The 110,865-nt window shown below is 64.8% G+C and carries 111 protein-coding genes, 4 tRNA genes and 3 riboswitches (2 of these 118 cut by a window edge); of the genes, 56 read left to right on the top strand and 59 right to left on the bottom strand.

Annotated features, from left to right (window positions below):
* From ACFO5X_RS12500 to ACFO5X_RS12490, 3 genes are all read left to right on the top strand, one after another.
* Positions 1-737, top strand: partial view of a carnitinyl-CoA dehydratase gene (locus ACFO5X_RS12500; protein WP_380717795.1) — the 3' portion only. The gene continues 43 nt to the left of window position 1, outside the view; 737 of the gene's 780 nt are visible here — the last part of the coding sequence; its start codon lies beyond the left edge, outside the window; its stop codon occupies positions 735-737.
* A gap of 233 nt (positions 738-970) precedes the next feature.
* Entirely contained in the window at positions 971-1,564 is a 594-nt protein-coding gene (locus ACFO5X_RS12495; protein WP_380717794.1) for a polysaccharide biosynthesis/export family protein, read from the top strand.
* Between the two features lie 70 nt (positions 1,565-1,634).
* Entirely contained in the window at positions 1,635-3,026 is a 1,392-nt protein-coding gene (locus ACFO5X_RS12490; protein ID WP_380717792.1) for a hypothetical protein, read from the top strand.
* Between the two features lie 23 nt (positions 3,027-3,049).
* On the opposite strand, the gene ACFO5X_RS12485 is transcribed toward ACFO5X_RS12490, so the two are convergent.
* Complete coding sequence (locus ACFO5X_RS12485) at positions 3,050-4,609, bottom strand: hypothetical protein (protein ID WP_380717791.1); 1,560 nt, start codon at positions 4,607-4,609, stop codon at positions 3,050-3,052.
* A gap of 163 nt (positions 4,610-4,772) precedes the next feature.
* Positions 4,773-7,760 carry a methyl-accepting chemotaxis protein gene (locus ACFO5X_RS12480; RefSeq protein ID WP_380717790.1) on the bottom strand — a complete coding sequence of 996 codons (2,988 nt, stop codon included), beginning with the start codon at positions 7,758-7,760 and terminating at the stop codon, positions 4,773-4,775.
* 182 nt (positions 7,761-7,942) lie between these two features.
* Here ACFO5X_RS12480 and ACFO5X_RS12475 point away from each other — a divergent pair, with 182 nt between their 5' ends.
* From ACFO5X_RS12475 to ACFO5X_RS12445, 7 genes are all read left to right on the top strand, one after another.
* Entirely contained in the window at positions 7,943-8,557 is a 615-nt protein-coding gene (locus ACFO5X_RS12475; protein ID WP_380717789.1) for a ribonuclease D, read from the top strand.
* Positions 8,554-9,516 (top strand): KpsF/GutQ family sugar-phosphate isomerase, encoded by a 963-nt coding sequence (locus tag ACFO5X_RS12470; RefSeq protein ID WP_380717788.1) that lies wholly within the window; start codon positions 8,554-8,556, stop codon positions 9,514-9,516. Before ACFO5X_RS12475 ends, ACFO5X_RS12470 begins: the two co-directional genes overlap by 4 nt.
* A 14-nt stretch (positions 9,517-9,530) precedes the next feature.
* Positions 9,531-10,130 carry a hypothetical protein gene (locus tag ACFO5X_RS12465; protein ID WP_380717787.1) on the top strand — a complete coding sequence of 200 codons (600 nt, stop codon included), beginning with the start codon at positions 9,531-9,533 and terminating at the stop codon, positions 10,128-10,130.
* Positions 10,131-10,132: 2 nt separating this feature from the next.
* The gene (lptA, locus tag ACFO5X_RS12460; protein WP_380717786.1) at positions 10,133-10,618 is read left to right on the top strand and encodes a lipopolysaccharide transport periplasmic protein LptA; all 486 of its coding nucleotides are present in this window, start codon (positions 10,133-10,135) and stop codon (positions 10,616-10,618) included.
* Positions 10,618-11,376 carry an LPS export ABC transporter ATP-binding protein gene (gene lptB / locus ACFO5X_RS12455; RefSeq protein WP_380717785.1) on the top strand — a complete coding sequence of 253 codons (759 nt, stop codon included), beginning with the start codon at positions 10,618-10,620 and terminating at the stop codon, positions 11,374-11,376. Before lptA ends, lptB begins: the two co-directional genes overlap by 1 nt.
* Positions 11,377-11,637: 261 nt before the next feature.
* Positions 11,638-12,213 (top strand): ribosome hibernation-promoting factor, HPF/YfiA family, encoded by a 576-nt coding sequence (hpf, locus tag ACFO5X_RS12450; RefSeq protein WP_380717784.1) that lies wholly within the window; start codon positions 11,638-11,640, stop codon positions 12,211-12,213.
* Positions 12,214-12,262: 49 nt separating this feature from the next.
* The gene (locus tag ACFO5X_RS12445; protein ID WP_380717783.1) at positions 12,263-12,727 is read left to right on the top strand and encodes a PTS sugar transporter subunit IIA; all 465 of its coding nucleotides are present in this window, start codon (positions 12,263-12,265) and stop codon (positions 12,725-12,727) included.
* A 1-nt stretch (position 12,728) separates the two neighbouring features.
* Here ACFO5X_RS12445 and ACFO5X_RS12440 read toward each other — a convergent pair whose 3' ends face one another.
* The 7 genes from ACFO5X_RS12440 to cysQ all read right to left on the bottom strand — a co-directional run bounded on the left by ACFO5X_RS12440 (position 12,729) and on the right by cysQ (position 20,887).
* On the bottom strand, positions 12,729-14,159 hold the full coding sequence (locus tag ACFO5X_RS12440) for a nodulation protein NodH (protein WP_380717782.1): 1,431 nt from the start codon (positions 14,157-14,159) through the stop codon (positions 12,729-12,731).
* Between the two features lie 6 nt (positions 14,160-14,165).
* Entirely contained in the window at positions 14,166-15,863 is a 1,698-nt protein-coding gene (locus ACFO5X_RS12435; RefSeq protein ID WP_380717781.1) for a DUF5927 domain-containing protein, read from the bottom strand.
* Between the two features lie 13 nt (positions 15,864-15,876).
* Complete coding sequence (locus ACFO5X_RS12430; protein WP_380717847.1) at positions 15,877-16,863, bottom strand: glycosyltransferase family 2 protein; 987 nt, start codon at positions 16,861-16,863, stop codon at positions 15,877-15,879.
* Positions 16,864-17,041: 178 nt separating this feature from the next.
* The gene (locus ACFO5X_RS12425; RefSeq protein ID WP_380717780.1) at positions 17,042-18,061 is read right to left on the bottom strand and encodes a glycosyltransferase family 2 protein; all 1,020 of its coding nucleotides are present in this window, start codon (positions 18,059-18,061) and stop codon (positions 17,042-17,044) included.
* A 135-nt stretch (positions 18,062-18,196) separates the two neighbouring features.
* Positions 18,197-19,090 (bottom strand): UTP--glucose-1-phosphate uridylyltransferase GalU, encoded by an 894-nt coding sequence (gene galU, locus ACFO5X_RS12420; protein WP_380717779.1) that lies wholly within the window; start codon positions 19,088-19,090, stop codon positions 18,197-18,199.
* Between the two features lie 196 nt (positions 19,091-19,286).
* On the bottom strand, positions 19,287-20,087 hold the full coding sequence (locus ACFO5X_RS12415) for a 3-deoxy-manno-octulosonate cytidylyltransferase (RefSeq protein WP_380717778.1): 801 nt from the start codon (positions 20,085-20,087) through the stop codon (positions 19,287-19,289).
* Positions 20,087-20,887: a 3'(2'),5'-bisphosphate nucleotidase CysQ gene (gene cysQ, locus ACFO5X_RS12410; RefSeq protein WP_380717777.1), complete on the bottom strand. Its 801-nt coding sequence runs from the start codon at positions 20,885-20,887 to the stop codon at positions 20,087-20,089. The genes ACFO5X_RS12415 and cysQ overlap by 1 nt, the downstream gene beginning before the upstream one ends.
* 120 nt (positions 20,888-21,007) lie before the next feature.
* On the opposite strand from cysQ, the gene ACFO5X_RS12405 reads away from it, so the two are divergent.
* Positions 21,008-21,829: an ABC transporter permease gene (locus tag ACFO5X_RS12405; RefSeq protein WP_380717776.1), complete on the top strand. Its 822-nt coding sequence runs from the start codon at positions 21,008-21,010 to the stop codon at positions 21,827-21,829.
* 10 nt (positions 21,830-21,839) lie between these two features.
* Here ACFO5X_RS12405 and ACFO5X_RS12400 read toward each other — a convergent pair whose 3' ends face one another.
* The 6 genes from ACFO5X_RS12400 to paaA all read right to left on the bottom strand — a co-directional run bounded on the left by ACFO5X_RS12400 (position 21,840) and on the right by paaA (position 26,104).
* Positions 21,840-22,472 (bottom strand): class I SAM-dependent DNA methyltransferase, encoded by a 633-nt coding sequence (locus ACFO5X_RS12400; RefSeq protein ID WP_380717775.1) that lies wholly within the window; start codon positions 22,470-22,472, stop codon positions 21,840-21,842.
* A 31-nt stretch (positions 22,473-22,503) separates the two neighbouring features.
* Positions 22,504-23,553, bottom strand: coding sequence for a 1,2-phenylacetyl-CoA epoxidase subunit PaaE (paaE, locus tag ACFO5X_RS12395; RefSeq protein ID WP_380717774.1), 1,050 nt, complete (start codon positions 23,551-23,553; stop codon positions 22,504-22,506).
* Between the two features lie 7 nt (positions 23,554-23,560).
* The gene (gene paaD / locus ACFO5X_RS12390; protein ID WP_380717773.1) at positions 23,561-24,046 is read right to left on the bottom strand and encodes a 1,2-phenylacetyl-CoA epoxidase subunit PaaD; all 486 of its coding nucleotides are present in this window, start codon (positions 24,044-24,046) and stop codon (positions 23,561-23,563) included.
* The gene (paaC, locus tag ACFO5X_RS12385) at positions 24,040-24,768 is read right to left on the bottom strand and encodes a 1,2-phenylacetyl-CoA epoxidase subunit PaaC (protein WP_380717772.1); all 729 of its coding nucleotides are present in this window, start codon (positions 24,766-24,768) and stop codon (positions 24,040-24,042) included. Before paaC ends, paaD begins: the two co-directional genes overlap by 7 nt.
* Complete coding sequence (gene paaB / locus ACFO5X_RS12380; RefSeq protein WP_380717771.1) at positions 24,768-25,049, bottom strand: 1,2-phenylacetyl-CoA epoxidase subunit PaaB; 282 nt, start codon at positions 25,047-25,049, stop codon at positions 24,768-24,770. Before paaB ends, paaC begins: the two co-directional genes overlap by 1 nt.
* A 71-nt stretch (positions 25,050-25,120) precedes the next feature.
* Positions 25,121-26,104 carry a 1,2-phenylacetyl-CoA epoxidase subunit PaaA gene (paaA, locus tag ACFO5X_RS12375; protein ID WP_380717770.1) on the bottom strand — a complete coding sequence of 328 codons (984 nt, stop codon included), beginning with the start codon at positions 26,102-26,104 and terminating at the stop codon, positions 25,121-25,123.
* A gap of 108 nt (positions 26,105-26,212) precedes the next feature.
* Here paaA and ACFO5X_RS12370 point away from each other — a divergent pair, with 108 nt between their 5' ends.
* Positions 26,213-27,070: an SDR family oxidoreductase gene (locus tag ACFO5X_RS12370; RefSeq protein ID WP_380717769.1), complete on the top strand. Its 858-nt coding sequence runs from the start codon at positions 26,213-26,215 to the stop codon at positions 27,068-27,070.
* Positions 27,070-27,669: an exopolysaccharide biosynthesis protein gene (locus tag ACFO5X_RS12365; RefSeq protein WP_380717767.1), complete on the top strand. Its 600-nt coding sequence runs from the start codon at positions 27,070-27,072 to the stop codon at positions 27,667-27,669. The genes ACFO5X_RS12370 and ACFO5X_RS12365 overlap by 1 nt, the downstream gene beginning before the upstream one ends.
* 33 nt (positions 27,670-27,702) lie before the next feature.
* Here the strand turns inward: ACFO5X_RS12365 and dxs are convergent, their stop codons facing one another.
* From dxs to ACFO5X_RS12335, 6 genes are all read right to left on the bottom strand, one after another.
* Positions 27,703-29,631, bottom strand: a complete 1,929-nt coding sequence (gene dxs / locus ACFO5X_RS12360) for a 1-deoxy-D-xylulose-5-phosphate synthase (RefSeq protein ID WP_380717766.1) — start codon at positions 29,629-29,631, stop codon at positions 27,703-27,705.
* A gap of 16 nt (positions 29,632-29,647) precedes the next feature.
* On the bottom strand, positions 29,648-30,553 hold the full coding sequence (locus ACFO5X_RS12355) for a polyprenyl synthetase family protein (RefSeq protein WP_380717765.1): 906 nt from the start codon (positions 30,551-30,553) through the stop codon (positions 29,648-29,650).
* 3 nt (positions 30,554-30,556) lie between these two features.
* Complete coding sequence (locus ACFO5X_RS12350) at positions 30,557-30,799, bottom strand: exodeoxyribonuclease VII small subunit (RefSeq protein WP_380717764.1); 243 nt, start codon at positions 30,797-30,799, stop codon at positions 30,557-30,559.
* Complete coding sequence (locus ACFO5X_RS12345; RefSeq protein WP_380717762.1) at positions 30,796-31,722, bottom strand: histone deacetylase family protein; 927 nt, start codon at positions 31,720-31,722, stop codon at positions 30,796-30,798. The genes ACFO5X_RS12350 and ACFO5X_RS12345 overlap by 4 nt, the downstream gene beginning before the upstream one ends.
* A gap of 70 nt (positions 31,723-31,792) precedes the next feature.
* Entirely contained in the window at positions 31,793-32,494 is a 702-nt protein-coding gene (locus ACFO5X_RS12340; RefSeq protein ID WP_380717761.1) for a response regulator, read from the bottom strand.
* On the bottom strand, positions 32,494-33,033 hold the full coding sequence (locus tag ACFO5X_RS12335) for a MarR family winged helix-turn-helix transcriptional regulator (RefSeq protein ID WP_380717760.1): 540 nt from the start codon (positions 33,031-33,033) through the stop codon (positions 32,494-32,496). Before ACFO5X_RS12335 ends, ACFO5X_RS12340 begins: the two co-directional genes overlap by 1 nt.
* A gap of 126 nt (positions 33,034-33,159) precedes the next feature.
* Between ACFO5X_RS12335 and ACFO5X_RS12330 the strand changes: the two genes are divergently transcribed.
* Positions 33,160-34,026 (top strand): branched-chain amino acid aminotransferase, encoded by an 867-nt coding sequence (locus ACFO5X_RS12330; protein WP_380717759.1) that lies wholly within the window; start codon positions 33,160-33,162, stop codon positions 34,024-34,026.
* 59 nt (positions 34,027-34,085) lie between these two features.
* The gene (locus ACFO5X_RS12325; protein WP_380717758.1) at positions 34,086-34,850 is read left to right on the top strand and encodes a 23S rRNA (adenine(2030)-N(6))-methyltransferase RlmJ; all 765 of its coding nucleotides are present in this window, start codon (positions 34,086-34,088) and stop codon (positions 34,848-34,850) included.
* Between the two features lie 3 nt (positions 34,851-34,853).
* On the opposite strand, the gene ACFO5X_RS12320 is transcribed toward ACFO5X_RS12325, so the two are convergent.
* Positions 34,854-35,282: an organic hydroperoxide resistance protein gene (locus ACFO5X_RS12320; protein ID WP_380717757.1), complete on the bottom strand. Its 429-nt coding sequence runs from the start codon at positions 35,280-35,282 to the stop codon at positions 34,854-34,856.
* A gap of 112 nt (positions 35,283-35,394) precedes the next feature.
* Between ACFO5X_RS12320 and ACFO5X_RS12315 the strand changes: the two genes are divergently transcribed.
* A complete protein-coding gene (locus tag ACFO5X_RS12315) occupies positions 35,395-35,844 on the top strand; it encodes a MarR family winged helix-turn-helix transcriptional regulator (RefSeq protein ID WP_380717756.1) in 450 nt (149 codons plus the stop codon).
* A gap of 120 nt (positions 35,845-35,964) precedes the next feature.
* Entirely contained in the window at positions 35,965-37,518 is a 1,554-nt protein-coding gene (locus ACFO5X_RS12310; protein ID WP_380717755.1) for an alkaline phosphatase D family protein, read from the top strand.
* Between the two features lie 35 nt (positions 37,519-37,553).
* On the opposite strand, the gene cobO is transcribed toward ACFO5X_RS12310, so the two are convergent.
* Positions 37,554-38,144 carry a cob(I)yrinic acid a,c-diamide adenosyltransferase gene (gene cobO / locus ACFO5X_RS12305; RefSeq protein ID WP_380717754.1) on the bottom strand — a complete coding sequence of 197 codons (591 nt, stop codon included), beginning with the start codon at positions 38,142-38,144 and terminating at the stop codon, positions 37,554-37,556.
* Positions 38,145-38,167: 23 nt separating this feature from the next.
* On the bottom strand, positions 38,168-39,106 hold the full coding sequence (locus ACFO5X_RS12300; protein ID WP_380717752.1) for a DMT family transporter: 939 nt from the start codon (positions 39,104-39,106) through the stop codon (positions 38,168-38,170).
* 102 nt (positions 39,107-39,208) lie between these two features.
* Between ACFO5X_RS12300 and ACFO5X_RS12295 the strand changes: the two genes are divergently transcribed.
* The gene (locus tag ACFO5X_RS12295; RefSeq protein WP_380717750.1) at positions 39,209-40,714 is read left to right on the top strand and encodes a malonate--CoA ligase; all 1,506 of its coding nucleotides are present in this window, start codon (positions 39,209-39,211) and stop codon (positions 40,712-40,714) included.
* A gap of 55 nt (positions 40,715-40,769) precedes the next feature.
* On the opposite strand, the gene ACFO5X_RS12290 is transcribed toward ACFO5X_RS12295, so the two are convergent.
* Positions 40,770-41,714 (bottom strand): AEC family transporter, encoded by a 945-nt coding sequence (locus tag ACFO5X_RS12290; RefSeq protein WP_380717749.1) that lies wholly within the window; start codon positions 41,712-41,714, stop codon positions 40,770-40,772.
* A 4-nt stretch (positions 41,715-41,718) separates the two neighbouring features.
* Positions 41,719-42,822, bottom strand: a complete 1,104-nt coding sequence (gene aroC, locus ACFO5X_RS12285; RefSeq protein WP_380717748.1) for a chorismate synthase — start codon at positions 42,820-42,822, stop codon at positions 41,719-41,721.
* A gap of 90 nt (positions 42,823-42,912) precedes the next feature.
* Positions 42,913-43,011: riboswitch (TPP riboswitch) on the top strand.
* Between the two features lie 35 nt (positions 43,012-43,046).
* On the opposite strand from aroC, the gene thiB reads away from it, so the two are divergent.
* Genes thiB through thiQ form a run of 3 tightly spaced genes read left to right on the top strand, consistent with a single transcriptional unit; the run spans position 43,047 to position 46,229 of the window.
* Positions 43,047-44,027 carry a thiamine ABC transporter substrate binding subunit gene (gene thiB / locus ACFO5X_RS12280; RefSeq protein WP_380717747.1) on the top strand — a complete coding sequence of 327 codons (981 nt, stop codon included), beginning with the start codon at positions 43,047-43,049 and terminating at the stop codon, positions 44,025-44,027.
* On the top strand, positions 44,003-45,550 hold the full coding sequence (locus ACFO5X_RS12275; RefSeq protein ID WP_380717746.1) for a thiamine/thiamine pyrophosphate ABC transporter permease ThiP: 1,548 nt from the start codon (positions 44,003-44,005) through the stop codon (positions 45,548-45,550). Before thiB ends, ACFO5X_RS12275 begins: the two co-directional genes overlap by 25 nt.
* Positions 45,537-46,229, top strand: a complete 693-nt coding sequence (thiQ, locus tag ACFO5X_RS12270) for a thiamine ABC transporter ATP-binding protein (protein WP_380717745.1) — start codon at positions 45,537-45,539, stop codon at positions 46,227-46,229. Before ACFO5X_RS12275 ends, thiQ begins: the two co-directional genes overlap by 14 nt.
* On the opposite strand, the gene ACFO5X_RS12265 is transcribed toward thiQ, so the two are convergent.
* Positions 46,226-46,660 carry a 6,7-dimethyl-8-ribityllumazine synthase gene (locus tag ACFO5X_RS12265; RefSeq protein ID WP_380717846.1) on the bottom strand — a complete coding sequence of 145 codons (435 nt, stop codon included), beginning with the start codon at positions 46,658-46,660 and terminating at the stop codon, positions 46,226-46,228. The two genes, thiQ and ACFO5X_RS12265, sit on opposite strands and share 4 nt — an antisense overlap.
* 74 nt (positions 46,661-46,734) lie before the next feature.
* Positions 46,735-46,885: riboswitch (FMN riboswitch) on the bottom strand.
* 56 nt (positions 46,886-46,941) lie between these two features.
* On the opposite strand from ACFO5X_RS12265, the gene ACFO5X_RS12260 reads away from it, so the two are divergent.
* The 5 genes from ACFO5X_RS12260 (at position 46,942) to ACFO5X_RS12240 (ending at position 51,119) form a co-directional block, all read left to right on the top strand.
* Entirely contained in the window at positions 46,942-47,556 is a 615-nt protein-coding gene (locus tag ACFO5X_RS12260; protein ID WP_380717744.1) for an FMN-binding negative transcriptional regulator, read from the top strand.
* A gap of 54 nt (positions 47,557-47,610) precedes the next feature.
* The gene (locus tag ACFO5X_RS12255) at positions 47,611-48,225 is read left to right on the top strand and encodes a glutathione S-transferase (RefSeq protein WP_380717743.1); all 615 of its coding nucleotides are present in this window, start codon (positions 47,611-47,613) and stop codon (positions 48,223-48,225) included.
* A gap of 187 nt (positions 48,226-48,412) precedes the next feature.
* Positions 48,413-48,976 (top strand): ubiquinol-cytochrome c reductase iron-sulfur subunit, encoded by a 564-nt coding sequence (gene petA / locus ACFO5X_RS12250; protein WP_380717742.1) that lies wholly within the window; start codon positions 48,413-48,415, stop codon positions 48,974-48,976.
* A 12-nt stretch (positions 48,977-48,988) separates the two neighbouring features.
* Positions 48,989-50,314 (top strand): cytochrome b, encoded by a 1,326-nt coding sequence (gene petB / locus ACFO5X_RS12245; protein ID WP_380717741.1) that lies wholly within the window; start codon positions 48,989-48,991, stop codon positions 50,312-50,314.
* Between the two features lie 16 nt (positions 50,315-50,330).
* On the top strand, positions 50,331-51,119 hold the full coding sequence (locus ACFO5X_RS12240) for a cytochrome c1 (protein ID WP_380717740.1): 789 nt from the start codon (positions 50,331-50,333) through the stop codon (positions 51,117-51,119).
* Positions 51,120-51,316: 197 nt separating this feature from the next.
* Here the strand turns inward: ACFO5X_RS12240 and mtaB are convergent, their stop codons facing one another.
* Both mtaB and dapF read right to left on the bottom strand, forming a co-directional pair.
* Positions 51,317-52,561, bottom strand: coding sequence for a tRNA (N(6)-L-threonylcarbamoyladenosine(37)-C(2))-methylthiotransferase MtaB (mtaB, locus tag ACFO5X_RS12235; RefSeq protein WP_380717739.1), 1,245 nt, complete (start codon positions 52,559-52,561; stop codon positions 51,317-51,319).
* Positions 52,558-53,391: a diaminopimelate epimerase gene (gene dapF / locus ACFO5X_RS12230; RefSeq protein ID WP_380717738.1), complete on the bottom strand. Its 834-nt coding sequence runs from the start codon at positions 53,389-53,391 to the stop codon at positions 52,558-52,560. Before dapF ends, mtaB begins: the two co-directional genes overlap by 4 nt.
* A gap of 217 nt (positions 53,392-53,608) precedes the next feature.
* Here dapF and ACFO5X_RS12225 point away from each other — a divergent pair.
* A tRNA-Lys gene (locus ACFO5X_RS12225) sits at positions 53,609-53,684 on the top strand.
* Positions 53,685-54,088: 404 nt separating this feature from the next.
* Here the strand turns inward: ACFO5X_RS12225 and ACFO5X_RS12220 are convergent.
* Entirely contained in the window at positions 54,089-54,373 is a 285-nt protein-coding gene (locus ACFO5X_RS12220; protein ID WP_380717737.1) for a VanZ family protein, read from the bottom strand.
* Between the two features lie 589 nt (positions 54,374-54,962).
* On the opposite strand from ACFO5X_RS12220, the gene ACFO5X_RS12215 reads away from it, so the two are divergent.
* The 10 genes from ACFO5X_RS12215 to ACFO5X_RS12170 all read left to right on the top strand — a co-directional run bounded on the left by ACFO5X_RS12215 (position 54,963) and on the right by ACFO5X_RS12170 (position 64,311).
* A complete protein-coding gene (locus tag ACFO5X_RS12215; protein ID WP_380717736.1) occupies positions 54,963-56,000 on the top strand; it encodes a cupin domain-containing protein in 1,038 nt (345 codons plus the stop codon).
* Positions 55,997-56,695: a fumarylacetoacetate hydrolase family protein gene (locus tag ACFO5X_RS12210; RefSeq protein ID WP_380717735.1), complete on the top strand. Its 699-nt coding sequence runs from the start codon at positions 55,997-55,999 to the stop codon at positions 56,693-56,695. The genes ACFO5X_RS12215 and ACFO5X_RS12210 overlap by 4 nt, the downstream gene beginning before the upstream one ends.
* A 73-nt stretch (positions 56,696-56,768) precedes the next feature.
* Positions 56,769-57,608 (top strand): FAD-dependent monooxygenase, encoded by an 840-nt coding sequence (locus tag ACFO5X_RS12205; protein ID WP_380717734.1) that lies wholly within the window; start codon positions 56,769-56,771, stop codon positions 57,606-57,608.
* Complete coding sequence (locus ACFO5X_RS12200; RefSeq protein WP_380717733.1) at positions 57,581-57,976, top strand: FAD-dependent monooxygenase; 396 nt, start codon at positions 57,581-57,583, stop codon at positions 57,974-57,976. Before ACFO5X_RS12205 ends, ACFO5X_RS12200 begins: the two co-directional genes overlap by 28 nt.
* Before the next feature lie 134 nt (positions 57,977-58,110).
* Complete coding sequence (locus tag ACFO5X_RS12195; RefSeq protein WP_380717732.1) at positions 58,111-59,145, top strand: TRAP transporter substrate-binding protein; 1,035 nt, start codon at positions 58,111-58,113, stop codon at positions 59,143-59,145.
* Between the two features lie 78 nt (positions 59,146-59,223).
* A complete protein-coding gene (locus ACFO5X_RS12190) occupies positions 59,224-59,799 on the top strand; it encodes a TRAP transporter small permease (protein WP_380717731.1) in 576 nt (191 codons plus the stop codon).
* A 4-nt stretch (positions 59,800-59,803) separates the two neighbouring features.
* Positions 59,804-61,294 carry a TRAP transporter large permease gene (locus ACFO5X_RS12185; protein ID WP_380717730.1) on the top strand — a complete coding sequence of 497 codons (1,491 nt, stop codon included), beginning with the start codon at positions 59,804-59,806 and terminating at the stop codon, positions 61,292-61,294.
* Positions 61,295-61,302: 8 nt separating this feature from the next.
* Positions 61,303-62,064: a crotonase/enoyl-CoA hydratase family protein gene (locus ACFO5X_RS12180; protein ID WP_380717729.1), complete on the top strand. Its 762-nt coding sequence runs from the start codon at positions 61,303-61,305 to the stop codon at positions 62,062-62,064.
* A gap of 2 nt (positions 62,065-62,066) precedes the next feature.
* On the top strand, positions 62,067-62,519 hold the full coding sequence (locus ACFO5X_RS12175) for a MarR family winged helix-turn-helix transcriptional regulator (protein ID WP_380717727.1): 453 nt from the start codon (positions 62,067-62,069) through the stop codon (positions 62,517-62,519).
* On the top strand, positions 62,512-64,311 hold the full coding sequence (locus tag ACFO5X_RS12170) for a feruloyl-CoA synthase (protein WP_380717726.1): 1,800 nt from the start codon (positions 62,512-62,514) through the stop codon (positions 64,309-64,311). The genes ACFO5X_RS12175 and ACFO5X_RS12170 overlap by 8 nt, the downstream gene beginning before the upstream one ends.
* Before the next feature lies 1 nt (position 64,312).
* Here the strand turns inward: ACFO5X_RS12170 and trmB are convergent, their stop codons facing one another.
* The gene (gene trmB, locus ACFO5X_RS12165) at positions 64,313-65,023 is read right to left on the bottom strand and encodes a tRNA (guanine(46)-N(7))-methyltransferase TrmB (RefSeq protein ID WP_380717725.1); all 711 of its coding nucleotides are present in this window, start codon (positions 65,021-65,023) and stop codon (positions 64,313-64,315) included.
* A 191-nt stretch (positions 65,024-65,214) separates the two neighbouring features.
* Between trmB and ACFO5X_RS12160 the strand changes: the two genes are divergently transcribed.
* A complete protein-coding gene (locus ACFO5X_RS12160) occupies positions 65,215-65,751 on the top strand; it encodes a GNAT family N-acetyltransferase (RefSeq protein ID WP_380717724.1) in 537 nt (178 codons plus the stop codon).
* 43 nt (positions 65,752-65,794) lie between these two features.
* Here the strand turns inward: ACFO5X_RS12160 and metK are convergent, their stop codons facing one another.
* From metK to miaB, 7 genes are all read right to left on the bottom strand, one after another.
* Positions 65,795-66,961: a methionine adenosyltransferase gene (gene metK / locus ACFO5X_RS12155; protein ID WP_380717723.1), complete on the bottom strand. Its 1,167-nt coding sequence runs from the start codon at positions 66,959-66,961 to the stop codon at positions 65,795-65,797.
* 4 nt (positions 66,962-66,965) lie between these two features.
* Positions 66,966-67,015, bottom strand: a riboswitch (SAM-SAH riboswitch).
* 31 nt (positions 67,016-67,046) lie between these two features.
* A complete protein-coding gene (lnt, locus tag ACFO5X_RS12150) occupies positions 67,047-68,558 on the bottom strand; it encodes an apolipoprotein N-acyltransferase (protein ID WP_380717722.1) in 1,512 nt (503 codons plus the stop codon).
* Entirely contained in the window at positions 68,555-69,454 is a 900-nt protein-coding gene (locus ACFO5X_RS12145; protein ID WP_380717721.1) for a hemolysin family protein, read from the bottom strand. Before ACFO5X_RS12145 ends, lnt begins: the two co-directional genes overlap by 4 nt.
* A gap of 24 nt (positions 69,455-69,478) precedes the next feature.
* Positions 69,479-69,988: an rRNA maturation RNase YbeY gene (ybeY, locus tag ACFO5X_RS12140; RefSeq protein WP_380717720.1), complete on the bottom strand. Its 510-nt coding sequence runs from the start codon at positions 69,986-69,988 to the stop codon at positions 69,479-69,481.
* Positions 69,985-70,992, bottom strand: coding sequence for a PhoH family protein (locus ACFO5X_RS12135; protein ID WP_380717719.1), 1,008 nt, complete (start codon positions 70,990-70,992; stop codon positions 69,985-69,987). The genes ybeY and ACFO5X_RS12135 overlap by 4 nt, the downstream gene beginning before the upstream one ends.
* Before the next feature lie 143 nt (positions 70,993-71,135).
* Complete coding sequence (locus ACFO5X_RS12130) at positions 71,136-71,372, bottom strand: hypothetical protein (RefSeq protein WP_380717718.1); 237 nt, start codon at positions 71,370-71,372, stop codon at positions 71,136-71,138.
* Positions 71,373-71,735: 363 nt separating this feature from the next.
* Complete coding sequence (gene miaB / locus ACFO5X_RS12125) at positions 71,736-73,052, bottom strand: tRNA (N6-isopentenyl adenosine(37)-C2)-methylthiotransferase MiaB (RefSeq protein ID WP_380717717.1); 1,317 nt, start codon at positions 73,050-73,052, stop codon at positions 71,736-71,738.
* A 105-nt stretch (positions 73,053-73,157) separates the two neighbouring features.
* Between miaB and ACFO5X_RS12120 the strand changes: the two genes are divergently transcribed.
* Both ACFO5X_RS12120 and ACFO5X_RS12115 read left to right on the top strand, forming a co-directional pair.
* Positions 73,158-74,030, top strand: coding sequence for a hypothetical protein (locus tag ACFO5X_RS12120; RefSeq protein WP_380717716.1), 873 nt, complete (start codon positions 73,158-73,160; stop codon positions 74,028-74,030).
* A 116-nt stretch (positions 74,031-74,146) separates the two neighbouring features.
* On the top strand, positions 74,147-74,842 hold the full coding sequence (locus tag ACFO5X_RS12115) for a ZinT family metal-binding protein (protein WP_380717715.1): 696 nt from the start codon (positions 74,147-74,149) through the stop codon (positions 74,840-74,842).
* A gap of 12 nt (positions 74,843-74,854) precedes the next feature.
* On the opposite strand, the gene ACFO5X_RS12110 is transcribed toward ACFO5X_RS12115, so the two are convergent.
* Complete coding sequence (locus ACFO5X_RS12110; RefSeq protein WP_380717714.1) at positions 74,855-75,652, bottom strand: phytanoyl-CoA dioxygenase family protein; 798 nt, start codon at positions 75,650-75,652, stop codon at positions 74,855-74,857.
* A 152-nt stretch (positions 75,653-75,804) separates the two neighbouring features.
* Between ACFO5X_RS12110 and ACFO5X_RS12105 the strand changes: the two genes are divergently transcribed.
* Positions 75,805-77,064 (top strand): D-amino acid dehydrogenase, encoded by a 1,260-nt coding sequence (locus ACFO5X_RS12105; RefSeq protein WP_380717713.1) that lies wholly within the window; start codon positions 75,805-75,807, stop codon positions 77,062-77,064.
* Between the two features lie 6 nt (positions 77,065-77,070).
* Here ACFO5X_RS12105 and irr read toward each other — a convergent pair whose 3' ends face one another.
* Entirely contained in the window at positions 77,071-77,487 is a 417-nt protein-coding gene (irr, locus tag ACFO5X_RS12100; RefSeq protein WP_380717712.1) for a Fur family transcriptional regulator Irr, read from the bottom strand.
* 186 nt (positions 77,488-77,673) lie between these two features.
* On the opposite strand from irr, the gene fabA reads away from it, so the two are divergent.
* The 9 genes from fabA to ACFO5X_RS12055 all read left to right on the top strand — a co-directional run bounded on the left by fabA (position 77,674) and on the right by ACFO5X_RS12055 (position 89,183).
* Positions 77,674-78,183 carry a bifunctional 3-hydroxydecanoyl-ACP dehydratase/trans-2-decenoyl-ACP isomerase gene (gene fabA / locus ACFO5X_RS12095; protein WP_380717711.1) on the top strand — a complete coding sequence of 170 codons (510 nt, stop codon included), beginning with the start codon at positions 77,674-77,676 and terminating at the stop codon, positions 78,181-78,183.
* Positions 78,184-78,270: 87 nt separating this feature from the next.
* Positions 78,271-79,224: a DMT family transporter gene (locus tag ACFO5X_RS12090; protein WP_380717710.1), complete on the top strand. Its 954-nt coding sequence runs from the start codon at positions 78,271-78,273 to the stop codon at positions 79,222-79,224.
* A gap of 55 nt (positions 79,225-79,279) precedes the next feature.
* Positions 79,280-79,356 (top strand) — tRNA-Pro (locus tag ACFO5X_RS12085).
* A 172-nt stretch (positions 79,357-79,528) separates the two neighbouring features.
* Positions 79,529-81,385: a heavy metal translocating P-type ATPase gene (locus ACFO5X_RS12080; protein WP_380717709.1), complete on the top strand. Its 1,857-nt coding sequence runs from the start codon at positions 79,529-79,531 to the stop codon at positions 81,383-81,385.
* A 143-nt stretch (positions 81,386-81,528) separates the two neighbouring features.
* The gene (locus ACFO5X_RS12075; protein WP_380717708.1) at positions 81,529-83,814 is read left to right on the top strand and encodes an Orn/Lys/Arg family decarboxylase; all 2,286 of its coding nucleotides are present in this window, start codon (positions 81,529-81,531) and stop codon (positions 83,812-83,814) included.
* A 240-nt stretch (positions 83,815-84,054) separates the two neighbouring features.
* Entirely contained in the window at positions 84,055-85,866 is a 1,812-nt protein-coding gene (locus tag ACFO5X_RS12070) for an FAD-dependent oxidoreductase (RefSeq protein WP_380717707.1), read from the top strand.
* Entirely contained in the window at positions 85,856-87,691 is a 1,836-nt protein-coding gene (locus ACFO5X_RS12065) for a 2-oxoacid:acceptor oxidoreductase subunit alpha (RefSeq protein WP_380717706.1), read from the top strand. The genes ACFO5X_RS12070 and ACFO5X_RS12065 overlap by 11 nt, the downstream gene beginning before the upstream one ends.
* Positions 87,692-87,703: 12 nt before the next feature.
* Complete coding sequence (locus tag ACFO5X_RS12060; RefSeq protein ID WP_380717705.1) at positions 87,704-88,759, top strand: 2-oxoacid:ferredoxin oxidoreductase subunit beta; 1,056 nt, start codon at positions 87,704-87,706, stop codon at positions 88,757-88,759.
* A gap of 13 nt (positions 88,760-88,772) precedes the next feature.
* Positions 88,773-89,183 (top strand): GFA family protein, encoded by a 411-nt coding sequence (locus ACFO5X_RS12055; RefSeq protein ID WP_380717704.1) that lies wholly within the window; start codon positions 88,773-88,775, stop codon positions 89,181-89,183.
* Here ACFO5X_RS12055 and ACFO5X_RS12050 read toward each other — a convergent pair whose 3' ends face one another.
* The gene (locus ACFO5X_RS12050; protein ID WP_380717703.1) at positions 89,184-89,735 is read right to left on the bottom strand and encodes a TetR/AcrR family transcriptional regulator; all 552 of its coding nucleotides are present in this window, start codon (positions 89,733-89,735) and stop codon (positions 89,184-89,186) included.
* Positions 89,736-89,816: 81 nt separating this feature from the next.
* On the opposite strand from ACFO5X_RS12050, the gene ACFO5X_RS12045 reads away from it, so the two are divergent.
* Positions 89,817-90,695 carry an alpha/beta hydrolase family protein gene (locus ACFO5X_RS12045; RefSeq protein WP_380717702.1) on the top strand — a complete coding sequence of 293 codons (879 nt, stop codon included), beginning with the start codon at positions 89,817-89,819 and terminating at the stop codon, positions 90,693-90,695.
* Between the two features lie 5 nt (positions 90,696-90,700).
* Here ACFO5X_RS12045 and ACFO5X_RS12040 read toward each other — a convergent pair whose 3' ends face one another.
* The 3 genes from ACFO5X_RS12040 to ACFO5X_RS12030 are packed head-to-tail and all read right to left on the bottom strand — an operon-like array spanning position 90,701 to position 93,302.
* A complete protein-coding gene (locus ACFO5X_RS12040; protein ID WP_380717701.1) occupies positions 90,701-91,492 on the bottom strand; it encodes an ABC transporter permease in 792 nt (263 codons plus the stop codon).
* Positions 91,485-92,252 carry an ABC transporter ATP-binding protein gene (locus tag ACFO5X_RS12035; RefSeq protein ID WP_380717699.1) on the bottom strand — a complete coding sequence of 256 codons (768 nt, stop codon included), beginning with the start codon at positions 92,250-92,252 and terminating at the stop codon, positions 91,485-91,487. Before ACFO5X_RS12035 ends, ACFO5X_RS12040 begins: the two co-directional genes overlap by 8 nt.
* A 36-nt stretch (positions 92,253-92,288) precedes the next feature.
* The gene (locus ACFO5X_RS12030; RefSeq protein ID WP_380717698.1) at positions 92,289-93,302 is read right to left on the bottom strand and encodes an ABC transporter substrate-binding protein; all 1,014 of its coding nucleotides are present in this window, start codon (positions 93,300-93,302) and stop codon (positions 92,289-92,291) included.
* A gap of 182 nt (positions 93,303-93,484) precedes the next feature.
* On the opposite strand from ACFO5X_RS12030, the gene map reads away from it, so the two are divergent.
* Positions 93,485-94,234, top strand: a complete 750-nt coding sequence (gene map / locus ACFO5X_RS12025) for a type I methionyl aminopeptidase (protein ID WP_380717696.1) — start codon at positions 93,485-93,487, stop codon at positions 94,232-94,234.
* Between the two features lie 5 nt (positions 94,235-94,239).
* Here the strand turns inward: map and ACFO5X_RS12020 are convergent, their stop codons facing one another.
* From ACFO5X_RS12020 to ACFO5X_RS12010, 3 genes are read right to left on the bottom strand one after another with little or no spacing between them, the layout of a single operon-like run.
* On the bottom strand, positions 94,240-95,421 hold the full coding sequence (locus tag ACFO5X_RS12020; RefSeq protein WP_380717695.1) for a hypothetical protein: 1,182 nt from the start codon (positions 95,419-95,421) through the stop codon (positions 94,240-94,242).
* 24 nt (positions 95,422-95,445) lie between these two features.
* On the bottom strand, positions 95,446-96,090 hold the full coding sequence (locus ACFO5X_RS12015) for a GntR family transcriptional regulator (RefSeq protein ID WP_380717694.1): 645 nt from the start codon (positions 96,088-96,090) through the stop codon (positions 95,446-95,448).
* Positions 96,091-96,123: 33 nt separating this feature from the next.
* On the bottom strand, positions 96,124-96,819 hold the full coding sequence (locus ACFO5X_RS12010; protein ID WP_380717693.1) for a M48 family metallopeptidase: 696 nt from the start codon (positions 96,817-96,819) through the stop codon (positions 96,124-96,126).
* A 96-nt stretch (positions 96,820-96,915) separates the two neighbouring features.
* On the opposite strand from ACFO5X_RS12010, the gene ACFO5X_RS12005 reads away from it, so the two are divergent.
* Positions 96,916-97,236 carry a TIGR02300 family protein gene (locus tag ACFO5X_RS12005; protein WP_380717691.1) on the top strand — a complete coding sequence of 107 codons (321 nt, stop codon included), beginning with the start codon at positions 96,916-96,918 and terminating at the stop codon, positions 97,234-97,236.
* A 77-nt stretch (positions 97,237-97,313) separates the two neighbouring features.
* A tRNA-Ala gene (locus tag ACFO5X_RS12000) sits at positions 97,314-97,389 on the top strand.
* Positions 97,390-97,497: 108 nt separating this feature from the next.
* Here the strand turns inward: ACFO5X_RS12000 and ACFO5X_RS11995 are convergent.
* The 3 genes from ACFO5X_RS11995 to ACFO5X_RS11985 form a co-directional block, all read right to left on the bottom strand.
* Positions 97,498-97,574: transfer RNA gene (locus tag ACFO5X_RS11995), tRNA-Arg, on the bottom strand.
* Positions 97,565-98,077 carry a GNAT family N-acetyltransferase gene (locus tag ACFO5X_RS11990; protein WP_380717690.1) on the bottom strand — a complete coding sequence of 171 codons (513 nt, stop codon included), beginning with the start codon at positions 98,075-98,077 and terminating at the stop codon, positions 97,565-97,567. The genes ACFO5X_RS11995 and ACFO5X_RS11990 overlap by 10 nt, the downstream gene beginning before the upstream one ends.
* On the bottom strand, positions 98,065-98,376 hold the full coding sequence (locus ACFO5X_RS11985) for an ETC complex I subunit (protein ID WP_380717689.1): 312 nt from the start codon (positions 98,374-98,376) through the stop codon (positions 98,065-98,067). Before ACFO5X_RS11985 ends, ACFO5X_RS11990 begins: the two co-directional genes overlap by 13 nt.
* 459 nt (positions 98,377-98,835) lie before the next feature.
* Between ACFO5X_RS11985 and uvrB the strand changes: the two genes are divergently transcribed.
* Positions 98,836-101,031 carry an excinuclease ABC subunit UvrB gene (gene uvrB, locus ACFO5X_RS11980; protein ID WP_380717688.1) on the top strand — a complete coding sequence of 732 codons (2,196 nt, stop codon included), beginning with the start codon at positions 98,836-98,838 and terminating at the stop codon, positions 101,029-101,031.
* A gap of 144 nt (positions 101,032-101,175) precedes the next feature.
* On the opposite strand, the gene ACFO5X_RS11975 is transcribed toward uvrB, so the two are convergent.
* From ACFO5X_RS11975 to ACFO5X_RS11935, 9 genes are all read right to left on the bottom strand, one after another.
* Positions 101,176-101,733 carry an REP-associated tyrosine transposase gene (locus ACFO5X_RS11975; protein ID WP_380717687.1) on the bottom strand — a complete coding sequence of 186 codons (558 nt, stop codon included), beginning with the start codon at positions 101,731-101,733 and terminating at the stop codon, positions 101,176-101,178.
* Positions 101,734-102,054: 321 nt separating this feature from the next.
* Entirely contained in the window at positions 102,055-102,447 is a 393-nt protein-coding gene (locus ACFO5X_RS11970) for a rhodanese-like domain-containing protein (RefSeq protein WP_380717686.1), read from the bottom strand.
* Positions 102,448-102,472: 25 nt separating this feature from the next.
* Positions 102,473-103,153, bottom strand: coding sequence for a TetR/AcrR family transcriptional regulator (locus tag ACFO5X_RS11965; RefSeq protein ID WP_380717685.1), 681 nt, complete (start codon positions 103,151-103,153; stop codon positions 102,473-102,475).
* Between the two features lie 59 nt (positions 103,154-103,212).
* Positions 103,213-103,836 (bottom strand): 2-hydroxychromene-2-carboxylate isomerase, encoded by a 624-nt coding sequence (locus ACFO5X_RS11960; protein WP_380717684.1) that lies wholly within the window; start codon positions 103,834-103,836, stop codon positions 103,213-103,215.
* Positions 103,836-105,443, bottom strand: coding sequence for an acyl-CoA carboxylase subunit beta (locus tag ACFO5X_RS11955; RefSeq protein ID WP_380717683.1), 1,608 nt, complete (start codon positions 105,441-105,443; stop codon positions 103,836-103,838). The genes ACFO5X_RS11960 and ACFO5X_RS11955 overlap by 1 nt, the downstream gene beginning before the upstream one ends.
* Positions 105,436-105,942 carry an acyl-CoA carboxylase biotin carboxyl carrier protein subunit gene (locus ACFO5X_RS11950; RefSeq protein ID WP_380717682.1) on the bottom strand — a complete coding sequence of 169 codons (507 nt, stop codon included), beginning with the start codon at positions 105,940-105,942 and terminating at the stop codon, positions 105,436-105,438. Before ACFO5X_RS11950 ends, ACFO5X_RS11955 begins: the two co-directional genes overlap by 8 nt.
* 2 nt (positions 105,943-105,944) lie before the next feature.
* The gene (locus ACFO5X_RS11945) at positions 105,945-107,429 is read right to left on the bottom strand and encodes an acetyl-CoA carboxylase biotin carboxylase subunit (protein WP_380717681.1); all 1,485 of its coding nucleotides are present in this window, start codon (positions 107,427-107,429) and stop codon (positions 105,945-105,947) included.
* Positions 107,426-109,246 carry an acyclic terpene utilization AtuA family protein gene (locus tag ACFO5X_RS11940; RefSeq protein ID WP_380717680.1) on the bottom strand — a complete coding sequence of 607 codons (1,821 nt, stop codon included), beginning with the start codon at positions 109,244-109,246 and terminating at the stop codon, positions 107,426-107,428. The genes ACFO5X_RS11945 and ACFO5X_RS11940 overlap by 4 nt, the downstream gene beginning before the upstream one ends.
* Before the next feature lies 1 nt (position 109,247).
* Entirely contained in the window at positions 109,248-110,030 is a 783-nt protein-coding gene (locus ACFO5X_RS11935; protein ID WP_380717679.1) for an enoyl-CoA hydratase-related protein, read from the bottom strand.
* Between the two features lie 233 nt (positions 110,031-110,263).
* On the opposite strand from ACFO5X_RS11935, the gene ACFO5X_RS11930 reads away from it, so the two are divergent.
* Positions 110,264-110,865: the 5' portion of an acyl-CoA dehydrogenase family protein gene (locus tag ACFO5X_RS11930; RefSeq protein WP_380717678.1), read on the top strand. 595 nt of this gene lie beyond the right edge of the window; 602 of the gene's 1,197 nt are visible here — the first part of the coding sequence; the start codon lies at positions 110,264-110,266; its stop codon lies beyond the right edge, outside the window.

Here is a 110,865-nt window from a genome sequence, read left to right as displayed (position 1 = left end):
TGACACTGGACCGGCCCAAGGCCAATGCCATCGACCTCGCCACCAGCCGTATCATGGGCGAGACCTTCCGCGCCTTTCGCGATGATCCGGCGCTGCGCGTGGCGATCCTCACCGGTGGTGGCGAGAAGTTCTTCTGCCCGGGCTGGGATCTGAAAGCCGCCGCCGATGGCGATGCCGTCGATGGCGACTATGGTGTCGGCGGGTTCGGGGGGCTGCAAGAGCTGCGCGGCATGAACAAGCCCGTCATCGCGGCCGTGAACGGCATCGCCTGTGGCGGCGGGCTGGAACTGGCGCTGAGCGCCGACATGATCCTGGCCGCAGATCACGCCACCTTCGCGCTTCCCGAAATCCGCTCGGGAACCGTGGCCGATGCGGCCAGCGTCAAGCTGCCCAAGCGCATCCCCTACCACATCGCGATGGAACTCCTGCTGACCGGCCGCTGGTTCGACGCCGCCGAGGCACATCGGTGGGGGTTGGTAAACGAAGTCCTGCCCGCGGCACGGCTGATGGAGCGGGCCATGGACCTCGCCCGACTGCTCGCCTCTGGCCCTCCGCTGGTTTATGCCGCGATCAAGGAGATCGTGCGCGAGGCCGAAGATGCCAGATTCCAGGACATGATGAATCGCATCACCAAACGACAGCTGGAAACGGTGGACGTGCTGTACAGCTCGGAAGACCAGATCGAAGGCGCCAGGGCCTTCGCCGAGAAGCGCGATCCGGTCTGGAAAGGCCGATAGGCGCGACGGCCCCGGCGCAACACCGGCGGATCAATTCCGCCCCTCGCGCCTTGGCTGTGGACAATTCTGCAAAAATCGCGATGACTGTGTTGCGCGCGTGGCACGGCAGAAGGCCGCGATGACGGTTTGGCGGGGGAAGAGCGAGTATTCCCTTTGGATGCAGTGCAAATACCACTAACCTATGGGTCCAGAGCCCTGATGGTGAAGACAGAGAGTCTGCTATGACGCGAGTAATGAAATTCTTCGGTGCGCTAGTACTGGTTCTGGCGGGGTCTCAGGCCGCAGTGGCCCAGGACAGCTATCGGATCAAACCGGGCGACGTTCTGCGGATCGAGGTTCTGGAAGACGCGGCGATGAACCGGGATTCCCTGGTGTTGCCCGATGGCCGTGTGACCGTGCCGCTGGCCGGCACGCTGCCCGTGGGCGGACGTACCGTCGATCAGGTGCGCGCCGACGTGGCCTCCAAGCTGTCGAGCAACTTCGCAAACGAACCGACGGTCACGGTATCGCTGCTGCAGCTGGGTACCCCCACCGCCAAGGGCGGCACCTCCAGGCTGCCGATCTACTTTCTGGGCGAAGTCAATGCGCCCGGCATGGTCGAGGTCAAGCGCGGCACCACCCTTCTTCAGGCGCTGGCCCTGGCCGGCGGATTCAACCGTTTTGCTGCGGTGAAGCGCGTTCAGCTTCGCCGCACCGACCGTTCCGGCAAGCAGTCGGTCTACAGCTTCAACTACCAAGACGTTCTGGCGGGCAAGAACTCCATCGGAGCGACGGTGCTGACATCGGGCGACGTGATCGTCGTGCCGGCGCGCAGACTGTTCGAATAGGTTTCACGGGTTCCGGGGCAGAGCATTGAAAACCAGGAGGCTGATAGGAGGGACCGCAATAGCGGCCCTCATGGTCTATATGACCGGCCCGACACTCGCGCAGGACGAGGGTGGCGGCCTGAGAGTCAGCCTTGGCGTGCAACAAAGCTTCGGCACCTCGGATAACCTGTCGCTGGGCGTGCCCGGCAGTCTCGCCAATCCGGAAGAGGGCCGCACAACGCTCTCGACCACGGATCTGGCGCTGAATGTCTCCAGCGAAACCCGGACCCAGAAGTTCAATTTCCTGATCGGTGGCGCGTTGCGGTTCGGCAGCATCCCGAGCGGCAGCCGCGTGCAGACCGGTTTTGTCGATCCCGCGGCGGCCTTGCACTATTCCATCGAGGCCGCGCGCGCGCGTCTTTCCCTCGATGCCTCCTACTCCGAAAGCGCGCTCTCGCAGTCGCGCCCGCTCTGGGATTTCCGCGACGAGGACAATGTCATCACTCCGCCCAGTGACCTGGCCAACCTCCAGGGTACCGGGGATCGGCAGGCCAGCAACTTTTCCTTCGATTACGAAGCCGGCATCGACGCCCCCATCGGGTTTCGGCTTCAGGCAACACGCGACAGCGTGAAATACATCAACGCGACAACCGCGGCGCCCACCGATTATGACCGTGCCAACGTCAAGCTCAGCACATATTTCCGCTTTTCCCCCGGTACGGCGGGCGTGATCGACCTCAGCGCGTCGCGTTACAACAACAATGTTGTCGGCACCACCGAAGACAGCCGGTCGATCGGGGTCGGGTTCGATCGCGAACTGGCGACCGGAGCGATGGTGTCCGCCCGTGTCGGTTACACCGATGGCGATCCCAACAATACCGGCGGCACGGCCCAATCCTCCAGCGGTGTGACCGGCAGCCTGAACTACAGTCAACCTACACCCAATGGGTCCTTTGGTGCTTCCTACGCGCTCACCCGGGACGCCAGCGGCGACGTCGATACGCTCAGCGTTCAGCGCAGCATCATCCTGCCCACCGGCAGCCTTGCATTCAACGTCGGCGCCTCAAGCCTCCAGGGCGGCTCCCCCGAACTTATTGGCGGGCTGTCCTGGCAGCACCAGATGCCGACAAGCACGATATCCCTCAGCCTGGATCGCAGGGTTCAGGTCGACTCGAACAACGACAACGTTTTCGTCACGTCGCTGGCCGGCCAGTTCCGCCATCAGGTCAATGCCCAGTCGAGCATCTTCGCGAATGTTTCGTATTTCCTGACCGATGGCTCCTCCACCTCGAACGACGTCGCGCGCACCGACCTTTCGATGGGGTATTCCTACGAACTGACCAGCGACTGGGATCTGAACGCCGGCGTCAACCTGACCACGCGGGATGAAACGCTAGTCGGCAGCCCCTTGTCGCCGACCCTTGGCAAGGGAACGTCCAACGGCGTTTTCGTCAGCCTGTCGCGCAAGTTCGACCTGAACTGATCCGCCGCACGCGGGCTGCGCCACTAATCCGCGTGCCAGGTATAGACCATCGGCAGCGCCGGATTTTCCACGTCATAGTGCACCATGCGCCCATCGCTCAGCATGCCATCCGCCGCAAAGGCCGTCGCTTCGCCCCCCACGCCACGGCGCAGCCAGCCGCGCAACCGGCCCAGATCGTCATAATCCATCTCGTCGCGCCAGGCCCCGGACCAGAACAGCCGCGGATCAAACTCGGCGCTGCGGCTGGCGGCGTCATAATCGATGGACGTCAGCCGCATATGCCCCTCCCGCATCTCGTAACTGCGGCGCTGATGGGTGGGAAAGGCGACCGAAACAAATCCTGGAGCGCTCTGCGCGGTGCCGTTGTCGGCAAACACGCCGATGTCCACGCGCGATGTCAGAAGAACCGGCGCATCCCTGCGGGGACGGGACACCGCATACTCATCGTGCCAGTCGATGCTCAGCTTCGCGCGGCGGCCCTCGTCGTCCAGCGGCTCGATCCGGATCCTGCCCGGGTCTCCACGCAGCAATTCCCAATGAAACCGCAACGGTTTTCCGTTGGCATCGGAACTGCCCTCCGCGCTCACCACCATTTCCCGGCGAAAGGCATAATCACGCCACAGCCGGGCAATCGCGGACGGCGTGGTGAACAAGAGCTCGCTTCGTTCCATGAGACCGGCCGAGGTCCGAAACTCCTCCGACTCGACTCGCAGCCGAAGACGCGGCGGCACGGTGTCGGGCGACATTGCCGCGGCGTGGGCGATCATCCGGTCGGGGCGCAGCGCCGTTCCATCGAAGACGGTCGGATGGGCCAGGCCACTCCGGTAGTCGGCGTCGCTGTTGATTCCAGCCATGTTGCGCCGCAGGATCATCTGCAGCGTGGGGGCGATCTGATGGGTCTCGACCAGCTTGGCGCGCGTCTCGGCGCTGAAGGCTGCAAGGGTCATCAGCAAGGCGCGCAGAAAGGGCTGATCGGATCCCGATGATCCCTGGCTTGTCACCATATAGGGCCAGTTGGCGGGATATAGATCGCGGCTGTCGTGGTCGCGGTGTTCGGGATAGAGATACAGACTGTCCGAAACATACTGCGCATAGGCGGTCTCGGGGCCAAGAGGGATTGTCATCGCCAGCCGCATAAGGCTGCGCGCGCCGAGGCCGCGGGTCAGCGCGGTCGAGGAATTGCCAACCAGCGGAGCTGCGATCACGGTGCGGGCGGCCAGCCCGTAATCGGCCTTTTGACGGATCAGTTCGGCGTCGTATTGCAGATGTACAAGTCCCGGAAACAGCTCTTGTGGCAGGGTGGAATGGCCGCGGTCCCGGTTTTCGTAGATCAGCCCTGAAAACCCCTGTGCCTTGCCCCGAGCAATCAGGCTGCTCAGCTGAGTCCCTCCCGCCATCCGCTTTGCCCCCGGACCAAAGGCCCCGGCGCCGGCAACCGCCTCGGGCGCGGACCGGGCATCGAACCAGACCCCAGGCAGTCCGAACGGTTTCAGATCGTCCGGCCCGACCATCCGTGTCTGAGCCGGTCCCACCTGACCAAGACAGATAAGCAGAAACACGATACAGACGCGCAACAGGGTCAATCGGAACTCCGTTCAGGCTCAGCCCGCCCTCTCCGCCGTGTTAGACGGCCGGATGCGGACTCCTGCAGTCTCCACTGGCCGCACTTCGAGATCAATGCCCGCGTCGGAATCAGACCGGGCAAAAGACCCCCGTGCATCCGTGCCCGTCATTCCGTCAAGGTGATCAGCTAGCCGCGCGCATCGGCGCGGCAGCGGCCTGCGCTGACGTTGCGCGGGTCTGGGCCGTGGTGAACTGGCTCATCGCGCGGGTCAGCGCTTCTGCCTCTTCCGCGAGCGCCAGGCTGGCCGCGGTGGTCTGTTCAAACATTGCCGCGTTCTGCTGGGTGACGCGATCCAACTGGTTCACTGCCGAATTGATCTCCTGCAGACCCCGGCTCTGATCGGTTGCGCTTTGCGCGATGCTCTCCACGCTGCCGGAAATGTTGGAAACCGACTCCAGCATCTTCGTCAGCACTTCGCCCGCCTTGCTCACGAGGGTGACGCCGCGCTTGATCTGGGTGCCGCTGGAGGAGATCAACGAGTTGATCTCGCGGGCTGCGTCGGATGACCTCCGGGCAAGCGCCCGAACTTCCGAGGCCACCACGGCGAAACCTCGGCCGGCTTCACCTGCGCGGGCGGCCTCGACCCCGGCATTGAGCGCCAGCAGGTTGGTCTGGAAGGCGATTTCGTCGATGACCCCGCTGATGCTGGAAATCTCGTTGGAAAACTTCTCGATTTCCCCCATGGCCCCGACGGCCTCATGCACGACACCGCCGCTGGTTTCCACATTGCTGCGCGTCTCGCGCACCATGAGAGCGGCGTTCGTCGCACCCTCGGCCGCGGTGCGCACGGAACCCGTAAGATTGTCGAGCGCAGCCGCGGTCTCCTCAAGGGTAGCCGCCTGCGTTTCGGTCCTCTTGGAGAGCGACTGCGAGGCGGAACTGATGCCGCTGGTATCCGACCGGATGGCGCCGGCGCTCTCGGCGATGCTGCCGATCGCGGCCTCGAGGCGCTGTGTCGCACCGTTGAAATCCTGTCTCAGCTGTTCGTATTGCGGTGCAAATTCCGTCTCGATCCGGGTGGTCAGGTCGCCTTCGGACAGTCGGGTCAGGCCCTGACGCAGGCTTTCAACCACCTGTGCCTGTTCGCGCTCCGTGCGGGCTCGTTCCGCATTGGCCGCTTCGAGCGTCGAACGCTCCTCGGTCACATCGTTGCCGACCAGGACCAGACCGGCGGGTTTGCCCTGCGGGTCGTCCATGGGCGAGAGTGTGGCATCGATCCGCATTTCCAGGCTGTTCAGCCTGAACACGGCCTCGCATGAAACCGTCTCGCGGCTGCGCACGATGTCAGAGACCTTGCGCATCCTTTCGTTTCCGTTGGGGCGCAATGTTATCAGGCTGTCGGCATCCAGGTTCAGCAACTCTTCGACCTTGCGGCCCGTGCGACGGCACACAAAGCTGTTGACCCAGCCAAGGCGGCCATCCTGCCGGACTTCGATGCGGACGGAATTCGTGTCGAGCGCGGCGATGATCGTCGAATCGCGCAGCGACTTGGTTTCGTTCTTCCACTCGATGACCATACCGGCCTGTTTGCCCGACCTGTCATGCACCGCCGAGATCATCAGCGAGAAGAAGGTTGTCCCGATCTTGACCACCGTCCGCATCGGCAGGGCACCCGGCCGGGTGACGACCTGACGAACGCGGTCCGGCAGCGCATGGAACCGGTCCATGTTGATCCCGATCAGCTCGCGGGCGCCGAGACCCCCGGTAAGTTTTCGGAAATCCTCTGCCTTCTCGTCGAAAAGCTTGATCATTGCCGTATTCAGGAATGTCACGTTGAAATCCGAATCGACCATCAGCATCGCCGAAGAGGCATTTTCGAAGCCGGCGCTCTTGAAGGCGGCCTCACGGCCAATTGCATCGGCCTCATCCAAGGCGTTGCGGAAAGCATCCAGCTGGCGTGACATCCCGCCGATCTCGTCCCCGCGGGTCGTCTCGGGAACATGGGTATCATAATGGCCTTCGGCAATATGACCCATGGCTCCGCTGACGCGGGCCAGAGGCGCAGAAATCGAACGGGCGAGGACGATCGAGAACCCGGTTGCCACGATGCATGTGACGACCGCAATGATCAGGAAATGCCGCTTCATCGTGGCCGTGGCGGCCAAAAGCTCGTCCCTCGCACCCTCTGCAACAAGCGCCCAGGTCGACCCGAAGAGCGCGACGGGCTGGGAATGGGCCATCACGGGATATCCGCCAGAGCCCGTATACTCATATGTCGCGGACTGCCCGTCCAGCGCACCAGCCACCGCAGGGTTGTCGATGCGCTGGCTCAGCACGGCCCCGGCGATGTCGTCCCGCGCCTCTGCGCGCAGCAGTTGGTCGCTGCCGACCATATAGACGGTGCCCTGCTCGCCGATGCCCTGAACATCGCTGACGGCCTGCTCCATCGCGGCGGCAGAGACCTGATAGACCATCACGCCCAGCATCGCCCCAGTCTCGTCATAGACCGGACTGCCCAGGAAAGCAGAGGGTCGGTTGCCGCTGGGTGCATATTTGCTGAAATCGACCTCCGCCGGATCGTCGCCGGGCCGGAGCGTCACCGCGGCGCGAAAGACCTTGCCCAGGCCGGTGTCGCTCAGCGGACTGCTCAGGACGTTCTGCGCAAAGTCCGCTTCCTTGTAGACCGAGTAGATCACGTTGCCGTCCACATCGATCAGGAAGATATCGTAGAGTTGAAGCGTGTTTCGCAGGTCGTCCAGGATCCCATGGTAGCGCCGGTGCGCGACATCGAAATCGTTGCCGTTTTCTGGCCCGATGAACCGTTCCCGTCCGCTTTCTGCGTTCGGATTGCCGGTCACATAGGTCTGTACCAGCACCGCGGGCGCGTTGGTCAAGCTGGCGTACCCCATCTGTAAAGACCGCATTGCGCCCAGCGCCAACTGACCGCCTGCCTGCATCCGCAGTTCCGAAACGAAGCTGTCGTGCAGGATCTCCGCCACATCGGCGCGGGCCGAAGCGAGCATCTTCAGCTGTTCCACAGTCTGTCCGCGCATGTCTCGTGCCGCCTCTCGGAATCCGAACAGGGCTGTGGCGAGGACCGTCGCCAAAGTCATTGCGATCATGATCAGGGGCAGCTTTACCGCGATCTTCATTCGGGACATCGGGTTCATCAGAATTTCTCCGCGCAGTTCGGTTTCGATGGACCGAAACACATCCGTCCTCTGCTAAGCGAAACTCCTTTCGCTCCGGTAAACCCGGCCCGATGCCGCCGATGCGGCGGTTGAGTTTGTCCTGCAAAGCGCCTATTTCCGCCCAAAGGCCGCCTCTCGCGGCACCAAAGGGAAGCGCGCGCGTGGCGAATCACCTCTACAAGAACGATCTGCCGGACGGTCTGGATCTGGGACCGATCGTGGCCATCGACTGCGAAACGATGGGCCTCAATCCGCATCGCGACCGGCTGTGCGTGATCCAGATGTCCGGCGGTGACGGCAACGCGCATATCATCCAGGTAGAGCGCGGCCAGACCGCCGCGCCCAATCTGGCGCGGATGCTGACGGATCCCGAGGTGCTCAAGCTGTTTCACTTCGGGCGCTTCGATATCGCGGCGATGCATCACGCTTTCGGCGCGCTGGCGGCCCCGGTCTACTGCACCAAGATCGCCAGCCGTCTGGTGCGCACCTTCACCGACCGCCACGGCCTGAAGAACCTGACGCAGGAACTGCTTGGCCTCGACATCTCGAAGCAACAGCAGCAAAGCGACTGGGGTGCCCCGAGTCTCACGGCGGCCCAGCTCGAATATGCCGCCTCGGACGTGCTGCACCTGCACCGGCTGCGCGACGCACTGGACGTCTTGCTCGCGCGTGAGGGGCGCACCGAACTGGCGCAGGCCTGTTTCGATTTCCTGCCGACCCGGGCCTTGCTCGATCTGGAAGGCTGGCCCGAAATCGACATATTCGCCCACTCATGAGCCAGTCCGAAACATTCCTCGCCACGGCGCGCCAGGTCATCGCCGATGAGGCGCGCGCGCTCGACGTGCTGGCCGAGGGTCTGGACGAGCGCTTCGCCGAAACGCTTCGGCTGATGCTCTCGGCCACCGGCCGAATCATCGTCAGCGGCATCGGCAAATCCGGCCACATCGGGCGCAAGATCGCCGCGACTCTGGCCAGCACGGGCACACCGGCACATTTCGTGCACCCGGCCGAGGCCAGCCATGGCGATCTCGGCATGGTGGCAAAGGGCGACGTGGTGCTCGCGATCTCGAACTCGGGCGAGGCACCGGAGCTGGCGAACCTGGTCGCCTATACCCGCCGCTTCGGCATCCCGCTGATCGGTCTGTCCAGCCGACCCGAGAGCTCGCTGATGAAGGCCGCCGACGCCCACCTGCTGATCCCGAACCTGGGCGAGGCCTGCGGCTATGGCATCGTGCCTACGATCTCGACCACGCTGACCCTGGCCATGGGGGATGCGCTGGCGGTGGCGCTGATGCGCTATCGCGATTTCAGGGCCGAGCACTTCCGCGACTTCCACCCCGGCGGCAAACTCGGGGCACAGCTGACCAAGGTCCGCGACCTGATGCACACGATCACCGAAGTGCCGATGGTCACCGAGTCGACACCGATGGCCGAGGCCTTGGCGGCGATGAGCCGGGGCAGCTTTGGCATGACCGGTGTCACCGACGCGCGGGGCCACCTTGCCGGCATCATCACCGACGGCGACATCCGCCGGCAGGTCGCAGGGCTGCTCGACCACACGGCGGGCGAGGTGATGACGCGCAATCCCAAGACAATCCCCCCGGACGCGCTGGCCGAAGCCGGCGCGGCGATCATGAACAAGGCGCAGATCACCTCGCTTTTTGTGACCGAGGGGCCGGGCCCGGCTCTTGGTCTTTTGCACATCCACGACTGCCTGCGCGTCGGGCTGGGCTGAGACAGGAGAGCGGGATGGACCGGTATTCCCGCATGGTGGCCTTCTTCAAGGTGCTGCTGCCGCTGCTCGCTCTGGCGATCCTGGCGACGCTATTCCTCATCTCGCGCGGCGTGAACCTCGAGGCGAAGATTCCCTTCGCCGAGAACGAGGTCGCCGACCGGATGCGCAACCAGCAGATCACCGCGCCCTTCTACTCGGGCGCCGCCGAAAACGGAGACGCCATAACGGTGCGCGCGAAATTCGCCCGCCCCGGCAGCAACGGCGCCCCGGCCGTGGCCGAAGTGGTGCACGCCAAGATGACGCGCACCGACGGCGACATCATGACGCTCGACGCCGATATCGCTCGGCTGGACGTCGAGGAAGACATGGCCACCTTCACCGGCAATGTCCTTTTCGAAACCTCCAACGGGTTCTCCCTTCGCACCGAGGTGCTCAACAGCTCGCTGCGAGGCGCCGCCGGCAGCGCCCCCGGCCCGGTGGCAGGAAACGGCCCATTCGGCACGCTGGACGCAGGACAGATGGAATTTGGCGCGAAAAGCGAGGGCGAGCCCGTGCATTTGCTTTTCAAGCAGGGCGTCAAGCTGGTATATCAGCCCAAAATAACGGAAGATTAATCGTGCTGACTGTCCGGAACCTGGCCGTTTGCCTTTTGCTTGCCGCTCCGGCTGTGCAAGCCCAAACCACAAATGTCGCCTTTGGTGCGGTCAAGGCAGACACCAGCCTTCCGGTGGAAGTCACGGCCGACACGCTCGACGTCAACCAGGCCGACGGCTCGGCGCTGTTCAAGGGCAACGTGCTGGTCGGTCAGGGCGAGATGAAGCTGACCGCACAGCAGGTGCTGGTCATCTACAAAAAGGATGGCGGCGGTATCGCCCAGGTCGAAGCCACGGGCGACGTCGTGCTCGTCAGCGGTCCCGACGCGGCCGAGGCCGACCGGGCCGACTACAGCATCGAAACCGGCGTCGTGGTGATGACGGGCAATGTGCTGCTGACCCAGGGCAACAATGCCCTCACGTCCGAGCGGATGACCGTCAACCTGACCACCGGCGCCGCGCAGATGAATGGCCGCGTCAAGACCGTGCTGAATCCGAAGGGCAACTGATGACCCGCCCGGAACTGTCTGTCACAGACGGCACGTCTGGGCTTGTGATCTCGCATCTGCGCAAATCCTTCCGGCGCCGCATGGTGATCCGGGATGTCACCATGACCCTGCATCGGGGCGAGGTGGTTGCCCTTCTCGGGCCCAACGGATCGGGTAAGACCACCACCTTCTACGCCATCGCGGGGCTCGTCTTTCCCGAGGCCGGCACTGTTGCCATCGATGGGCAGACCGTGACCACCCTGCCGATGTACCGCCGCGCCCGCCTGGGCATCGGCTATCTGCCGCAGGAAATGTCGATCTTCCGCGGGCTCAGCGTCGAGGACAACATCCTTGCCGTGCTCGACATCGCCCATGACGATCCGCACAAGCGGCGCGAGCGTCTGGAAGAACTGCTGTCCGACTTCTCCATCGAACACCTGCGCCGCGCCCCGGCCCTGGCCCTTTCGGGCGGTGAACGGCGCCGTGTCGAAATCGCGCGCTGCCTGGCGGCCGAGCCGAAATACCTCCTGCTGGACGAACCCTTCGCCGGGGTCGACCCAATTTCGGTGAGCGAGATCCGGCACCTTGTCGCGGACCTCAAGAAGCGCGGCATCGGCGTTCTGATCACCGACCACAACGTGCGCGAGACGCTCGAGATCGTCGACCGCGCCTATATCCTGCACGACGGACAGGTCCTGATGTCCGGCACGCCGGCCGAGGTGGTCGAGAACGAGAACGTACGCCGCGTTTATCTGGGCGAGAACTTCCGGATCGGCTGAACCCGGCCCCCACCGGGCAGCTTTGTGCCTGAGCCTGTTTGCCGCGCCCGCGGCGACGCAGATGCCATTGACTTGCACGCGGTCTGATGCGTCAATTGACCCATGGCGATTGCACGGTGCGATGCATGTTCAGGTCAGGCCGGGTCGTTCGGGCGGCTGTGCGCAGAACCGAAGACGATCGCCTTTTCCGCCAGCCGACAGTGAAAGTCCCGTGCCGCGCAATTGCGGCCCGGGCCGGCCGGCCAATGTGAAGGAGCACACATGCGTTACAAAATCAGCGGCAAGCAGATCGACATCGGAGAAGCTCTCCAGACCCATGTGCAAACGCAGCTTGACGAGATCGTCAGCAAATATGCGGGCCGACCGACGGATGCCAATGTGGTTTTTTCCCGGTCCGGACACGAATATGCCTGCGAGGCGACCGTCCACCTGTCGACCGGCCTGAACGCCACCGCCAGCGCCCGTGCAACCGAAATCTACGCGGCTTTCGAAGGCTGCGCCGAGAAGATGGAAAAGCAGCTCCGGCGCTACAAGCGGCGGCTGAAGGACCACCATCGCGACCGGTCGGAACCGGTTGAATATCTGGGCGGTTCCTCCTATATCCTCGCCGCTGAAGGCGACTCGGACGATGCCGAACCGACGACCCTGCAACCGATCATCGTGGCCGAGATGGAGGCGACGATACCCTCGCTCTCAGTCGGCGAGGCGGTCATGCAGATGGAATTGGCCGGCGCGCCGGTCCTGGTGTTCAGGAACGATACCAAGAAGGGCCTGAACGTGGTGTATCGCCGGGAAGATGGCAACATCGGCTGGATCGACCCGCGCAGCCAGGAATGAAACGCGCGCTCTTCGATGGGCGCGCCGCAACAACCGGAGCACGCCCCATATGGAGCTTTCGCGCATCCTGAAACAGCAGGCCGTAAAGGTCTTGCAAGCCGCGTCCAGCAAGAAACGGCTGTTTCAGGAAATCGGCGATCTTGCCGGGTCGGCCTATGGCTTTGTCCAAACCGAGATCGTCGATGCCCTGCTCGAGCGGGAAAGCCTCGGGCCAACGGGCGTGGGCCACGGCGTGGCCCTGCCCCATGCCCGACTTTCCGGGCTTGAACGCGTGGTCGGCTGTTTCGTCATGCTGGAAAAACCGCTGGATTTCGGCGCGGTCGACCGTCAACCGGTCGATCTGGCCTTCGCGCTTTTCGCCCCGGAAGAGGCCGGCGTCGAACACCTTAAGGCCCTTGCGCTTGTCTCGCGCACCCTGCGCGATTCCGCCCTCTGCGCCAAGCTGCGGGCCAACCCCGAACCGGCCAAGCTCTACGCCCTTCTGACCTCCGATCACTCGATCCAGCTGGTGTGACCTAGCCCGGCCAGGGTCCGAATCCGAACATCACGTAATCGCGCTGATAGGTATCGGCCACCAGCGCCTCAAGCCCGGGATCATAGATGTCGCCCAGCGCATGGGGCTGGTCGGGCGCGGCCATGTCAATGGCCGGCGGACCGGGATGCCCCCTGCGGCGGGCAAGCTCGGGCAGAAGCGTGGCAAGTTCGTCCTCGCGCAGCACCTGATCGGGCACCATGAAGTCGGCGAAACTGGTCAGGCTTTGGGCCTGCGTGCTCCAGGCCGCGTCCAGCCGAAGCGCCGTCTGACCCGCCAGGCTGGCCTTCACGAAACCAAGGAACCCCTCGAAAGCCTCCCGGTGGCGCTCGGAGGTATAGTCCGGTCCTATCCCGTCAGCCGGCAGCGGCAGCTTAAACTGAGTCCTCAACAGCTCCCGGAGCCGCGCAAAACTGCCTGGGCCCGCGCCAAGAATCCTGCGGCAGAACACGGCATGCGCCCGGGCCGCCGGGTGCCGCAGAACGGTAAAGCTGCGATGATCCGGATTCGCGCGCTTCCACTGGCGCAGCTGTTTCTGGTTCATCCGGGTCGGCAAATCCGCCTCGTTCACACCGTCCAGCGCCGCCAGCCAGCGCAAAACCTCCTCTTCCGGCCCGCCTCGGATCGGAAGGTAAAGCAGCGGTGTCTTCGCACCGGCGACGAAGGACGGCACCCCGGCGCCACGCCGCGGCTCGAAATTCGGTGTTCGGGTCAGATTGAACCGGTCCAGCCCGGAAAGCGCCCGCTCCATTTCCTCGGGGTTCGCGACCTTGGCCAGAACCGGCTCGGGGTTCTGTACCTTCAGGCTTTGGTCCAAAGCCTCCAGTCGCCCCTCCACACCCAGCCAGGCCGCGAGGCCGTTCATCACCGCAAGGTCCTGCAAGTCCTCATAGGCGACATAAAAGGCCGTCTGACCGCTGGTCTGCAAGCGGTTCAGCAGCGTCACCTGAAACGCCTGCAAAGCGGCGACATGCGCGGCGAATTCTTCCGCGTCGAACTCCGCCCTCGCTTCCTTCCGGCGCTTCACGTCGGTCAGCTTCCACTGGTTCGTCGCCTTGGCGATCTTCCAGCTGACGTAACTGTCCAGCGGATTGCGGGTCAGCACGATCTTGGCACAGCGCGGGTCGTTCAGAATCGCATCCAGCACCCGCGGATCATGGTCGTGAAAATACCGGAAACCGCCCAGCACGCCGGGCTGTGCCTTCACAGCATTCAGCAAACGCGCCGGATCGATGTCACGGAGCGCTCGACTGACGCCCAGAATCTCCGTCCGGTTCGGATAGCCGATGAAATGCGGATTGAATGCCTCGCCGTGGCAGGCAACCCCGCCCAGCGCATTCAGGTTGGTCTCCAGAAAGTTGGAGCCGGTGCGCATTTCGGCGAAAACAACGAACCAGTCGAATTTCTCGGTCATCAGCCTCTACCGCACCAGATAGGGCTTGCGCGGTGTGCCCGGCATCGTCACCGGCGCCTGATCCACCGGGAAATCGCCCATGAGGTAGGGATGCATCCCCTGGTTCTTCAGGTTCTGCAGGAACTGGCCAAAGCCCGACAGATCGACCATGCGCGGCGCCTCGGTCAGTCGGCGCTGATGCACCAGCCCGATCTCGTCCACGATCGTCTGCAACGGCTCCATCGGAGCCTCGACAAACTCCGCCATCGTCCAGATCCGCACCCGCGCCTTCGCATAATATGACCGCAGAATGTCCAGATGGTCCTTTTCGATCTTCTGCAGCCGAGCCGCCTCTTTCCGGATTTCACCGAAGTTGCGGTTCGACCGGAACAGCGGCACCGCCCAGGCGCCCGAAATCACCGAAACCTGCGCATTGGGGTCGCGCGCCACCAGCCAGTTCACCGCCTGATTGTCGGCCGGCCCGAACTGAAAGCACTGCCGTTCCCCGCGCGCATTCCAGACCAGGTTGGTCAGAAAACTTTCGGGCGCATAGTCGCGCATCTTGGCGCTGTCGCTCAGCGCTCCGTTGAACTGCGTCTGCCCGCCGGCGAATTCGGCGCGGTCGGGTGCGAAGAGATGGCCATGGACCCGCGCACCTGTCGCGCGTCCCAGCCAGATCTCGAAATCCTCGAAAAGCTCGGCAAAACCCTGAAACATCGAATACTGGGCAGAGGTGATGCCATTCTCGAACCCGTGCTTCGGCATCCGGCTCTGCATGTAAAGCCCCGGCCGCCCCCGCGTACGCCGTTCGACCGCCTTCGAGAATATCCGGTCTATCTTGCCCGGATTCGGCTCGGTCTTCTTCATCGCATGGGCGCTGTCGGTCAGAAACGCCTGATACAGCCGGTCGGCCCGCGGCCAGATCTTGCGCGCGACGAAACAGTCCGACCGGCGCAGCAGCTGAAGGTGGTCGTCATAGAAGATATGCGGCTTGCCCTGGAAGTCGAACTTCGAAAGCGTCAGTGACCGGCTTTCGACATTGCGCGAATAAAGCCTTATCAGCGTCTGGTAATAACATTCGTCCGGGATCCACACCCGCCGGAAATAATCGTCATAAATCTTCCTGTCCGGCGCTTCGAGGATGGCCGAAAGCGTCTGGCGCGTCAGGCACCACCACTGGCTGCCCATATGCGGCACCATGCCGGGCGGCATCCTGCGCCGAATCCTCAGCCTGCGCTGAAGGTCGACGTATCTGTCGAACAGCCAGCGGTGGCGCTTCCAGCTGAACGGAAAGCGCAGGGTAAAGCGCTCTTCGTCCAGGCCGCCCACCGTCCACGGCACATCGGCCGTCGTGGCGCTTTCGATGAAGTCGGTCAGCGGCCGCGCGGCCAGATAGTCGATCAGCTCCTGCACCGGGCGCAACGGCAGGCATGACCCCGAGGCGAGATAGACGTGACGCACCTGCGGAAAGCTGGCCAGCATGAGTTCCGACGCCGATTGCGAGGCAGCCACGATACCCCACGTGCCCCATTCGCATCGATGCCGCCGCGAAAACCGGATCAGCGGATCGTCCGTCAGCGAGGCGACAAAGGCGCGATGCGTGCGCCGGGGGACCTTGCGGTCGACATGGATCACCACCGGACAGCCCGAGGCGGTCCAGTGCCGGGCCACCTGCTCGGCCCGATCCAGCGCCGTGTGCACCAGCATGACGATGCCGACCGTCATGCGCCCTCCGCTCTCATGCCCAGTTGCCCTTGGACATCAGCCCGAGGATCTCGAGCTGCCGCCAGTTGATGTATTTTTCCGACCACTTGCACCAGAAGTCCGGATTTTCATGCAAACGCTCTGCGTAGACCCTGTATTCCATGGACCCGGCATAATGTTCCTGCCGGTCCAGCTCTTCGCGCGCCTTCTGCGAGAAGGTATCGAGGAACTTGGCATGCAGCAACGCGCCCGAGGCCTTTTCGCCGCCGGTGTCGTCATAGACGTGGTTCAACCCGCGCGGCAACAGCGCGTGGGTCGAACTGACGAAGGCATATTTGCGGTCCCATTTCACCAGAGGGATCTTGTTCAGCGCCGGTGCCTGCTCTGGCGCGTCGGCAAAGAACATCCGGGCGCGCGGTCCGCCCTGTATCCACAGGTTGCCATAGGTCGGATTGCGCTTGATCGTGTAGTTTCCGCTGTCGAACCAGGCGGCGATTTCCAGCGGATCCTGCCCGGCCCGATAGGGCTGCGCATTGATCCGCCCCTTGGGATAGATGTCGACCAGCATCGCCGAAAAGCTTCGGATCCCGGAATTGTCCAGCCAGTCGGTCAGCGCCGGAATAGGGCGTGTATCGCAGAACGGGTAGATGAAGAACTCGTCAGGATCGACAACCAGCGTCCAGTGCCCATGGGCATATGTGCGCGCAAGCCAGTTCACCCAGTCGATTCCATAGGTCGCCGACTTGTAACTTGCTCTGGTCGTCCAGACGGAAACATCCTCCTGCCCGTAGAGATATTGCAGCGTTCCGTCCGTACTGTCGTTGTCGACGAACAGGAAATGGCGCACGCCCAGACCGCGATAATAGCCCAGGAAATAAGGAAGCCGGATCTGTTCGTTGCGCATGGTGCAGATCAGCAGGATGTCGTCCTTGCCGATCCCCGGTGTAAAATCCTGAAACACCTTCAGTTCCAAAGACTTCCGCGCAGCTCGAAACAGCCGGCGCTTGCGCCGGACCCGCATGCGGTAGGAATCCCAAAGGCTCACGTTCTTTTCCCCTGACCGGTGGCCGCCATAATTGCGCGCTCGACCGTGCCCTCATGTGAGACTCGGTGAATTTAGATTTCGTTACAAGAGGCAAGCCTGGCCGAATGTCGGCAAAAGCGGAGGTCGTGGCACTCAGACCCGACCGACGCCCGCCCTACCACGCGATAGCGGGCATCAGACCGTGATCGACCAGCGTCTGCCACCCGGTGTAGCGCACCGAGTCCGGCGTCCAGAGAACCGGGCGTGCCGCCAACGCCCGGTAATAGGGCACCAGCAGATCGGGGTCGTGAAAATGTTGCCGCCGCGCCAGATCCTCGGTGGCCCGCACGACCACATCGGCCAGAAACTTGCTGTGCAGCAGCACCCCCGCTGGCTCAGGCCCGCCCGGACTGGACCAGACCATGTTCAGCTTCCAGGGTAACAAGGCATGGCAGGAATTGGTGAACGCCCAGCGCCGGTTCCAGCGCACCAGCGGCACCTTGTTCAAGGTCGGAGAGCGGCGGGGCGCATCGCCGAAGAAAATCCGCTCTCGCGGGCCGCCCTGCACCCAGAGGTTCATCGCCGGCGCCTGACGGACGCTGCGATAGGGGCCGGCATCGAACCAGGGAAGCGCCAGAACAGGGTCTGTACCGGGCGCAACATCCGCCTCTCCCACCGGTCCCTTCGGGTAGAGATCCAGCATCAGTGCCCCGAAAGCCACCTGCCCGCGCGCGTCGAGCCAGGCAGTCAGGTCTGGCAGCGTTCTGCTGTCGCAATTGGCAAAGACCAGCAGCTCGTCCGCATCGACCATCAGGCACCAGTGTTCGTGGCCATGATGCATCAGCAGCCAGCTCGCCCAGTCCAGCCCGAACCGGGCGGCGCGATAGCTGGCCCCGGTCCGCCACAGCGAGACATCCGGCGCCGCGCCCAGGATCGCTGCCGTGTCATCCGTGCTGTCGTTGTCGACCGCCAGGAAATGCGCGACCCCCAGGCGCCGGTAGTGATCCAGCATGTAGGGCAGCCGATGCGCCTCGTTGCGCAGCACCATCACGACCAGCACGTCGCGGGGCCGGATCGCGGCCGTGCGGTCGGCTACGGGTGTCAGATCACGTCGGCTGCGGAACGAACGCCACAACAGGCGACGGCGCTTCTGGCGCAGGCGAAATCGCTGGAACAGGCCGGGCGCGTCGGTCACGGCGCGCGCATCCCACTTTCGCGGCTCTGTAACGGAAAAGGCGACCGGTTCTCCCTGGTCGCCTTCAAGGCCTTACAGCCATGTCGCTCACAATCACCGGCGCCGCCTGTCAGTGTCACACGGCGCTCCGGTCGGTTATTCGGCGGCTTTCGACAGGTGAACGATGTCCTGCAGATACCGGCTCAGATCGTCGCGCAGGTCATCGCGCGCCAGGGCAAATGCAACCGTGGCCTGAAGGAAGCCGGCCTTCGATCCGCAGTCGAAGCGCTGGCCGCGGAAACGATAGCCGTAGACCGTGTTCTCGGTGCCGATATCGGCCGCAATCGCGTCGGTCAGCTGGATCTCTCCGTTCACGCCGCCCTTGATCTTGTTCAGGTTGTTCAGGACCGACGGCCCAAGGATATAGCGACCGATCACCGCGAGGTTCGACGGCGCGGTTCCCGGTGCGGGCTTCTCGACCATTCCCTTGACCGAAACGATCGACCCCATGTCTTCCTGAACGTCCAGAACCCCATAGGCCGAAGCTTTCTCCGGCGGAACCTCCATCGCCGCAACCATGTTGCCACCGGTCTCGGCATAGGCTTCGACCATCTGCTGCAGACAGGGCGTTTCCGCCGCGATCACATCGTCCGGCAACATGACAGCAAAGGGCTCGTCGCCGATCAGCCGGCGCGCACACCAGACAGCGTGCCCAAGGCCAAGCGCCTTGTGCTGGCGGATATAGGCAATCGCGCCGCTTTCCATGTTGGTGTCCTTGAGCAGAGCAAGCAGGTCGGTCTTGCCCTTCTTGCGCAGCTCCTGTTCGAGCACCGGCGAATGGTCGAAGTAGTCCTCGAGCGCGCTCTTGCCGCGCGAGGTCACGAAGATGAATTCCTTGATGCCAGCCGCACGGGCCTCATCGATCGCATATTGGACCAACGGGCGATCGACCAAAGTCATGATCTCCTTCGGGACCGACTTGGTGGCGGGCAGGAAGCGGGTCCCAAGGCCTGCGACAGGGAAAATGGCTTTGGTGACTTTTCTGCGCATTATGATCCTCAATTCGTTGCGAACACTGCACTGGTTAACCGCCTGAAAGGGTAATTTTATGGCAGCCAGACGTGTGATATTCGTTTTCGCTATATTTTGCTAGGGCTGAGACCGGCGCCTCGAAAAGACGTCGGCAAGAGCCTGCCTCAAAATGACAATCGGGCCTATTTTACAGGCGTTGTCAACATCGCGGCGATCACTCCAGTCCCATCTGAGCCATCATGGCTTCGAGTCTTGAAACGTCCTCGGGGTTGTTCAGTTCCCAGAATTGCCGGCCTCTTGCCTGAACCTCGACGCAAAGCACCCGGTCGCCATTCTCCATGAACCGCAGCTGCTCCAGCCCTTCGTGTCGCTCCAGCGGGCCATTGGGCCAGGTCGGATAGGCGCTCAACGCGTCGGGCCGATAGGCATAGACGCCGACATGGTGAAACACGGGCGTTGGCTCGCTCGGACCGTATTGCTTGGACGTGAAGGGGATCACTTCCTTGGAGAAATAGAGCGCGGTCCCGTCCGCGGCAAAAACCGCCGTGGTTCCGCCGACCCTTCCATGCCGGCGGTCGTCAAGAAAACTGTTTAGCGTCTCGCCGTCACAGCGCAGCACCGGTGTCGCGATCCCGGCCTCCGGCGCGGCGCGCAGGCCAGCCACAAGGTCCTCGACGAACCAATGCGGCGTCAGCGGCGCATCGCCTTGCAGGTTCACAACGATCTCGTAACCGCCGCCCAGCGCGGCATGGGCTTCGGCACAGCGCTCCGTCCCGTTGACGCAGTCCGAAGAGGTCATTACCACTTCGGCTCCGAACCCCTGCGCCGCCCCCTGAATCCGCGCGTCGTCGGTCGCCACCACAACGCGGTCGACCCCGCCCACCGCGCAGGCCGCGCGCCACGATCGCTCGATGAGAGTCTGCTTCTTCCCGGTCGCGCCGGTCAGTTCGACCAGCGGCTTGCCCGGATAGCGCACCGAAGGATAGCGCGCGGGAATCACGATCAGAACCGACATCAGCCTGCCTTCTTCAGCTCGACACCCGGGGCATAGGCGATGAAGAAGGGATTGCCGAAACCCTCCTTGCCGTAGGTCAGAGGCGTCAGATCGTCAAAACGCACCACGCGCCCGCCGGCGCCCAGCAGCACCGCATGGCCGGCAGCAGTGTCCCATTCCATGGTGCGCCCGAGACGCGGATAAAGATCCGCCTCGCCCGTCGCGACCAGACAGAACTTCAGCGAAGACCCCGCCGAGGTCATGTCGCGCACCGCATACTGCGCGATATAGTCGTCCGTCGCCTGATCGCGGTGCGATTTCGACGCGACCACCATCAAGGCACCGTTGTCGGGCTCGGTCACCCGGATCGGCCGGGTTTCCCCGATGACTTCAGGATCGAACGCGCCGGTCTCCTCGACCGACACGCCATCCGCCAGGGTAAAGAACATGCGCTTCTTCGCCGGGGCATAGACCACGCCACGCGTCGGAACCCCCTTTTCCACCAGCGCGATGTTCACCGTGAAATCGCCGCGCCGGTTGATGAACTCCTTGGTCCCGTCCAGCGGATCGACAATCAGGAAGGTGTCGCCGCGCGCGCTGTGCGAGGCGGCCTGCTCCTCGGTCACCAGCATCATGTCTGGCAGCGCCGCGCGCAAACCCGCCGAGATCAGCGCATCGGCAGCCTCGTCCGCCTCTGTCACCGGGCTCGAGTCGGACTTGGTCTTCACTTCGAAATCTTCGGCGTCATAGATGTCCATGATCCGCGCGCCCGCTTCCAGCGCCAGCCTGCGCAACAATGGCATCAATGTCTCGTACTGCACTGGATTTTCTCCACTCGTCCGCGGGTTTGTTGAATAGTCGGATCCGCGCCTTTATGCTGAGAAAGCGGCGGAACGGCAAGAAGTCCATGCCCGCCGCCCCGAGGTGCAGGACCAGACCGCATGTTCAGACACAGGGTACACCGGTCACCGCTGTCCAGCGCGCTGACCACGCTGGAACTGATCTTCCACGCCGCCGTCCGCAGCGTGCGCGCCAAGCATAACAACGCCTTCATCGCCATCGGGCTGAACATGCTTCAGACCATGATGTTCGTGCTGGTCTTCTATTTCATGTTCACGGTTCTCAAGCTGCGCACCTCGGCCGTCCGCGGCGATTTCCTCCTCTACGTGATGTCCGGCATCTTCCTGTTCCAGTGCCACGTCAAGGCAGTGGGCGCGGTGTCGGGCGCGGACGGACCGGGCAGCACGATGATGCAGCACGCGCCGATGAACACCGCCATCAGCATTTCGGCCGCGGCGCTGGGCTCGCTTTACGTCCAGGTGCTCTCGATGCTGGTGATCCTCTTCGGCTATCACACCATTTTCACGCCGGTGCATATCGAGGATCCGCTGTCGGCCTTCGGAATGCTGCTCCTCAGCTGGTTCACCGGCTGTGCTGTCGGGCTGATCATGCTGTCGATCAAGCCCTGGTTCCCCGCCCTCTCCGGGATAGCCGCGACGATCTACCAGCGCGCGAACATGATCGCCTCGGGCAAGATGTTCCTCGCAAATACGCTGCCGGGGTTCATGCTCAAGATGTTCGACTGGAACCCGCTGTTCCATACCATCGACCAGTCGCGCGGCTTCGTCTTCATCAACTACAACCCGCATTATTCGAACTGGGTCTACGCGCTGTGGGTCGGCATCGCGCTGACGATGATCGGACTCATGGGCGAATTCTATACCCGGCGCCACGTCTCCTCCAGCTGGAGCGCCCGGCGCTAGCGCACCGGCCTCAGGCTTTTTCGAACACCGCGATCAGCGCCAGGTCATCCTTGTGCGCCCCCACCGCCAGCGGGCCATAGATCGCCGTCTCGACCAGGGTCAGGTTCTGGATCGCCCCGGCTTGCAGCGCGTCGAATTTTGCCGCGAACCCGGCCGACCGGAAATGCTGCGCATTGACCGAAAGGGTCAGGATAGCGCCGCGTCGCGCCACCCGCAGCAGCTGGTCGATGGCTTCGGGACCGACATGACCCGTTGTGAAGGTGCCCGAGGACACGATGCCCGAATAGCTCTCCGCCGGCGCCGGAATGCCTTCGTTCACATCGGCCAGGATCGCGTCGCGATAGATGTCCTTGCGCATCGCCCGTTCCAGCATCTCGGCCGAGATATCGGTGGCGTCGATCGGCCCCACCCCGAATTCGGCCAGCACCGCCGCACACAGCCCGGTGCCCGCCCCGACGTCCAGCACCGGCCCCTGCCCGCCCGCGTCGACAAAGGCACGCGCAGTATGGATGTGCAGCTGGTAATCCTCGCGCGCCGCAAAGGAGGTGTCATAGTCGCCGGCCCATTCGGCATAGAGCCGCCGCGAATCCTCGGGCGTCTTCAGGCCATAGGCTGCGTCGAGATCGGGATGTTTCTCACTCATGCCCCCATCAAAGGCGCATGAGCGATTCGACTCAAGCGGCGTCGAAGTCGAGGACGAGCCGGTCACTGGTCGGGCGGGCTTGGCAAGCGAGGGTAAAGCCCGCATCCATCTCCCACTGTTCCAGCGAATAGTTCACCGCCATCTCGGCGCTGCCCTCGACCACCTTGCAGCGGCAGGTGCAGCACATGCCGCCCTTGCAGGAATAGGGCAGATCCAGCCCCTGCCGCGCCGCCGCCCCGACGATATTCTCGTCGCCCGAGTCGAACCGGAACTCCTTCTGGCTGCCATCCAGCACCACGGCCACCGCCACGCCCCGCTGCGCCGCGCTCTCCGCTTCCTGCGAGCGCGGCTTCCGCTGCGGCTCGCCATCCACGTAGAACAGCTCGTAATGTATTCCCGCGCTGCGGATGCCCCGGGCGCGCAGCGTCTCGGTCACGTCGCGGATCATCTCGGTCGGCCCGCACAGGAAAATGCCATCGGCATGGTCCAGATCGACCGCCCCGGCGCGGGCCAGCTGCTCGATCTTCTCCCCGGAAATGCGCCCGTTGAACAGCGGCACGTCCTGCGGCTCGCGACTCAGGATATGCAGCAGCGTGAAGCGGTCGATGTAACGGTCCTTCAGCGCCGCCAGCGCCTCTCGGAACATGATGCTGTCCGTCGTCCGGTTGCCATAGACCAAGGTCACCCGCGCCTTGCGTGCCAGCGCGGCGGCGGCGATCGAGATCATCGGCGTCACACCGGAACCGGCGGCGATCAGCACGATATTGCGCTCGCTGGTGCAGGTGAAATGGCCCTCGGGTGGCATGACCGAGATGGTATCGCCCGGCTGCAGCCCATGCGCAAAGGACGAGAACGTCCCATCCGCGATCTTCCGCACCCCCACCGTCAGCGGCTCGCCCGGCGCGCTGGCGATGGAATAGCTGCGGCGAATGTCCTGACCGTTCACCTCGGCGCGCAGCGTCAGATACTGCCCGGGCGCAAAGTCATAGGCCTCGGCCAACACGTCGGGCACGTCAAAGCTGATCGCCACGGCGTCATCGGTTTCGCGGCGCACATCGCGGATCGTCAGGTCGTAGAACATGGGGGCCTCAGATACATTTGAAATAGTCGAAGGGTTCGCCACAGGCGATGCAGCGATACTGCGCCTTGCAGGCGGTCGATCCGAATTCCGACAGCCGCTCGGTCCGCTCCGAGGCACAGCGCGGACAGGCCACTGCCGTTTCCCCGAAAAGCGCCATCTTGGAGCCTGATGTTTCCGCCGGCGGCGCGATCCCGTAGGCGCGCAGCTTCTCGCGCCCCTCGGGCGTCACCCAGTCCGTGGTCCAGGGCGGGGTCATCACCCGCTCGATGCGCGCCTCGAATCCGGCGTCCCGCAGCGCCGCCTCCACCGCGAACTCGATGGCCAGCACAGCCGGGCACCCCGAATAGGTCGGCGTCACGCCCGCCACGGCCACCTCGCCGTCCATCCGCACCCAGCGCAGGATGCCCAGGTCTTCCACTGTCACACAGGGCACCTCGGGGTCCGGCACAGAGGCCGCCGCCGCCCAGGCCCGCAATTGCGGCTCGGCTACCACGTCGCCCCCGGGTGCGCCCGATGCACCGACTGCATCTCGGCCAGCAGGTGTCCCAGCGCTTCGCCGTGACGCCCGGCGCGGCCGCCGGTCTGGGGATAGCTCACCTCGATCCCTTCCAGCCCCGCTTCGGCGAAGATCTGGGCGATGGTCTTGTCGAAGGCCCCGCGCAGGGCGGCCCGCGACGGCAGTGCCGGATCGCCCGCGCCTTCCTCGAACAGCTCGTCCACGTAGATCGACAACGCCTCGACCGCGTCCTTCATCCGTCGCGCGCTGTCCTCGGTGCCGTCGCCAAGCCGCACCACCCATTCGCCCGCATGGCGGATGTGATAGGCCATTTCCTTGACCGCCTTGCCCGCGATCCCCCGCACGGTCTCGTCCGGGCTGTTCAGAGCCGCCTGCCAGAAGGGATGCATGAAGGCCGCAAAATAGAGCTGACGCAGCATGGTATGGGCGAAGTCCTCGTTCGGACGCTCGACCAGCAGCAGGTTGCGATAGGCCCGCTCGTCGCGCAGATAGGCCAGATCGTCCTCGCTGCGCCCCTTCCCCTCGACTTCGCCCGCATAGGCGTAGAGGTTGCGCGCCGTGCCGATCAGGTCCAGCGCCATGTTCGGCATCGCCAGATCCTCTTCCAGCATCGGCGCATGGCCGCACCATTCGCTGACCCGGTGCCCCAGCACCAGGTGGTCGTCCGCCAGTTCCAGCAGCGCGTCGAACAGGGCCATCACATATGCCCCACGTCTTCCGGGATGTCGTAGAAGGTCGGATGGCGATAGATCTTGTCGCCAGGCTCGAAATTCTCGGCCGCCTGATCGGGGTCGGAGGCTGTGATCGCCTTCGAGGGCACCACCCAGATCGACGTTCCCTCGCCGCGCCGCGTGTAGACATCGCGTGCGGCCTGCAGGGCCATCACCTCGTCGGCGGCATGCAACGAGCCGACGTGACGATGTGCGAGACCGTTCCTCGGACGAATGAACACTTCCCAAAGCGGCACTTCACCACTCATGGCGCACCTCCCATCTTCTCTGGTTTCCAAATACCTCGGGGGTCCGGGGGCAGAGCCCCCGGCCTTTCCACCTATTCTGCGGCCATCTTGCGCGCGCGGCGCTTCTCCGCATGGGCCAGGGCCGCCTCGCGCACCCAAGCGCCGTCGTCCCAGGCCTTCTTGCGCGCCTTCACGCGGTCCTTCGCCATCGGCCCGTGACCCTTGACCACCCGCCAGAACTCGTCCCAGTCGATGGGGCCGTGGTCATAGCCGCCCTTTTCCTCGTTCCACTTCAGATCGGGATCCGGGATCGTCAGCCCAAGGAACTCTGCCTGAGGCACGGTAGCGTCGATGAACTTCTGGCGCAGCTCGTCATTGGTGAAGCGCTTGATCTTCCAGGCCATCGACTGGTCCGAATGCTGGCTGTCCGCATCGTGCGGGCCGAACATCATGATCGAGGGCCACCACCAGCGGTTCAGTGACTCCTGCGCCATTTCCTTCTGCTCGGGCGTGCCCCGCGCCAGCGTCATGACGATCTCATAGCCCTGGCGCTGATGGAAGGACTCCTCCTTGCACACCCGGATCATCGCCCGGGCATAGGGCCCATAAGAGCAACGGCAGAGCGGGATCTGGTTCATGATCGCCGCCCCGTCGACCAGCCAGCCAATGGTGCCGATATCGGCCCAGCTCAGCGTGGGATAGTTGAAGATCGACGAATACTTGGCCTTCCCGCTCAGCAGCTCCTCGGTCATTTCCTCGCGCGTGACGCCCAGGGTCTCGGCGGCGGCATAGAGGTACAGGCCGTGCCCCCCCTCGTCCTGAACCTTCGCAAGCAGTGTCGCCTTGCGCCGCAGCGAGGGTGCACGGGTGATCCAGTTGCCCTCGGGGAGCATGCCCACGATCTCGGAATGCGCGTGCTGACCGATCTGGCGCACCAGCGTACGACGATAGCCGGCCGGCATCGGATCGTTCGGTTCGATCTTCTCTTCCGCATCGACGCGCGCCTGAAACGCGGCCAGGAATTCCGGGGTTTCGTCGCTGCGCCCATCGGCGCCGATCAGACCTTGGCTGTACATGGCTCGAGGCTCCTCCAAACCGGTGGGCCATTTATATGTTACGAAATTTTACAAATCAAGAATTTTCGTAACGCTTGCATCGCGGCCCGGCTCTGCGAAAACAGGCGCATGGACAAGATACTGTTTTCCTTCGGGCATGGCTATTCCTCGCAGGCACTGGCCCGCCTGCTCATCCCGCAGGGGTGGACTATCTACGGTACGACCCGCAGCGCCGAAAAGGCAGAGGCGATTCGGGCTACGGGCGTGATCCCGGTGCGCTTCCCGGGCGACGGCGTGCCGGAGGCACTCAACCGCGCCACCCACCTGCTCACCTCCGCAGCCCCCAGCGAGGCCGGCGACCCGGTGCTGGCGGACCTGGGGCCGGAGATCGCGGCGCTGGCGCCGCGGCTGGACTGGGCCGGCTATCTCTCCACGACCGGCGTCTATGGCCACCACGGCGGCGACTGGGTGGACGAGACCGCACCGCTCGACCCTGCCACCCGGCGCGGGCAACTCCGCGTTCTGGCAGAGGCAGAATGGCAGGCGATCCCCGGCCTGCCCCTGCACATCTTTCGTCTCGCCGGCATCTACGGCCCCGGCCGTGGCCCCTTCGCCAAGGTCAAGGCGGGCACCGCGCGGCGCATCGTGAAACCCGGACAGGTCTTCAGCCGCACCCATGTCGAGGACATTGCCCAGGTGCTCGCCGCCTCGATCGCACGTCCCAATCCGGGCGCCATCTACAACGTCTGCGATGACGAACCCGCCGCCCCGCAGGACGTCATCGCCCATGCCGCCGAACTGCTGGGCCTGCCGCTCCCGCCCGAGGTGCCCTATGAAGACGCCGACATGACCCCGATGGCCCGCAGCTTCTACGCCGAGAGCAAGCGCGTCCGGAACCAACGCATCAAGGAGGAGTTGGGAGTCAAACTTCTCTATCCCGATTACCGGTCGGGGCTCGCTGCCCTGCTCCGGGAGGAAGGTCACTGATGCAAGCTCCCGTGGCCGCGGGTCGTCCCGGCCGCCTTTCCGACATCCTCGACGTGCTGGACTCTGCCGCGTCGCAGTCGCGCGTGTCGATCGGCGACCTGGTCGAGGCGCTGGGTCAGCGGAGCTTCACGCCGGTGGTCCTCGCGGTGGCCGTGCTTATGGTGTCGCCCCTGTCGGGCATCCCGACCCTGCCGACGATCTCCGCCATTCTCATCTGCCTCGTCAGCGCCCAGGCCCTGATCGGTCGCGATCACCTCTGGCTCCCGGGGTTCGTGATGCGGCGCTCCTTCCCGGGCGCTCGCCTGCACAAGGCGATCGGCTGGCTCGAGCGTCCAGGTGGATGGGTCGACCGCCACGCCCAGCGCCGTCTGACCCTGCTCGCCAACGGTCCGGCGCGCAAGATCGGCTATCTCGCGTGCTTCCTGATTCCTCTCAGCTGGCCATTGCTGGAAATCCTGCCGCTGGTGACCTCGATCGGCGCGAGCCTTGTCGCCCTGATCGCCTTCGGCCTGCTTGCCCGGGACGGCATGTTCCTGCTGGCCGGCTACATCCTGACGGTTGCCGTAGCGGCCGCGGCGACTTGGATGCTGCTCGCCTGATCATCGTAGGTGCAAAGCGGCCGGGAAAAGGGTCTACGCCCGTTTCCCGCCGATCCGCGCCACGTCCAGCACCCCGAGCACCTTCGCCTCGATCTGCTCGGCGTTCATCCCGGCCACGGCGTACATGTCCGCCGGACTGGCCTGGTCGATGAAGACATCGGGCAGCACCATCGAACGGAATTTCAGTCCGCCATCGAAGACGCCCCGCTCTGCCAGAAGCTGCGCGACCTGAGAACCAAAGCCTCCCACCGCGCCCTCCTCGATGGTGATCAGCGCCTCATGATCACGCGCCAGGCGCAGGATCAGCTCTTCATCCAGTGGCTTGGCAAAGCGCGCATCGGCCACGGTTGGCGCGATGCCTTTGGCCGCCAGCGCCTCTGCGGCCTTTTCGACTTCGGCAAGCCGCGTCCCGAACGACAGGATCGCCACACGCCCGCCATCGCGCAGGATTCGTCCCTTGCCGATCTCCAGCGGCACGCCCGTCTCGGGCAGCTCCACCCCGGTCCCATCGCCGCGCGGATAGCGGAAGGCAATCGGCCCCTCGTCATAAGACGCAGCGGTGGCGACCATATGCACCAGCTCCGACTCATCCGCCGCCGCCATGACAACGAAGCCCGGCAGGTTGGCCAGGAAGGCGATGTCGAAAGCCCCCGCATGGGTCGCTCCATCGGCGCCGACCAGCCCGGCGCGGTCGATGGCAAAGCGCACCGCCAACCGCTGGATCGCCACGTCATGCACCACCTGATCGTATCCGCGTTGCAAAAACGTCGAATACAGCGCGCAGAACGGCCGCATCCCGCCAGCCGCCAGACCCGCGCTGAAGGTCACGCCATGCTGCTCGGCGATGCCCACGTCGAAACACCGGCTCGGAAACCGCTCCGCGAACAGGTTCAGCCCGGTGCCGTCCGGCATTGCCGCCGTCACCGCGCATATTCGGCTGTCCTCGGCCGCCAGCTTCACCAGCGTCTCACCGAAGACCTTTGTATAGGACGGCGCATTCGATTTCGCCTTGGCCTGTTCGCCCGTCATCACGTCGAACTTCGCCGTCGCATGGCCTTTGTCGCGCGCCCGCTCGGCCGGGGCATAGCCCTTGCCCTTCTGCGTCAGCACATGGATCAGGATCGGCCCCGTGGCCCGGTCGCGCACGGTGCGCAGGACGGGCAGCAACTGGCCCATGTCATGCCCGTCGATCGGACCGACATAGGAAAAGCCCAGCGACTCGAACAGGGTGCCGCCGACCGCCAGACCCTTGAGCATGTCCTTGGCCCGCTTTGCCCGCTCGCGGAACGGCTCGGGCAAGAGCGAAACCGCCCCTTTTGCCGCCGCCTTCAGCTCCTGAAACGGCGCCTCGGCATAAAGCCGCGAGAGATACGATGACAGCGCCCCGACCGGCGGCGCGATGCTCATCTCGTTGTCGTTCAGGATGACGATCAGCCGCTTTTTCAGATGGCCCGCGTTGTTCATCGCCTCAAAGGCCATGCCCGCGCTCATCGCGCCGTCGCCGATCACTGCGATGGTGTCGCCGATGCCTTCGGGGGTGATCCCGCCCAGATCGCGCGCCACCGCCAGCCCCAGCGCCGCGCTGATCGAGGTCGAGCTATGAGCCGCCCCGAAGGGGTCATAGGGGCTTTCGCTGCGCTTGGTAAAACCGCTCAACCCGCCCTTCGTGCGCAGCGTGCGGATGCGGTCGCGCCGCTCGGTCAGGATCTTGTGCGGATAACACTGGTGGCCGACGTCCCAGATGATCTTGTCGCGCGGCGTGTCGAAAACCGCGTGCAGCGCCACCGTGAGTTCCACCACACCAAGGCCCGCCCCCAGATGCCCGCCGGTGACGGAAACGGCCGAAATCGTCTCGGCCCGCAGCTCGCCCGCCAGCTGGGTCAGCTCGCGTTCGCTCAGTCGCTTCATGTCGGCCGGCCGCCGGATTCGGTCCAGAAGCGGGGTGGCGGGGCGGTCGGTCACAGGCTCGCGTCCTCGGTCAGTGTTCGCGGGAAATAACGAACCGGGCGGCCTGCCGCAAGCAATCGGCGGCCTCCCCGTAGATATCCAGCGCCGCGCTCGCCTCGTCCACCAGGTCGCGGGCGCGACGCTTTGCCCCGTCCAGCCCCAGCAGGGACACGAAGGTCGCCTTTCCGGCGACGGCATCCTTGCGCACCGCCTTGCCGACGCGGGCGGCATCGCCTTCCACGTCCAGAACGTCGTCCCAGATCTGAAAGGCCAGCCCCAGGCACTCCCCGTAGACGCGCAGCTTGTGGGGGTTCTCTCCGGCCATGACCGCGCCAGCGGTGCAAGACCAGGAAATCAACGCGCCGGTCTTCTTGGCCTGAAGCTGGATGATCTCGTCCAGCGTGAGCGGGGTGCTGGCGCTTTCCGCGGCCATGTCCATCGCCTGACCGCCGACCATTCCGTGCACACCCGCCGCCCCGCCCAATGTGGCCAGCAGACTGAGGCGCCGCTCTGCCGGGCAGACCGCCTGCGTCACCAGCTCAAAGGCCAGCGCCTGCAGGGCGTCGCCTGCCAGCACGGCGACTGCCTCGTTCCATTTCCTGTGCACCGTCGGCTTGCCGCGCCGCAGGTCGTCGTCATCCATGCAGGGCAGGTCGTCGTGGATCAGGCTGTAGGTGTGCAGGGCCTCGATCGCGGCGGCGGCCGGCGCCGCATCCGAACGGTCGATCCCGAACAGCCGGGCGCTTTCTATGACGAAGAAGGCGCGCAACCCCTTGCCGCCCTCGACAGCATAGCGCATCGCCTCGCCGACATCGTCCTGCGCGCCAGAGGTTGCGGCCAGTATCCGTCCCTGCGCCAGCTGGCCCGCCCGTTCCAGCGCGGCCGGGAAGGGCAGCGCATCCAGGTCGGGGATCCGGCGACCCTCGAGTTGGTCCACGGTTCAGAGCCCTTCGACGGGCTTCAACCCCGTGGGCGCGCCATCCGCCCCCAGCGTGATGGCCGCGACCTTTTCCTCGGCCCGCTTCAGCTCTTCCTCGCACCGCTTCTTCAGCGCCGCGCCGCGTTCATACAGCGCGATGGACGCATCCAGCGCCACGTCGCCCTTCTCCAGCGCGTCGACCACCGTTTCCAGCTCTTTCATCGCCTCTTCGAAGGTCATCTCATTGACGGGTTTCTGGCTCATTTGCCGGCCTCGATCAGTTCTTCCACATGCGCCTTCGCCCCGGCGGCGAGCGCGCCCAGATCATAGCCGCCTTCCAGGGTCGAGACCACACGCCCGCCGCAGACCTCTTCCGCGATGGCGCAAAGTCGCCGGGTCAGCCAGGCGAAATCCTCGGTCTGCCATTCCAGCTGGGCCAAAGGATCCTCTGCATGGGCGTCGAACCCGGCCGAAATGATGATCAGCTCGGGCTTGAACGCGCGCAGTCGCGGGAAGACCTGCCGCTCGTATTCGGCGCGCATCGTGGCCCCGTCACTGCCCGGCGGCAGCGGGACGTTCAGGATGGTGTCGTGCACGCCGGTCTCGCTCGGCTTGCCGGTGCCCGGCCACAACGGCATCTGCTGGCTGGTGATCACCAGCGCGCGCGCCTCGTCCCAAAGAAGGTCCTGCGTGCCATTGCCGTGATGCACGTCGAAATCGACAATCGCGACCCGTTTCAGCCCGTGGAAGTCGAGCGCATGTTTCGCCGCCAGTGCCACATTGCCGAACAGGCAGAAGCCCATCGGCGTCTCGGTCTCGGCATGGTGTCCCGGCGGCCGGATCGCGGCGAAGGCGTTCTTCACCTCCCCGCCCAGCACCATGTCCACCGCCCGGATCGCCGCCCCCGCCGCGCGGAACGCCGCGGTCATCGTGCCCGGCGACATGAAGGTGTCGTCGTCCAGCTGCACCCAGCCTTCCGCCGGACTCTTGCGCTTGAGATCGGCAAGATAGCCCGCCGGATGCAGGCGCAGGATGTCGTCCTCTGCCGCCAGAGGCGCGGTCACGCGCTTCAGGTCCAGCGGCTCCAGCGCATGCAGGACATGCTCCAGCCGCGCCACCCGCTCCGGGTGCCCTTCGGGCGTGACATGCGCGAGACAGTCGGCATGGGTGATCAGGGCTGTGGTCATCGGGCTCCCCCTCTGGCTTCTTCTCTTTCCAAATACTCAGGACCGCCCGCGCCGCAAGGGCAACGCCGGGTCAGTCCGGCGCCAGCATGTAGCCCGCACCGCGCACGGTCTGCAAATAGCGCGGCTGTTTCGGGTTGCTCTCGATCTTGCGCCGCAGCCGGGTGATCTGCACGTCCACCGCCCGCTCCTGCGCCTGGCCCCGGTCGCGGCCGAGGTCCTCCACCAGCTTGGTCCGGCTCACCGCCTCGCCCGGGCGGGCCGCAAAAATGCGCATCAGCTGGCTTTCCGTCGCGGTCAGCCGCACCAGCTCTTCGCCCTGCCACATCTCGCCCCGCTCGATGTCATAGCGCACCGGCCCCAGATGCAGGATCTTCGGCGCCGTCGAGGGCGCCGGCGCTTCAGGCATCCGCCGCAAAATCGCATTGATCCGCAGCAACAGCTCCTTCGGCTCAAAGGGCTTGGCCAGATAGTCGTCCGCCCCAGCCTCCAGCCCCGCGATCCGGTTTTCGGTCTCGCCACGTGCCGTCAGCAGCAGGATCGGCGTGTCCTTGTCGGTGCGCAGCGCCCGGGTCAGGCTGATCCCGTCCTCTCCCGGCATCATCACGTCCAGAACGATCAGATCGAAATCCAGCCCCGACAGGATCCGCCGCGCATGGGCCGCGTCGCGCGCCGCCGTCACCAGAAACCCATGCCGGATCAGGAACTTCTTCAAAAGCTCCCGAATTCGTTCGTCGTCATCGACAATCAGCAGATGGGCGTCGAAATCGGTCATCATGCATTGTCCCGCAGCCGGGCGTAGGCGCGGCGCATCTCTGGGTCCATCATTGCCTCCAGCACCTGCCGGAACCCGGCCACCGCCTCCGGTCCCGCCTCACGAAAGGCCGCCCGCATCCGCGCCCGCTGCGCGTCGGAAAGTTTGGTCTCCAGCGCCCGCCCCTGCTCCGTCAGGTAAAGGTGGCGCTCGCGCTTGTCCGCCGTGCCCACCCGGCTTTCCACCAGCCCGTCCTCGATCAGCGACCGCAGCACCCGGTTCAGGCTCTGCTTGGTCACTCCGAGGATGGCCAGCAGGTTGTTCACCGTCGTGCCCGGTGCGCGGTTGATGAAGTGCACAGCGCGGTGATGCGCTCTCCCATAGGCAAGGTCATCCAGGATGCGGTCGGGATCGGCGGTAAACCCGCGATAGGCAAAGAACATCGCCTCTATCCCCTGACGCAACTGTTCGTCTGTGAGGAAGAGCAGGCTCTCTCCGCCAAACCCCTGCGATGCGCGCGTCTCCAACAGCCTCTCCTCGGAGTCAATTTTGCAAAGCATAAGTCAGCCTTGTTGACATTCCAAGGGCCAAGCGGTAGTGACCGCTCAATTTGGCGCAATAATATGTCCGATCCGGATATGACGGCGCAACAAATGCAAAGACATTCGCCTGTGTGGAGAAGCGACATGACGACCTATGATGACCGCGACGGCAAGATCTGGATGGACGGCAAGCTGATCGACTGGCGCGATGCGAATGTACACATCCTGACCCATGCGATGCACTATGCCAGCTCGGTCTTCGAGGGCGAGCGCTGCTACAACGGCAAGATCTTCAAGGGTGTCGAGCACTCCAAGCGCCTCAAGGCCTCGGCCCAGATGCTCGATTTCGAAATCCCCTACTCGGTGGAGGAAATCGAGAAGGCGAAATACGACATGCTCGCCGCCAACGGCTGGACCGACGCCTACGTGCGTGCGGTCGCCTGGCGTGGCGCCGGCGAAGACATGGGCGTCTCGGCCCGCCGCAACCCCGTCCGCCTCGCCATCACCGGCTGGGAATGGGGCAACTATTACGGCGATGCCAAGTTCAAGGGCGCAAAGCTCGACATTTCCAAATGGAAGCGCCCCTCCCCCGAAACGATTCCCGTCCACGCCAAGGCGGCCGGTCTCTACATGATCTGCACCATGTCCAAACACGCCGCCGAGGCCAAGGGCTGTTCGGACGCGCTGTTCATGGACTACCGCGGCTACGTGGCCGAGGCGACGGGCGCCAACATCTTCTTCGTCAAGAACGGCGAGGTTCACACGCCCAAGGCCGACTGCTTCCTGAACGGCCTGACCCGCCAGACCGTGATCGGGATGCTGGAAGACAAGCAGATCAAGGTCCACGAGCGGCACATCATGCCGGAAGAGCTGGAAAGCTTCGAGCAGTGCTGGCTGACCGGCACCGCCGCCGAGGTGACGCCGGTCGGCCAGATCGGCGACTACACCTTCGAGGTCGGGGCCCTGACGCGCGACATCGCGGAAAGCTACGAAAAGCTCGTGCGCGCGTAACGCGCCCTCTGCTGGCACTGGGCGGGGCTTGCCCCGCCGTCCCCTTTCGGAACACGGCCATGCTCTCCTACCAGCACGCCTATCATGCCGGGAACATGGCCGACGTGCACAAGCACGCTTTGCTGGCCTCCGCGCTCGCCTATATGGGCCAGAAGCCCAAGCCGATGGTCTATATCGAGACGCATTCGGGCCGGGGTCTCTATGACCTGACCTCGCCGGAGGCGCTCAAGACCGGTGAGGCCGCCGCAGGAATCACCCGTGCAGAGCCGCATTTTCCGCACGATCATCCCTATCTGAAAGCTCTTGCGGCGGCCCGCGCCAAGGGCGGACCATCGGCTTATCCGGGCTCTCCCTTCCTCGCGCAGGCCCTGCTGCGGCCAGGCGACCGGATGGTCCTGGCCGAGCGTCACCCCGCCGAGGCCCGTGCCCTGCGCGCGGACTTCCCGGGCATCGACGTACGCGAGACGGATGGCGTCCAGATGGCGCTGTCGCTCTGTCCGCCGACGCCGCGCCGGGGGCTGCTGTTGATCGACCCGAGTTACGAGATCAAGGACGACTTCACCGCGATGCCCAAGCTGATGCAGACCCTGCATCGCAAATGGCCGGTGGGTGTGCTGATGCTCTGGTATCCGATCCTCGCCTCGGGGGCGGAACAGGCTGTGCTAAAAGAAATCCAGGGTCTGCAAGGCGAAATCCTGCACCATCGGCTGACCTTCCCACCCGCCCGCGAAGGTCACGGCATGATCGGCAGCGGCATGGTGGTGATCAACCCGCCCTGGGGTCTGGCAGAGGCGGCAGCCGATCTGGACCGGCTGCCGCGCTAGGTATCAGGCGACCGAGGTCGTCACGTCCACGTTGCCCTTGATCGCGTTCGAATAGGGGCAGATTTCGTGGCCGGCGTCGGCGATCTTCTGCGCCTCGGCCTTGTCGAGACCCGGCATCTTCACTTCCAGATCGACCTTGATGCCAAAGCCCTTGTCCGCCCGCGGGCCAATCCCGACCTTTGCGGTCACCGTGGTGTCGGCCGGTACCTTTGCCAGCGACTTGTCCTGCGTCGTCGCGAATTTCATCGCGCCGAGATAGCAGGCCGCGTAACCCGCTGCGAACAGCTGCTCCGGATTGTTGCCGTCGCCCTTGCCGCCCATTTCCGTCGGCACGCCCAGCTTCACATCCAGCGACCCGTCCTCGGTTTTCGAACGGCCGTCGCGGCCTCCGGTTGCGGTGGCAGCAGCGGTGTAGACGGGGGAAATGGCCATATGAGTCTCCTTTTGGATCGTGTGCGATTTAATCGTGTGAGATTCATATAGCCCGAGGTCTCCCGACTTTCAATCCCTTGCGATTCAATCGCGCGCGCCCTAAATTTGTTCCATGACCAGACCCCTGAATATTTCCGACATGCTCTGCTTCTCGCTTTATTCGGCGAGTCACGCGATGACACATCTCTACCGCCCGCTGCTGGCGCCGCTGGGGCTGACCTATCCGCAATATCTGGTGCTGGTCGCGCTCTGGGCAGAAGACGGGCAGAACGTCCGACAGATCGGGACCGCGCTGGGCCTCGAATCCAACACGCTCACGCCCCTGCTCAAACGTATGGAAGACTCGGGGTTGATCTCCCGCACCCGCTCGCGCGACGACGAAAGGATGGTGACCGTCTCGCTCACCGAAAAGGCCCGCGCGCTTCAGCCCGAGTCCGATCGCATCACCCGATGCATCCTCGACGCAACGGGCCTGTCGATCCCCGAGCTGATCGACCTTCGCCAGAAGATCACCACGCTGAAACAGGCTCTGACTTCCCACGCAGAGCCTGCTGCGGACTGACACCCGTCACCAAAACTTCGCGCAACCGTTACCCGGACGATCCGCAGCTTTCACAATTCTGCGGTTGATGGCCCCTGTTCACTCCCGCCCGCGTTCGGGCCAGCATCAGGGAATCCTTGCATGACCAGACTCCTCCGACCCACCCGCCGCGCCGTCCTCGCCGGCGGCACAGCCTTCGCGGCCAGCCTCGCCATGCCTGCCATCAGCCGCGCCTCCTCGCGCCCGGTCTTTACCCATGGCCTGCAATCGGGCGACATCGACACCACCTCCGGCATGATCTGGACACGCACCGACCGCCCCGCCCGGGTGATGATGGAAGTCTCGACCACCGAGAGCTTTGCCGATGCCCGCAAGCTCGCGCCACTGAACGCGCTGCCCGACAGCGATTTCGCGATCAAGCGCCTGGTCGAAGGCCTGCCATCGGATCAGGACATCTTCTACCGCTTCACCGCCGCCGACCTGTCGGACGTCAACGCCCTGTCCGAGCCGCTGGTCGGCCAGTTCCGCACCGCCGCCATGTCACGCCGCGACATCCGCTTTGCCTGGTCGGGTGACACCGCCGGCCAGGGCTGGGGCATCGACGATCAGGGGATGCGCACCTATGCCACAATGGCACAGCACCGCCCCGACTTCTTCCTGCATTCCGGCGACACCATCTATGCCGACGGCGCGATGCAGGACACTGTCGAAAAGGACGGCCAGACGATCTGGAAGAACACCGTGCTGATCGACGAAAAGCGCAAGGTGGCCGAGACGCTGGACGAATATCGCGGCCAGTGGAAATACAACATGATGGACGAGCATGTGCGCGCGCTCAACGCGGTCTGCCCGACCTTCTTCCAGTGGGATGACCACGAGGTCGTCAACAACTGGTCATCCTCCAAGGACCTCAGCGCCGACGAGCGCTATACCGAGAAGAACATCGCCCTGCTGGCCGCGCGTGCCGGCCGCGCCTTCCACGAGATGACGCCGATCCGCTATACCCCGGCCGAGCCGGGCCGCGTCTATCGCAAGATCGCCTACGGCCCGATGCTCGACATCTTCTTCCTCGACATGCGCAGCTATCGCGGCGCCAATACCGACACGCCGCAATCCGAACTCTCGGACGAGGCCCGCATCCTGGGCGCCGAACAGGTGGCCTGGCTGAAGCGCGAGCTGGCACAATCGCAGGCAACCTGGAAGGTGATCGCCGCGGACATGCCGCTGGGTCTGGTGGTTCCCGATGGCGACAAGATCGAGGCCGTGGCCGACCGCGGCACCGGCGCCCCGGGCGGGCGCGAGATCGAGATTGCCGAACTTCTGCGCTTCATCAAGTCCGCGCGGATCCTGAACACCGTCTGGCTCACCGCCGACGTGCACTATACCGCCGCCCACTACTACGACCCTAACAAGGCGCAATTCCAGGATTTCGAACCGTTCTGGGAATTCGTCTCGGGCCCGCTGCACGCTGGCACCTTCGGCCCGAACGATCTCGACCCGACCTTCGGGCCCGAGCTGAAATTCATCAAGGCGCCCGAGGCCGGACAGGCCAACCTGCCGCCCTCCGCCGGGCTTCAGTTCTTCGGTCTGGTCGATATCGACGGCGCGACCCAGCAGATGAAGGTGCGCCTGATGGACGTCGGCAACACCGAACTCTGGTCGGTCACGCTCGATCCGGAAACCGCGTCGATCTGATCACGGACGGGGCCCCGCCAAGGGGCCCCGCCCACTCAGAAGTCGATCCCGCGCTGCGCCTTGATGCCGGCCTTGATCGGATGTTTGACCTCGGTCATCTCGGTTACCAGATCGGCATAGTCACAGATCTCCGGCTTGGCATCGCGTCCGGTCAGAATGACGGCCGTGCGCGGGTGACGGGCCTCCAGCCCGGCCAGAACCTCGGGCACCGACAGATACTCATAGCGCATCGCGATGTTGATCTCGTCCAGAACGACCAGATCGAATTCTCCGCTCTCCATCATCTGACGCGCCTTGGCAAAGGCCGCCTGCGCCGCGGCAATGTCGCGCTCGCGGTCCTGCGTGTCCCAGGTAAAGCCCTCGCCCATCGAATGCCAGGCGACGCCCAGATCCTCGAAGAACCGCCGCTCGCCTGTCACCCATTTGCCCTTGATGAATTGCACCACACCGACCGACTGCTTCCAGCCCAGCGCCCGCGCCAGCACGCCGAAGGCGGACGAGGTCTTGCCTTTGCCCTTGCCGGTATGCACCAGAACCAGCCCGCGCTCGGGGTCGCGCAGTTCGGCCTTGCGGGCGGCCTTGTCGGCCTGCACCGCCTGCATCTTCGCCTTGTGCTCGTCGTTCATGTCGCAATCCCCTTGTTAGAGCCTTATGCCTTCGGGTCGCTGACCGACCGCGCCTTGGTCCGCTCGATGCCCAGATAGCGCTCGCGCAGGATCACCGCCACATTGCCGGCGATCACCAGCGCCGCGCCCATAAGCGTGATCGCCTGCGGCAGTTCCGAGAACCAGACATACCCCAGGATGATCGCGAAGATCATCGAGGTATAGTCGTAGGGTGCCAGCATCGACGCCTGCCCATAACGATAGGCAGAGGTCATCAGCGCCTGCCCCACGCCCCCGATCAACCCGGCGCCGACCAGCAGCGCCAGCGTTTCGCCCGAGGGTACGACCCATCCGAACGGCAGGGTGAACAGCGACAGCACCGCGGCGGATGTCATGAAATAGAACACCACCGCCGCAGTATGCTCGGTCTGCACCAACTGGCGGATGTGGATCTGCACCATCGCGCTCGCCATGGTCGAGCCAAGAACCAGCACCGCGCCCAGAGCGGCGCCCTGCTCCAGTGAGGCGGCACCGCCCAGCCGGGGCCACAGCATGATCACCACGCCGACCAGACCGACCGCAACCGCCGACAGCCGGATCAGCCGGAACCGCTCGCCCAGGATCACCGCGGCCAGGATCATCGTGAAGATCGGTGTGGCATAGCCGATGGCCGTCACCTCGGGCAGCGGCAGCAGCGACAGACCGGCGAATGACAGCAGCATTCCCACCGTGCCCAGCAGACCGCGCAGGAAATGGCCCCGGATGTTCCGCGTGACCAGACCGCGCCGCAACTCGCCACGCAGCACCAGCCAGCCGAGTATCACCGGGATCGCGAAGAAGGCGCGAAAAAACACTGCCTCGCCCGACGGAACCTCGGCTGTGGCGGCCTTGATCATCGCGGACATCACGGAAAAGATCGCCATCGCGCTCAGCTTGAACGCAATAGCGAGTCCGGGCCGGTGGGAAGAAAGCGTCTCGGGCATCGCGCGGACCCTGCGTCGGCATTTCGGAAAGATCAACGGCCCGACTTGATTTTATGCCCCTGCGCCGGGCAGATAGGGCGCAAGCCCCCGGGAGGATCCCTAATGTACGACACCAACCACCTGACCCACGCGCTGCGGCAGTCGAGCATCGGACGCGAAGACGCTGTGTTCGCGCAACTGCCCGACGGAGGCACCGTCACCTTCGGAAGCCTTTTCCAGGGCGCCGAACAGATGGCGGCGGCGCTGGTCGCGCTGGGCGTGCTGCCGGGCGACCGGGTGGCGGTTCAGGTCTCCAAGACCATCGAGGCCATCCAGCTCTATCTCGGCACGGTGATGGCCGGCGGCATCTTTCTCCCGCTCAACACGGCCTATACCGCCGCCGAGATCGCCTATTTCATCGGCGACGCCACCCCCCGCGTCGTGGTCTGCGATCCGAGGCGGCTGGACGAGACCAAGAGCGTATCGGGCGACGCCAAGGTGATGACACTCGACGCCACCGGGCACGGCACATTGCGCGAACTGGCTGACGTCCAGACAGGGTTCGACCCTGCCCCGCGCGAGGCGGGCGATCTTGCCGCGATCCTCTACACCTCGGGGACCACCGGGCGCTCCAAGGGCGCCATGCTGAGCCACGCCAACCTCGCCTCCAACTCGCGCGTTCTGCGCGACCACTGGCGCTTCACGGCGGATGACGTTCTGATCCACGCCCTGCCGATCTTCCACACCCACGGCCTTTTCGTCGCCACCAACGTGGCGCTGCTGGCCGGCTGCCAGGTGGTCTTCCTGCCTGGCTTCGACCCCGAGGCGATCCTTCAGGCGATGCCCACGTCCACGGCGCTGATGGGTGTGCCTACCTTCTACACCCGCCTGCTCGCCGATGACCGCCTCACCCGCGAGCGCGCCGGCAACATGCGCCTCTTCGTCTCGGGCTCGGCGCCGCTGCTGGTCGACACCCACGAACAGTGGGAGTCGCGCACCGGTCACCGCATCCTCGAACGCTACGGCATGACCGAGACCAACATGAACACCTCCAACCCCTACGAGGGCGAGCGCCGCGCCGGCACCGTGGGCTTTGCCCTGCCCGGCGTCGAGGTGCGCATCACCGACAACGGCACCGAGGTCGCGCCGGGCGAGATCGGCGTGCTGGAAGTGCGCGGCCCGAACGTCTTTCAGGGCTACTGGCAGATGCCCGAGAAGACGGCGGAAGAGCTGCGTCCCGACGGCTGGTTCATCACCGGCGATCTCGCGCGGCAGGACGCGGACGGTTATTACGTCATCGTCGGGCGGCAGAAGGATCTTGTCATCACCGGCGGCTTCAACGTCTATCCGAAAGAGATCGAAAGCCTGATCGACGACATGCCCGGCGTGCTCGAAAGCGCCGTGATCGGTGTGCCCCACCCCGATTTCGGCGAGGCCGTGGTGGCCGTGGTGGTCCCCGAAAAAGCCGGGTTAGAGCCGGATTCGATCGCCAAGGCGCTTTCGACCGTTCTCGCGAAGTTCAAGCAGCCCAAGAAGGTGCTCGTGGTCGACGAACTGCCCCGCAATACCATGGGCAAGGTCCAGAAGAAGGCGCTGCGCGAGGAATATGCGGGCCTGTTCAAACCCTGACAGCCTTTCTCCGCAGCGGAAATCAGGCCGGAACCCTCCCAGGGTTTCAGCCGCGTCAGCCCAGCCAGACCAGCGCCAGCGACAGGGTGCCGAAGGCCGCAGTCGTCGCCACCAGCAGCGCCAGCGAGGCCGCACCGCCCAGGCCGCGTTCCTGGGCCAGCACCGGGTAGATCCCCATGATCGGCATCGCCGCCGACAGGATTGCCACCCGCCCCATCGGCTCTGAGAGTGCGCCGGGCGCAAGCGCACTGACCAGCACCACCGCCGCAGCAGCCAGCGCCGGGTGCACCACCAGCTTGCCAACCGCGATCTGCACCGCCATCGACCGGTTGCCATTCAGCGGCAGCCCCACCAGGGATCCGCCGATCACCACCAGCGCCAGCGCAGCAGCCGAGGATGCAAGCATCTGGAACAGCTTCTCCACCGTACCCGGCACCGGCAGGTCCAGCGCCGACGCCGCAAGCCCGAGGATCAGCGCGATCATCAGCGGACGTTTCAGCAGATCCACGGCAATCCGGCGCGCCCGCACCCAGGGCGAAACCCTCTCCCGCTCCTGCGACAGGTCCAGCAGGATCAGCGAGAGGGGAATCAGCACGACCAGCTCCACCAGCATGTTCAGCGCCAGGATCACCCCGGCTTGATCCGGAATCACCAAAAGCATCACGGGATAGCCGACATAACCCGAATTGGGGCAGCTGACCCCCATCACGGCCACGGCGCGCCGGCCCTTGTCGGCCGCCGTCAGGCTGAACCAGACAAAGCCCAGCCCCATCACGGCCACCCCGCCCAGCAGATAGGCCGTCATGTACCCCACGTCGGCAATCTGGCCCAGCGGACGCGAGGCCAGCGCGTGAAACAGCAGCGCCGGCATCGCGATGTTCAGCACGTATCGGCCCAGCACCAGCATGTCGTCGCGCACAAAGACGCCGCGCGCCACCAGGACATATCCGATGGCAATTGCCGCATAGATCGGAAAGGTGATCGAAAAGATGGCCGACAAGGGCTCAGCCGATCCGCCCGCGGTTATCTCCGACCTGCCCGCGATGCAACAGCATGTGATCCAGGATCACGCAGGCCATCATCGCCTCGCCCACCGGCACGGCGCGTATGCCCACGCAGGGATCGTGGCGGCCTTTGGTGACGATCTCTGCCGCCTCTCCCGTCTTGGTGATGGTCTGGCGCGGCTTCAGGATCGACGAAGTCGGCTTGACCGCAAAACGTACCACCAGATCCTGCCCGGTCGAAATGCCACCCAGGATGCCGCCGGCATGGTTGCTGGAATAGACGGGCTTGCCGTCGTTCCCCATGAAAATCTCGTCGGCATTCTCTTCACCGGTCAGCATCGCCGCGGCCATGCCCTCGCCGATCTCGACGCCCTTCACCGCGTTGATGCTCATCATCGCTGCGGCCAGATCGGTGTCGAGCTTGCTGTAGACCGGCGCGCCCAGACCGGCCGGAACGCCCTTGGCCACGATTTCGACGACGGCGCCTACCGAATTGCCCGACTTTCGCAGCCCGTCGAGGTAATCGGCCCAGAGCGCCGCCATTTCGGCATCCGGTCCCCAGAACGGGTTGCGCCCGATCTCCTCCGCATCGAACCGTGCGCGGTCGATCTCGTGCACGCCCACGCGGGTCATGTATCCGGTGATCTCCACCTCCGGCGCCAGCACCTTCAGCGCCGCCCGCGCCAGCCCGCCCGCGGCCACGCGGCTGGCCGTCTCGCGCGCCGAGGACCGGCCGCCGCCGCGATAGTCGCGGATACCGTATTTCTGCCAATAGGTAATGTCGGCATGGCCGGGGCGGAACTTCTCGGCGATCTCGGAATAATCCTTCGACCGCTGGTCGGTGTTCTCGATCAGCAACTGGACCGGCATCCCCGTGGTCTGCCCCTCGAACACGCCGGACAGGATCCTGACCTCGTCCGCCTCGCGCCGCTGCGTGGTGAACTTCGACTGCCCCGGCTTGCGCTTGTCCAGCCACTGCTGGAGGAACGCCTCGTCCACCGGCACGCCGGGCGGGCAGCCGTCCACGGTCGCCCCGATGGCCGGCCCGTGGCTTTCGCCCCAGGTGGTGACGCGGAACAGATGGCCAAAGCTGTTGGTTGTCATGGGCGGGCTCCTTCGCCCCTGCCTTAGCCGCGTGGCCCATGCCGCTCAAGGGGATTTGCCTTGCAAGGGCACCCTCGCCGCCCTAGATGTTGCGCTACCTCGGGGTGCCAGGACTGGCTGAGATGCGCAAGCAGACCCGTTGAACCTGAACCAGTTAGCACTGGCGGAGGGAAGGTCATGGACATCACTCCACCCTTGCCCAAAGCCGCAACAAGGAGGATGCCATGAAACATCTGACATTTGCTGCGGGAGTTCTCTGTGCCACGGGCGCCTTCGCCCAGACGCCGGAACTGACCGTCTACACCTATGACAGCTTCGTCACCGACTGGGGCCCCGGGCCGCAGATCGAAAAGGCCTTCGAGGCCGAATGTGGCTGTGACCTGAAATTCGTCACCGCCGGCGACGGCGCGGCCCTGATGGCGCGCATCCGGCTGGAAGGTGCGCGCACCGGCGCGGACGTGGTTCTGGGCCTCGACACCAACCTGACCGCCGCCGCCCGGTCCACCGATCTCTTCGCGCCCAGCGGCGTTGAAGCCGAGTACGATCTGCCGATCGACTGGTCCGACGACATCTTCGTGCCCTACGACTGGGGATATTTCGCCTTCGTGCACAAGACCGATCTTGAGCATGTGCCCCAGGACTTCCTGGAACTGGCGAAAAGCGATCTGAAAATCATCATCGAGGATCCGCGCTCCTCTACCCCCGGCCTCGGCCTGCTGCTCTGGGTGAAGGCCGCCTATGGCGACGATGCAGCGCAGGTCTGGACCGATCTGGCCGACAACATCGTGACCGTGACCAAGGGCTGGTCCGAGGCCTATGGCCTGTTCCTGGAAGGCGAGGCCGACATGGTGCTCTCCTACACCACCTCACCCGCCTATCACATCATCGCCGAAAACGACACAACCAAGGAGGCCGCCGCCTTCGACGAAGGCCATTACATGCAGATCGAGGTCGCCGCGCGGCTGGCCTCCAGCAAACAGCCCGAACTGGCCCAGCAGTTCCTGCAGTTCATCACCAGCGACGCCTTCCAGTCGGTGGTTCCGACCACCAACTGGATGTATCCCGCCGTGACGCCCGAGGCCGGCCTGCCCGAGGGCTTCAACGATCTGGTCGAACCCTACAAATCGCTGCTCATCCCCGAGGCAGAGGCAGAACAGGTGCGGGACGCCGCGCTGGCCGAATGGCTCACCGCGCTCAGCCAGTAACCCTCTGGCCCGGCCTTGTCGCGGCGGCGCTGGTCGCCGCGACGCTGCTCGCCGCCCTGGCCGCGGTCGCCCTGCGCGCGGAAACCGAGGCGGGACTGGCAGCGCAGGACGGCGCGGCAATCCGCTTCACCGTGCTGCAGGCCGCGCTCTCGGCCCTCTTCAGCGTCGCCCTGGCGATCCCCGTCGCCCGCGCTTTGGCGCGGCGCAGCTTTCCCGGCCGCGGGCTGCTGATCACGCTGCTGGGCGCACCCTTCATCCTGCCGGTCATCGTCGCCGTGCTGGGCCTGCTGGCCGTCTTCGGGCGCGGCGGCTGGCTGAACGATCTGCTCACCCTCGCCGGCCTGCCCCCGGTTTCGGTCTACGGCCTTCACGGCGTTGTCCTGGCCCACGTCTTCTTCAACCTGCCGCTCGCAACCCGCCTGATCCTGCAGGGCTGGCAGGACATCCCCGCCGAACGCTTCCGACTGGCCGCCCAGCTCGGCGCGGATACCCGCGACATCTGGCGGCTGCTCGAACGTCCGATGCTGGCGCGGACTGCGCCCGGCGTCGCCGCGCTGGTCTTCGCCATCTGCCTCACCAGCTTCGCCGTTGCGCTGACCCTTGGCGGCGGCCCCCGCGCCACCACCATCGAGCTGGCCATCTACCAGGCCTTCCGCTTCGAATTCGACCTCGGCCGCGCGACGCTGCTCTCGCTGGTGCAGATCGCCCTGACGCTGGCCGCCGCGACCCTGGCGCTCGGCGTCTCCGCGCAGGGCGGCTTCGGCGCCGGGCTTGACCGCGTGGTTCAGCGCTGGGATGCGCGCACCCCCGGCCTCAAGATGCTCGACACCGCCCTGATCCTCACCGCCGCGCTGTTTCTGCTGACCCCGCTCGCCGCCATCGCCGCAAACGGTCTCCCCGGACTCATCCAGCTGCCGCATCAGGTCTGGTCGGCCGCATTGGTCTCTGTTTGCGTCGCCGCCCTCAGCACCGCCGTGCTGCTGGCGCTCGCCCTGCCGATGGCCATTGCCGCGGCCCGCGCGCCCGCCATCGAACACATCGGGCTGCTCGGCCTCGCCGTCTCGCCGCTGGTTCTGGGCGCGGGCCTCTTTCTGCTGATCAACCCGGTCGCCAGCCCCTTCGCCCTCGCGCTTCCGGTGACGGCGTTGGTCAATGCGCTCATGTCGCTGCCCTTCGCCCTGCGCATCCTCGTCCCCAAGGCGCGCGAAGAGGTGCAGCGCCACACCCGCCTCGCTGCGACGCTGAACATGACCTCGGCCAGCTTCCTGCGGCTCGTCCTGCTGCCCCGGATGCGCCCGCAGATCGGCTTTGCCGCCGGGCTCGGGGCGGCCCTCTCGATGGGCGACCTCGGGGTGATCGCCCTCTTTGCCGACCCGGAAACCGCCACGCTGCCGCTGCAAATCTACCGTCTGATGGCCGCCTACCGGATGGAGGCCGCGGCCGGCGCCGCCCTCCTCCTCCTCATCCTGTCCGTCGCCGCCTTCTGGCTCTGCGACCGTGGAGGCCGCCATGCTTCGCCTTGACCAGACCCGCATCGACAACGGCGGCTTCTTCCTCGACGCCGATCTCACCGTCGAGACCGGCGCGAAGATCGCCGTCATCGGCCCTTCGGGCGCCGGAAAATCGACCCTGCTCGGGGCAATCGCGGGATTTCACCCGGTCATCCAGGGCCGCATCACCTGGGACGGCCAAGACATCACTCATGCCCCGCCCGGCCAACGCCCGGTCGCCATGCTGTTCCAGGACGGCAACCTGTTTCCGCATCTGAGTGTCGCGCAGAACGTCGGCCTTGGCATCCGCCCCGACCTGCGCCTGACCGAGACGCAACAGGCTCAGGTGCGCGAGGCCCTGTCCCGCGTCGGCCTGCGCACGATGGGCGACCGCAAGCCCGCGGCCCTGTCCGGCGGTCAGCAAAACCGCGCGGCGCTGGCCCGCGTGCTGGTGCAGAACCGCCCGCTGCTGCTGCTTGACGAACCCTTCGCCGCGCTCGGCCCGGCGCTCAAGTCGGAGATGCTCGATCTGGTCGCGGCCCTCGCCACCGAGACGAAAGCCACCCTGCTGATGGTCAGCCATGACCCCGCCGATGCCCGCCGGATCGCCGGGCAGGTCATCCTTGTCGCCGAAGGCCGGGCCGAGCCGCCGGCAGCGACGGGAGAACTGCTCGACAATCCCCCCGCCGTGTTGCGCGACTATCTCGGTTAGGCCGCCAGCGCCGCCCGGGTGCGGCACACCGCCAGGGCCGCCCGCGCCGCCTCGCGGCCCTTCTCGACGAAATGCGCGCGGAAGATCGCGGTGTGATGCTCGGTCTCCTGATAATGGTGCGGCGTCAGCGAGACCGAAAGCACCGGAACCCCGGTGTCCAGCCCGGCGCGCATCAGCCCGTCGATCACGGCCTGGGCGACGAAGTCGTGGCGGTAAATGCCGCCATCCACCACGAAGGCTGCGCAGGCGACCGCGCCATAGCGGCCCGTGGCGGCAAGTTCCTTGGCCATGAGCGGCAGTTCGAATGCGCCCGGAACGTCGAACACGTCGACCTGCGCGGCCGGTATCAGCTCCAGAAAACCCTCCAGCGCACGGTCGACGATATCGGCGTGCCAGCCGGCTTTGACAAAGGCGAAACGGGTGTGTGTCATCATGATCTCCTTCAGGTTCGACACGTCACCCAAGGCGATCACGGGCAGGCGCACCGCTGGCGCGGCGACACATGCTCCGTCCTCTTCCATCCGGACTGTAACCGTCGGCTCCGGCCTCGCACCGGATCTGCTGACCCCCGGCCTCGCGGCCGGGGCGCTCGCGGGCTCGCGGAGAGAACCCCGCATACCGCCGGTGGGGAATTTCGCCCCGCCCTGAGAACAGTGCAGAGATTGCCAATCCACACGGGCAAAGGCAAGACAGAGACGCGAAGGAGACCGCCATGCACCCCAACCCGATCTACCACACCGCGGATGCGGCGAAGAACCTCGCGTTCGCCCGCAGCCGCGCCTTCGGCAGCCTCAGCGTGGCGACCGAGGATGGCCCGCTGGTCAGCCACATTCCCTTCCTGCTCTCGGACGACGGCACGACGGCCGAATTCCACCTCGTCCGCTCCAACCCGATTGCCCGCGCGCTGCACCGGCCGCTCCGAGCGATCCTCGCTGTGAATGGCCCCGACAGCTATATCTCCCCCGACTGGTATGGAATGGAAAACCAGGTGCCCACCTGGAACTACGTCGCCGTCCACCTGAAGGGAGACGTCACGCTTCAACCGCAGGAGACCATGCGCGACCTGCTCGACCGCCAGTCGGCCGACTACGAGCAACGCCTGTTGCCCAAGACTCCATGGAAAGTCGGCAAGGTCGATCCCGACGCGCTCGACATGCTGCTGCGCATGATCTTGCCCTGCAGGCTGGCCATCACCGCCGTCGACGGCACCTGGAAATTCTCGCAGAACAAGCCCGAAGCCGCGCGTCTGGGCGCCGCCGAGGGGGCCGAGGCCGGCGGCTTCGGCGCCGAGGTCGCGCTGCTCGCCGCAATGATGCGCGGCGCATAGACAGCGGGCGGCGCGGCTTCTAGGGTGGCGAAAAAACGAAGGACAGGAATACCCATGAAACTCAGCTACAGCCCGGCCTCGCCCTATGTCCGCAAGGTCATGGTGGTTCTGCACGAGACCGGCCAACTCGACGATGTCGAGATCGTCCCCACCGCGACCACGCCTGTCGCGCCCTCGGCCGACCTGATCGGGAAGAACCCGCTGGGCCGGATCCCCGCGCTCGAGCGTGACGACGGACCGACCCTCTTCGACAGCCGCGTGATCTGCGCCTTCCTGGACGCCCGCGGCAACGGCGGCCTCTACCCCTTGGGCAAGCGCCGCTGGGAAACGCTGACGCTCGAGGCGTTGGGCGACGGCATTCTTGATTCCGCCGTGAACCTCGCCTACGAGGCCCGCTTCCGCACCGAGGAGATGCGCTCACAGCCCTGGATGGACGGCCAGTGGGCCAAGATCTCCCGCGCCTGCGCCGCCATGAACGGCATGTGGATGAGCCATCTCGCCGGCCCGCTCGACATGGGCCAGATCTCCATCGCCTGCGCGCTCGGATATCTCGACTTCCGCCACGACGCCCGCAACTGGCGTCAGGGCAACGACGCCTTGGCCGACTGGTTCACCCGGTTCGATTCGCGCCCCAGCCTGGCCGCGACCCGGCCGCGGGACGCCAAGTGAGCGCGGGCAGGATGGGCAAGGTCGCGAAAATTGCAACAATGCCCCCGATGAGGGGCACCCTGCGCGCCTTTGACCGCTGGACGAATGTAACACACCCCGTTAATTAGCCGAACCGAGAGACCGCATAATTGATGCGGTTCAAAAGCATGACAGCCCCGTGCCGGGCCTTGGAATTGGAGCAAATCTCGTGTCCCACGCAGAAGATCACGAAGGCACCCGGAGAGACTTTCTCTACTATGCGACCGCCGGTGCCGGTGCCGTCGCAGCCGGTGCCGCCGTCTGGCCGCTGGTCAACCAGATGAACCCCTCGGCCGATGTGCAGGCGCTCTCGTCGATCCTGGTGGATGTGAGCGGGGTCGAAACCGGCACCCAGCTGACCGTCAAGTTCCTGGGCAAACCCGTGTTCATCCGCCGCCGGACCGAAGAAGAGATCGCCGCCGCGAAGCAGGTGGACGTCAGCACCCTTCCCGACCCGAACGCCGAAAACGCCAACCTCGGCCCCGACAAGCCGGCCACTGACGAAAACCGCGCGATGCCCGGCAAGGAAGAGTGGCTGGTGATGATGGGTGTCTGCACCCACCTCGGCTGCGTGCCGCTCGGCAACGCCTCGGGTGACTTCGGCGGCTGGTTCTGCCCCTGCCACGGCTCGCACTACGACACCGCCGGCCGCATCCGCAAAGGCCCCGCCCCGCGCAACCTGCCGGTGCCGGTGGTCAAGTTCACCGACGACAACACGATCCAGCTGGGATAAGGGGACTCACGAATGGCCGGTATTCCGCACGATCATTACGAACCGAAATCGGGCATCGAAAAGTGGGTGGACAGCCGCCTGCCGGTGATTGGCCTGCTTTACGACACGCTGATGATCCCGACGCCCCGCAACCTCAACTGGATGTGGATCTGGGGCATCGTCCTCACCTTCTGTCTGGCGCTGCAAATCGTGACCGGCATCGTGCTGGCCATGCACTACACGCCGCACGTCAGCCTAGCCTTCGCGAGCGTCGAGCACATCATGCGCGACGTGAACGGCGGCTATATGCTCCGCTATCTGCACGCCAACGGCGCCTCGCTGTTCTTCTTCGCCGTCTACGTCCACATCTTCCGCGGTCTCTATTACGGCTCGTACAAGGCCCCGCGCGAGATCACCTGGATCGTCGGCATCGTCATCTACATCCTGATGATGGCCACCGCCTTCATGGGCTACGTCCTGCCCTGGGGCCAGATGTCCTTCTGGGGTGCAACCGTGATCACCGGCATCCTGGGCGCCGTGCCCTTCGTCGGTCCCGACATCCAGACCTGGATTCTCGGCGGCCCGGCCGTGGACAACGCCACGCTGAACCGCTTCTTCTCGCTGCACTACCTGCTGCCCTTCGTCATCGCGGGCCTCGTGATCGTGCACATCTGGGCCTTCCACACCACCGGCAACAACAACCCCACCGGGGTCGAGGTGCGCCGCTCGTCGAAGGCCGAGGCTGACAAGGACACCCTGCCCTTCTGGCCCTACTTCGTGATCAAGGACCTCTTCGCCCTGGCGCTGGTGCTGGTGATCTTCTTCGCCATCGTCGGCTTCATGCCGAACTACCTCGGCCACCCCGACAACTACATCGAAGCCAACCCGCTGGCGACGCCCGCGCACATCGTGCCGGAATGGTATTTCCTGCCCTTCTACGCCATCCTGCGCGCCTTCACTGGCGAGGTCTGGGTCGTGCAGGCCGCGTCGTTCCTGACCGGCGGCATCATCGACGCCAAGTTCTTCGGCGTGCTCGCGATGTTCGGTGCCATCGTGGCCCTGGCGCTCGTGCCCTGGCTCGACACCTCCAGCGTCCGTTCGGGCCGCTATCGCCCGATGTTCCGCTGGTGGTTCTACCTGCTGGTGATCGACTTCGTGGTGCTGATGTGGCTCGGCGGCCAGCCGGCCGAAGAACCCTACGCCAGCTTCGCGCTCATCGCCTCGGCCTACTGGTTCGCCTACTTCTTCGTCATCCTGCCGATCCTCGGCGTGATCGAAAAGCCAGAGGCGCCTCCGGCGACGATCGAGGAAGACTTTGCCGCCCATTACGGCAAGTCCGACGCCACGCCTGCCGAATAAGAAAAGGACGGGACAGATGTTCAAGAAACTCGCAATCGGCGGCATCCTCGCACTCAGCCTCGGCGGCTTTGCCGCCCAGGCGGCCGAGACCGGCGGACATATCGAAGACATTGCCTTTTCCTTCGAAGGCCCCTTCGGAACCTATGACCGCAATCAGCTGCAACGCGGCCTGCAGATCTACACCGAGGTCTGCTCCGCCTGCCACGGGCTCAAGTTCGTGCCGATCCGGTCCCTGGCCGACGAAAGCGGCCTGGGCATTCCCGAAGATCAGGTGCGCGCCTATGCCGCCAACTTCAGCATCGACGATCCGGAAACCGGTGAATCGCGGCCCGGCAAGCCGACCGACCACTTCCCGGCCAACACCGGCGCCGGCGCACCCGATCTCAGCCTGATGGCCAAGGCCCGCGCAGGCTTCCACGGCCCCTATGGAACCGGCATCAACCAGCTCGTGAAGGGTATCGGCGGCCCCGAATACATCACGGCTCTCCTGTCCGGCTACACCGGCGAGGAAAAGGTAGAGGCCGGCGTGACTCTTTACCAGAACACCGCCTTCCCGGGCGGCTGGATCGGGATGAGCCCGCCCCTCTCCGACGGTCAGGTCGAATTTGCCGACGGTCACCCGAACGATGTGCGCCACATGGCCGAGGACGTCGCGGCCTTCCTGATGTGGACCGCAGAACCCAAGATGATGGAACGCAAGCAGGCGGGCCTGGTCGGCGCGCTCTTCCTCGCGATCTTCACCGTGCTGCTCTACCTGACGAACAAGCGCATCTGGGCTCCCCACAAGGGCAAGAAGCACGCCTGACCGGTCTTTCGATCGGGCAACGACATTTCGCCCCCGCGAGCCTCGCTCGCGGGGGTTTTCATTGTCTCGTCCGGCGGGGGAATAGCGGCCGCATTCTCACCGAAACATCGGCCCAAAAAAAAGGTCACTCGATGATTTTCAAGCAAATACAACGGGTTGACCCCCCGTCCTAGCTGGGACACCTGAAAAGGCCCCGCTCAGGCGGTCAGAACGTCCCCGTCACGGCCCGTGATCCTGGCTGTCACGATGGCCCCTTCCGCCCGCGGTTCCGCGAACCGCACCTCGGTGAATTGCTCTGTACGGCCCATCAGGGGGCTTTCCATCAGCACCCGGTGGGTCCGCCCCACCTGCGCCCTCAGATGCCGCTCCAGCCCCGCTGCGCCGGCCTCCCGCAGCCGTGCCGCCCGCTCCTTGATGACCGGCCCCGCCACCTGTGGCATCCGCGCCGCCGGCGTCCCCGGCCGCCGTGAATAGGGAAAGACATGCAGAAAGCTCAGCCCGCACTCTTCCACCAGCTTCACCGAATTCTCGAAATGCGCCTCGGTCTCTGTGGGAAAGCCCGCGATGATATCCGCCCCGAAGGTCATCTCGGGCCGCAGCCCCCGCGCCTCCTCGCAGAACCGGATCGCATCCTCGCGCCCGTGCCGACGCTTCATCCTCTTGAGAATGAGCGTATCGCCATGCTGCAGACTGAGGTGAAGATGCGGCATCAGCCGGGGCTCCGTGGCGATGGCCTCCATCAGCCGCGGGTCCGCCTCGATCGAATCGATCGAACTGATCCGCAGCCGCGGCAGATCCGGGACCAGCCGCAGGATCCGCATCACCAGATCGCCCAGCGGCGGCGCGCCCGGCAGGTCCGCCCCCCACGAGGTCAGGTCCACGCCCGTCAGCACGACTTCGTTGAACCCTTTGCCGACCAGCCGCTTGATCTGCTCCACCACGACGCCCGCCGGCACCGACCGGGAATTTCCCCGCCCGAAAGGAATGATGCAGAAGGTGCAGCGGTGGTCGCAGCCGTTCTGGACCTGCACATAGGCCCGGTGCCGCCCGAAGCCGTCAATCAGATGGCCCGCCGTTTCGGTCACGCTCATGATGTCGTCGACCAGAACCGGCTCGGTCCCGAAATCGCCCGACAGCGCCGCCCATGTCGACGCCTGCATCTTTTCGGTATTGCCGATCACCGCATCGACCTCGGGCATCGCCGCGAAGGTCTCGGGTTCCGTCTGGGCCGCACAGCCGGTCACGATCAGCCGCGCGCCAGGGTTCTCGCGCCGCAGACGGCGAATCTCCTGCCGGGACTTGCGCACCGCCTCGGAGGTCACCGCACAGGTGTTGACGATGACGGCATTCTCCAGCCCTGCCTCTGCGGCCAGTTCCTTCATCGCTTCGGTCTCGTAGGCGTTAAGCCGGCACCCAAGCGTGGTGAAGCGCGGCGCACTCATCCGAGCGAGGCCAGAAAGGCTGGCGTCAGCGTCGCCTCGAAGACATGAGCTGTCGGCCCGGTCATCCAGACCCCATCGTCGCGCCACTCCACCTCGATGGTGCCGCCATCCAGGTCGATCATGACGTGCCGCCCGGTCAGCCCCCGCCGCGCAGCCGCGACCGCCACGGCGCAAGAGGACGACCCCGACGCCAGCGTCAGCCCGGTCCCGCGCTCCCAGACCCGCATCCGGATGCGGTCCGGGCCCGTGATCTGCGCCACCTGGACATTGGTGCGTTGCGGAAACAGCGGATGATGTTCGTGCGCCGGGCCGAAGGTCTCCAGCGGCACCGCCATCACGTCCTCGACAAAGAAGGTGCAATGCGGATTTCCCATGCCGGTGGCAACCGGGTTGCCCTCGATCGGCAACGACAGCGTATCCATCTCGCGCGCCAGCGGGATCTCTTCCCAGTCAAGCTGGGGCGCCCCCATGTTCACAGACGTCAGCCCGCCACCGGCATCCCGCGCCGCAAGCTCTCCGCGATCGGTGGTCAGACGCAGCACGGTCTTGCCGGTCTCGTCCATGAGATAGCGGGCAATACAGCGGGTCGCATTGCCACATGCGGCCGAAGTGCTCCCGTCCGCGTTGTAAAATGTCAGGTGCGCGTCACCCGCCCCCTCGGTAATGAGCGCAAGCTGATCGAACCCAACGCCCCGGTGACGATCCGCCAGAGCGCGGGCCAACCCAGGCGTGATTTCGACCGCGCGTGCGCGCCCGTCGACCACGACAAAGTCGTTGCCCAGTCCGTGCATCTTCATGAAGGGCAAACCGCCCTGTGCCATATCGCTCATGACCGCGCATATACCGCCGGCACCCGGACGAATCCAGAGCGCCCGCGCAAAAGGCCAGATTTGGGCTTGACCCCGACTGCACCGCCTTCTAGGAAGCCGCCGGACGCCCCGGGAGATAAGTCAATCGGGGCGGCGTCGTGCGAAACTATGAGCTTGATCCCGGGTGGGAAATTCTCGTATCAGCGCACAGGGCGGGCAACCGCCCGGCGATAGAAGTGGGCCGTTAGCTCAGCTGGTAGAGCAACTGACTTTTAATCAGTAGGTCGCAGGTTCGAACCCTGCACGGCTCACCACTTCTTCCAGACCGCTGACCCTTATGGGGCCTGTTTCGCGCTTGCGGAAGTGGGAAGGAACGACAGTTCCTCGCGGCTGCTGCCGTCTCGCCCGCAACCTGACCGAGACATACGGCGACGACATCCCGCGAAAGCATCGTTATCGCATGCTCCTCTTCCGCCAGACCCTCTGCAGGACAGGCCTTCCGCGTGATGATGCGGCCGTCGGGCGCCGGCAGAATCCCGTCGATTTCCTGCACGGTCCAATCGCCCGCCTGCACCGGGCACAGCGCGGGAGAGGATTGGGAGTTCCTCGCCCTACCTGCCCCAATCCGACCTGCGCGCAAGACTACAGGGCTGTCATTTGAGCCGGAAGGCAAGCCCGGCCCGGCGCAGGTTTCCGCCCAGCCGCCGGATCAAATCCGTCAGCCGCGCCTTGCGAACAGACGGGACAGACCGCGCCCAAGAGCGGCACCGGCCAGGATGCCAACCCCATCGGCGATCAGGTCGGCGAGTTCGCGGCTGCGGCCGACATAGGGCTGAATCAGTTCGATTGCGCCGCCATAGGCCAGCGCGAGCGGCATCAGCCAAATCAGACTGCGCGGGGCGAGCAGCGATATCGGCAATGTGAGAACCGCGAAGGCGAAAGCATGTGCGGCCTTGTCATTGCCCGGCGGCCCCGGAAGGGCAGGCATCGGCGTCAGCGTCACGAGTCCTATCGCGAGCCCGATGACCCCTGTCAGGAGAAGGGCAATCCAGAAAATCGCGGGGTACTTTCGCGATCTTGGGGAGGATTTGGTCACTCGTCATCTCCGGCAAACTGGATCGGGTTGATGACATATGCCGGAGGGCTTGGCCAGCTATGCCCCGACTCATCGCCCGGATGGTGGCGGCCGTGCAGCCGGGCCCCGACGATCGCACGGCGGCGCACGGCCCTGCCGGCTGCGAAACAGCTTCCCGGTCACCAGGCTCGCAATGCTGGACAAAAGTACAGTGGCCCCTCCGGTCGCGGAGTAGATCACCAGGGAAGACCAGACTCCCGTTCCGAGGAGGAGGGCCGCAAGACCCGCCGCCAATCCCGCCAAAGTCCCCAGAAGCACGAACCCCATGACCAATTACTCGGTTTCGACCAGACCGTCGGCCAGGGCGGCCGTTTCCGGCAGGACCTGACGCTGCGGACCAACATGCAGCCCAAACGTTAATTCAACGTGTTCGGACCCAGGACAGTCTGGAGGGATGGGAATTGACAGGCACACATATAGTAAGTATACATCTCTTTAATTGCATGGGGAGGCACATATGTCACAGCAACTCGGAACCCTTGAAGATCTTCCGCAGGACTATCGCGACGATATGAGCGCGGCCGGGGTTGCGCCATTGTGGCCCATGATGCGCAACGTCCTGCCGCACGGCGCCCCCAAGCCGGTGACGAAGCCGGGGCACTGGTCTTTCTATGCGCTCCGACCGCTCTTGCTGCGCGCCGGCGAACTGACACCGGTCGAGAAGGCAGAGCGCCGCGTGCTCGTGCTCTCGGACCCGGGCCGCGGGACCGGAGCAATGCAGGCGACCTCTTCGATCTATCTCGGGATGCAGCTGCTGCTGCCTGGCGAAACCGCTCCGGCCCACCGCCACACGCCTTCCGCCGCGCGGATCATTGTCGAGGGCAAGGGCGGCTTCACCGTTGTCGATGGCGAAAAACTCCCGATGCAGGATGGTGATCTCGTCCTCACCCCCGGCGGGGATTGGCACGACCACGGCCATGAAGGCACCGAACCGGTGATCTGGCTCGACGCGCTCGACCTGCCGCTCTTCGTCTACCTCGAAGGTTCCTACGCCGAAGAGGCGCCGCTTCAGGCCCAGCGCAATCGCCCCGACGCCAGCCAGGTGGAATACGCCGCCGCCGGTCTGGCCCCCTCCCGCCGGCTCAACAATTCCGTTCGCCGCTATCCGATGATGCGCTATCCTTGGGCACGCACCGAAGCCGCGCTGCGTGAACTGGCGAAATACGGCGACAACGGCATCGCCGAGGTGGATTACATCAACCCTGAAACCGGCCAGGACGTTCTGCCGACGATGGGCTTTACCGCGATGATGCTGGCCGCCGGCCAGAGGGACGCGCCGCCGTTGCGGTCATCGTCCTCGGCCTTTCACGTCGTCAAGGGCAAGGGCCGCAGCCTGATCAATGGCCAGACCATCGAATGGGGTCCAAAAGACACCTTTACGGCGCCGGTCTTTGCCGACATCACGCACGAGGCCGGCAGCGAGGCCTTCCTGGTCCGCATCCACGACCGCCCGCTGCAGGACAAGCTTGGCTATTACGAGGAACGCGCGAAATGACCTCCCTTCTGTTCGACCTGCCAAAACCCGTGACCGTTCCGGTCAAGGGAGAAAGCGCCGAATACCCGATCAACCGCATCTTCTGTGTCGGTCGGAACTATGCGGCCCACGCCGCCGAGATGGGCTTTGAGGTCGACCGGGAGGCACCGTTCTATTTCACCAAGTCTCCCGCGAGCGCGGACCTTACCGGCGCATCCGTTCCCTATCCGCCCGGCACCAAGAACTACCATCACGAGATGGAACTGGTCATCGCCATCGGCAAGCCGGTCTTCCGGGCCTCTCGCGAAGCTGGCAAGGCCGCGATCTACGCCTATGGCTGCGGCCTCGACATGACCCGCCGCGACCTTCAGATCGCCTCGCGTGAAAAGCAGCGCCCCTGGGATCTGGGCAAGGATGTCGAAGGCAGCGCCGTGTTGGCCCCGCTGACCAAGGCCGCCGACTTTGGCGAGGTCGCCAAACAGCGCATCCATCTCTCCGTCAATGGCGCGGTCAAACAGGATGCGACTTTGGACGAGCTGATCTGGAAGCTGGACGAGATCGTCGCCGACCTGTCCAAGTTCTATCACCTGGTCCCCGGCGACCTGATCATGACCGGCACGCCCGCGGGCGTTGGTCCGGTCGTGGCGGGTGACAAGATCACCGGCGGCATCGACGGGCTGGACCCGATCGAACTGACGATCACCGACGCGGAATAGACTCTGTTCACAGCAGCTTGCGTTATCCCCGGCAGGGGCATGGCGGAGCTTTGCCCAACCTGGAGGTAAGCTCATGAAAGACCGTATCCTGATCGCTGGCGGCGGCATCGGCGGGCTGGCGGCGGCCATCGGGCTGGCTCAGAAGGGCCTGAAGGTGCTGGTTCTGGAGAAGGCCGCGCAACTGGGCGAGATCGGCGCAGGCATCCAGCTGGGTCCCAACGCCTTCCACGCCTTCGATTACCTCGGCGTGGGCGAAACCGCGCGCAACATGGCGGTCTACATCGACAACCTGCGCCTGATGGATGCGCTGAGCGGCGACGAGATCACCCGCATTCCGCTCGACGACGCTTTCCGCAGCCGGATGGGCAATCCCTACGCCGTGGTCCACCGCGGCGACCTTCACGGCGTTTTCCTCAAGGCCTGCCAGGCGCATGCCAACGTCGAGCTGCGCACCAGCAGCGGGGTCGCCGGCTACGACCAGGACGCAAATGGCGTGACCGCGATTCTGGCAGATGGCAACCGCGTCGATGGCCTTGCCCTGATCGGCGCCGACGGTCTGTGGTCGAACATCCGCAAGCAGATGCTGAACGACGGCGCGCCGCGGGTGTCTGGACATACAACCTATCGCTCGGTCATCCCGACCGAGGACATGCCCGAGGATCTTCGATGGAATGCCGCCACGCTCTGGGCGGGGCCGAAGTGCCACATCGTTCACTATCCGCTGCAAGGCTGGAAGACCTTTAACCTCGTCGTCACCTACCATAACGACGCCCCCGAGCCGGTCGCGGGCAAGCCGGTCAGCCACGACGAGGTGCGCCGGGGTTTCGAACACGTCGCTCCGGTGGCGAAGCAGATCATCGACAAGGGCACCGACTGGAAGTCTGGGTGCTTTGCGACCGCGATCCGGTGCTGAACTGGACCGATGGCCGCGTGGCACTGTTGGGTGACGCCGCCCACCCCATGCTGCAGTATTTCGCCCAGGGCGCCTGCATGGCGATGGAGGACGCGGTCGCACTCTCGCACGTCCTGGGCGAAAGCCGGGATGACCTGCCGTCCCGGCTTGAGATCTACCAGAATATGCGCCATCTGCGCACCGCGCGGGTTCAGTTGCAATCGCGCGAGATCGGGCAGCACGTCTACCACCCCGCCGGCGCCCATGCCGCCCTGAGAAATGCAGTGATGAGCTCCCGGTCGCCCGGCGAGTGGTATGACCAGATCGACTGGCTCTATGGCAGCACCGGACTGCAGGGGGCTGTCTCCGCTGAGACCCGGCGCAGGTAAAGTCGTTATACCATATAACCATCTTGCAGAATCGACGGGATTCTGCATCCTGAGACGCCAAATCGCTTGTGCGAAAAGTGCACTATATGCCATATGTGGCACTATAATGCCTACCGGGTCTGAGGGAGGAAATCATGACCAAGAGAAGAACCGTTCTGGGGCTGTTGGGTGGCGCCGCCATTGGTGCGCTTGCCGCATCTTCGGCATTCGCCCAGGAAGTCACGCTGAAACTGCACCAGTTCCTGCCGGCACAGGCCAACGTGCCGAAACTGGTCCTGGACGTCTGGGCGGACAACGTCGAGAAGGATTCGGGCGGGCGCATCAAGGTCGAGCGTTATCCGTCGATGCAGCTTGGGGGCAAGCCGCCAGAGCTGATGGACCAGGCCATCGACGGCGTGGCCGACATCGTCTGGACCGTGGTGGGCTATACCCCTGGCCGCTTCCCGACCACCGAGGTCTTCGAGCTTCCCTTTATCATGACCAATGCGCGGGCCGTGAGCCATGCCTATTGGGACATGTTCGAAAAGCACATGAAGGACGACGAATTCAAGGACGTCCACATCCTCGGCACCTGGGTGCACGGCCCCGGCATGATCCACACCAAGGATCCGGTCGAAACGCCCGCCGACCTGCAGGGCATGAAGATCCGCGGCGGCGGCCGTTCGGTCAACTCGTTGCTGACCAAGCTCGGCGCGACCCCGGTCGGAATGCCGGTTCCAGCGGTCTCTGAAGGCCTGTCCAAGGGCGTGATCGACGGCACCACCATTCCGTGGGAAGTCACCACCTCGCTCAAGGTTCCTGAACTGGTGCAGAACCACACCGAGTTCGAGGGCAAGGCGCTGTACACGCTGACTTTCGTTCTGGCCATGAACAAGGCCAAATACGAAAGCCTGCCGGATGACCTGAAGGCCGTGATCGACAAGAACTCGGGCGCGGAATTCTCGGTCTTCGCAGGCGGCACCCAGGCCGACGCAGACGGCCCGGCGCGCCAGATCGCCGTGGACCTCGGCAACAACATCATCACCATCCCTGCCGACCAGACCGAGGAATGGCGCAAACTGTCTCAGCCGATCTATGACGAATGGGTGGCTGACATGAACGCCCGCGGCAAGGACGGCCAGGCGCTTCTCGAAGAAGCGCAGATGCTGATCGAGAAATATTCCAAGTAAGGCAGATCAACTGCTGATTTCGGGCCGTGCCCAGCGCGCGGCCCGTCACCCCCGGCAACGACCGGGAAGGGAGAGGCCATGTACAAATTCATGCTCGGCTTCAGCCGTTTCATGACCATGCTCGGCGGGCTGGTCCTGGTCGCGCTGATCGTACTCACCGTGCTGTCTATCGCAGGAAGACTGTTGAACGGTTGGGCGCACGGCGTATTGAACTGGCTTTTGCCGGATTTCGCTTCCTGGTTAATCTCAGTCGGGGTCGGGCCGATAAATGGCGACTTCGAATTGGTCGAGGCAGGTATCGCCTTTGCCGTCTTTGCATTCCTGCCGCTGTGCCAGATCACTGCCGGCCATGCGAGCGTGGACATCTTCGCCAGCTTCCTGCCGCGCGGCGCCAACCGCTTCCTGCGCATGGCGATCGAGGTCGTCTTCGCCTTGGTTCTGGTCGTGATCGCCATCCAGCTCTACAGCGGGATGATCGACAAGCTGAAGAACGGCGAAACGTCCTTCCTGCTCGCCTATCCCGTCTGGTGGGCCTATGCGCTCAGCCTGTTCGGGGCCATCGGCGCCGCCGTTGTCGGTGTCTACATGGCCATCGTGCGCATCATCGAATTTTTCAGCGGGCGCGTGATCGTCGCCGACGGCAGCGAGGTCTGACATCATGAGCGATCTGGCCATCGGCATCTGGTCCTTCCCCGCGCTGCTTGTGCTCATCTTCCTGCGGGTGCCCATCGGGCTGGCCATGTTCGTCACTGCCTTTGTCGGGCTTTGGCTGACGCAGGGCGTGGATTTCCCGCTTCTGCGGATGAAAAATGAGGTCTTCTCGACCTTCGGCAGCTACTCACTGTCCATTGTGCCGATGTTCCTTCTGATGGGCCACTTCGCCACGCTCGGCGGCATGTCCACTGCGCTCTTCAAGGCGGCCGAGGGCTTTCTCGGCCACCGCAAGGGCGGTGTCGCCATGGCCGCCATCGGCGCCTGCGCCGGCTTTGGCTCGATCTGCGGAAGCTCGCTCGCCACTGCCGCCACGATGGGCCGCGTCGCTCTGCCGGAACTGCGGCAATACGGTTATGCAGGGGGCTTTTCGACGGCAACGCTTGCGGCTGGCGGGACGCTGGGCATCCTCATCCCGCCCTCGGTCGTCCTGGTGATCTTTGCCATCCTGACCGAACAGAACATCGCCAAACTGTTCCTCGCAGCCTTCATTCCGGGCGTTCTGGCTGCAATCGGCTATGTCATCGCCATTTCCATCTATGTCCGCATCCACCCCGAAAGCGCCGGAACCCGCCCGCCCATGCCGATGGCCGATCGCTTCTGGGCGCTCCTGCACGTCTGGCCCGTGCTCCTGGTCTTCGGCCTGGTCGTCGGCGGCATCTACCTCGGCTGGTTCTCACCAACCGAAGGCGCCGCAGTGGGGGCCATGGGAACCGGTCTCATTGCCTTGCTGAACGGCGGGCTGAACCGCCACACACTGGTTGAAAGCTTTGTCGTCACCGGCCGCTCGACCGCGATGATCTTCTTCATCATCCTCGGTGCCGCCTTCTACAACGGCTTCCTTGCGATCACCAAACTGCCCGATGCGATGGTCGAATTCATCCTCGCCCAGGGCTATGCGCCGATCACCGTCCTTATCGTCATCCTGATCTTCTACCTGATCTTCGGATGCGTGATGGATTCGCTCTCGATGATCCTGCTCACCATTCCGGTCTTCTGGCCGGTGATCCAGTCACTCGACTTCCACATGGTCACGCTCGAGACGTTGCACGCCGAACGCGCCATGGAGGCCATCGCCAGCGGCGTCGATCTCGCCCAGCCCATGCTCGATTCGATCAAGCAGACCATCGCAGACGGCGCTCTGCTGACCAAGGACCAGATCAGCGCGCTGGGCATCCGCGTCAGCCAAGGCATGGCGAACCGCATCGACGAGGAATACACCGCCATATGGTTCGGTATCCTCGTCCTGATCGTGGTCGAGGTCGGGCTGATCACCCCACCGGTCGGCATGAACCTGTTCATCATCAATTCGATGGACCAGAAGACCCCGATTCTCGAGACCTACAAGGCGGTGATGTATTTCGTCGCCACCGACCTGTTCCGCGTCGCGCTGCTGGTCGCCGTGCCCGCGATCACCCTGTTCCTTCTGCCGCTTTAGGAGCCACCATGTCCCAGCTTCTGGTCGAGACCGATGGCGCCGTCGCCACCCTGACGATGAACCGCCCGGACAAGCGCAATGCGATGTCGGATACGCTGCTGGGCGAACTCGACAATTTCTTTCGTGCGCCCCCCGCCGGCATCCGTGCAGTGATCCTGACCGGCACGGCCGGGCACTACTGCTCGGGGCTCGACCTCTCCGAGCACGTCCAGCGCGACGCCGAAGGCACCATGCGCCATTCCCGCAACTGGCACACGGTCATGGACCGCATCCAGTTCTCCGGACTGCCCGTGATTTCGGCCATGTATGGCGCGGTGATCGGCGGCGGGCTCGAACTCGCCACCTCGACCCATGTCCGGATTGCCGAACCCTCTACCATTTTCCAGCTGCCCGAGGGACGGCGCGGTATTTTTGTCGGCGGCGGCGCGACGGTTCGCGTGGGCCGCATCCTGGGCGCTGACCGCATGATCGAGATGATGCTGACCGGGCGCAAATATGGTGCCGACGAAGGGCTGCGGCTCGGCCTGACGCATTATGCCGTGGGCGAAGGCGAATCGATGGCTCTGGCCCGTGATCTGGCCCAGAAGATCGCCAGCAATGCCGGTCTGTCCAATTATGTCATGATCCAGGGCATCGCCCGGATCGAGGACATGTCCAAGGCGGACGGACTCTTCACCGAAAGCCTCTGCGCTGCCCTGGCGCAGACCAGCCCGGACGCCGTGGAAGGCCTGGCCGCCTTCCTTGAAAAACGCCAACCGGCCTTCCGTTGACGATGACGCCACCCGACGCCACGCTGAGGGGGTTCTGCGGCTACGCGATGAAACGCGCCTTTCTTGGCGTTCAGGCCGATCTGAACCGTGTTCTGGCGCCGCTTGGACTGCGGATGATGACCTTTTCTGCGCTGGTGGTCGTGACCGACTGCCCGGGCCTCCGGCAGGCGCAACTGGCCGATGCCCTTTCGGTCGAGAAACCGAACATGGTCGCACTGGTGGCCGAACTGGAAAAGGCCGGCCTGATCGAACGCCAGCGCGCCGCGGGTGACCGCCGCGCCCACGCCCTGATACCGACCGACGCCGGCCGTGCGCTCTGCGCGCGCGCCATCGCGGCGGTGCAGGCCCACGAGGCCCGCATCACAAGCGGCCTGTCCAAGCTCGAACTGCAGACCCTGATGCAAGCCCTGGCGCTGATGGAGCGCACGGCCAGCGAGGAGACGACTCATGCCTGACTCCGACCTTTATCGCCGCCACAAAGTTGCACGTGAAGACCGGCCCGACGGGACGATCCTTCTCACCTCAGGCCATGACATGTCGCGCCCCGCCGCAACCTCGGGCGAATGGCTTCAACGCTGGGCACAGGAAAGGCCCGGCACCGTCTTCCTGGCCGAGCGCAGCGGCCCGGGCTGGCGGGAAGTGCCCTATGCCGAGGCGCTGGATCAGGTGCGCGCGCTCGCCTCTGCCCTGCTCGCGCGCGGCCTCGGCCCCGACACGCCGATCCTGATCGTCTCGGGCAACGGCGTCGACCACGGCCTGCTCTCTCTGGCCGCGCATTACGTGGGCATCCCGACCGTTCCGGTGGCAGAACAATATTCGCTGATCCCCGGCGCCCATGCGCAGCTGAAATACGTCCTGAACCTGATCGACCCCAAGATGGTCTACGCCGTCGACGGCATGCGTTTCGCCCAGGCGCTGGCGATGGAAGAGATGGCCGGCCGCGAAATCGTGGTCAGCCGTAATCCGGGCCCAGATCAGACCGCATTCGACGAGCTTCTGAAGGGGGGCGACGCCGACGTGGACGCCGCGGCAGCTCAGATCGGCCCAGACTCCGTCGTCAAAATCCTGATGACCTCCGGTTCCACCTCATCACCCAAGGGGGTGCTGACCACCCACCGCATGATGTGCGCTAACCAGGCCCAGATCCTCGACGCCCTGCCCTTCCTGCAATCGCGCCCGCCGCGCATTGTAGACTGGCTGCCGTGGAACCACGTCTTCGGCGGCTCGCACAATTTCAACATGATGCTCGCCAACGGCGGCAGCCTCTACATCGACGAGGGCAAGCCCGCGAAGGGGTTGGTCGAGAAATCCATCGAGAACAATGGCCTGATGAATGGCACCATGGCCTTCAACGTGCCCGTCGGCTTCGCCATGATGCGCGATGCCATGCGCCGCGACGCCGGGCTGCGTCGGAAATACTTCGAAGACCTCGACATGATCTTCTACGCCGGCGCCTCGCTGCCTCAGGACGTCTGGCGCGATCTCGAGGAAATGGCGACCGAAGTGCGCGGCGCGGTGCCGCTGATGAACTCTTCCTGGGGCCTGACCGAAACCGGACCCGCCTGCCTGATCCAGCACGAGCCGACCGACCGGTCCGGCATCGTCGGCGTGCCGATGACCGGCGTTTCGGTCAAGCTGGTACCCGACGACGACACCCGCTTCGAGGTCCGGGTGAAGGGGCCCAATATCATGACGGGTTACCACGGTGCCCCGGAAAAAACGGCCGAGGCCTTCGACGAAGAGGGATACTTTAAGACCGGCGACGCCATGGCCTTTGTCGATCCGAACGACATGACCAAGGGCCTGCGTTTCGACGGCCGCATCTCCGAGGACTTCAAGCTGCTGACCGGCACCTGGGTTCGCGCTGCGCAACTGCGTCTCGATGCGCTGATCAAGCTCGCCCCGCTGGCGGCAGATGTGGTGGTGACCGGTGAAGGGCATAACGAGGTGGGGCTGTTGATCGTCCCGTCGGCCGAGACCGCCGCAAGTCTGACGCCCGACAACGGCGCGATGATCGGCACAGAGGTGCAGGCCGAGATCGCCGCGCGGCTCGCCGACCTTGCGAAATCGGCCGCCGGTTCCTCGAATCGCATCGCGCGCGCACTGATCATGGCGGAACCGCCATCGATCGCCGACGGAGAGATCACGGCCAAGGGCAATCTCAACTTCCGCAAGCTGCTGACCCGGCGGGCCGATCTTCTGGACAGGCTCTATTCAAACACGGATAGCGCCGTGATCCGGGTGTAGGTCAGTTTCGGCGGAACGTCAGGTAATGCGGCACGCGCCCCTCGCGCAGAGCCTTCTGTTCATAACGCGTTGAGATCCAGTCGTCCCAGGGCTTGCGCCAATCGTCCGGACCTTCGGCCAGCCAGGAAAACCCGGCCTTCGGCACTTCATCCAGCGTCTGGCGCACATAGTCGGGGATGTCCGTCGCCACCCGAAAGATCGCGCCGGGTTTCAGAACGCGCGCCAGCGGCTCCAGATGCTCGGGTGTCACGAACCGGCGCCGATGGTGCCGTTTCTTCGGCCAGGGGTCGGGATAGAGAAGAAAGGCCCTGTCGATGCTGCTGGGCTGCAGCACGTCGAAGACATCGCGCACGTCGCCCGGATGCACTGCAAGGTTGGTCACCCCCGCCGCGCGGATCTTGCCCAGCAGCATGGCAACACCGTTGATGAACGGCTCCGCACCGATAATACCCACTCCGGGGTTGCGCGCGGCCTGATGCACCATGTGCTCGCCCCCGCCGAATCCGATCTCCAGCCAGACCGGCACATCTCCGAACCGGGCGGCCAGATCCAGCGGTCTGCGCTCCGGGTTCTCTTCCCAACTGACCGGCCCGGGCGACAGGGGTGCCAGATCCTCGTCCAGATAGACCCGCTGACTCGGCTTCAGCGTTTTGCCCCGCGTGCGGCCATAGAAATTCCGGTGCGGGCGGTCGGCGGGCGTATCGTCGGTCATGGCATCGGCCTTCGCGGTCTTGGGGGCGGCGTCGTCCTAGCGGCTGTGCGCCGTTGCGGCAAGGGTGCGACGGTATCGAATTGACGGTACGTCCCGCTTGCACTCGCCGGACTGCGGGTTATCTATGCCGCAGCGCAGCATGACCTCGGCCATCGCAGCGTTAGGGAGGGACGTTTAAAGGGTTTGCTCCGATGTTCGGGTACCCCCGGAATTCACTGTTTCGAAAGACGCGCGGCGGCATCGCGGTGATGCACCCCTCCGGCTTGGATATCGTCCTGCGCCCTCTGAGGGCCACTGATCGAAGCATCCTTGCCGATCATCTGCGCCGCCTGTCGCCCGACGACCGCCGCACGCGATTCTTCCACCAGATGAACGACGCGGCGATTCAGCGCTATTGCGACGAAATCAACTGGCAAGCCGCCTTTCTTGTCGGCGCCTTCGTCAGCGGCAGTCTGCGTGGAGTCGGAGAACTGGTGCCCGAGGGCGGCGAGGGCACGGCCGAGATTGCGGTCACGGTCGAGCAGGAATGGCGTCATGCAGCCCTGGGCCGCATCCTCGTGGCCGCTCTGCTGGTGGTGGCCGAGGAACGCGGCCTCAAGTCCGCCAAACTTCTGTTTCTGCGCGAAAACTCCGCCATGCGGAAACTGGTCGCGGATATCGGGGCCCGGCTCACCGCTGCCTCGGGCGTGACCGAAGCGCAGGTGGATTTCCGGCCGGACCCGCGCTGACCTGATCGTCAGCGCGCGCCCGACCTGTCTCTCCTGTCCCGGCTCAGACGGCGCTCTTCAGCGCGTCGACCAGATCAGTCTTTTCCCAGCTGAACCCGCCCTCTTCATCCGGCTCGCGGCCAAAGTGACCATAGGCGGCCGTGCGCTGATAGATCGGACGGTTCAGCTGAAGATGCTGCCGGATGCCCCGTGGCGACAGGTCCATCACCTCTTTCACGGCGCGCTCGATCGCCTCAGGATCAACCTCGCCGGTTCCATGCGTATCCACATAGACCGACAGCGGCTGGCTGACGCCGATCGCATAGCTCAGCTGCAGCGTGCACTTGTCGGCCATTCCCGCGGCCACGATGTTCTTGGCCAGATACCGCGCCGCATAAGCAGCCGAACGGTCAACCTTGGTCGGATCCTTGCCCGAGAAGGCACCGCCGCCATGCGGGGCCGCGCCGCCGTAGGTATCCACGATAATCTTGCGGCCGGTCAGCCCGGCGTCGCCATCCGGCCCGCCGATCACGAATTTCCCGGTCGGGTTCACATGCCACACCGTATCGGCGGTAACCCATCCATCCGGCAATTCTTCCAGGATGTAGGGCTCGACAAGGGCGCGCACATCGGCCGAGGTCATCGACGGGTCGAGATGCTGGGTCGACAGCACGACGGAGGTGACTCCGACAGGCATCCCGTTCTCGTATTGAATCGACAGCTGCGACTTGGCGTCCGGGCCGAGCCGCGGTTCGGTGCCCGACTTGCGCACCTGCGCCAGGCGCCGCAGGATCTTGTGCGCATACAGGATCGGTGCCGGCATCAGGGCGGTGGTTTCCGTCGTGGCATAGCCGAACATGATGCCCTGGTCGCCCGCGCCCTCGTCCTTGTTGCCCGAGGCGTCCACACCCTGGGCGATATCGGCGGATTGCGCGTGCAGGTAGTTGTCGACCTTGAGATTGGCCCAGTGAAAGCCATTCTGTTCGTAGCCGATGTCCTTGACGCAGTCCCGCGCGATCTCTTCGACCCGCTGGATCACCGTCCCCGGCCCGCGCACCTCGCCACCGATGACGACCCGGTCGGTTGTCGCGAAAGTCTCGCAGGCCACGCGCGATTGCGGATCCTCTGCCAGGAAGGCGTCCAGAACCGCGTCGGAAATCCGGTCGCAGACCTTATCGGGGTGGCCCTCGGAAACCGATTCCGAGGTGAAGACATATTTGTTACGGGCCATGAAGTGCTCCATTGATGATTGATGCGGCACGCCAGGAAGCCGTTGTGACGCATTTCCACCGGGTTACGCGCGTGAACGGCGCGGGTCAATGCGAGAACGCGCGAAGTCGCAGGACTTGGCCGCCGACCACAGCCAACAGCAGCAGGCCCAACAGCGCAAGAATCGGCCCGTCGCCACTCCGGGAATAAACGGTTGCCGGAAAAGGTGCGGGCAGCGCGACGTCGATATAGCCCGCTTTTCCCAGCGGCAGGTGATCGATGACATGGCCGGCCGGATCGATCATCGCCGAGATGCCGGTATTCGCGGACCGGATCAGTGGCAGCCCTTGTTCGATGGCCCTCATCCGCGCCTGCGCAAGATGCTGGAAGGGTCCGGTGCGCTGACCAAACCAGGCGTCGTTGGTGATCTGCAGCAGAAAGTCAGCCCGGCCCGGCACATTCCCGGAATCGCGGGCGAATACCGCTTCGTAACAGATCAGCGGCACCGCCTGACCCAGCGGGCCGAAATCCATCAGCCGCGGCCCGGGCCCGGCGCTGAAGCCGTCGCCGAAATTATCGGCAAGCGCGGTGATGCCCATCCGTTTCGCGAGCCATCCCAGCGGGATAAATTCCCCGAAGGGCACAAGGTGATGTTTGTCATACAGCCCGGCCTGCATTCCCTGCGAATCGAGACGGATCAAAGAATTGAACCATTTCCCATCCTCCCAGCGCTGAATGCCCGCCGCGACCTGGGCGCCTTGCGCGGCATTCGCGATCCGATCCAGCGCGGGTCCGGCCTCGTCCAGCAGAACAGGCACGGCGGTCTCCGGCCAGACCACAAGGTCGGGGCGCGGCGCCGCGGCGGTATAGTCCACCTGCCGCTGGAAATGCGCCGCCATCTGGGCGCGGTCCCACTTCTCGTCCTGCGGGATATTTGGCTGGACGATGCGCACGATCTTCCCGGTGGTCCGCACCTCGGGCCGCGCCTGATAGGCCGCAAGGGCAACCGTCAGAACAATTGCTGCCGGAAGGGCTGCCAGAAGGCCCTGCGCATTGCGCATTGTCAGAACCAGACCCAGGGGCAGCACGGCGGCCAGCATCGCGAAATCCAACCCGATCGGACCGACCCAGGCCAGCAGCGCTGCGACAGGCGTATCGATCCAGACCTGCCCGGGCGCCGCCCAGGAAAAGCCGGTGAAGACATAGCCGCGCAAGGCTTCGGCCGATGTCCAGGTCACGACCAGCGCCACGACACGCGTCGGCCCGGCCCGCGTCAGCGCCGCTGCGGCCCAGAAGGCAGCCCCCCAGAACAGCGCCAGCCCGCCACACATCAGCACCACGGCAAAAGGCGCCATCCAGCCGTGACGGGCCACGTCGATCAGAAAGGGTTCCACGATCCAGGTCAGCGCATGGGCGAACCAGCCCGCGCCAAAGGCCCAGCCGGTCAGCGCCACGTCGCGCCGCCGATCGCTGGCATTCAGCAGCATTGCCGCCATGGCAAAGCCGGCGACGCTGGCCCACCACAGACCCCAGGGTGCAAGGCCAAAGGCAGCGACTGCCCCGCTCAGGCCCGCCAGCCCCAGCCGCGACCAGAGTGGCCAGTGCGCAACTGGGCTCATTCCGCCTTCTGCGGAAGTCGCACGCGCAAACGCTTGATCCGGCGTGGATCGGCGTCGATGACCTCGAACTCGGGGCCGTCAGGGTGCATCACCACTTCGCCCCGCGCCGGCACGCGGCCCGACAGCATGAAGACCAGCCCGCCCAGCGTGTCGATCTCTTCCTCGTCCACTTCGTCATGGGCGGTCAGAGATTGGCCGATTTCCGCCTCGAACTCTTCCAGCGGAGTCTTGGCGAGAGCCACATACTGACCTGGCTTTTCCTTGATCCAGGTCTGATCTTCGTCGGTGTCGTGCTCGTCCTCGATCTCGCCGACCACCTGTTCGATCAGATCCTCGATCGTCACCAGCCCGTCCACGCCACCGTATTCGTCGATTACCAGCGCCATATGCCGGCGCTCCGTCTGCATCTTGGCCAAAAGCACGCCCAGCGGCATCGAAGGCGGCACGAACAGCAGCGGCCGCAACATCGGCGCCACCTCGAAGGGCGTCGTGTTGCCGTTGAATCCGTGGGTCAGCGCAAAGTCCTTCAGGTGGATGAATCCCAGCGGGGAATCGAGCGTGCCTTCGTAGACTGGCACACGGCTCATCCCGCTTTCGCGGAACACGCGCACAAGTTCGTCCTTGGTCACCGTATTGGGCACGGCAACGATATCGGCCGTCGGGATCGCCACATCCTCGACCCGCATCCGTCGCAGGTTTATCATGCCCTTGAGCGGCTCCGCCGAAAGGCCATTGCGCGATGCCCCGCCCGGCTCTTCCTCGCTTGGAGAGAGTGCCTCGAGGATTCGTCCAAAAAATCCGGCGCGTTCTTCCGGTTGCTCCGGGGGGTCTTCGCCATGCCCCTGCTGGTCAAGCGCGCGCTGCGCGGCGCTAGAACTGCCGTCTGAGTCGCTCATCAATCCTTCGTCCAAAACGACCCATCAGGGCCTGTCAGAAATCGCATATGGGTCGGGAAGACCCAATTTGCAAAGTATATTGACCTCAAGTCCTTCCATCAACGCGGCATCGGCTTCGGTTTCGTGATCGTAACCCAGCAGATGCAACAGTCCATGGACGATCAGGTGCGTCACATGATCGCTGACGGCTTTGCCTTGTTCTTCAGCTTCCCGCAGGCAGGTTTCGTAGGCAAGCGCGATGTCGCCCAGCGGGAGGGTCCCGTCGGGGTCCGCCTCGGGCGGCAGCGGAGTTCCGCCCGGCTCATCCGGCGCAAGGTCGTCCGCGGGCCAGCTCAGCACATTGGTCGGTTGCGCCTTGCCCCGAAAATCGGCGTTCAAAACCGCGATGCGCGCATCGTCCGTCGCCAGCAGCGCAATTTCGCAGAGATCCGGATCAAGACCGACACACGTCAACGCCAGCGCGCAGGCCCGCTCTGCAACCGCCGAAAGGCCAAACGCCGACCAGCGGTCGTCTTCAAGAACGATATCGATCACACCCGCCCGCTGTCCGCCTCATAGGCTTCGATGATTGCCGCAACCAGTGGATGGCGCACCACATCCTTGGACGTGAAGTAGTTGAAGCTGATCTTGGGAATCGACTTCAGCAACCGCTCGGCATCCGCCAGGCCGGAATCGACGTTCTTCGGCAGATCGACCTGCGTCCGGTCGCCGGTGATCACCATGCGGCTGCCCTCGCCCAGACGGGTCAGGAACATCTTCATCTGCATCTGCGTGGCATTCTGTGCCTCGTCCAGCACGACAAAGGCGTTGGACAGCGTCCGCCCGCGCATGAAGGCCAGCGGCGCGATCTCGATCCGCTTGTCCTCGATCAGCTTGGCCAGCTGCTTGCCGGGCAGGAAATCGTTCAGCGCGTCATAGAGCGGCTGCATGTAGGGATCGACCTTGTCCTTCATGTCGCCGGGCAGATAGCCGAGCTTTTCGCCGGCTTCCACCGCCGGGCGGGACAGGATGATCTTGTCGACCTCGCCGGATATGAACATCGTCACACCCACGGCCACAGCCAGATACGTCTTGCCAGTACCTGCGGGGCCGATGCCGAAGGCCAGCTCGTGGTCGAACAGCGCCTTCACATAGGCCTTTTGCGCCTCGGTGCGCGGCTCGACCGATTTCTTGCGCGTCTTGATCTCGTATTTGCCCCCACGGAACATTTCAAGCTGGCTGCCCGGTTCTTCCATCTCGGGTCCCCCACCCATGCGCAGCTCGCGGTCGATGTCGCCCGCGTCCAATCCGCGCCCGGATTCCAGCCGCGCGTAAAGGGCACGCAGAATCTGGGCCGCCTGCTGCTGCACGCCTTCCTCGCCAAGGATGACCAGCACATTGCCCCGGCGCAGAATCTGCACCGAGAGCTTGGTCTCGATGTCGGCAAGATTGCGGTCGTATTCTCCGCAAAGGTCGATCAACAGGCGATTGTCGGGGAACTCAAGTTGCACCTCGGCCGAGGGTTGCGGCTTCGATGGGGTCAAGGCACCAATGGCCAATCCGCTCTCCTGTACTCAAACACTGTGGCAAGGGTGCCAACTTCGGCTCCCTGGCGCAAGCGCAAGCTGCCCGGCACGTCCATCGGAGAGCGAAAAACGGCCATGGCGACCGATTGGCGGCACACACGCGCCCGCCGGCCCGATCAGTTGCTGCGAATGCGCAGCTTGGGATTGCGGTATTTGGGTGACTCGTTGAAGACCCGGATCATCTCCGACTTCATGCCTTCGGCATTGCCAACCAACGCCTCGTCGCGGCAGATACGCTCACCGATGGCCGAGGCAGTCGGATAGTCGTAGCCGACCTTGACAAGGCTGTCGATGAACTCGGCATTGGGACGGTCCCAGATGACCTCGGCCCAGGGCCCGCGATAGCAACTCACATAGATCGTCCGGACCGGCGCGCTTGCGCGGTCCTTGCTCGTGCCGTTCGCAAATGCGGGCGGGACAAGCCCGGCCACAGCAAACAGAAGAACAGCCACAGTCTTCATAGCCCAACCCCAGATACGAAAGCAGCGAAAGGGGACACTCCGCGACCGGCAGCTTGGTGGTGCGGAAAATGGTCCTCTTCCTTGGTGCATCGTAGGCTCGCTGGCGGAAATGACCAAGAATTTCCTATTTTTGTCCACGAAACGGAAATAATGACACAATTTCAACCGTGTTGAGTCATGATTGCGGCGCGATTTTGCCACAATTATGTCTCAATCCTAAATGCAGGCGCCGAATCACATCGACGATCCGTCTGCTCAGCCGCGCAGCTCGCCCGAAAGCGAATTGGTGACAGAGGCCGTTATGCGCACATGTCGCACCACGCCCGGCTCCAGGCCTTCGGCGGTCACGTGGACGGCGTGCAGGTGCTCGGACCTGCCAACCATCTGGCCGGGGAACCGGCCCGGCTTTTCGAACAGGACGTTCACGTCGCGGCCCACCATCGCATCCTGCACCGCGCGCTGCTGCCGCGCAATCAACGCCTGGATGCGGTGCAGCCGGTCGTCCATTTCAGCTTCGGGCACCTGCGCCCGTTCGGCGGCGGGGGTCCCCGGGCGCGGCGAATACTTGAATGTATAGGCGAAACCGTAATTGACCGCCTCGATCAGGTCGAGCGTCGCCCGAACGTCCTCTTCCGTCTCCTCCGGGAACCCGGCGATGAAGTCTCCCGACATCAGCACATCAGGCCGTGCCGCGCGGATCCGTTCGATCAGCCGGAGATACTGCTCGGCCGTATGACCCCGGTTCATCCGCTTGAGAATGCGGTCAGACCCCGACTGCACCGGAAGATGCAGATAGGGCATCAGCTTCGGCTCCTCGCCAAAGGCCGCGATCAGGTCGTCGCCCATGTCGTTCGGATGCGAGGTGGTGAACCGCAGCCGCGCCAGCCCGTCGATACGCGCCAGTTCCCGGATCAGCCGTGCAAGCGACCAGTCGCCGTCCGGCCCCGCCCCGTGATAGGCATTGACGTTCTGGCCCAGCAGCGTGATGTCGCGCACCCCGCGCTCGACCAGATCCCGCGCTTCTTCAAGAACACGCTCCGCCGGCCGGCTGACTTCGGCGCCCCGGGTGTAGGGCACCACGCAGAAGGCACAGAACTTGTCGCACCCTTCCTGCACGGTCAGAAAGGCCGTAGGCCCGCGCGCCGCCTTGGGCCGCCGGCGCAGGTGATCGAACTTGTCTTCTTCGGGAAAATCGGTGTCGAGCGCCTTCTCCCCACCTCGCGCCCGCGCCTCCAGCTCGGGCAGGCGGTGATAGCTTTGCGGGCCGACAACCAGATCCACCAGCGGCTGGCGGCGCATGATCTCGGCCCCTTCGGCCTGGGCCACACAGCCTGCCACGCCGATTTTGAGATCGGGTTTCGCATCCTTGAGGTCACGCAGGCGGCCAAGTTCGGAATAGACCTTCTCCACCGCCTTCTCGCGGATGTGACAGGTGTTCAGCAGGATCAGATCCGCCTCGTCCGCCCGGTCCGTCTGATCGTAGTCCTTCAGCGACTCGGCCATCCGCTCGCTGTCATAGACGTTCATCTGGCACCCGTAAGTTTTCAGGAACAGCTTCTTGCGGGCAGTCATGGGCGAGAGATCTCCGGCGGTCGGCGACCGAAGGGTCGCGCCTTGCAATGAAGGCGCAATTAACCGAATCTGCGCGGGATATCCAGCCAGAGCCGGGATTCATCCTTGACGCAGTCCTATCTCTCCTTCGATGCGTTCCTGCGCCACGGCGCGGCGGCGCTCTCCGGCGGGCCGGTGGGGATGGTCTTTGTCGAGGACGAGGTCGAAGTGGACTCGACCCTGCGGCACCATCTCGACTGCGGTTTCCGCACGGTTCTAGCCTTCATGCCCGACGAATTCGCACTCGCCGACGACGTGGCGAACAAGGTGCACCGGATCACCTTTGGCATCGGCCGACCCGAGACGGTATTCGAAACCGTCAATCGCGTGATCGACGCGGCGCCCGGCATCTGGCTCTATTACTGCTACAACGCCGAATACCTCTTCTTCCCTTTCTGCGAGACCCGCACCGTGGGCGAGATGCTGGCCTTTCACGCCGAGGAACGGCGCGACGCCATGCTGACCTATGTGATCGACCTCTACGCAGGGGATCTCGCCACATGCCCCAATGCCGTCTCGCTCGAAACCGCGCATCTCGATCGCTCCGGCTACTACGCCTTGTCCCGCAAGGATCCGTCGACAGGACAGCCCCGCGACCGACAGCTCGACTTCTTTGGCGGCCTGCGCTGGCGCTACGAGGAGCACATTCCGAAAACCAGCCGCAGGATCGACCGCATCTCCCTGTTCCGGGCCAGCCCGGGCCTGCGACTTTTGCCCGATCACACCTTTGACCGGCAGGAATTGAACACTTACGCCTGTCCGTGGCACCACAATCTGACGGCGGCCATCTGTTCGTTCCGGACCGCGAAGGCGCTCAAGCGCAATCCGGGATCGACCTTCGACATCCACAGTTTCCGCTGGCACAATTCGACTCCCTTCGAATGGCACTCGCGGCAGTTGCTCGATCTCGGCCTGATGGAGCCGGGCCAATGGTTCTGACCTCGGTCTGATCGTTTCCCGACCGTCAGACCGCTTGTCCCGCAAGCAGCTTTGGCTTGCGACCAGGCTCTGATTCTTCTAGATCGGTCACGTTATGTTATATCATAACGAATCAAATGAAGACCGTTCCCCCGCAGGAACCCGAAGAGGTTGAGACGATGCACCCATCGATCCCCCGTCACCTTGCCGCGCTCGCGCTTGGACTGCTTGCACTGGCCACCCCGCAGGCGCAGGCTCAGTCGACATCCCACGATCATTCCAGCCATGCGCACGCAGATCAGAAGGTCTACAAGGGCTACTTCGACGACAGCCAGATCGCACAGCGTCCACTGTCCGATTGGGAAGGCGATTGGCAATCGGTCTACCCGCTGCTGATGGATGGCACGCTCGCCCCCGTCATGCAGCACAAGGCCGAACACGGCGACAAGACCGCGGCGGAATACCACGATTACTACGAGACAGGGTACCGCACCGGCGTCGACCGTATCGTCATCGACGTTGACAGCGTGACGTTCCACGAGCACGGCCAGACGGTGCAGGGCCACTATGCCAGCGACGGCTACGAAGTGCTGACCTACAAGAAGGGCAATCGCGGCGTCCGTTTCATTTTCGCCAAGGTCTCGGGCGATGCCGGCGCCCCGGCCTTCATCCAGTTCAGCGACCACCGCATCGCGCCCCACAAGGCCGATCACTACCACCTCTACTGGGGCAACGACCGCGCCGCCTTGCTGAAAGAGGTGACCAACTGGCCGACCTACTATCCTGCGTCGCTCAGCCCGGCGCAGATTGTTGACGAGATGCTGGCCCACTGAAGACCGGACGGGTCAGCGGTCGAGCAGAACGGGAAACCAGTCCTCGCGCAGCCGCTGGCCCGGTTCCATCCCATGCCCGGGATAGGGCGGAGACGTCCGCCCCGGACGCTCGACATAGCGCGCGTCATCTCCGACAAGCCGCAGAGAAAAAGCCCGCCGCCGGTTGGGCGAAGTATTGCCGCGCGCGCCATGCAGGGTGCGGAAATCGAACGCCACCGCGTCCCCCGGCTCCATCGCGTATTCCACGATGGTCATCCCTTCTGCCTCGGGGTCGGGCACCGGCATATAATCCTCGATTCCCTCGAAGAACGGCGTTGCCGCCGCCCAGCGCGTCGGAAGCACCTCCTTTTCCCAGCGGTGCGATCCGGCAACGCAGCGCAGCGTCGCCTCGCGCACCGGATCGAGCGGCGACCAGAAGCTCACGGTCTGGCGGCCGCTCACAAAGTAATAGGGGCTATCCTGATGCCAGGGCGTCGCCATGGACGTGCCCGGCTCCTTCACCAGCACATGGTCATGAAACATCTGCACCCGTTGCGACTGCATGAGGTCGGCCGCCACCTCAGTGGCGGGCGACTCGCGGATCACCCGGGCAAAGGCGGGAATGCGCTCCCAGTTGCAATAATCGTCAAAGAACCGGCCGCTCTCGCCCTCCCGCTTGTTTTCCGACGCATAGGGTCCCGGCTCGGCCATGTTCTGCGCGATGCCCTCGCGCAGCGCCTCGACGTGATCGGCAAACAGTCCCCTGATCAGCACAACGCCATCGCGCTGGTAGGTGGCAATGTCTTCGGAGGTTACGAGAGGGTGTGGCATGGGTCTGTCCCGTTCCGGCGGCGCTTCTGCCTCAGTAACGAACTTATCGTCCTTTGAAAATCGTCCGATAACCGGGATTTACCGCAGCCTGACTTGAGTTGCGCGGCCCGGCGAGCCATGCTGGGCGCAAACCTGAACGAGGGAGCAGCCGCATGAAGGTTGTCGTCATGGGCGCCGGTGTGATCGGCGTCACCACAGCCTATTACCTCGCCCGCCAGGGTGCCGAGGTCACTGTCCTGGATCGGCAGCTCGGTCCCGGCCTGGAAACCAGCTATGCCAACGCGGGCGAGCTATCCTATGGCATGACGTCCCCCTGGGCCGCGCCCGGCATTCCGATGAAGGCGGTGAAATGGCTGTTCATGAAACGCCGGCCGCTCTTCATCTGGCCCCTTATAAGCCCGACCATGTGGGTCTGGGGCTGGCAGATGCTGAAGAACTGCAACGACGACAGCTATCGGGTCAACAAGTCCCGCATGGTGCGTATCTCGAACTATTCGCGCGACGTGATGCCGGATTTGATCGCCGAAACCGGTATCGAATACGACGGCCGCGCTCAGGGCACACTTCAGCTGTTCCGCACCGAAAAGCAGCTCAAGGGCTCGAAGGCCGACCAGGAGATCCTGGCCGAATACGACTCGCCCTACGAGGTGCTCGACCGCGACGGCTGCATCGCCGCCGAACCCGCGCTGGCGGCCGTGCGCGACAAGTTCGTCGGTGGCCTGCGGCTGACCGCCGACCGCACAGGCGACTGCCGGATGTTCACAGTCGCGCTGGCCGAGAAATGCGCCGAGATGGGGGTCGAGTTCCAGTATGGCCAGTCTATCCGGGCCATCGCGGTCGAGAATAACAAGGTCGTCGGCATCGACACCGAGATTGCCGGTCGCATCACGGGCGATGCCTATGTCTGCGCCCTGGGCAGCTTCGGCCCGCGCGTCCTCAACCCCATCGGCATCCGTCTCCCGGTCTATCCGGTCAAGGGATACTCGGTGACGCTGCCCGTGACGGATGACGCGATGGCCCCACAATCGACCATCATGGACGAGACGCACAAGGTGGCCATCACCCGGCTGGGCGACCGCATCCGCGTGGCCGGAACGGCCGAGATCGCCGGCTACTCCGGCCGGCTCGGGCCGCATGCCACGGATACCGTCCGATACGTCATTTCGGACCTGTTCCCGCAAGGCGGCGACGTGTCAAAGGCCGAAGGCTGGACCGGCCTGCGCCCGATGACGCCGGACGGAACACCCGTGCTCGGCCCGTCGAAATACCCCAACCTCTTCCTCAACACGGGGCATGGAACGCTTGGCTGGACGATGGCCTGCGGCTCCGGCCGGGCGGTGGCCGATGTCGTGCTTGGAAACGTGCCGGATATTTCGCTCGAAGGCATCACCGCCGAGCGGTACGGGGTCTGAGCGCGCTCAGACCCGGCGCAGGCGGATCACCACGTCGACCGAGGCGATTTCGGCACCCTCAGGCGCATCCGGCACCCGCGCGATGACCAGCTGATCCGACGGGGCGTCCGTGAGCCGCCCGTCGTCTTCCCAGTAGAAATGCGGATGCTGCCGGGTATTGGTGTCGAAATAGCTTCGGTTGCCGTCGACCGTCACTTCCTGCAGCAGCCCCGCCTCGCAGAAGGCGCGCAGGGTGTTATAGACCGTCGCCAGCGAGACCGGCGCGCGGCGCGCACGCGCAGACTCGAACAGGCTCTCGGCGGTGACATGCCGATGCTGCCCGTCACCGACCAACAGCTCGGCCAAGGCCAGCCGCTGCCGCGTCGGGCGCAGGCCGGCCGTACTCAGCCAGTCGGTGGCGAACTTGCTTGGTCTGGGCATCATGCCTTGGCTCTCGCAGCTTCCTTGACGGTCAATATAGGGTCGGAGAGGCCCGGAATTCAATTGATATTCATTCGCAACGACTTCGCCTACCCCGTTCCGGTGCGACGCCCCGGCCTTGCAGGACGGGTCCGGCGGGTGCTAGATCGACGGACAACCGAGATGATCTTAGGCAGGAGACGCGCGCACATGGCCCAGTACCCCAGCAGCTTCGACAAGGAAGATCTGCTCAAATGCGCCCGCGGCGAATTGTTCGGGCCGGGCAATGCGCAGCTTCCCGAGCCGCCGATGCTGATGATGGACCGGATCACCGAGATCAGCGGGGACGGCGGGGCGCATGGCAAGGGTCACGTCGTCGCCGAGTTCGACATCACCCCCGACCTCTGGTTCTTCGCCTGTCATTTTCCCGGCAATCCGATCATGCCCGGCTGCCTCGGGCTCGACGGGCTGTGGCAACTGACCGGTTTCAACCTGGGCTGGCGCGGCTGGCAAGGGCGCGGCTATGCTCTGGGCGTCGGCGAGGTGAAGCTGACCGGCATGGTTCGACCCGACCGCAAGATGCTGACCTACCATGTCGACTTCACCAAGGCGATCCAGACACGCCGGCTGACGATGGGAGTCGCCGATGGCCGCGTCGAGGCCGATGGCGAAGTCATCTATCAGGTCAAGGACATGAAAGTCGCGCTCAGCGAGAACTGACGCCTCCGATGCGTCACAGCCTGCCTTGAACATCCGGCGCCACGCGGGCAAAGGAGGTCCGACCGGCCCGAACCGAAGGCGCGTTGCATGTCCCAGCAGACCCAAGGCATCCTGTTCGCCCTGATCGGCTTCGGGGTCTACGCACTGCACGACGTGCTGATCAAGCTGCTGGGCGGACTTTATTCGCCGTTCCAGATTGTCTTCTTCTCGGTGCTCTTCGCCTTTCCCCTGACGTCGCTGATGCTGATCCGCGACACCGAACCCGCCACACTGCGCCCTGTTCATCCCTGGTGGATGGCCGTCCGGATGCTGGTCATCATGATCGCCTCGGCCGCCTCCTTCTACGCCTTTTCGGCCCTGCCCCTGGCCGATACCTACGCCATCCTGTTTTCCATGCCGATCCTGGTGACGCTCCTCTCGATTCCCCTGCTGGGCGAACGCATTCGCGTGCACCGGGGAATCGCGGTGCTCGTCGGCCTGGCCGGCGTCGTCATCGTTCTGCGCCCCGGTGAATCCTCTCTGACGCTCGGTCATCTTGCGGCGCTTGTCGGCGCCACCTGCTCTGCCCTCGGGGCGGTCATCATGCGCAAGATCGGCCGGGATGAACGCAACGTGACCATGCTGCTCTATCCCACGATGGCGACATTCGTCGTGATGGGCGCGACCATGCCCGCCGTCTATCGCCCGATGGAGGGCATGCATTTCGCGATGATGGCCACCGTCTCGGTGCTGGCCTTCGCCGGAATGCTGTTCATGATCATGGCCTACAAGCGCGCCGAAGCCGCGCTTGTCGCGCCGATGCAGTATTCCCAGATCATCTGGGCCGTCTTCTATGGCTGGCTGATCTTTGACGATTGGCCGGGTCTGGCGACGATGATCGGCGTTTCTCTCATCATCGCCTCGGGCCTCTACATCGTTTTCCGCGAAACCCGCGCCGGCGCCTCGCGCACGACGCCCGTGCTGGAAACCCGAAGCCGTTCCGCCACCCCCGGCATCCCCCGCGTCAGCCTTGCCATCCGCCTCCTAGGACGGAAACGCTGACGCGTCGCAGCCCCTTGCCAAAGCGCATTTATCGCTGTAGGTCGCCCCTCACGGTCGGAGTGTAGCTCAGCCTGGTAGAGCACTGTCTTCGGGAGGCAGGGGCCGGAGGTTCGAATCCTCTCACTCCGACCAATGAACAAAGGCGCCCTTGGGCGCCTTTTTCGTTTGTAAGACAGGGCTCCATCCGCCGGGGCAGCGCTCTCGCAAGGGCGCGCGAGAAACAGCTCTTGCCCGGCGTCTTCATCCCGACGCACTGTCAGCCTGCGACCAGGCACGACCCGGAGGACAGTATGGAGAGGATCGCGTGACGTCCGACCGCACGAAAACCGCGCTGCTCCTGATCGCGCTGACGGGTCTGGTGCTCGGCCTCGGTTTGCATCTGTCCGGCCTGACAGAGGCCGCGAAAATTGCCTGGACCGCCGGCGTCCTTCCCGCGCTTGCGGGCCTCGTCGTCGAAATTCTGCGCGGCCTGGCGCGCCGGGAAATCGGTCTCGACATCGTGGCGGCCCTGTCGATGAGCGCGGCTCTGGCCTTCGGCGAGACCCTCGCGGCGGCCGTGGTTGCGCTGATGTATTGCGGCGGCACTTTCCTCGAAAGCTTCGCCGAAGGGCGCGCGCGCCGCGAGATGCGCAACCTGCTGTCGCATGTGCCCCGCACGGCGACCCGGCACCGCGATGACCACCTCGAGGAGGTGACTCTCGACGCCATCGCCCCGGGTGACCGCCTGCTGATCCGGCAGGGCGATGTGGTTCCGGTCGACGGTACGGTGGCCTCCGACGTGGCCTTCCTCGACACGTCCGCGCTGACCGGGGAATCCCTGCCCGTGCGGACAGCGCGGGGACAGGACGCGCTGAGCGGGTCGACCAACGCCGCCGGTCCCTTCGATCTCGTCGCGACCCGCCCGGCCAGCGACAGCACCTATGCCGGCATCGTCCGTCTGGTCGAAGCCGCGCAGCGCTCCAAGGCGCCGATGTCTCGCCTAGCCGACCAATGGTCACTCGGCTTTCTGGCCGTGACAGTCCTGATCGCGCTGGCCGCCTGGCTGGTCACCGGCGATCCCATCCGCGCCGTTGCGGTCCTGGTTGTCGCCACGCCCTGCCCCCTGATCCTGGCCGTACCCGTCGCGCTGGTGGCCGGGCTGTCGCGGGCGGCCCATTTCGGCGTGCTCGTCAAGGGTGCCCGCCCGCTCGAGGCCATGGGCCGCATCCGCACGCTGGTGCTCGACAAGACCGGCACCCTGACCGACGGCCGGCCCCAGATCGTCACAATCCTCAGTCACGGCGACCTGCCGCAGGACGACATCCTCCGCCTGGCGGCCTCGCTGGACCAGGCGTCCAAGCATCCCGTCGCGCAGGCTGTTGTTGCCGCGGCCAAGGCACGCGGTTTGCCCCTTACCCTGCCGACGAACGCTGCGGAATTTCCCGGCGAAGGCGTCAGCGGTACCATCGACGGCCGACCCGTCGTCGTCGGAGGCCATGCCTTCGTTGCCGGAAAGATCGGGCACCCCGCCCGCGATCCGGAAAACATCCGGCCGGGATCTGTCCTCGTCGCAATGGCGGTCGACGGGCAGATGGCAGGCCACCTCGTGATGGCCGACCCCCTGCGCGAAGACGCCGCACAGATGCTCGTCCGCCTGCGCGAGGAAGGCGTGGCGCGCATTCTTCTGGCGACAGGCGACCGCATGGACGTAGCCCGCCACATTACCGCCGGTCTCGGGCTTGACGAGGTCTGCGCGGGACTCTCGCCGGACGAAAAGGTCCAGTTGGTCCGGACCGAGCGCGACAAGGCCCCGGTGATGATGGTCGGCGACGGCGTGAACGACGCGCCGGCCCTGGCCGCAGCCGATGTCGGTGTCGCAATGGGCGCGCGCGGTGCGGCCGCTTCGGCCGAGGCGGCGGATGTGGTGCTGCTGATCGACCGGGTCGACCGCCTGGCCACCGGAATCGAGATCGCCCGCCGCTCGCGCCGCATCGCCCTGGAAAGCGTCTTCGCCGGGATCGGACTGTCCGTTCTCGGCATGCTCGCGGCCGCCTTCGGCTATCTGACACCGGTGCAGGGCGCGCTCTTGCAGGAAGCCATCGACGTCGCCGTCATCCTCAACGCGCTGAGGGCCCTGCGCATCAGCCCGCGCCCGTCCGACGCATTGGCATCCGCCAACTGAGAATGCCGATGCAGGTATTGACTGGACATGATCAACCAGAAACATACATGCATGATTCCGGAACCCAATTGGCCGCGGCAGGCGACTCGGCCGGTTCCCCCTCGCGGCAGGTTGTGCGCCGCTTTTCCCGATAGGAGAGCCTGATGAAGTTTCGCTTCCCCATCGTCATTATCGACGAAGACTTCCGGTCGGAGAACTCCTCCGGCTCGGGCATCCGCGCGATGGCGCAGGCCATCGAGGAGGAAGGATTCGAAGTGCTGGGCGTCACCAGCTATGGCGACCTGTCCCAGTTCGCGCAGCAGCAAAGCCGCGCCGCGGCCTTCGTGCTCTCGATCGACGACGAGGAATTCAGCCCCGGCCCCGACCTCGACCCCGCGGTCCTGAACCTGCGCAAGTTCATCGAGGAGGTGCGCTGGAAAAACGCCGACGTGCCCATCTATGTCTATGGCGAGACAAAGACCGCGCGCCATCTGCCCAACGACATCCTGCGCGAACTGCACGGCTTCATCCACATGTTCGAGGATACGCCGGAATTCGTCGCCAAGCACATCATCCGCGAGGCGAAAAGCTACCTCGAAGGGATCCAGCCGCCCTTCTTCAAGGCCCTGCTCGACTATGCCGAGGACGGATCCTATTCCTGGCACTGTCCGGGCCATTCCGGCGGCGTGGCCTTCCTGAAATCGCCCATCGGACAGATGTACCACCAGTTCTACGGCGAGAACATGCTGCGCGCCGACGTCTGCAATTCCGTGGAAGAGCTGGGCCAGCTGCTCGACCACAACGGCGCCATCGGCGCGTCCGAGCGCAATGCCGCGCGGATCTTCAACGCGGACCACTGCTTCTTCGTGACCAACGGCACCTCGACCTCGAACAAGATGGTCTGGCACCATGCTGTCGCGCCGGGCGACGTGGTGGTGGTGGACCGCAACTGCCACAAGTCGATCCTGCACTCGATCATCATGATCGGCGCGATCCCGGTGTTCCTGAAACCGACCCGCAACCACTACGGTATCATCGGGCCGATCCAGCATTCCGAATTCTCGCCCGAAAGCATCAAGGAAAAGATCCGCGCCAACCCCCTGCTCGAAGGTGTCGACCCCGAGACGGTCAAGCCGCGCATCATGACGCTGACGCAGTCCACCTATGACGGCGTGCTCTACAACACCGAGACCATCAAGGGCCTGCTCGACGGCTATGTCGACAACCTGCACTTCGATGAGGCCTGGCTGCCCCACGCCGCCTTCCACCCGTTCTACGGCACCTATCACGCGATGGGGAAGAAGCGGGACCGGACGAAACACTCCGTCACCTATGCCACCCAGTCGATCCACAAGCTGCTCGCCGGGATCAGCCAGGCAAGCCACATCCTGGTGCAGGACAGCGACGAGACCAAGCTCGACAGGCACCTCTTCAACGAAGCCTACCTGATGCACACCTCCACCTCGCCGCAATACAGCATCATCGCGTCCTGTGACGTGGCGGCGGCGATGATGGAGCCGCCGGGCGGCACCGCGCTGGTCGAGGAAAGCATCATGGAGGCGCTCGACTTCCGCCGCGCCATGCGCAAGGTCGACGAGGAATACGGCAACGACTGGTGGTTCCGCGTCTGGGGCCCGGACGAACTGGAAGACGAAGGCATCGGCCGCGCCAAGGACTGGGTGCTGCGCCGCACCGACAGCGAGGGCGTGCAGCGTGACGGCGAAGACAGCTGGCATGGCTTCGGCGACATGGCGCCGGGCTTCAACATGCTCGACCCGATCAAGGCGACGATCATCACCCCCGGCCTCAACATGGACGGATTCTTCCAGGAGGCCGGCATTCCCGCCTCGATCGTCACCAAATATCTTACCGAACACGGCGTGGTGGTCGAAAAGACCGGCCTCTATTCCTTCTTCATCATGTTCACCATCGGTATCACCAAAGGCCGCTGGAACACGCTGCTGACCGCGCTCCAGCAGTTCAAGGACGACTACGACAAGAACGCCCCGATGTGGCGCTCTATGCCCGAGTTCTGCCAGAAGCACCCCCGCTACGAGGCGATGGGTCTCTACGATCTCTGCCAGCACGTGCACAGCATGTATGCCAAATACGACGTCGCGAAGCTATCGACCGAGATGTATCTCAGCGAGGTCACCCCGGCGATGAAACCCTCCGATGCCTATGCCCACATCGCCCGCCGCACGACCGAGCGGGTTCCGATCGACCAGCTCGAAGGGCGCATCACCACGGCGCTCATTACCCCCTATCCGCCGGGCATCCCGCTCCTGATCCCGGGTGAGGTGTTCAATGCCCGCATCGTCGAATACCTGAAATTCAACCGGGTCTTCGAAAAGGAATGCCCCGGCTTCGAAATCGATATCCACGGTCTTGTCCACGAAGCCGACGAGAACGGCGTGATGCGCTACTACGCCGATTGCGTCGCGCAATAGCGCGGTCGCACATCGGGCGACCTGACAGAAGGCGGTCCGGCGCATGCCGGGCCGCCTTTGTGTGCCGGCCCCTGACAATTCTGCGTTACATGCTGGATTTCTTGTGACGCCTGGGACACATATGTGGGACCAAGCCAAGGATTGGGACCAGTATTCGCCCCGCGCCCACGAAGATCCGTGACGAAGATGACGAGTGCTGCTTACATCGGGCCAGGAATCGCGAGGGGAGAGCGCGAGGGAATGAAACCGACGAATACGAGTGACCCGCCCTACTTTCACAAGGTGGTCGATTGTCAGTGGGCGTGTCCGGCGCATACTCCGGTCCCCGAATACATTCGCCTGATCGCACACGGGCGATATACCGAAGCCTTCATGATCAACTGGGAATCGAATGTCTTTCCCGGGATCCTGGGCCGCACCTGCGACCGCCCCTGCGAGCCCGCCTGCCGGCGCGGCCGGGTCGAGGAAAAGCCGGTCGCCATCTGCCGGCTCAAGCGCGTCGCCGCCGACAACCGCGGCGTGGTCGATCATCTGATCCCCAAGCAAGGCCCGAAGAACGGCAAGCGCGTCGCCCTGATCGGCGCCGGACCCGCCTCGCTGACCGTGGCGCGCGACCTGCTGCCGCTCGGCTACAACTGCGTTCTGATCGAGCGCGACCACAAGGCCGGTGGCCTGATGCGCAAGAACATCCCATCGTTCCGGCTGCCTGTCGCGGTGCTGGACGAAGAGACGGGCCGCGTGCTCGACATGGGCGCCACCCCGCGCTTCGGCACCGAGGTCACCTCAATGAAGGCCCTGCTCGCAGAAGGCTTTGACGCGGTCTTCGTCGGCACCGGCGCCCCCCGCGGCAAGGATCTCAACATCCCCGGCCGCGATGCGGCAGCGAAGAACATCCACATCGGCACCGATTTCCTCAGTTCCGTCTCCTTCCGCCACATCGAAACCATCGGCAAGCGCGTCGTCGTCATCGGCGGCGGCAACACCGCGATGGACTGCTGCCGCACCGCCCTGCGCCTAGGCGCGGACAGCGTGACCGTTACGGTGCGCTCGCCTCGCAGCGACATGAAAGCGTCTCCGTGGGAGATCGAGGACGCCGAGCGCGAAGGCATCCCGATCCTCGACAATCATTCCCCCAAGGAATTCCGCGTCGAGAACGGCAAGCTCACCGCCGTCGTCTTCGAGAAGATGCGCGCCGAATACGACGACAGCGGCATGCGCCGGCTGATCGCAACGGGCGAGCCCGACGTGGTGATCCCTTGCGACGACGTTCTGATGGCCGTCGGACAAGAGAATGCCTTCCCCTGGATCGAGCGCGACATCGGCATCGACTTCGACGCCCGCGAACAGCCGGTGGTCAACAAGATCGATTTCCAGTCCACCCGCCCCGGCGTCTTCTTCGGCGGCGATGCGGCATGGGGACCCGAGAACATCATCTGGGCGGTCGCCCACGGCCACCAGGCGGCGATCTCCATCGACCTGCATTGCCAGGGCAAGGATGTGATGGACCGGCCCGCCCCTGCCACCACGCTCATCAGCCAGAAGATGGGCATTCACGAATGGTCCTACGACAACGACCCGACGCAGGTGCGCCGCCTGAACGTCCCCCACGCCGACCCGGCGCTCGCGCTGCGCGATCTGTCGATGGAGGTCGAGCTTGGCTTTGACGCCGGCCAGGCCCTCCTCGAAGCCCGGCGCTGCCTGAACTGCGACATCCAGACCGTCTTCTCGACCAACCTCTGCATCGAATGCGACGGCTGTGTCGACATCTGCCCGGTCGACTGCATCACCTTCACCCCCAACGCCGAAGAACCCGAGCTGCGCCAGATGCTGCGCGTTCCGGCGCTGAACACCGACCAGGATCTCTACGTCTCCGAAACGCTCCCCACCTCACGCGTCATGGTCAAGGACGAGGACGTCTGCCTGCACTGCGGCCTTTGCGCCGAACGCTGCCCCACCGGCGCCTGGGACATGCAGAAGTTCCTCTACGACGAGGCACACGCCAGCACCGCCAGATTGCCGGAACCAGAACGGAAACAGCACCATGTCGCGTAACACGGTCTTCAACGAGTTCGTGCTGAAGTTCGGCACCGTCAACGGCTCGGGCTCCGCCTCCGCCAACTTCCTCTGCGCCAAGGTGCTCTTCCGCATGGGTCTCCCCGTCAGCGCCAAGAATATCTTCCCGTCCAACATCCAGGGTCTGCCGACCTGGTACGAGATCCGCGTCTCTGAGGCTGGTCATATGGCCCGCCGCGCCGGGATCGACGTGATGGTCGCGATGAACCCGCAAAGCTACAAGCGCGACGCGGCAGAAGTCGTGCCCGGTGGCGCGCTGATTTACGACTCGACGCTCGAACGCCGGTTCGACCGCGACGACATCCAGGTCATCGGCATCCCCATCGCCCGTCTCTGCGCCGAACACTGGACCGATTCCCGCCAGCGCCAGCTGTTCAAGAACATGATCTACGTCGGCGCGCTGATCACCCTGATCGGGCTGGACGACGCCGTCGTCGAACAGCTCATCACCGAACAGTTCAAGTCCAAGCCCAAGCTGATCGAACCCAACCTCAAGGCGCTGCATCTCGGCCGGGACTACGCCCGCGACAACATCGACACGATCCTCGCCGTCCGCGCGCGCAGCTCCGACAAGACCACCGGCAAGATCATGATGACCGGAAACGAGGCCGCCGGACTCGGGGCGCTCTATGCCGGGGCGACCGTGGCCACCTGGTATCCGATCACCCCCTCGACCTCGCTCGTCGAGAATTTCGAGCGCCACGCCAACAAGCTGCGCCGGACGGAAGACGGTCGCCTGAACGCTGCGGTCGTGCAGGCCGAGGATGAACTCGCCGCTGTCGGCATGGCCATCGGGGCCAGCTGGAACGGCGCGCGCGCCTTCACCGCGACCTCCGGCCCCGGCATCTCGTTGATGGCAGAGTTCATTGGACTCGCCTATTTCGCCGAAATCCCGCTGGTGCTTTTCGACGTGCAGCGCGGGGGCCCCTCGACCGGGATGCCCACCCGAACCCAACAGTCCGATATCCTGACCTGCGCCTATGCCAGCCACGGCGACACGACTCATATCCTGATGCTGCCCGGCGATCCGGGCGAATGCTTCACCATGTCGGTCGATGCCTTCGATGTCGCCGACCGCTACCAGACGCCCGTTTTCGTGATGAGCGACCTGGACATCGGCATGAACGACTGGGTCATCGACGAACTGACCTGGGACAACAGCCGCAAGCTCGACCGGGGCAAGGTGCTCAATGCCGCCCAACTGGGCGAGGTGGCCGAATTCGCCCGGTACCGCGATGTCGACGGGGACGGCATTCCCTACCGCACGATCCCGGGCACCCACCCGAACAAGGGTTCCTATTTCACTCGCGGCACCTCGCACACCGATACCGGCGGCTATACCGAAGACGGGCGCATCCACGCGCAGACGCTGGAACGGATCAAATACAAGATCGAAGGCGCGGCGGCGCACCTGCCCAAACCGGTGATCGACATCCGCGATCCCGACGCCCGTCTGGCCATCGTCAACTTCGGGTCGACCGATCCCGCCGTGCGCGAAGGGCTGGAAGAACTGGACGGCGAAGGCCACGTGATGAACCACATGCGGCTGCGCGCCTTCCCCTTCGCGCAAGAGGTCCGCGACTTTGCCGAGGCCCACGACTATCTTTTCGTGATCGAACAGAACCGCGACAGCCAGATGCGCCACCTCCTGCTGGCCGAGGCGGACATCCCCGGCACCAAGCTGATCGGCGTGCCCAACATCGACGGGATGCCGCTCACCGCCGCTTTCGTGCGCGAATTCGTCTTGCAGGCTCTGCGCCGCCTGCCCGGCTATGGCGAAGCCTCCCGCATCGTCGCCCAATAGGACCCCCGAGCCATGACCCATATCGTCAAGCCGCAATTCCGCCACCCCCGCCTCGCCACCAATTCGCAGGGCCTCACGCGCCGCGACTACGAGGGTGTGATTTCCACGCTCTGCGCGGGGTGCGGCCACGACTCTGTCACGGCAGCGATCGTCGAGGCCTGTTTCGAGCTGGAGCTTCCCGCCCACCGCGTCGCCAAGATGTCGGGCATCGGCTGTTCCTCGAAGACGACCAACTATTTCCTGAACAACAGCCACGGCTTCAACTCGGTCCACGGCCGGATGCCCTCGGTCGCCACCGGCGCCAACCTCGCCAACCGCGATCTGGTCTATCTCGGCGTCTCGGGTGACGGCGATACCGCCTCCATCGGCCTCGGTCAGTTCGTCCATGCCGTCCGCCGCCGCGTGAACATGCTCTACATCTGCGAGAACAACGGCACCTATGGCCTGACCAAGGGCCAGTTCTCGGCCACCAACGACCGCGCATCGAAGAACCGCAAGGGACAGGACACGCCCTTCGACTCCATCGACCTCTGCAACATGGCGATCGAGCTTGGCGCCGGCTTCGTCGCCCGTTCCTTCTCGGGCGACAAGGCGCAGCTGGTGCCGCTGATCAAGGCCGGCCTGCGCTATCGCGGTTTTGCCCTGATCGACGTGATCAGCCCCTGTGTGACCTTCAACAACCACGCCACATCGACCAAGAGTTATGACTACGTGCGCGACCACAACCACATGATCGGCCGGTTCGATCTTGTGCCCGCGTCCGAGGAGATACAGGCCGATTATGCTCCCGGCACCTCGGCCGACGTGACCCTGCACGACGGCTCGCAGATGCGCTTCGCCAAGCTGGACGAGACCTACGATCCCACCGACCCCGAAACCGCGCTGCCCGCCCTCGACCGCTATCGCCGTAAGGGCGAGATCGCGACCGGCCTGCTCTACCTCGACTCGCGCGAGGCCGACCTCCACGATCTCATCGGCACCCCCGACCAACCGCTGAACGAAATCGCCGAGTCCGCCCTGGTGCCCAGTGCCAGCGCGCTTGACGCGATCAACGCGGCCCACCGCTGACGGGAGAAACGCAATGGCCCTGACAGGCGGATGTTACTGCGGCGCCCTGCGATATGAGGCCGAGGGCGAACCGGTGCTGAAGGCCCAGTGCCATTGCCGCGAGTGCCAGTATATTTCCGGCGGCGGTCCCAACTACTTCATGATGATCCCGAAGGACGGCTTCCGCTTCGTGAAGGGCGTACCCAAGTCCTTCACCCGTAGCGATCTGGAACGCCCCGTCACCCGCGAATTCTGCCCCGACTGCGGCACCCATATCATCACCCGTCTGATCGGCCGCGATCAGGTGGTGCTCAAGATCGGCACGCTCGACGACCCGGTCGCCGGCTATGGTGCCCCGCGCATCGCGATCTATACGGTCGACAAGCAGCCGTTTCACGTTGTGGCCGATGGCGTGCCCGAGTTCGAGCGGCTGCCACCCCGCTGACTACTCCGGCAGCGGCAGCTTCCGCATCACGTCGGAATCGCGCCGAGACCGCGCCAGATCCCAGCCGCCCTGCAACAGGATGAAGAAATGTTCGGCCTTGCGCCGGGCCTCTTCGGGGCTGGCCCCAAAGCGCAGCGCATGGTGTTCGAACTCGGCGATCCAGCCGTCGAACAGGTGCCGGCTCAGGTCTCGAAACGCCGTATTGTCCGGCCCGTCCGTCAGCGCGCTGGCAATCGGGCAGGTCTCCCAGCTTCCCGAGATGTCGAACAGTTTCGCCAGCTTGTAGCACAGCGTCCGGCACCCCTCCGAAAAGCCGGAGGCGGGCTCAAAGGATGCCGCGATCAGCTTCAGCATCCCGTCCGACGACCACGTCGCCGCCGCCTGGGCCAGGTCCGCCTTGCCATTCGGAAAGTGGTGGTAGAGCGACCCCTTGGGCGCCTTGGCTGCGTCGAGAATCTCGGCCACGCCCACGCCGCTGTAGCCGCGCTGGCGGAACAGCTCGGATGCCGAGCGAATCAGACGCTCCTTGGTCGACAGGGGACGGTCGGTCATGGAACCCTCTTGACATGATTAGACCGATTGGTCCAGTGTTGCGTTTAGACCAATCGGTCTAGAATGGGACGAGGGCAGATCATGCTGGACATGCAGACAACGGAACCGATGACGGGCAGTGCCGCACCCGAGGCGATTACCTTCCCCGCCAAGGGCGCTACCCTGCAGGGAACGCTGTATCTGCCTTCGTCGCCCCCACGCGCCGCCGTGGTGCTGAACGGTGCCACAGGCGTGCCGCAGGGCTTCTACCGCGCCTTCGCCACCTGGCTCGCCAACAGTCAGCGCATCGCCTGCCTGACCTACGACTATCGCGATTTCGCCCGCTCTGCGCAGGCGCATCCCAAACACTCGACCGCCACCATGGCCGACTGGGCGATGTCGGACCAGCCCGCTGCCCGGGAAGAGATGCGCCGCCGCCTGCCCGGCGTTCCCCTCTGGGTGATTGGCCATTCGCTTGGGGCGATGCTGATGCCCTTGCAGGACGGGCTCCAGGACATCGACCGCATGATTTCCGTCGCCTCCGGCCTTGTCCACCACCAGGATCACCCCTGGCCCTATCAGGCCCTGGCAAGGCTGTTCTGGTTCGGCCATGTTCCTGCGCTGGTGCGGCTGCTTGGCTATTTCCCCGGCCGTCTCATCGGCTTCGGACCGGACATGCCCGCCGCAGCCTACTGGCAATGGCGCAAGTGGTGCACCCATCCGCATTCCTATTTCCCCGATCTCGGACGCACTCTGCCACAACCGAAATGGCACCTGTCCAACGCCCGCGCCGATCTCATCGCGATTGCTGACGACCCGGTCTGCCCCCCGGTCAGCGTGGCCAAGCTGGCGCGTGTCTATGGGGTCGAACAGAGCCGCTTCCGCGTGCTTGATCCGGCAATAAAGGGCCTCGCCAGGGTCGGCCACCTCGGCGCCTTTTCCCGCGCCAATGCCGCGCTCTGGCCGGACCTCATCGCTTAGAACCTTCAGCTGCGCCAGCGCAGCAGCCGCTTCTCCGCCAGCCCGATCAGCCAGCTTGTCAGCACGCCCAGCGCCGACAGGATGACCACCCCGGCGAACAGCCGCTCAAGATCGTACAGCGATCCCGCCTGCAGGATATAAGCGCCGATCCCGAACTCCGCGCCCAGCATCTCGGCCGCGACCAGCAGGATGATCCCGATGGCCAGCGACACACGCAGCCCCGACAGGATCCCCGGCAAGGCACCGGGCAGCACGATCTTGCGCACGATGGAGAACCACGACAGGCCAAAGCTCTGTCCCATCCGGATCAGCGTGCGGTCCACGTTGTCCACCGCGCCATAGGTCGACACCACCGTCGGCGTGAAGGTTCCGAAGGCGATCAGCGCGTATTTCGATCCCTCGTCGATCCCGAACCAGATCACGAACAGCGGCAACAGCGCGATCTTCGGAATCGGGAACAGCGCAGCAACCAGCGGCACCAGCCCGGCACGCACATAGCTGAACAGGCCGATGGCCACGCCGACGACGATCCCGACCGAGATGCCCATCACGCTCCCGACGGCAAGCCGGGTCAGCGAGGGCACCAGATGCGTCCACAACCGCCCGCTCTGCCACAGATCCACCAGCGTCCAGCCCACATCCGACGGGCGCGGCAACGTCAGGTTGCCGATCCAGCCGGTCCGCGTACCCCATTCGGCCAGCAGGATCAGCAAGACGAAGACAAGAACCCCGGCGCCCCGCTTGGCCACGGGCCGGAACCCGCCGCCCCGAAATGGCACCACGCGCGGGTCAGACATCGACCAGTTCCTGATCCGCCGCAACCGCCTCGTCGCGCATCAGCCGCCACAGCCGGTCCTGCAGGGCGTCCAAATCCGGATCACCCGCCCGCCGGTCCTCAATCGCGCCCGGCACCTCGATCACCTCGCGCAGCCGGCCCGGCCGGCGCGACAGCACGGCGATCCGATGTCCCAGCCGCACCGCCTCTGCCAGATTGTGCGTCACGTAGACGGCGGTAAAGGGCTGCCGCGTCCACAGCGCCACCAGATCGTCCATCAGCAACTCGCGCGTCTGCGCATCCAGCGCCGACAAGGGCTCGTCCAGCAGCATCACCGCCGGCTTGACCGCCAGCGCGCGGGCAATCGCCACCCGCTGCTTCATCCCGCCCGACAGCTGCCGCGGCAAGGCCTTGCGGAACCCCGACAGCCGCGTGCGCGCCAGCACGTCGGCGATGATCGCCTCGCCTTTTCGCCCGCCCAGCCCGTGATCCTCCAGTACCAACGATATGTTGCCCTCGACCGTCCGCCACGGCAGCAGCGCAAAGTCCTGAAACACATAGGTCAGCGGGTTGAGGCAGCCCTCGGGCACCGCGCCGGACATGCGCACCTCGCCCTCGTCCGGACGCTCCAACCCGCCGATCAGCCTTAGCAGGGTCGATTTTCCACAGCCCGACGGCCCCACGATGCAAAGGATTTCGCCTGCCGGAATCGCGAGGTTCACATCCTGCAGCACCGGCAGGCCGCTATAGCGGTGGGTGATATGATCGAGCGTCAGATCCATCGGGAAAGGCGGGGCCCCGGAAGGCCCCGCACCGTATTACATCATTTCGACATAGCTGGAATCGACCAGCGTCTCGACCGTGACATCTTCCTTCACCAGGCCTTCGGACTTGAACCAGTCGACCTGATCCTTGACCGATCCGAGGTTCAGCGCCGAGTTCTTGTTCAGCCGCATTGCGCCATCGATAATCGACTTGGCCGCCTTCTCGTAGGGCTGGTCCTCGTAGACATACTTGTGGATCAGCTTGACCATCTCTTCCTGCCCGGCCGCATCCAGCGTCTTGTCGACCAGCGCCGCGTTGAAATCGTCCGCCCCTTTCGAGAAGGCGCGCAGGAAGGCCTCGGTCTTGGCCCGTTCGTTCGCGGCGTTGTTGGCCGAGGTAAAGACCGTGGTCACCTGATAGTCGGGCAGATAGTCGGCCACCATTCCGATGTGGCTCACCGCCTTGGCCCCGACCAGAGCCTTGCCGATATGCGGCACGATGGTCCAGGCATCGACCTGCCCCGACTTCAGCGCGCCGATGATCGCGCCGACCTTCTGCAGGGGCTTGTAGCTGATCTTTGCTCCTTCGGCCTCGGCGATCTTGGCGCCCATGTAATGGAACGACGATCCCGCCTGGGTGATGCCAAAGCTGTGGCCGTCCAGCGCCTTGGGGCTGGTCAGCCCGGCGGCGTGGGCGTCATTCGAGGCCAGGATCATCTGGCCGTCGATGCCCTTCTCCTCCATCAGCGCCCCAGCGATGACCTTGGCCGCGCCCTTCTCGGCCAGGCTGATGAGTCCCCCGGTGATCGACGTCACGCCGAAATCGGCGTCGCCCGAGGCAATCGCCACCGCCATGGGCTGGGCCGCTTCGAAGAACTTGAACTCGACGTCCAGCCCCTCGTCCGCGAAATAGCCGCGCTCGAAGGCGACAAAGCTTGCCGCATGGCTGGTGAACCGCAGCGCGCCCACGCTCAGCTTGGTATTGGCCAAGGCCGGCGTGCCGAGCAGCGGCAGAACAGCCGCGCCCCCGGCAAGGCCCAGCGCCCCACGGCGGGTAAATGTGGTCATGGTCTCTCCTCCCTCATTTTCTGGCGCGATCCTAGAACGCATCGGCAAGGAGGCGCAAACACATTGCCGCCCCGGTCGACCCTTCCATCGGGTCGCAAAACGGCTCTAAATGGGCGCGGGCGCCATCGGAAGACCTGCCGCAAAGTCAACTGCGCCCGCGGGGCCAACGGGAAAGGACCGTCATGACCGTCACCCATCAGGAAGAACTCGACGGGCTGAAGGCCATCGGCCGCATTGTCGCCAACACGATGCAGGCGATGGCCCGGTCGATGGAGCCCGGCATGACAACGCGCGAACTCGATGCCATAGGCAGCGCCCTCCTGGCACGCGAAGGCGCCGTCTCCGCGCCGCAGACGACCTACGGCTTCCCCGGTGCCACCTGCATCAGCATCAACGAGGAAATAGCCCACGGCATCCCGGGCCGCCGGATCATCGCACCCGGCGATCTGGTGAACATCGACGTGTCGGCCTCGAAGAACGGCTATTTCGCCGATACCGGCGCGACCTTCCGCGTGCCGCCAACCCGCCCAAAGCTCGACCGGCTCTGCCGCGACGGCCGCCGCGCGATGGAGATTGGCATCGCCCAGGTCGCCAGCGGCCGCCCCCTCGCCGAAATTGGCCGCGCCATCGGCCGTTTCGCCGCGACCCGCAATTACACGCTGATCCGCAACCTGGCCAGCCACGGCGTCGGCCGGTCGCTGCATGAAGAGCCGACAGAAATCGCCACCTGGCCGACCCGGGGCGATACCCGCCGGATCAACCGGGGTCTCGTGCTGACGGTGGAACCCTTCCTGTCGACCGGCGGTCTCTGGGCGGCAGATGGCGCGGACGGTTGGACGCTCTACAGCGAACCCGCCGCACCCGTGGTGCAATACGAACATACCGTTGTCGCTACGGACAAGGGCGCCATTGTCGTCACACTTCCGGGCTAGAACACTTACTCGACCGGCACACCGAACAGCGTGATCGCCACCCCTAACACGGTCAACGCCGCGAAGGCGCCACGCCGTGCGCCCGAGGACGCGACGCAGGCAATCGCCGATTGCAGCGCGTAATACAGCGCGAACCCGCGCGAGGCATAGCTGATGATCTCGAAGATGTTCGACGTCCAGGTCAGCAGCAGACCAAGCGTCACCAGCACCACATAGGCCTGGCGCGGGGTCAGACGGCCGCCCGTCAGCTCGCTCACCAGCCCGCCCGCGCCTCCGGTATCGGCCACCGCCGCGCTGAACTGCGCGCTTAGCGCCGCCGCCACGAGCAACAGCGGCAGGATCGGCGCGACGACCTCCATCATCGAGATGATCGTGGTCTCGGTCAGCTCTGTGTCACCGGTGTCGATGGTGAAGGTCAGCAGCAGGATGTAGATCATGTAGATCACGGTGGCGACGATCTGTGCCAGCCGCATCGACCGGATCCGCGTCTGCGCGTCATAGGTCCGCCCGAGGTAGCGCGAGGTCTCGAATCCCTGCACCGTCACCACCAGCCCGAAGGCCAGCGTGATCGCCGGCCAGCCGCTCAGCACGGGCGGCTTCACGATCAGCGCATCACCCGAAACGGTTTTGGCGAAAAACACCGCCAGTCCCAGCAGCAGCCCCGCGATGATGGCCAGTTTCAGCCCGACGGAAACCTGCTCCATCCGCTCCAGCGCGCCAAAGCCGCGCGTCCAGCCAACCACAAGGATCACGGCAAAGGCCGCCGTCGTCAGCAGACGCGCATTGAAGGCTCCGTCGAAGGGAGTCAGCCGCACCCCGAAGGCACCAAACAGGTTCAGGTAGTAGGCAACCGAGATGACATAGGCCACCGACAGCACCCAGGAGGCGGCCTGCTCCAGAATCAGTTCAGTGCCCGCCGTCTCTTCGTGCTCCGCGCGATGGGCGATGTTGCGCCGCACCGCCGCCCCGAATAACCACGCGCCTGCACAGAGCCCGGCCATGTAGACCGGCGCCTGCCAGCCGTACGAGGCATCCAGGATCGGCCCCAGCACCAGAAAGCCGCTGCCGATGATCGACGCCAAAGGCGTGATCGCCGCGCGCCACAGTTTCAGCCCGGACAGCCGCGGCCAGATCAGCAGCCCGCCGGTCGCCAGAACCGCCATCAGGATCGAGATATTCAGCGCCATTGCGCCCTATTGACCCGAAACAGGTCAATTGGCCAGCATCCGCAGGCCCTGCGTCACGTCCGAGCGGATCGCAAGCCGCAGCCCCGGCTCGTCCCCGGCCTTCAGCGCCGCGATGATCAGCTTGTGATAATGGGGCGGATCGGTCCGGCGCAGCCGGCTGTACAGCTGCCGCATGGTCGGCCCAAGCTGCAGCCAAACCGTCTCGGTCATCGCCAGCATCGCCGGCGCCTGGGCGCGCAGATAGAGCGTCCGGTGGAATTCCAGGTTGGTCCGGATATAGCCCACGGCATCGCGCGTCAGGATGACTTCGCCGATGGTGGCATTGATCGTCTGCAACCGGTCGATCAGCGCGTTATAGGCGCGCGGCAGGGCGCGGCTCGCCAATTCCACCTCGATCAGCGCACGCAGCGCCGCCAGTTCCTCAATCCGCTCGTTGCTCAGCTCGGGCGTCGTCACCCGCCCCGACGACGACAGCGACAGCGCCCCCTCCGCCACCAGCCGCCGCAGCGCCTCACGCGCCGGGGTCATCGAGACGCCATAGTCCTTGCCGATCCCCCGCAGCGTCAGCGCCTGCCCGGGCGCGATCTCGCCATGCATGATCCGCGTCCTGAGCGCGCGATAGACGCGGTCATGGGCGGCAGGCAGCAGATCGGCGGAACGGGGCAGCATGACGCAACTCTGTGATCACATACCCGAAGGCCGTCAAGCCTCACCGTCGAAACTGAAGCGATGCAGCGCATTGCCCTCGCTCTTCAGCCAGGCCCGCGACGCCGCATAGGGCCCACCATAGAGCCGCTTCACAATCGCCCAGAAGGCAGGAGAGTGATTCATCTCGGCCAGATGTGCCACCTCATGGGCGGCGACATAGTCCAGCACCTCGGGCGGCGCCATCACCAGCCTCCAGGAATACATCAGCCCCCCGTCCGACGTGCAGGAGCCCCAGCGCGAACGGGTGTCTCGCAGCGTGATCCGTCCATACCCCCGCCCCAGCGCCTCCGCGTGCCGGTCCGACGCCGCCACCAGCCGGTCGCGCGCCAGCGTCTTCAGCCAGGCCGCCAGCCGCGGCCCCTCGGCGCCGGCCGGCACACCGATCTCTGACTCGCCCAGCAGAATCCGCCGCCCCGCCACCGGCACCACCCGGCGCAGAATGCCCTCGACCGGCAGCAGGCTGCCCTGCCCGACCACTTCCAGTTCGGGCCACTGGCTCAGATGTCCGCGGATCCAGGCCTCCTTCTCGCGGGCAAAGGCAATGGCTGTCGCCTCGGAAACGCCCCTGGGCAGGGTGAGCGTCACCCGCCCGTCCAGACGGGAAATCCGCAGCGTGATCCGCCGCGCCTGCGCCGAGCGGCGCAGCAGCAAAGGCACCGGGGGCCGCCCGGGCAACAGATGTTCCGCCATTCCCACCCCCTTGCCAAAGGCTTTGACAGTTCCCACGTCCTGTGGCACGTGACCGGAATCGTCGCACCGACTCAAGCCATAATCGAGGGGATAACCATGCCCAAGGAAGAATGGGGTACCAAGCGGCTTTGCCCGACGACAGGCAAGCGCTTTTACGACCTCAACAAGTCGCCGATCGTCAGCCCCTACACGGGCGAGGTGGTCGAGCTCGATCTCAGCAAGGCGCGCATGATCGCCGCCGACAACGAAGACGCCGCCTCGGCCAAGGCCAAACGCGCCGACATGGATGACGAAGTCGTCCTGGACGATGACGACGATGTCGAGGTCGATCTGGGCGACGAACTGCTGGAAGAAGAAGACGATGACGACGTCTCGCTGGACGACATCCACGGTGTCGCCGGCAACGACGACGACTGACTCCAAAACCTGCGCCGGGCCGGATTTTTCCACTTGATCCCGCCCGGTGTTGCGCCTAGACAGCGGCGCACGACGATGGGGCCTTAGCTCAGCTGGGAGAGCGCTTGCATGGCATGCAAGAGGTCAGGGGTTCGATCCCCCTAGGCTCCACCAAACCCCCGAATATCCGACAACCGTTTCCTGCTGCGTCGATGACGCAGGCAGACGACCCAAGCGCGCGATGTCGCGGGTCCCCTCGGCCTATTGCAAACAGCAGAACTCTGGCGATCCCTGGAGGACTCGAACCCCCAACCTGCTGATTAGAAGTCAGCTGCTCTATCCAGTTGAGCTAAGGGACCGCTTGTGCCCCGTTCTGAGGGCTTTGTGCCGCGCGATCAAGGGGCAAGCGCATGAAGACGCTCTCGGCATCCGCCAAATAGTCCGCGAAGGGCGGGCAGTCGGTGAATCCGTGCCGGGCATAGAAGGCGCGGGCCGGGGCGAAGGCCGGTCGCGCGCCGGTTTCCAGCAGCAGTTCGCTCAGACCGGCGGCCCGGGCCTCGGCGATCAGGTGGCGCAGCATTCGGTCGGCCAGACCGTGGCCGCGTTGGCTGGCGCGCACATGCATCGACTTGATCTCGCCCGCGCGGTCACCCAGCGGTTTCAACGCGCCCATCGCCACCGCCTCCTCCCCATCGAGGATGGCGAAGAATTTCACACCAGCTTCCGACAGACGCTCTGGCGGCAGCGCGTGCACGCTTTCCGCCGGGCTGGTGGCCCGCATCAGGGCAAGATGGGTTTCGATCAGCGGCAGGACACGCGGGTCGGTCGGGGCAATCCCGACAACGCCGTTCAGTGCGTCCACACGCTGCGCCGATTGGTGGCGAAATTCTCGCCATAACCACCGGGCCGCACATTCGGCTTGCGCGGTTTCGGCTCGATCACCACAGCGTCTATCCCCTTGGACTCGGCATATTCCTTGGCCGCCTCGCGTGTGGGAAAGCGCAGGCGCACCTGGCTCTGCGTATCGTCGGACGAGGTCCAGCCCATCAGCGGATCGACATCGCGTGCACTGGCCTGCGGGAATTCCAGGACCCAGTCACGGGTCTTTGCGGTGCCCGACTGCATCGCGTTGCGGGCTGGCTTGTAGATGCGTGCGCGCATGAGAACCGTCTCCGTCCGGTGGATCAGACCCCTTCTGCCATGACACGAAGCGCTTGCCAAGCGGGCGCGAGGCCGCAGGCACCCGCTCCGTCGATCGCAGGGTCTTCAGCGGGCCCGGCGCGCCGCCTTCACCTCAGCCTTGCGCGGCAGGGCCATCGCAGCCGAAAGCAGGGTCACCAGGCAGATCGTCACCAACAGAGTCGTCATTCGGGAGATTCTCCGTGATTGGGCGACACCGACGCTAACACGTGTCGGGATGATTCCCCAAGCCCTGCCGCTCGGCCGCATCACAGAGGGCACAATTCCGGCACGGGTTCGCCCATTGTTGCGGACGAACCGCCAATGCCGCCACAATCCTGCCCTCCGCCATGCCGACAGATCCTGTCAGCATCCTCGCCTCCGCCCCTTGCATCGGAACAAAAAGGGTCCAGATTATCCTTTCCACAAGGAATCGCCGCCATGCCCTTTGCCCATTCCGACAAGACCATGCCGATGGTCCAGAACTTGCCCGCCGGCACTCGCCGCGAAAAGCTCGAAGGCGGGCGCAAGCTGGTCATGCGCACCGAATTCGAACCCGCCGGCGACCAACCCACTGCCATCGCCGAGATCACCGAGGCGATCCTTGCGGGCGAGCAGAACCAGGTGCTCCTCGGCGCCACCGGCACCGGCAAGACCTTCACCATGGCCAAGGTGATCGAGGCGACCCAGCGCCCGGCTATCATCCTCGCCCCAAACAAGACGCTGGCGGCGCAGCTCTATGGCGAATTCAAGGGCTTCTTCCCCGACAACGCGGTCGAGTATTTCGTCAGCTTCTACGACTACTACCAGCCCGAGGCCTATGTGCCGCGGTCGGACACGTATATCGAGAAAGAATCCCAGATCAACGACCAGATCGACCGGATGCGCCACTCGGCGACCCGGGCGCTGCTCGAACGCGACGATGTGATCATCGTCGCCTCGGTCTCCTGCATCTATGGCATCGGCTCGGTCGAGACCTACGGGGCGATGACCCAGGACCTCAAGGTCGGGCAGAACTACAACCAGCGCCAGATCATGGCCGACCTCGTCGCCCAGCAATACAAGCGCAACGACCAGGCCTTCCAGCGCGGCTCCTTCCGCGTGCGCGGAGACAGCCTCGAAATCTTCCCTGCCCACCTCGAAGACCGGGCGTGGAAGCTCTCCTTCTTCGGCGAAGAGCTCGAATCGATTACCGAATTCGACCCGCTGACCGGCGAAAAGACCGCCTCGATGAACCAGGTCCGCGTCTACGCCAACTCGCACTACGTGACGCCCAAGCCGACGATGCAGCAGGCCATCGTCTCGATCCGCAAGGAACTTCGAACCCGCCTCGACCAGCTGGTCTCCGAGGGCAAGCTGCTCGAAGCGCAGCGGCTGGAACAACGCACCAATTTCGATCTGGAAATGCTCGAGGCCACCGGCGTCTGCAACGGGATCGAGAACTATTCCCGCTACCTCACCGGCCGCGCCCCCGGAGAGCCGCCGCCGACGCTCTTCGAATTCATCCCCGACAATGCCATCGTCTTCGCCGACGAATCCCACGTCTCGGTCCCCCAGATCGGCGGCATGTATCGCGGCGACTACCGCCGCAAGTTCACCCTGGCCGAGCACGGCTTCCGCCTGCCCTCCTGCATGGACAACCGGCCCCTGAAGTTCGAGGAATGGGATGCCATGCGCCCCCAGTCCGTCTTCGTCTCCGCCACCCCGGCGAAATGGGAGATCGAACAGACCGGCGGCGTCTTTACCGAACAAGTCATCCGCCCCACCGGCCTGCTCGACCCGATGGTCGAGATTCGCCCCGTCACCACCCAGGTCGACGACCTGCTGGACGAGATCCGCAAGGTCACCGCCGATGGCTACCGCACCCTCGTCACCACGCTGACCAAGCGCATGGCCGAGGACCTGACCGAATACCTGCACGAACAGGGCATCAAGGTGCGCTACATGCACTCCGACATCGACACGCTGGAACGCATCGAGATCCTCCGCGACCTGCGACTCGGGGCCTTCGACGTGCTGATCGGCATCAACCTCCTGCGCGAAGGTCTCGACATCCCCGAATGCGGCCTCGTCGCGATCCTGGACGCGGACAAGGAAGGCTTCCTGCGCTCGGAAACCTCGCTCATCCAGACCATCGGCCGCGCCGCCCGCAACGCCGACGGCCGCGTCATCATGTATGCCGACCACATCACCGGTAGCATGGAGCGCGCGCTGGCCGAAACCGACCGCCGCCGCGCCAAGCAGATCGCATATAACGAGGAACACGGCATCACCCCCGCGACGGTCAAGAAGAACGTCGATGACATCCTCGCCGGCCTTTACAAGGGCGATACCGACATGAACCGGGTCACGGCGAAGATCGACCCGAGGATCGCCGGCGGTAACCTCAAGACCGTGCTCGACGGCCTGCGCACCGACATGCGCAAAGCCGCCGAGAACCTCGAATTCGAAGAGGCCGCCCGCCTGCGCGACGAGATCAAGCGTCTGGAAGCCGTCGACCTCGCCGTCCACGACGACCCGCTGGCGCGGCAGTCCGCGGTCGAAGCGGCGTCAGAGGCGGCGGTGAAAGGCAAGGGAAGGAGCACGGCGGGGCGACCGGGACAGCATGGGGGGAATGTGCGGAGGCGGAAGCGGTAAGGCAAACGTAGGGTGGGCAATCTGCCCACCATCCCGACATTCATCTCTCAACACCGATGGTGGGCGAACCGCCCACCCTACAGCCCGAATTTGTCGCCTTTCTTTGTCACTCGCCGGGCAATCTGCACACCACCATGACCCCCGTCACGCGACCCAACGACGGGCAAACCACCCACCCCACTCTCCGAAATCGCCCTCCGGCATCGACCCCGACCACTCCGCCTCCACGCGACCGGCGCGGATGTCCCGGTGGATCGACGAAAACGGCCAATCCACCGCGCGCGCCACGTATCCGTGCTTCACCGGATTGCCCCAGCAATAGGCCACATGGGCCCGGTAATCCGCATCGTCGCGGATCAGGTGCTCCCAGTACCGCCGCTGCCAGACGCCCAGCTCCCGCTTTGCCAGCTTGCTGGAAGACCGCCGCCGCTCCTCTCCGATCGCGTGGGAAAACCGCGCCTTGATCTTGCGCCACCGCTCGGGAAACCCGGCATCCTGCGCCGGAAGCGTCCAGACCGCATGAAGATGGTCGGGCAGGATCACCATCGCATCACAGAAGACAGGATGCTCGACCACGGTCTTTCGATAGGCGGACCGCAGCAGGTCGATCCGGTCCGTCAGGTCAGACCCGCCCCGACTCGCGAGGTTGACGGTAAAGAAATATGTCGCGCCCGGAATGCGACGTCGGCTGTAGCTGGACATGCCGACGACTGTTCCGCGATCAAGCTTAACACTTCGTGTAGGGTGGGCAATCTGCCCACCTTTGGCTTCCGAAAAGCCCCTCGCCCTTCTTCCGGCCAGCCAGCCTCCGCGCACGATCTACCCTGGAAATGCGGGTCAAGAAGCTGGACAGGTAACGGCGCAGGTCAGGTCCTGTGTATCGCAGGTCCCTGGGCAGACCTCGGGGCCGGAAGCGGCGTTCCCTGACCGCGAAGACTCGGGCCAGAAAACGTCACTCGAAGAAAATAAAGGGGAATCAAATACTTGACCCCCCGTCCCAGCTGGGACACTTTTTTCGGCCGCCTACATCCCCTTGTCGACGATCTGTTCGGTCTCGCCGCCGGCCTCGACCCAGTCCTTGAGTCCGCCGATGTTGTAGACCTGGTCATACCCCATGTCCTTCAGCACCTTGCCCGACAGCGCCGACCGCCCGCCCGAGGCGCAATAGACCAGAACGGGCCGGTCCTTGCGGAACTCCGGGTTGTGATAGGCGGTGTCCGGATCGGCGCGGAACTCCAGCATCCCGCGCGAGACATGCATCGCCCCCTTCACCTTGCCCGCCGCCTCGAGTTCCGGCGCGTCGCGCACGTCCACCACCAGCGCCCCCTTAGCGATCAGATCGCGCGCGCGGTCGATGCCAATCTTCTCGACGGCGGCATTCGCCTCCGCCATCATGTCCTTCACGGTCCTGCTCATCGCTTCGCTCCCTTTCACACCACACTCATGACGGCGCCCGATCGGACAGCAGTGCCTCGATCCGGCCCAGAATTTCCTGCGTCGACGCCGCCTCGCGCGGCGCCTCCAGGCCGCGCCACACCAGGTCGAGCACCTGATCGGCCAGCCCATCGACGTCGTAATCGCCCTCGTTGCGCAGAAACGCCCAGGTGCGGTGCTCGATGCTCCCGAAGATCACGTCGCGCACCAGCGTCGGCGACAGGCCCGACCGGATTTCCCCCGCCTTCATGCCGGCCGCCACCACTTCGCTCACCCTTGCGGTATAGGCCCGGTTCAGCGCAAACAGCCTTGTGTCGCGGTAATCCGGCTCGGGCCGAAGATGCTGAAAGACCAGCCGGCTCATGTCCGGCTGCTGATGGATCGACCGCAGGTGGCGGTGAATGATGAACCGCAGCCGGTTGCGGGTCCCCTCGATGGCCGCCAGCGTCGCCGCATCGTCCTCGATCATCTCCTCGAACCAGGCTTCGGCCATGCGGAACATCAGATCGCGCTTGTTGCGGAAATAGCGATAGATGCTGCCCTCGACCACGCCCGCGCGTTCGGCGATCTCGCTCATCACCATGTCGTTATAGCCGCGTTCCGCGAAGACGGCCCGCGCGGCGACAAGAATGTCCGCCGTCCGCTTTTCCGGCGACAGTCTGCTTGCGCGTCGCTTGGTCGATGCCATGGTTCTTCCGCTAGGATCGGGGTCCCCTGACAGAACCAGCAATGGCCGGTCAATGCAAGTTAGGAAGCGGCGGCAGGCTCTCTCTGTGCCAGTCCAAGCCGCCAGCGCAACTGCGGCAGACGGTCGGCGCCAAAGAACAGCTCCTGCCCCAGAACCACGCAGGGCACGCCGGGAACACCCAGCGCCACCGCGTCGTCGATATGCTGGCGCAACTGATCACGGCACCCCGCGTCCTCCATGAACCGCGCGGCACTGTCGGGGTCATAGCCGGCGTCCAATGCAATGGTGGCCAGAACCGCCGGGTCGCGCAGGTCCAGCCCCTGGGCAAAGCGCGCGCGGAACAGCGCACGGATCAGATCGACCGGCGGGTCGGGCTGCTCGCCGGCAAATCCGATCCACATCCGAAGGGCCAGGTGCGCCGACATCGGCAGCGGGTCGGGCTGGCGATAGGGCAGGCCGAAGAAGGCGGCCGAGCGTTCCATGTCGGCCAGCATGTAGCGGCGCCGCGTCTCGGTCTCCATCGGCGGCGGAATGCCCTGGGCCTTCAGGATCGCCCAGACCATCGCGGGGCGCAGGGTTACCGGAAGTCCGGCTTCCGCGCCAATCCGCAGCACCTCGTCAAAGGCCAGATAGGCATAGGGCGAGGCGAAATCGAAAAAGAAGCTGAGCCCGCGCGCCGCCATCAGAACCGGAACACCCCGTATCCCTCGTCGCCCAGCGGCGCGTTCATTGCGGCGGACAGTGCCAGAGCAAGCGCGTTGCGGGTATCGACCGGGTCGATGATCCCGTCATCCCAGATCTGCGAGGTCGCATAATAGGCCGACAGCTGATCCTCATAGGCGCGGCGCGTGTCCTGCCACAACGCCTGGATCGCGGCCTCGTCCACGGTGCCACCATTGCGGCGCATCTGGTTGGCCTTAACCTCGGCAAGCGTGTTCGCTGCCTGATCTCCGCCCATCACGCCGATCTGGTGATTTGGCCATGTGAACAGGAACCGCCCATCAAAGGCGCGGCCGCACATGCCGTAGTTGCCCGCGCCGAACGATCCGTTGCACATGACCGTAAATTTCGGCACCCGCGAACAGGACTGCGCCATGATCATCTTGGCGCCGTCCTTGGTGATCCCACGCCGTTCGTATTCGCGCCCGATCATGTAACCGGTGATGTTCTGCAGGAACAGCAGCGGCGTATTGTTCTGGTTGCACAGCTCGATGAAATGCGCGCCCTTGAGCGAGCTTTCGTTGAACAGAACCCCATTGTTGGCAAGGATGCCGACCTTGATGCCCCAGATGTTCGCGTAGCCACAGATCAGGGTCTGGCCATAGTTCGGCTGATATTCATGAAAGCGCGAACCATCGACGATCCGGGCGATGATCTCGCGGATATCGAACTGTTTCTTGATGTCGTCGGGAAGGATTCCATAGATCTCCTCCGGGTCGTAGGCAGGCGCCTCGGGCGCTTCCTGCTGGAACGCCCATTTCTTCGGCCGGTCCCATTGCGACACGATCTCGCGCCCGATGCGGATGGCGTCTGCCTCGTCCCGCGCCGGGTAGTCGCAGGTGCCCGAGACCGAGGTATGCATCTCGGCCCCGCCCAATTCCTCGACCGTCACCTCTTCGCCCGTCGCCGCCTTGACCAGCGGCGGGCCGCCAAGGAACACCGCGCCGGTGCCGCGCACGATCACCGAATAATCCGACAGCCCGGGAATGTAGGCCCCGCCCGCCGTGCAATGACCGAAAACCAGCGCCAGCTGCTTGATCCCCTTCTTCGACAGGATGGACTGGTTGCGGAAGATGCGCCCGGCCATGTGCTTGTCGGGGAAGACCTCGGACTGAAGCTGCAGAAAGCCCCCCGCACTGTCGCACATGTGGATCACCGGCAGATGGTTCTCCATCGCGATATCAAGCGCGCGCACGATCTTCTTGACCGTCAGCGGATACCAGGCCCCGCCCTTGACGGTCGGGTCGTCGGCGCGGATCAGCACCTCGCGCCCCGATACCGTCCCGATGCCCACGATGGCGCTCGCCGAGGGGGAATCGCCGTCATACTCGCGATTGGCGGCCAGGGAGGACAGTTCCAGGAACGGCGTGCCGGGATCGAGCAGCATCTCGATCCGCTTGCGCGGCGGCATCTTGCCCTGCTTCTCCATCCGGTCGAGATCGCGTTGCGGTCGGGCATGGCGCGCCGCCTCCTGCTTCTCGCGGAAGGCCGCCACCAGCCGCCGGTTATGCGCCATATTGGCCCGGAACTCCGGGCTGTTGACGTTAAGCTTCGACTGGATCTTACGCATCGTCTTCGCCTTCGCTGTCATCCGCAAGCCGGGCAAGCAACTGGTCCTTGTCGAACAGCTCACCCTCCGCCACCAGGATTTCCCCCACCGTCCCTGCGCGCGGCGCGGACAGCACCGTCTGCAGCTTCATGCTCTCGATCGTCAGGATCGGATCGCCCATCGCAACCGTATTGCCCTCGGCCGCCTCGACCGAGACCACCGCCCCCGGCATCGGCGCACGCAGCTCGCCCGAGGCGCCCGCCCCCGCGTCTTCGCCCGCACCCAGGAGTTCGGCATTGTACGTGCGCCCGTTGGCCCGCAGCGTCAGGCCGGCAAGCGTGCGTGCGCGGGCCAGCGGCAGGTCACGCCCGCCGATCTGCAGACGGTCCAGCCCATCGGCATCTCCGCCCGGATCGCCGACCGTCACGCGGCGCCCGTCGATGGACACGATCAGCTGCGGCCGGCGGGCAACGATATCGACCTCGCGCTCGACCCCGTCGAGAAGGATACGGAATGTCATGGTCAGTTTCTCCAGTGCCCGATCGCCGCCTGAATGTCCGGCACGTCGAAGACCATCTGCCGGAACTCGCGAAAGCCCAGCGCAGCTGCAACCAGCAGGCGGTCTTCTTCCCCCTGCTCCAAAGGCACGGGCGACAGGGCCCCGGCGTTTTCCTCGATGAAGCCGGTGTGCAGCCGCGCCTCGCGGAAGGCCGCGCTCTCCAGAACCCGGATCAGATAATCGACGTTGGTCGTCACCCCCAGGAGGGCCAGCTCCTTCAATGCCTCCACCGCTCGGTCTGTCGCCTCGCCACGAGTCGCGCCATGTGCGACCAGTTTCGCCAGCATAGGGTCGAAATCGGACGTCACCGCGCGACCCTGATCCAACCCATGCTCGAACCGCAGCCAGGGCGCGTGGGGAATATGCAGGAAGTCGATCCGCCCGGTTTCGGGCATGAAGTTCTGCTCGGTATTCTCGGCACAGATACGGCATTCGATGGAATGCCCGTTCTTGGTCACCCCGTCCTGCGCGCAGGGCAGGCCCCGGCCAGCGGCCAGGTCGATCTGTGCGCGCACCAGGTCGATGCCGGTGATGTCCTCGGTCACCGGATGCTCGACCTGCAGGCGCGTGTTCATCTCGAGGAAAAAGAACCGCCCGTCCGCGCCCAGGATGAACTCGACCGTCCCGGCGTTGCGATACTTCGCAGCCTGCGCCAGACGGACTGCCGCGGCGCAAATCTCGTCGGCCTTTTCCCGGCTCAATTGTGACGACGGCGCTTCCTCGACGATCTTCTGGAACCGCCGCTGGATCGAGCATTCCCGCTCGAACAGGTGGATCACCTCACCCGTCCCGTCGCCCAGGACCTGCACCTCGATATGGCGCGGCCGTTCGACGTAAAGCTCTGCATAGACCCTGCCATCGCCGAAATACCGCTGCGCCTCGCTGGCCGCGATCCGCGCCGCCTCGCGCAGTTCGCCCGAGGTACGGACGATGCTCATGCCCTTGCCGCCGCCCCCGGCCGAGGCCTTGATCAGCACCGGAAACCCGATCTTCGCCACATCCGCGGCGAAGCGGTCCAGGTCGTCGGTCGGCAGCACCGAAGGCGCGACCGGCACGCCGTGCTGTTCGGCGAAGTTGCGCGACGATATCTTGTCGCCCATCAGGGCGATGGTCTCTGCCGCGGGTCCGATGAAGACCAGCCCTGCCTCTTCGACCGCCCGTGCGAATGCCGCATTTTCGGACACGAAGCCATAACCCGGATGGATCGCGCCCGCGCCCGTCGCCTGCGCCGCCGCGATGATCTGGGCAATGTCCAGATGCGCGGCGACCGGCGTGTCGCCGGTCAGCTCCACCGCCTCGTCCGCCTCGCGCACGTGGCGCGCCTTGGCCTCGACCGCATGGTGAACCGCTACGGCGGTCAACCCCATCGCGTGAACGGCGCGGATCACCCGGCAGGCGATCTCGCCCCGGTTGGCGATCAGCACCTTGGTAAACGGATAGTCGCTCATGCCGCACGCGCCTCCTCGGCAAATTCTTCAAGCCGGCCGCCGGGCGCAACCCAGTCGGCAGGAACCTCGACCGGAAGATCCAGCAGGATCTGCGCCAGAGCCTTGCCCTGCGGGTCGTGACGCAGCGAGGCAACACCCCCGCCGCCCAGCGCCTTGTCCATCAGGAAGTTGAACCCGCTCAATCCCGGCCAGTCGAAGCGGGTCACCTCGCCCGACACGAAATGCGCGAACCACTCGGCCACGCGCGCGGGCGTCACGCCTGCCGCGATCCAGGGCAGGAACTCGGGCGCCCGCGACAGAACACCGATATTCGCCTTGTCGCCCTTGTCGCCCGACCGCCCATGCGCCAGCGCGATCAGCGGTACTGTGACGCGCGGCCCCTCGGGAAGCGGCGCATGGGGTGTCACAGGCGCCACCGCCTCGGGCGCCGCATTGCCACCCATATCCTGCGCCACATCGAAGGTCTCGGATCCGACGCTCGCCGACATCGGCACCCGCGCCTTGTCGACCAGGCACGAGAACAGCCGGATCACCGGCTGCGGGGCCGGACGACCTCCGGCAAAGCCCGTGATCCCCTGCGCCATCGAGCAGGCGGCGGGATAGATTTCGCCCGCGAAGATCTCCAGTGCCGCCCGATCGCTGTGCCGCACGGCCAGCTTCAGGATCACTTCCCGTGCGGCCGATTTCCTGGCATCCGCGCCATAGTTGCTCTCGGCGCCCAGAACCTCGATCAGGGTCTCGGAAAAGGGCGCCAGCCCTGCTTCGGCGATCATCCGGCCTGTCCGCTTCAAAAGCGCCTCACCGGTGGCCTGCGCCTTGGCCGGCGCATCGCGCCCGGCGATCATCAGCGTCACCGAAGACCGATAACCATCGGGATAGGTCGCGCTCACCTTCAGGGTCCGCGTCGGCGCACGACCCTTTGCTCCCGAAACCCGCACCACATCCGGCCCGGCCTGCTCCAGCCGCACCTCGCTCCAGTCGCAGGTCACGTCGGGCAGGACATAGGCGGTCGGATCCCCGACCTCATAGCAAAGCTGCTCGGCCACCGTCATCGGCGTGACCAGACCGCCGGTGCCCTCGGGCTTGGTCAAATCAAATGTCCCGTCCGGCCTGCAGATGGCGATGGGAAATCCCACGTCGTCCCAGCCCGGCACGTCGCGCCAGTCGGTGAAGATCCCGCCCGTCACCTGCGGCCCGCATTCCAGAAGATGCCCGGCCAGACTGCCAGCAGACAGCCTGTCGTAATCGCCCGCGGTCCAGCCAAATTCATGCATCAGCGGCCCCAGCACCGTGGCGCTGTCCACCACCCGGCCAGTAATTACCACATCCGCCCCCTCGGCCAGCGCCCGGGCGATGGCGGCTGCGCCCAGATAGGCATTCACGCTGGTCAGCTTGGCCGGCATCGGCGCGCCGGTGAACATCTCGACCGTGCCTTCGGCCCGCAGCGTCTCGGCCAGCGCCGAAATGTCGTCTCCGCGCACGACGCCGATCTTCAGATCTACCCCCGCCTCGGCAAAGACGGCCGCCAGCGCATCCCGGCAGGCATCCACGTTCACGCCCCCGGCATTGGTGACCACCTTGATCCCCTTGGCGGCGATATCTTTCGCCAGCGGCTTCATCACCTTGGTCACGAAGTCGGGCGCATAGCCAAGGTCGGGTGATTTGATCTTCATCCGGGCCAGGATCGACATGGTGATCTCGGCCAGATAATCCATGACGAGGTAATCGACCCCGCCCCGCTCCACGATCTGGCGCGCGCCCTCGGGGCTGTCGCCCCAGAATCCGCCGCCGCCGCCGATCCGAACCTCCTGCTTCATCTCAGCGCCCCGTCCAGACCGGCGAACGCTTTTCGTTGAAGGCCGCAAAGCCTTCCCGGGCATCGGCGGTCCGTGCCATGTTGGCCAGCATGAACGGCGCGTATTCCAGCGCCGTGTCGAAGCTCATCTCGCGGATGCGCGACAGGCTCTGCTTGCCCAGCCGCACGCCCGCCGGCGATTTCGTCACGATCCGCTCCAGCAGCCAGTCCGTCTTGCTGTCCAGCTCGGCCGCCGGAACAGCATAGTTGACGATATCGTGCCCCACCGCCTCAGCCGCCGTGATTGGCTCTCCGGTCAGGCACATCTCCATCAGCACACGATTCGGCGTGTTCCGGATCAGGAACGGCAGGATCATCATCGGGAACAGCCCGACCTTGACCTCGGGCACGCCCATCAGCGCATCCTCGCGCGCCACCACCAGGTCGCAACCGCAGACAAGACCATACCCCCCGGCCAGCGCATGTCCGTTCACCCGCGCGATCAGCGGCTGTCGCGCCCGGTTCATCCGCTGGAACAGCGCGGCAAGATAGTGGCTGGGGTCGGCCTCATCCATCGAGAACGGCGCCCCATCGGCCGTCGGCTGCAGATCGCCGCCAGCGCAGAACGCCTTTTCCCCTTCGCCCGTCAGCACGATGGCGCGAATGTCATGGTCGGCATCAGCCATATCGAGCCCGGCGGTGATCCCACGCGCCACTTCGGCATTCAGCGCGTTGCGCCGGCTTTCGCGCGTGATGGTGATGGTCAGCACCGGGCCATCCCGGCGCAGGTCGACGGTCTCGTTCATCTGCGATCCTCCCTCACTCGCGGCATCCCGGCCGACGAGCACCCCTCATTAATGATGCATACTCAATAGCGCTGTCAACATCGCTTGCAATGTCTTGCGCACAACCCTGTCAGATATATTGCTATGCTTCTCATTTCCTCTTGTTTCGCGGCAGGATTTCAGTTCATGTTCACAACTGAAGACCATTCACTAACGTCCGATACGTGGTGAACTTGGTTCAGGAGGAGACTGAAATGATCGCGAACTACCCCGAAACTTTCGAGCTGGATCAGGAAAAGCAGGAGATTCTCGACCTGGCCGACCGCTTCGGCCGCAACGAACTCTATCCGCTGGCCGAGCGCATGGACGCCGAGGAGTGGTGGCCGGAAGAGGCCTTCCCGAAGATCGGCGCGAATGGCTTTTTCGGAGCGACGATTCCCGACGCCTTCGGCGGTGCGGGCATGGACCTGTTGTCCGCCGGTCTCGTCCTTCAGGGGTTCTCTCGCTGGAATCACGCGATGGCGCTGTCCGTCGTCGCCCATGACAACCTGTGCGCCAACAACATCTACCGCAACGGAAACGACGCACAGCGAGCCAAATATCTTCCCGGCCTCTGTGACGGCACCAAGATCGGCGCGCTTGGCCTGACCGAACCGGGCGCCGGCTCCGATGCGCTCGGCTCGATGCGAACGACCGCGCGCAAGGACGGCGATCACTACGTTCTGAACGGTGCCAAGATCTACATCACAAACGGCCCGGTAGCCGACATTGTCCTGGTCTATGCCAAGACCGACCCAGCCGCCGGCCCCAAGGGGATCTCGGCCTTCATCGTCGAAACCGATACGCCCGGCTTTGC

Origin of the sequence: Seohaeicola nanhaiensis (genome assembly GCF_042654245.1) — a bacterium.
Lineage (GTDB): Bacteria > Pseudomonadota > Alphaproteobacteria > Rhodobacterales > Rhodobacteraceae > Seohaeicola_A > Seohaeicola_A nanhaiensis.
Note: the sequence above shows the minus strand (reverse complement) of the source record. Positions and strands in the feature narration are given on the sequence as shown.

What these genes read in the sequence shown, in the direction of transcription:
- ACFO5X_RS12295 (WP_380717750.1), top strand. Translation starts at nt 39,209, where the DNA reads ATGTACGACACCAACCACCTGACCCACGCGCTGCGGCAGTCGAGCATC.
- ACFO5X_RS12470 (WP_380717788.1), top strand. Translation starts at nt 8,554, where the DNA reads ATGAGCCAGTCCGAAACATTCCTCGCCACGGCGCGCCAGGTCATCGCC.
- paaA (WP_380717770.1), bottom strand. Translation starts at nt 26,104, where the DNA reads ATGTACAGCCAAGGTCTGATCGGCGCCGATGGGCGCAGCGACGAAACC.
- ACFO5X_RS12345 (WP_380717762.1), bottom strand. Translation starts at nt 31,722, where the DNA reads ATGACCACAGCCCTGATCACCCATGCCGACTGTCTCGCGCATGTCACG.
- ACFO5X_RS12020 (WP_380717695.1), bottom strand. Translation starts at nt 95,421, where the DNA reads ATGGCGCTGAATATCTCGATCCTGATGGCGGTTCTGGCGACCGGCGGG.
- paaB (WP_380717771.1), bottom strand. Translation starts at nt 25,049, where the DNA reads ATGAGTGGTGAAGTGCCGCTTTGGGAAGTGTTCATTCGTCCGAGGAAC.
- ACFO5X_RS12440 (WP_380717782.1), bottom strand. Translation starts at nt 14,159, where the DNA reads ATGACCGAGAAATTCGACTGGTTCGTTGTTTTCGCCGAAATGCGCACC.
- ACFO5X_RS12465 (WP_380717787.1), top strand. Translation starts at nt 9,531, where the DNA reads ATGGACCGGTATTCCCGCATGGTGGCCTTCTTCAAGGTGCTGCTGCCG.
- ACFO5X_RS12495 (WP_380717794.1), top strand. Translation starts at nt 971, where the DNA reads ATGAAATTCTTCGGTGCGCTAGTACTGGTTCTGGCGGGGTCTCAGGCC.
- hpf (WP_380717784.1), top strand. Translation starts at nt 11,638, where the DNA reads ATGCGTTACAAAATCAGCGGCAAGCAGATCGACATCGGAGAAGCTCTC.
- ACFO5X_RS12075 (WP_380717708.1), top strand. Translation starts at nt 81,529, where the DNA reads ATGAAGTTTCGCTTCCCCATCGTCATTATCGACGAAGACTTCCGGTCG.
- ACFO5X_RS12005 (WP_380717691.1), top strand. Translation starts at nt 96,916, where the DNA reads ATGCCCAAGGAAGAATGGGGTACCAAGCGGCTTTGCCCGACGACAGGC.
- ACFO5X_RS12445 (WP_380717783.1), top strand. Translation starts at nt 12,263, where the DNA reads ATGGAGCTTTCGCGCATCCTGAAACAGCAGGCCGTAAAGGTCTTGCAA.
- paaE (WP_380717774.1), bottom strand. Translation starts at nt 23,553, where the DNA reads ATGTTCTACGACCTGACGATCCGCGATGTGCGCCGCGAAACCGATGAC.
- mtaB (WP_380717739.1), bottom strand. Translation starts at nt 52,561, where the DNA reads ATGAGTGCGCCGCGCTTCACCACGCTTGGGTGCCGGCTTAACGCCTAC.
- ACFO5X_RS12205 (WP_380717734.1), top strand. Translation starts at nt 56,769, where the DNA reads ATGAAAGACCGTATCCTGATCGCTGGCGGCGGCATCGGCGGGCTGGCG.
- ACFO5X_RS12315 (WP_380717756.1), top strand. Translation starts at nt 35,395, where the DNA reads ATGACCAGACCCCTGAATATTTCCGACATGCTCTGCTTCTCGCTTTAT.
- ACFO5X_RS11955 (WP_380717683.1), bottom strand. Translation starts at nt 105,443, where the DNA reads ATGCGTAAGATCCAGTCGAAGCTTAACGTCAACAGCCCGGAGTTCCGG.
- petB (WP_380717741.1), top strand. Translation starts at nt 48,989, where the DNA reads ATGGCCGGTATTCCGCACGATCATTACGAACCGAAATCGGGCATCGAA.
- ACFO5X_RS11975 (WP_380717687.1), bottom strand. Translation starts at nt 101,733, where the DNA reads ATGTCCAGCTACAGCCGACGTCGCATTCCGGGCGCGACATATTTCTTT.
- ACFO5X_RS12210 (WP_380717735.1), top strand. Translation starts at nt 55,997, where the DNA reads ATGACCTCCCTTCTGTTCGACCTGCCAAAACCCGTGACCGTTCCGGTC.
- ACFO5X_RS12430 (WP_380717847.1), bottom strand. Translation starts at nt 16,863, where the DNA reads ATGCGGGTCCGGCGCAAGCGCCGGCTGTTTCGAGCTGCGCGGAAGTCT.
- aroC (WP_380717748.1), bottom strand. Translation starts at nt 42,822, where the DNA reads ATGACAACCAACAGCTTTGGCCATCTGTTCCGCGTCACCACCTGGGGC.
- ACFO5X_RS12050 (WP_380717703.1), bottom strand. Translation starts at nt 89,735, where the DNA reads ATGACCGACCGTCCCCTGTCGACCAAGGAGCGTCTGATTCGCTCGGCA.
- ACFO5X_RS12320 (WP_380717757.1), bottom strand. Translation starts at nt 35,282, where the DNA reads ATGGCCATTTCCCCCGTCTACACCGCTGCTGCCACCGCAACCGGAGGC.
- ACFO5X_RS11960 (WP_380717684.1), bottom strand. Translation starts at nt 103,836, where the DNA reads ATGGCGGCGCGCGGGCTCAGCTTCTTTTTCGATTTCGCCTCGCCCTAT.
- ACFO5X_RS12255 (WP_380717743.1), top strand. Translation starts at nt 47,611, where the DNA reads ATGAAACTCAGCTACAGCCCGGCCTCGCCCTATGTCCGCAAGGTCATG.
- ACFO5X_RS12400 (WP_380717775.1), bottom strand. Translation starts at nt 22,472, where the DNA reads ATGAGTGAGAAACATCCCGATCTCGACGCAGCCTATGGCCTGAAGACG.
- ACFO5X_RS12195 (WP_380717732.1), top strand. Translation starts at nt 58,111, where the DNA reads ATGACCAAGAGAAGAACCGTTCTGGGGCTGTTGGGTGGCGCCGCCATT.
- ACFO5X_RS11935 (WP_380717679.1), bottom strand. Translation starts at nt 110,030, where the DNA reads ATGAACGAGACCGTCGACCTGCGCCGGGATGGCCCGGTGCTGACCATC.
- ACFO5X_RS11940 (WP_380717680.1), bottom strand. Translation starts at nt 109,246, where the DNA reads ATGAAGCAGGAGGTTCGGATCGGCGGCGGCGGCGGATTCTGGGGCGAC.
- ACFO5X_RS12275 (WP_380717746.1), top strand. Translation starts at nt 44,003, where the DNA reads ATGGCTCACCGCGCTCAGCCAGTAACCCTCTGGCCCGGCCTTGTCGCG.
- dapF (WP_380717738.1), bottom strand. Translation starts at nt 53,391, where the DNA reads ATGAGCGATATGGCACAGGGCGGTTTGCCCTTCATGAAGATGCACGGA.
- ACFO5X_RS12030 (WP_380717698.1), bottom strand. Translation starts at nt 93,302, where the DNA reads ATGACCACATTTACCCGCCGTGGGGCGCTGGGCCTTGCCGGGGGCGCG.
- ACFO5X_RS12480 (WP_380717790.1), bottom strand. Translation starts at nt 7,760, where the DNA reads ATGAACCCGATGTCCCGAATGAAGATCGCGGTAAAGCTGCCCCTGATC.
- ACFO5X_RS11985 (WP_380717689.1), bottom strand. Translation starts at nt 98,376, where the DNA reads ATGCGCGCACGCATCTACAAGCCAGCCCGCAACGCGATGCAGTCGGGC.
- thiQ (WP_380717745.1), top strand. Translation starts at nt 45,537, where the DNA reads ATGCTTCGCCTTGACCAGACCCGCATCGACAACGGCGGCTTCTTCCTC.
- galU (WP_380717779.1), bottom strand. Translation starts at nt 19,090, where the DNA reads ATGCGCAGAAAAGTCACCAAAGCCATTTTCCCTGTCGCAGGCCTTGGG.
- metK (WP_380717723.1), bottom strand. Translation starts at nt 66,961, where the DNA reads ATGGCCCGTAACAAATATGTCTTCACCTCGGAATCGGTTTCCGAGGGC.
- ACFO5X_RS12045 (WP_380717702.1), top strand. Translation starts at nt 89,817, where the DNA reads ATGCTGGACATGCAGACAACGGAACCGATGACGGGCAGTGCCGCACCC.
- ACFO5X_RS11970 (WP_380717686.1), bottom strand. Translation starts at nt 102,447, where the DNA reads ATGAGCAGGACCGTGAAGGACATGATGGCGGAGGCGAATGCCGCCGTC.
- lnt (WP_380717722.1), bottom strand. Translation starts at nt 68,558, where the DNA reads ATGAGCCCAGTTGCGCACTGGCCACTCTGGTCGCGGCTGGGGCTGGCG.
- ACFO5X_RS12350 (WP_380717764.1), bottom strand. Translation starts at nt 30,799, where the DNA reads ATGAGCCAGAAACCCGTCAATGAGATGACCTTCGAAGAGGCGATGAAA.
- ACFO5X_RS12145 (WP_380717721.1), bottom strand. Translation starts at nt 69,454, where the DNA reads ATGAGCGACTCAGACGGCAGTTCTAGCGCCGCGCAGCGCGCGCTTGAC.
- uvrB (WP_380717688.1), top strand. Translation starts at nt 98,836, where the DNA reads ATGCCCTTTGCCCATTCCGACAAGACCATGCCGATGGTCCAGAACTTG.
- ACFO5X_RS12265 (WP_380717846.1), bottom strand. Translation starts at nt 46,660, where the DNA reads ATGACACACACCCGTTTCGCCTTTGTCAAAGCCGGCTGGCACGCCGAT.
- ACFO5X_RS12115 (WP_380717715.1), top strand. Translation starts at nt 74,147, where the DNA reads ATGAAGACCGTTCCCCCGCAGGAACCCGAAGAGGTTGAGACGATGCAC.
- ACFO5X_RS11950 (WP_380717682.1), bottom strand. Translation starts at nt 105,942, where the DNA reads ATGACATTCCGTATCCTTCTCGACGGGGTCGAGCGCGAGGTCGATATC.
- ACFO5X_RS12065 (WP_380717706.1), top strand. Translation starts at nt 85,856, where the DNA reads ATGTCGCGTAACACGGTCTTCAACGAGTTCGTGCTGAAGTTCGGCACC.
- ACFO5X_RS12175 (WP_380717727.1), top strand. Translation starts at nt 62,067, where the DNA reads ATGACGCCACCCGACGCCACGCTGAGGGGGTTCTGCGGCTACGCGATG.
- ACFO5X_RS12040 (WP_380717701.1), bottom strand. Translation starts at nt 91,492, where the DNA reads ATGTCTGACCCGCGCGTGGTGCCATTTCGGGGCGGCGGGTTCCGGCCC.
- ACFO5X_RS12300 (WP_380717752.1), bottom strand. Translation starts at nt 39,106, where the DNA reads ATGCCCGAGACGCTTTCTTCCCACCGGCCCGGACTCGCTATTGCGTTC.
- ACFO5X_RS12260 (WP_380717744.1), top strand. Translation starts at nt 46,942, where the DNA reads ATGCACCCCAACCCGATCTACCACACCGCGGATGCGGCGAAGAACCTC.
- ACFO5X_RS12435 (WP_380717781.1), bottom strand. Translation starts at nt 15,863, where the DNA reads ATGACGGTCGGCATCGTCATGCTGGTGCACACGGCGCTGGATCGGGCC.
- ACFO5X_RS12190 (WP_380717731.1), top strand. Translation starts at nt 59,224, where the DNA reads ATGTACAAATTCATGCTCGGCTTCAGCCGTTTCATGACCATGCTCGGC.
- ACFO5X_RS12310 (WP_380717755.1), top strand. Translation starts at nt 35,965, where the DNA reads ATGACCAGACTCCTCCGACCCACCCGCCGCGCCGTCCTCGCCGGCGGC.
- ACFO5X_RS12110 (WP_380717714.1), bottom strand. Translation starts at nt 75,652, where the DNA reads ATGCCACACCCTCTCGTAACCTCCGAAGACATTGCCACCTACCAGCGC.
- ACFO5X_RS12215 (WP_380717736.1), top strand. Translation starts at nt 54,963, where the DNA reads ATGTCACAGCAACTCGGAACCCTTGAAGATCTTCCGCAGGACTATCGC.
- ACFO5X_RS12330 (WP_380717759.1), top strand. Translation starts at nt 33,160, where the DNA reads ATGACGACCTATGATGACCGCGACGGCAAGATCTGGATGGACGGCAAG.
- miaB (WP_380717717.1), bottom strand. Translation starts at nt 73,052, where the DNA reads ATGACTGCCCGCAAGAAGCTGTTCCTGAAAACTTACGGGTGCCAGATG.
- map (WP_380717696.1), top strand. Translation starts at nt 93,485, where the DNA reads ATGACCGTCACCCATCAGGAAGAACTCGACGGGCTGAAGGCCATCGGC.
- ACFO5X_RS12055 (WP_380717704.1), top strand. Translation starts at nt 88,773, where the DNA reads ATGGCCCTGACAGGCGGATGTTACTGCGGCGCCCTGCGATATGAGGCC.
- fabA (WP_380717711.1), top strand. Translation starts at nt 77,674, where the DNA reads ATGGCCCAGTACCCCAGCAGCTTCGACAAGGAAGATCTGCTCAAATGC.
- ACFO5X_RS12060 (WP_380717705.1), top strand. Translation starts at nt 87,704, where the DNA reads ATGACCCATATCGTCAAGCCGCAATTCCGCCACCCCCGCCTCGCCACC.
- ACFO5X_RS12180 (WP_380717729.1), top strand. Translation starts at nt 61,303, where the DNA reads ATGTCCCAGCTTCTGGTCGAGACCGATGGCGCCGTCGCCACCCTGACG.
- ACFO5X_RS12340 (WP_380717761.1), bottom strand. Translation starts at nt 32,494, where the DNA reads ATGACCGATTTCGACGCCCATCTGCTGATTGTCGATGACGACGAACGA.
- ACFO5X_RS12325 (WP_380717758.1), top strand. Translation starts at nt 34,086, where the DNA reads ATGCTCTCCTACCAGCACGCCTATCATGCCGGGAACATGGCCGACGTG.
- ACFO5X_RS12240 (WP_380717740.1), top strand. Translation starts at nt 50,331, where the DNA reads ATGTTCAAGAAACTCGCAATCGGCGGCATCCTCGCACTCAGCCTCGGC.
- ACFO5X_RS12090 (WP_380717710.1), top strand. Translation starts at nt 78,271, where the DNA reads ATGTCCCAGCAGACCCAAGGCATCCTGTTCGCCCTGATCGGCTTCGGG.
- ACFO5X_RS12490 (WP_380717792.1), top strand. Translation starts at nt 1,635, where the DNA reads ATGGTCTATATGACCGGCCCGACACTCGCGCAGGACGAGGGTGGCGGC.
- cobO (WP_380717754.1), bottom strand. Translation starts at nt 38,144, where the DNA reads ATGAACGACGAGCACAAGGCGAAGATGCAGGCGGTGCAGGCCGACAAG.
- ACFO5X_RS12035 (WP_380717699.1), bottom strand. Translation starts at nt 92,252, where the DNA reads ATGGATCTGACGCTCGATCATATCACCCACCGCTATAGCGGCCTGCCG.
- ACFO5X_RS12365 (WP_380717767.1), top strand. Translation starts at nt 27,070, where the DNA reads ATGCAAGCTCCCGTGGCCGCGGGTCGTCCCGGCCGCCTTTCCGACATC.
- ACFO5X_RS12370 (WP_380717769.1), top strand. Translation starts at nt 26,213, where the DNA reads ATGGACAAGATACTGTTTTCCTTCGGGCATGGCTATTCCTCGCAGGCA.
- ACFO5X_RS12405 (WP_380717776.1), top strand. Translation starts at nt 21,008, where the DNA reads ATGTTCAGACACAGGGTACACCGGTCACCGCTGTCCAGCGCGCTGACC.
- trmB (WP_380717725.1), bottom strand. Translation starts at nt 65,023, where the DNA reads ATGACCGACGATACGCCCGCCGACCGCCCGCACCGGAATTTCTATGGC.
- ACFO5X_RS12185 (WP_380717730.1), top strand. Translation starts at nt 59,804, where the DNA reads ATGAGCGATCTGGCCATCGGCATCTGGTCCTTCCCCGCGCTGCTTGTG.
- irr (WP_380717712.1), bottom strand. Translation starts at nt 77,487, where the DNA reads ATGATGCCCAGACCAAGCAAGTTCGCCACCGACTGGCTGAGTACGGCC.
- ACFO5X_RS12015 (WP_380717694.1), bottom strand. Translation starts at nt 96,090, where the DNA reads ATGCTGCCCCGTTCCGCCGATCTGCTGCCTGCCGCCCATGACCGCGTC.
- ACFO5X_RS12415 (WP_380717778.1), bottom strand. Translation starts at nt 20,087, where the DNA reads ATGTCGGTTCTGATCGTGATTCCCGCGCGCTATCCTTCGGTGCGCTAT.
- ACFO5X_RS12160 (WP_380717724.1), top strand. Translation starts at nt 65,215, where the DNA reads ATGTTCGGGTACCCCCGGAATTCACTGTTTCGAAAGACGCGCGGCGGC.
- ACFO5X_RS12070 (WP_380717707.1), top strand. Translation starts at nt 84,055, where the DNA reads ATGAAACCGACGAATACGAGTGACCCGCCCTACTTTCACAAGGTGGTC.
- ACFO5X_RS12010 (WP_380717693.1), bottom strand. Translation starts at nt 96,819, where the DNA reads ATGGCGGAACATCTGTTGCCCGGGCGGCCCCCGGTGCCTTTGCTGCTG.
- ACFO5X_RS11945 (WP_380717681.1), bottom strand. Translation starts at nt 107,429, where the DNA reads ATGAGCGACTATCCGTTTACCAAGGTGCTGATCGCCAACCGGGGCGAG.
- paaC (WP_380717772.1), bottom strand. Translation starts at nt 24,768, where the DNA reads ATGGCCCTGTTCGACGCGCTGCTGGAACTGGCGGACGACCACCTGGTG.
- thiB (WP_380717747.1), top strand. Translation starts at nt 43,047, where the DNA reads ATGAAACATCTGACATTTGCTGCGGGAGTTCTCTGTGCCACGGGCGCC.
- ACFO5X_RS12170 (WP_380717726.1), top strand. Translation starts at nt 62,512, where the DNA reads ATGCCTGACTCCGACCTTTATCGCCGCCACAAAGTTGCACGTGAAGAC.
- ACFO5X_RS12105 (WP_380717713.1), top strand. Translation starts at nt 75,805, where the DNA reads ATGAAGGTTGTCGTCATGGGCGCCGGTGTGATCGGCGTCACCACAGCC.
- ACFO5X_RS11965 (WP_380717685.1), bottom strand. Translation starts at nt 103,153, where the DNA reads ATGGCATCGACCAAGCGACGCGCAAGCAGACTGTCGCCGGAAAAGCGG.
- ACFO5X_RS12335 (WP_380717760.1), bottom strand. Translation starts at nt 33,033, where the DNA reads ATGCTTTGCAAAATTGACTCCGAGGAGAGGCTGTTGGAGACGCGCGCA.
- lptB (WP_380717785.1), top strand. Translation starts at nt 10,618, where the DNA reads ATGACCCGCCCGGAACTGTCTGTCACAGACGGCACGTCTGGGCTTGTG.